General features: G+C 63.2%; 78 protein-coding genes, 2 pseudogenes and 1 riboswitch (2 of these 81 running past the window's edge). Of the genes and pseudogenes, 48 read left to right on the forward strand and 32 right to left on the reverse strand.

The genetic code is table 11. From position 1 onward, the window contains the following. The 4 genes from NMB38_RS10835 to NMB38_RS10850 form a co-directional block, all read left to right on the forward strand. Nucleotides 1-16,052, forward strand: partial view of a non-ribosomal peptide synthase/polyketide synthase gene (locus NMB38_RS10835; protein ID WP_494355074.1) — the 3' portion only. Its footprint begins 6,301 nt before the window's first position; the window shows 16,052 of its 22,353 coding nt (coding positions 6,302-22,353); the start codon falls outside the window, past its left edge; the stop codon is at nt 16,050-16,052. Beyond that, entirely contained in the window at nt 16,049-27,367 is an 11,319-nt protein-coding gene (locus tag NMB38_RS10840; RefSeq protein ID WP_494355075.1) for an amino acid adenylation domain-containing protein, read from the forward strand. The genes NMB38_RS10835 and NMB38_RS10840 overlap by 4 nt, the downstream gene beginning before the upstream one ends. An 83-nt stretch (nt 27,368-27,450) precedes the next feature. Then, nucleotides 27,451-28,608 (forward strand): macrolide transporter subunit MacA, encoded by a 1,158-nt coding sequence (gene macA, locus NMB38_RS10845; protein ID WP_027915637.1) that lies wholly within the window; start codon nt 27,451-27,453, stop codon nt 28,606-28,608. Nucleotides 28,609-28,610: 2 nt separating this feature from the next. After that, the gene (locus tag NMB38_RS10850) at nt 28,611-30,614 is read left to right on the forward strand and encodes a MacB family efflux pump subunit (RefSeq protein WP_254286805.1); all 2,004 of its coding nucleotides are present in this window, start codon (nt 28,611-28,613) and stop codon (nt 30,612-30,614) included. Between the two features lie 28 nt (nt 30,615-30,642). On the opposite strand, the gene NMB38_RS10855 is transcribed toward NMB38_RS10850, so the two are convergent. Further along, nucleotides 30,643-31,266 (reverse strand): helix-turn-helix transcriptional regulator, encoded by a 624-nt coding sequence (locus tag NMB38_RS10855; RefSeq protein WP_490806101.1) that lies wholly within the window; start codon nt 31,264-31,266, stop codon nt 30,643-30,645. Between the two features lie 212 nt (nt 31,267-31,478). Here NMB38_RS10855 and hisN point away from each other — a divergent pair, with 212 nt between their 5' ends. Together hisN and NMB38_RS10865 are read left to right on the forward strand one after the other, a co-directional pair. After that, a complete protein-coding gene (gene hisN, locus NMB38_RS10860) occupies nt 31,479-32,270 on the forward strand; it encodes a histidinol-phosphatase (RefSeq protein WP_027915634.1) in 792 nt (263 codons plus the stop codon). 113 nt (nt 32,271-32,383) lie between these two features. Next, a complete protein-coding gene (locus tag NMB38_RS10865) occupies nt 32,384-33,115 on the forward strand; it encodes a hypothetical protein (RefSeq protein ID WP_254286804.1) in 732 nt (243 codons plus the stop codon). Here NMB38_RS10865 and NMB38_RS10870 read toward each other — a convergent pair. Continuing rightward, nucleotides 33,066-34,010, reverse strand: a complete 945-nt coding sequence (locus NMB38_RS10870; protein ID WP_027915632.1) for an alpha/beta hydrolase — start codon at nt 34,008-34,010, stop codon at nt 33,066-33,068. The two genes, NMB38_RS10865 and NMB38_RS10870, sit on opposite strands and share 50 nt — an antisense overlap. Before the next feature lie 223 nt (nt 34,011-34,233). Here NMB38_RS10870 and NMB38_RS10875 point away from each other — a divergent pair, with 223 nt between their 5' ends. The 4 genes from NMB38_RS10875 to aldA all read left to right on the forward strand — a co-directional run bounded on the left by NMB38_RS10875 (nt 34,234) and on the right by aldA (nt 39,835). Further along, nucleotides 34,234-35,307 (forward strand): metal-dependent hydrolase, encoded by a 1,074-nt coding sequence (locus tag NMB38_RS10875; RefSeq protein WP_028687503.1) that lies wholly within the window; start codon nt 34,234-34,236, stop codon nt 35,305-35,307. 6 nt (nt 35,308-35,313) lie between these two features. Beyond that, a complete protein-coding gene (locus NMB38_RS10880; protein ID WP_145279917.1) occupies nt 35,314-36,018 on the forward strand; it encodes a TraX family protein in 705 nt (234 codons plus the stop codon). 207 nt (nt 36,019-36,225) lie between these two features. Continuing rightward, a complete protein-coding gene (locus tag NMB38_RS10885) occupies nt 36,226-38,394 on the forward strand; it encodes a PQQ-dependent dehydrogenase, methanol/ethanol family (RefSeq protein ID WP_059184021.1) in 2,169 nt (722 codons plus the stop codon). Between the two features lie 7 nt (nt 38,395-38,401). Continuing rightward, entirely contained in the window at nt 38,402-39,835 is a 1,434-nt protein-coding gene (gene aldA, locus NMB38_RS10890) for an aldehyde dehydrogenase (protein ID WP_088523660.1), read from the forward strand. Between the two features lie 43 nt (nt 39,836-39,878). Here aldA and NMB38_RS10895 read toward each other — a convergent pair whose 3' ends face one another. The 3 genes from NMB38_RS10895 to NMB38_RS10905 all read right to left on the reverse strand — a co-directional run bounded on the left by NMB38_RS10895 (nt 39,879) and on the right by NMB38_RS10905 (nt 44,891). Next, entirely contained in the window at nt 39,879-41,795 is a 1,917-nt protein-coding gene (locus NMB38_RS10895) for a sigma-54-dependent Fis family transcriptional regulator (RefSeq protein WP_028687507.1), read from the reverse strand. 84 nt (nt 41,796-41,879) lie between these two features. Next, on the reverse strand, nt 41,880-43,400 hold the full coding sequence (locus NMB38_RS10900) for an FAD-dependent oxidoreductase (RefSeq protein WP_088523653.1): 1,521 nt from the start codon (nt 43,398-43,400) through the stop codon (nt 41,880-41,882). A gap of 162 nt (nt 43,401-43,562) precedes the next feature. Next, complete coding sequence (locus NMB38_RS10905; RefSeq protein ID WP_027915625.1) at nt 43,563-44,891, reverse strand: MFS transporter; 1,329 nt, start codon at nt 44,889-44,891, stop codon at nt 43,563-43,565. A gap of 161 nt (nt 44,892-45,052) precedes the next feature. Between NMB38_RS10905 and NMB38_RS10910 the strand changes: the two genes are divergently transcribed. Together NMB38_RS10910 and NMB38_RS10915 are read left to right on the forward strand one after the other, a co-directional pair. Then, the gene (locus tag NMB38_RS10910; RefSeq protein ID WP_028687509.1) at nt 45,053-46,150 is read left to right on the forward strand and encodes a sugar diacid recognition domain-containing protein; all 1,098 of its coding nucleotides are present in this window, start codon (nt 45,053-45,055) and stop codon (nt 46,148-46,150) included. A 132-nt stretch (nt 46,151-46,282) separates the two neighbouring features. Next, nucleotides 46,283-47,422 carry a glycerate kinase gene (locus NMB38_RS10915; RefSeq protein ID WP_028687510.1) on the forward strand — a complete coding sequence of 380 codons (1,140 nt, stop codon included), beginning with the start codon at nt 46,283-46,285 and terminating at the stop codon, nt 47,420-47,422. A gap of 18 nt (nt 47,423-47,440) precedes the next feature. On the opposite strand, the gene NMB38_RS10920 is transcribed toward NMB38_RS10915, so the two are convergent. Both NMB38_RS10920 and NMB38_RS10925 read right to left on the reverse strand, forming a co-directional pair. Continuing rightward, nucleotides 47,441-48,427 (reverse strand): site-specific integrase, encoded by a 987-nt coding sequence (locus NMB38_RS10920; protein WP_132578993.1) that lies wholly within the window; start codon nt 48,425-48,427, stop codon nt 47,441-47,443. A gap of 62 nt (nt 48,428-48,489) precedes the next feature. Then, nucleotides 48,490-50,577, reverse strand: a complete 2,088-nt coding sequence (locus NMB38_RS10925; protein ID WP_254286803.1) for a putative bifunctional diguanylate cyclase/phosphodiesterase — start codon at nt 50,575-50,577, stop codon at nt 48,490-48,492. A gap of 134 nt (nt 50,578-50,711) precedes the next feature. Then, nucleotides 50,712-50,828: riboswitch (TPP riboswitch) on the forward strand. An 82-nt stretch (nt 50,829-50,910) separates the two neighbouring features. Between NMB38_RS10925 and NMB38_RS10930 the strand changes: the two genes are divergently transcribed. The 3 genes from NMB38_RS10930 to codA all read left to right on the forward strand — a co-directional run bounded on the left by NMB38_RS10930 (nt 50,911) and on the right by codA (nt 53,598). Then, the gene (locus tag NMB38_RS10930) at nt 50,911-51,558 is read left to right on the forward strand and encodes a TenA family protein (protein WP_027915620.1); all 648 of its coding nucleotides are present in this window, start codon (nt 50,911-50,913) and stop codon (nt 51,556-51,558) included. Continuing rightward, the gene (tenA, locus tag NMB38_RS10935) at nt 51,555-52,217 is read left to right on the forward strand and encodes a thiaminase II (protein ID WP_254286802.1); all 663 of its coding nucleotides are present in this window, start codon (nt 51,555-51,557) and stop codon (nt 52,215-52,217) included. The genes NMB38_RS10930 and tenA overlap by 4 nt, the downstream gene beginning before the upstream one ends. Before the next feature lie 139 nt (nt 52,218-52,356). Then, the gene (codA, locus tag NMB38_RS10940) at nt 52,357-53,598 is read left to right on the forward strand and encodes a cytosine deaminase (protein ID WP_254286801.1); all 1,242 of its coding nucleotides are present in this window, start codon (nt 52,357-52,359) and stop codon (nt 53,596-53,598) included. A gap of 11 nt (nt 53,599-53,609) precedes the next feature. Here codA and NMB38_RS10945 read toward each other — a convergent pair whose 3' ends face one another. The 3 genes from NMB38_RS10945 to NMB38_RS10955 all read right to left on the reverse strand — a co-directional run bounded on the left by NMB38_RS10945 (nt 53,610) and on the right by NMB38_RS10955 (nt 56,257). Then, nucleotides 53,610-54,557: an ornithine cyclodeaminase family protein gene (locus NMB38_RS10945; RefSeq protein ID WP_125922216.1), complete on the reverse strand. Its 948-nt coding sequence runs from the start codon at nt 54,555-54,557 to the stop codon at nt 53,610-53,612. Next, nucleotides 54,554-55,549: a threonine/serine dehydratase gene (locus NMB38_RS10950; RefSeq protein WP_490806103.1), complete on the reverse strand. Its 996-nt coding sequence runs from the start codon at nt 55,547-55,549 to the stop codon at nt 54,554-54,556. Before NMB38_RS10950 ends, NMB38_RS10945 begins: the two co-directional genes overlap by 4 nt. Nucleotides 55,550-55,651: 102 nt before the next feature. Next, complete coding sequence (locus tag NMB38_RS10955) at nt 55,652-56,257, reverse strand: helix-turn-helix transcriptional regulator (protein ID WP_254286799.1); 606 nt, start codon at nt 56,255-56,257, stop codon at nt 55,652-55,654. A gap of 258 nt (nt 56,258-56,515) precedes the next feature. On the opposite strand from NMB38_RS10955, the gene NMB38_RS10960 reads away from it, so the two are divergent. Continuing rightward, a complete protein-coding gene (locus tag NMB38_RS10960; RefSeq protein WP_028687517.1) occupies nt 56,516-57,505 on the forward strand; it encodes a DNA-binding protein in 990 nt (329 codons plus the stop codon). 53 nt (nt 57,506-57,558) lie between these two features. Further along, nucleotides 57,559-57,729 (forward strand): DUF6021 family protein, encoded by a 171-nt coding sequence (locus NMB38_RS10965; protein ID WP_169738687.1) that lies wholly within the window; start codon nt 57,559-57,561, stop codon nt 57,727-57,729. A gap of 100 nt (nt 57,730-57,829) precedes the next feature. On the opposite strand, the gene NMB38_RS10970 is transcribed toward NMB38_RS10965, so the two are convergent. Then, entirely contained in the window at nt 57,830-58,099 is a 270-nt protein-coding gene (locus tag NMB38_RS10970) for a hypothetical protein (protein WP_028687518.1), read from the reverse strand. A 7-nt stretch (nt 58,100-58,106) separates the two neighbouring features. Beyond that, nucleotides 58,107-58,607 carry a DUF4142 domain-containing protein gene (locus NMB38_RS10975; RefSeq protein WP_028687519.1) on the reverse strand — a complete coding sequence of 167 codons (501 nt, stop codon included), beginning with the start codon at nt 58,605-58,607 and terminating at the stop codon, nt 58,107-58,109. A gap of 140 nt (nt 58,608-58,747) precedes the next feature. Here NMB38_RS10975 and NMB38_RS10980 point away from each other — a divergent pair, with 140 nt between their 5' ends. Continuing rightward, nucleotides 58,748-60,328 carry a sensor domain-containing diguanylate cyclase gene (locus NMB38_RS10980; protein ID WP_490806104.1) on the forward strand — a complete coding sequence of 527 codons (1,581 nt, stop codon included), beginning with the start codon at nt 58,748-58,750 and terminating at the stop codon, nt 60,326-60,328. An 18-nt stretch (nt 60,329-60,346) separates the two neighbouring features. On the opposite strand, the gene NMB38_RS10985 is transcribed toward NMB38_RS10980, so the two are convergent. Then, nucleotides 60,347-61,042 carry an MgtC/SapB family protein gene (locus NMB38_RS10985; RefSeq protein WP_494355076.1) on the reverse strand — a complete coding sequence of 232 codons (696 nt, stop codon included), beginning with the start codon at nt 61,040-61,042 and terminating at the stop codon, nt 60,347-60,349. A 394-nt stretch (nt 61,043-61,436) separates the two neighbouring features. On the opposite strand from NMB38_RS10985, the gene NMB38_RS10990 reads away from it, so the two are divergent. From NMB38_RS10990 to ku, 10 genes are all read left to right on the forward strand, one after another. Then, nucleotides 61,437-61,907 (forward strand): sterol desaturase family protein, encoded by a 471-nt coding sequence (locus NMB38_RS10990; protein WP_027915609.1) that lies wholly within the window; start codon nt 61,437-61,439, stop codon nt 61,905-61,907. A gap of 125 nt (nt 61,908-62,032) precedes the next feature. Then, entirely contained in the window at nt 62,033-62,920 is an 888-nt protein-coding gene (locus tag NMB38_RS10995) for a Dyp-type peroxidase (protein WP_027915608.1), read from the forward strand. A gap of 82 nt (nt 62,921-63,002) precedes the next feature. Then, nucleotides 63,003-63,911 carry an aldo/keto reductase gene (locus NMB38_RS11000; protein ID WP_028687521.1) on the forward strand — a complete coding sequence of 303 codons (909 nt, stop codon included), beginning with the start codon at nt 63,003-63,005 and terminating at the stop codon, nt 63,909-63,911. A gap of 4 nt (nt 63,912-63,915) precedes the next feature. Then, nucleotides 63,916-65,199: an NTP/NDP exchange transporter gene (locus NMB38_RS11005; protein ID WP_028687522.1), complete on the forward strand. Its 1,284-nt coding sequence runs from the start codon at nt 63,916-63,918 to the stop codon at nt 65,197-65,199. Between the two features lie 147 nt (nt 65,200-65,346). Continuing rightward, nucleotides 65,347-65,520: a con-10 family general stress protein gene (locus NMB38_RS11010; protein ID WP_028687523.1), complete on the forward strand. Its 174-nt coding sequence runs from the start codon at nt 65,347-65,349 to the stop codon at nt 65,518-65,520. A 60-nt stretch (nt 65,521-65,580) separates the two neighbouring features. Then, nucleotides 65,581-65,778, forward strand: a complete 198-nt coding sequence (locus NMB38_RS11015) for a hypothetical protein (RefSeq protein ID WP_028687524.1) — start codon at nt 65,581-65,583, stop codon at nt 65,776-65,778. Nucleotides 65,779-65,799: 21 nt separating this feature from the next. Beyond that, a complete protein-coding gene (locus NMB38_RS11020; protein ID WP_028687525.1) occupies nt 65,800-67,146 on the forward strand; it encodes an iron-containing redox enzyme family protein in 1,347 nt (448 codons plus the stop codon). Continuing rightward, nucleotides 67,146-68,099 (forward strand): methyltransferase, encoded by a 954-nt coding sequence (locus tag NMB38_RS11025; RefSeq protein ID WP_028687526.1) that lies wholly within the window; start codon nt 67,146-67,148, stop codon nt 68,097-68,099. The genes NMB38_RS11020 and NMB38_RS11025 overlap by 1 nt, the downstream gene beginning before the upstream one ends. A gap of 219 nt (nt 68,100-68,318) precedes the next feature. Beyond that, nucleotides 68,319-68,906: a 5'-methylthioadenosine/S-adenosylhomocysteine nucleosidase family protein gene (locus NMB38_RS11030; RefSeq protein WP_027915601.1), complete on the forward strand. Its 588-nt coding sequence runs from the start codon at nt 68,319-68,321 to the stop codon at nt 68,904-68,906. Between the two features lie 104 nt (nt 68,907-69,010). Beyond that, entirely contained in the window at nt 69,011-69,871 is an 861-nt protein-coding gene (ku, locus tag NMB38_RS11035; RefSeq protein ID WP_028687527.1) for a non-homologous end joining protein Ku, read from the forward strand. Between the two features lie 6 nt (nt 69,872-69,877). Here the strand turns inward: ku and NMB38_RS11040 are convergent, their stop codons facing one another. The 5 genes from NMB38_RS11040 to ligD are packed head-to-tail and all read right to left on the reverse strand — an operon-like array spanning nt 69,878 to nt 75,506. Next, a complete protein-coding gene (locus NMB38_RS11040) occupies nt 69,878-70,552 on the reverse strand; it encodes a glycosyltransferase family 2 protein (protein ID WP_028687528.1) in 675 nt (224 codons plus the stop codon). Further along, the gene (locus NMB38_RS11045) at nt 70,549-71,148 is read right to left on the reverse strand and encodes a class I SAM-dependent methyltransferase (protein ID WP_027915598.1); all 600 of its coding nucleotides are present in this window, start codon (nt 71,146-71,148) and stop codon (nt 70,549-70,551) included. The genes NMB38_RS11040 and NMB38_RS11045 overlap by 4 nt, the downstream gene beginning before the upstream one ends. Before the next feature lie 11 nt (nt 71,149-71,159). Then, the gene (locus NMB38_RS11050; protein ID WP_027915597.1) at nt 71,160-71,915 is read right to left on the reverse strand and encodes a PIG-L deacetylase family protein; all 756 of its coding nucleotides are present in this window, start codon (nt 71,913-71,915) and stop codon (nt 71,160-71,162) included. After that, on the reverse strand, nt 71,912-72,955 hold the full coding sequence (locus NMB38_RS11055; RefSeq protein WP_028687529.1) for an acyl-CoA dehydrogenase family protein: 1,044 nt from the start codon (nt 72,953-72,955) through the stop codon (nt 71,912-71,914). Before NMB38_RS11055 ends, NMB38_RS11050 begins: the two co-directional genes overlap by 4 nt. Nucleotides 72,956-72,989: 34 nt before the next feature. Then, nucleotides 72,990-75,506 (reverse strand): DNA ligase D, encoded by a 2,517-nt coding sequence (gene ligD, locus NMB38_RS11060; RefSeq protein ID WP_427662478.1) that lies wholly within the window; start codon nt 75,504-75,506, stop codon nt 72,990-72,992. Nucleotides 75,507-75,653: 147 nt separating this feature from the next. On the opposite strand from ligD, the gene NMB38_RS11065 reads away from it, so the two are divergent. After that, entirely contained in the window at nt 75,654-76,112 is a 459-nt protein-coding gene (locus NMB38_RS11065) for a phosphotransferase system, HPr-related protein (protein WP_104926209.1), read from the forward strand. Nucleotides 76,113-76,114: 2 nt separating this feature from the next. After that, a complete protein-coding gene (locus tag NMB38_RS11070; RefSeq protein WP_027915593.1) occupies nt 76,115-76,339 on the forward strand; it encodes a metallothionein in 225 nt (74 codons plus the stop codon). A gap of 178 nt (nt 76,340-76,517) precedes the next feature. Here NMB38_RS11070 and NMB38_RS11075 read toward each other — a convergent pair whose 3' ends face one another. The 4 genes from NMB38_RS11075 to NMB38_RS11090 are packed head-to-tail and all read right to left on the reverse strand — an operon-like array spanning nt 76,518 to nt 80,369. Continuing rightward, a complete protein-coding gene (locus NMB38_RS11075; RefSeq protein ID WP_028687531.1) occupies nt 76,518-77,471 on the reverse strand; it encodes a lysylphosphatidylglycerol synthase domain-containing protein in 954 nt (317 codons plus the stop codon). Continuing rightward, nucleotides 77,471-78,673: a cardiolipin synthase ClsB gene (clsB, locus tag NMB38_RS11080; RefSeq protein ID WP_027915591.1), complete on the reverse strand. Its 1,203-nt coding sequence runs from the start codon at nt 78,671-78,673 to the stop codon at nt 77,471-77,473. Before clsB ends, NMB38_RS11075 begins: the two co-directional genes overlap by 1 nt. Next, nucleotides 78,670-79,455 (reverse strand): endonuclease/exonuclease/phosphatase family protein, encoded by a 786-nt coding sequence (locus tag NMB38_RS11085; RefSeq protein WP_104926210.1) that lies wholly within the window; start codon nt 79,453-79,455, stop codon nt 78,670-78,672. The genes clsB and NMB38_RS11085 overlap by 4 nt, the downstream gene beginning before the upstream one ends. Continuing rightward, nucleotides 79,452-80,369 (reverse strand): DUF72 domain-containing protein, encoded by a 918-nt coding sequence (locus NMB38_RS11090; RefSeq protein ID WP_027915589.1) that lies wholly within the window; start codon nt 80,367-80,369, stop codon nt 79,452-79,454. Before NMB38_RS11090 ends, NMB38_RS11085 begins: the two co-directional genes overlap by 4 nt. Nucleotides 80,370-80,555: 186 nt before the next feature. Here NMB38_RS11090 and NMB38_RS11095 point away from each other — a divergent pair, with 186 nt between their 5' ends. Beyond that, complete coding sequence (locus NMB38_RS11095) at nt 80,556-81,107, forward strand: ATP-dependent Clp protease proteolytic subunit (RefSeq protein ID WP_027915588.1); 552 nt, start codon at nt 80,556-80,558, stop codon at nt 81,105-81,107. Nucleotides 81,108-81,151: 44 nt separating this feature from the next. Here NMB38_RS11095 and NMB38_RS11100 read toward each other — a convergent pair whose 3' ends face one another. Then, entirely contained in the window at nt 81,152-81,550 is a 399-nt protein-coding gene (locus NMB38_RS11100; protein ID WP_028687533.1) for an NUDIX hydrolase, read from the reverse strand. Nucleotides 81,551-81,640: 90 nt separating this feature from the next. Then, nucleotides 81,641-85,780, reverse strand: a pseudogene (locus tag NMB38_RS11105) (CheR family methyltransferase). A 319-nt stretch (nt 85,781-86,099) separates the two neighbouring features. Here NMB38_RS11105 and NMB38_RS11110 point away from each other — a divergent pair. Next, a pseudogene (locus tag NMB38_RS11110) lies at nt 86,100-86,273 on the forward strand (con-10 family general stress protein); the annotation flags it as partial. Between the two features lie 131 nt (nt 86,274-86,404). Beyond that, a complete protein-coding gene (locus tag NMB38_RS11115) occupies nt 86,405-86,674 on the forward strand; it encodes a DUF6555 family protein (RefSeq protein WP_027915584.1) in 270 nt (89 codons plus the stop codon). Nucleotides 86,675-86,699: 25 nt separating this feature from the next. Here the strand turns inward: NMB38_RS11115 and NMB38_RS11120 are convergent, their stop codons facing one another. Both NMB38_RS11120 and NMB38_RS11125 read right to left on the reverse strand, forming a co-directional pair. Further along, nucleotides 86,700-86,870 (reverse strand): hypothetical protein, encoded by a 171-nt coding sequence (locus NMB38_RS11120; RefSeq protein WP_154665202.1) that lies wholly within the window; start codon nt 86,868-86,870, stop codon nt 86,700-86,702. A gap of 155 nt (nt 86,871-87,025) precedes the next feature. Then, nucleotides 87,026-87,640, reverse strand: a complete 615-nt coding sequence (locus NMB38_RS11125) for a LuxR C-terminal-related transcriptional regulator (protein WP_027915583.1) — start codon at nt 87,638-87,640, stop codon at nt 87,026-87,028. A gap of 115 nt (nt 87,641-87,755) precedes the next feature. On the opposite strand from NMB38_RS11125, the gene NMB38_RS11130 reads away from it, so the two are divergent. After that, complete coding sequence (locus NMB38_RS11130; RefSeq protein ID WP_206406023.1) at nt 87,756-89,378, forward strand: ATP-binding response regulator; 1,623 nt, start codon at nt 87,756-87,758, stop codon at nt 89,376-89,378. An 18-nt stretch (nt 89,379-89,396) separates the two neighbouring features. Here the strand turns inward: NMB38_RS11130 and NMB38_RS11135 are convergent, their stop codons facing one another. The 4 genes from NMB38_RS11135 to NMB38_RS11150 form a co-directional block, all read right to left on the reverse strand. After that, nucleotides 89,397-89,693 (reverse strand): hypothetical protein, encoded by a 297-nt coding sequence (locus NMB38_RS11135; RefSeq protein ID WP_254286792.1) that lies wholly within the window; start codon nt 89,691-89,693, stop codon nt 89,397-89,399. Nucleotides 89,694-90,089: 396 nt separating this feature from the next. Continuing rightward, complete coding sequence (locus NMB38_RS11140) at nt 90,090-91,343, reverse strand: arsenic transporter (protein ID WP_027915580.1); 1,254 nt, start codon at nt 91,341-91,343, stop codon at nt 90,090-90,092. A gap of 7 nt (nt 91,344-91,350) precedes the next feature. Beyond that, entirely contained in the window at nt 91,351-92,601 is a 1,251-nt protein-coding gene (locus NMB38_RS11145) for an MFS transporter (RefSeq protein ID WP_125922221.1), read from the reverse strand. Between the two features lie 309 nt (nt 92,602-92,910). Next, nucleotides 92,911-93,522, reverse strand: a complete 612-nt coding sequence (locus NMB38_RS11150; RefSeq protein WP_049695950.1) for a class I SAM-dependent DNA methyltransferase — start codon at nt 93,520-93,522, stop codon at nt 92,911-92,913. Nucleotides 93,523-94,025: 503 nt separating this feature from the next. Here NMB38_RS11150 and NMB38_RS11155 point away from each other — a divergent pair. Further along, nucleotides 94,026-94,934: a hypothetical protein gene (locus NMB38_RS11155; protein WP_494354781.1), complete on the forward strand. Its 909-nt coding sequence runs from the start codon at nt 94,026-94,028 to the stop codon at nt 94,932-94,934. Nucleotides 94,935-95,046: 112 nt separating this feature from the next. On the opposite strand, the gene NMB38_RS11160 is transcribed toward NMB38_RS11155, so the two are convergent. Together NMB38_RS11160 and NMB38_RS11165 are read right to left on the reverse strand one after the other, a co-directional pair. Further along, nucleotides 95,047-95,628, reverse strand: a complete 582-nt coding sequence (locus NMB38_RS11160) for a TetR/AcrR family transcriptional regulator (RefSeq protein WP_028687560.1) — start codon at nt 95,626-95,628, stop codon at nt 95,047-95,049. A gap of 156 nt (nt 95,629-95,784) precedes the next feature. Then, entirely contained in the window at nt 95,785-96,993 is a 1,209-nt protein-coding gene (locus NMB38_RS11165; protein ID WP_028687561.1) for an MFS transporter, read from the reverse strand. 628 nt (nt 96,994-97,621) lie between these two features. Here NMB38_RS11165 and NMB38_RS11170 point away from each other — a divergent pair. The 13 genes from NMB38_RS11170 to tssM form a co-directional block, all read left to right on the forward strand. Then, a complete protein-coding gene (locus tag NMB38_RS11170) occupies nt 97,622-98,371 on the forward strand; it encodes a hypothetical protein (protein WP_104926711.1) in 750 nt (249 codons plus the stop codon). A 64-nt stretch (nt 98,372-98,435) separates the two neighbouring features. Then, nucleotides 98,436-98,969 (forward strand): type VI secretion system contractile sheath small subunit, encoded by a 534-nt coding sequence (gene tssB, locus NMB38_RS11175; protein WP_028687563.1) that lies wholly within the window; start codon nt 98,436-98,438, stop codon nt 98,967-98,969. Nucleotides 98,970-98,983: 14 nt separating this feature from the next. Beyond that, nucleotides 98,984-100,486: a type VI secretion system contractile sheath large subunit gene (gene tssC / locus NMB38_RS11180; RefSeq protein ID WP_028687564.1), complete on the forward strand. Its 1,503-nt coding sequence runs from the start codon at nt 98,984-98,986 to the stop codon at nt 100,484-100,486. Between the two features lie 32 nt (nt 100,487-100,518). Then, complete coding sequence (tssE, locus tag NMB38_RS11185; protein WP_028687565.1) at nt 100,519-101,001, forward strand: type VI secretion system baseplate subunit TssE; 483 nt, start codon at nt 100,519-100,521, stop codon at nt 100,999-101,001. After that, the gene (gene tssF / locus NMB38_RS11190) at nt 101,001-102,833 is read left to right on the forward strand and encodes a type VI secretion system baseplate subunit TssF (RefSeq protein WP_028687566.1); all 1,833 of its coding nucleotides are present in this window, start codon (nt 101,001-101,003) and stop codon (nt 102,831-102,833) included. Before tssE ends, tssF begins: the two co-directional genes overlap by 1 nt. Further along, entirely contained in the window at nt 102,797-103,867 is a 1,071-nt protein-coding gene (gene tssG, locus NMB38_RS11195) for a type VI secretion system baseplate subunit TssG (protein WP_028687567.1), read from the forward strand. The genes tssF and tssG overlap by 37 nt, the downstream gene beginning before the upstream one ends. Further along, nucleotides 103,864-106,461: a type VI secretion system ATPase TssH gene (gene tssH / locus NMB38_RS11200; RefSeq protein ID WP_104926220.1), complete on the forward strand. Its 2,598-nt coding sequence runs from the start codon at nt 103,864-103,866 to the stop codon at nt 106,459-106,461. The genes tssG and tssH overlap by 4 nt, the downstream gene beginning before the upstream one ends. Nucleotides 106,462-106,535: 74 nt before the next feature. After that, on the forward strand, nt 106,536-107,258 hold the full coding sequence (gene tssJ / locus NMB38_RS11205) for a type VI secretion system lipoprotein TssJ (RefSeq protein WP_104926221.1): 723 nt from the start codon (nt 106,536-106,538) through the stop codon (nt 107,256-107,258). Continuing rightward, nucleotides 107,255-108,598 (forward strand): type VI secretion system baseplate subunit TssK, encoded by a 1,344-nt coding sequence (gene tssK, locus NMB38_RS11210; RefSeq protein WP_028687570.1) that lies wholly within the window; start codon nt 107,255-107,257, stop codon nt 108,596-108,598. Before tssJ ends, tssK begins: the two co-directional genes overlap by 4 nt. Further along, nucleotides 108,595-109,308 (forward strand): type IVB secretion system protein IcmH/DotU, encoded by a 714-nt coding sequence (icmH, locus tag NMB38_RS11215; RefSeq protein WP_028687571.1) that lies wholly within the window; start codon nt 108,595-108,597, stop codon nt 109,306-109,308. Before tssK ends, icmH begins: the two co-directional genes overlap by 4 nt. Before the next feature lie 21 nt (nt 109,309-109,329). Beyond that, entirely contained in the window at nt 109,330-113,241 is a 3,912-nt protein-coding gene (locus NMB38_RS11220; RefSeq protein WP_350025331.1) for a type VI secretion protein IcmF/TssM N-terminal domain-containing protein, read from the forward strand. A gap of 34 nt (nt 113,242-113,275) precedes the next feature. Further along, nucleotides 113,276-114,196 (forward strand): type VI secretion system-associated protein TagF, encoded by a 921-nt coding sequence (tagF, locus tag NMB38_RS11225; RefSeq protein ID WP_494354782.1) that lies wholly within the window; start codon nt 113,276-113,278, stop codon nt 114,194-114,196. Continuing rightward, nucleotides 114,196-115,343: the 5' portion of a type VI secretion system membrane subunit TssM gene (tssM, locus tag NMB38_RS11230; protein ID WP_028687574.1), read on the forward strand. It continues 1,345 nt past the right edge of the window; 1,148 of the gene's 2,493 nt are visible here — the first part of the coding sequence; it begins with the start codon at nt 114,196-114,198; its stop codon lies beyond the right edge, outside the window. Before tagF ends, tssM begins: the two co-directional genes overlap by 1 nt.

The raw sequence follows: 115,343 nt of genomic DNA on the forward strand, positions 1-115,343 counted from the left end.
CGATCATCGCTCAGGTGTGGGCCGACGTGCTGGGCCTGGAGCAGGTCGGCCGGCACGACAACTTCTTCGAACTGGGCGGGCATTCGCTGTTGGCCGTGAGCCTGATCGAGCGGCTGCGCGAACAAGGCTTGGCCCTGGATGTGCGCGTGTTGTTCGGGCAACCGACGGTGGCGGCACTGGCCGGGGCGCTGGGCTCAGCCCGCGAGGTCCAAATCCCTGCCAACGGCATCCCGGCCCACTGCACCCGCATCATCCCGACCATGCTGCCCTTGCTGATGCTGGATCAGACTGCGCTGGACCGCATCGTTGCTGCGATCCCCGGCGGTGCGGCCAACGTCCAGGACATCTACCCACTGGCGCCGCTGCAGGAGGGCATTCTCTATCACCACCTCAGTGCAGACGATGCCGACCCGTACCTGCTGCAATGGCGGGTCGCCTTCGATTCGCGGCAAAGGCTGCATGCCTTTGCCCAGGCCCTCGACCAGGTGGTGGCTCGCCACGACGTGCTGCGCACGGCGGTGCTCTGGGATGGCCTGCCCCAGCCGGTGCAGGTGGTGCAGCGTTCGGCGAGCCTGGCGTTGATCGAGGTGACCTCAAACGACGCGATGCTTGCCGGTCAACGTATCGAGCTTGCCTCGGCGCCGCTGATTCGGCTGTTGCATATCCATGACGCGGCAGGCGTGCAGGCCGTGCTGCAGTTCCACCACATCGTGCTCGACCACACCGCCATGAAGGTGGTGTTGGCAGAGATTCGCGATCACTTGCACGGCCAGACGCCGGCAGGGGCGCCGGTGCCTTACCGCAACTACGTGGCCCAGGCCCGGCTGGGTATCAGCGAGGCCGAGCACGAAGCGTTCTTCAGGACCGAACTGGGCGATGTCGAAGAGCCGACGCTGCCCTACGGGCTTGCCGATCTGCAGCATGAAGGCGGTGATTTCGAGCTGGCCAGTACCGATTTGGCCACTGAGCAGTATCAACGGCTGCGGGCGCTGGCCCGCCAGTGCGGGGTGAGCGCCGCAAGCCTGGTGCACCTGGCCTGGGCGCGGTTGGTCGCGGCCACCAGTGGCAAGGACGACGTGGTCTTCGGCACTGTGCTGCTTGGGCGCCTGCAAGGCGGCGAGGGCGCCGACAGGGCCTTGGGTATGTTCATCAACACCCTGCCGCTGCGCCTGGACTTGGCAGGGCTCGACGTACGGGCAGCGGTACAGCTGACCCACCAGCGCCTGGCTGCGTTGTTGGTCCACGAGCACGCCTCGCTGGCGCTGGCCCAGCGCTGCAGCGGCGTGGCCGCACCCACGCCGCTGTTCAGCGCGATGCTCAACTACCGCCACGGCGCGACCGAGCAAGAGCAGCAGGCGCGCGACCAGGCCCTTGAGGGTATCGAGGTGCTGCCGGCCGGCGGGCATGGCAATTACCCGATCAGCGTCAACGTCGATGACCTGGGCACAGGGCTGCGCATCACCGCCCAGGTGTGCAGGCCCATCGGCGCCCGCCCACTGTGCGAGCAATTGGCGCATGTACTGGTCGAGCTGCTGGATGCGCTTGAACGGCGCCCGGCGCTACCGGTGCACAGCCTGTCACTGCTTGACCCTGCGGCGCGCGCAGCAGTACTGGGTAACCATCGCGCCTGTCCACATGACCTGACCCAGACCCTGCACGGTCTTTTCGAAGCGCAGGCCCTGCGCAGCCCGCAGGCCATCGCGCTGGTCGCTGAGGACGGCGAGCTGAGCTACGCCGAGCTCGATCAACAGGCCAATCGTCTGGCTCACCATTTGCTGTCGCTGGGCGTACAGCCCGACGACCGCGTTGCGCTCTGCCTTGAGCGCGGTGTCGCGCTGGTGGTTGGCCTGCTGGGCATCCTCAAGGCCGGCGCGGCCTATGTGCCGATCGACCCTGGCTACCCCGCCGAGCGGATTGGCCACATGCTGCGCGACAGCGACCCACGCGCGGTGCTGGTGCATCGCGCCACTGGCGACCTGGCGCTGCCTACCCAGGCGCCCAAGGTGGACATGGACACCGCCCGGTGGGCGCAGCAAGCGCATTTGGCTCCCCAGGTGCCTGGGCTCACAGCACGCAACCTGGCCTACGTGATCTACACCTCCGGCTCTACCGGGCTGCCCAAGGGCGTCATGGTCGAGCACCGTAACGTGGTGAACCTGGTGCACTGGAGCCAAGGGCAGTGGCCGCTCGCGGGGACCCAGGCTGTACTGCACAAGACGCCGATCAGCTTCGACGCCTCGGTGTGGGAGCTGTTCTGGCCACTGTGCAACGGCTTGCGCCTGGTGCTGGCCCGCCCGTTGGGCGAGCGCGACCCGGACTACCTGGCTCGGCTGATCCAGGCGCAGGGCGTGGCCGTGGTGCAGTTCGTGCCTGCGCTGCTGCAACAGTTCCTCGATCATCCAGGCAGCCGCCTGTGTTCAGGCTTGACAGACATCGTGTGCGGCGGCGGTGAGCTGACCCATGCGCTGGCCACGCAAGTGCGCGAGCAGTTGCCTCAGGTGCGTCTGCACAACGTCTACGGCCCCACCGAGACCACGGTCGATTGCAGCGCCTGGACGCTGCAGCCCACTGCCGCCATCCCCGTCGCTGGCCTGCCGATCGGAAGCCCGGTGGACAATACCCGCCTGTATGTACTCGATGCACACGACCAACCGGTGCCGCCAGGCGTTGCCGGGCACCTGCACATAGGCGGTGCTGGCGTGGCGCGCGGGTATCTGGGCTTGCCCGAGCAGCAGGCGGAGCGTTTCCTCGACAATCCCTTCGTCGAGGGCGAGCGGCTTTACCGCAGTGGCGACCTGGTGCGCCTGAATGCTCAGGGCGAGCTGGTCTTCCTTGGTCGACTCGACCAGCAGATCAAGCTGCGTGGCCTGCGAATCGAACCAGGCGAAATCGAAACCTGCCTGCAGCGCCTGCCTGGCGTGCACGCCGCCGTAGTGCTGGCGGTGGACGGTACGCGCCTGGCTGCCTGGTACACCGGTGACCCGCAGGCACCAGAGGCACTGCGCCAGGGCGTGCTCGAGCACTTGCCCGAGCACATGGTGCCTGCGGTGTTCATTCACGTGGATCGCTTGCCGCTGACGCCGAACGGCAAGCTCGACCGCAAGGCCCTGCCCACCCCGGACAGCGTGGTGCAGGGACGGGCCTTCGAGGCGCCGGTGGGTGATACCGAAGTGCTGCTGGCCCGCCTGTGGGGCGAATTGCTGACGGTGGCGCAGGTAGGCCGACACGATAATTTCTTCGAATTGGGTGGCCACTCGCTGCTGGCCGTCACCCTGACTGCTCGGCTGCGCCTTGAAGGCTTGCAGGTCGATGTGCGCACCTTGTTCGGCCAGCCGACCGTGGCTGCCCTGGCTGCCACGCTCACTGCCAGCCGTCAGGTCCAGGTGCCCGAGAACCGCATCCCAGCCGGCTGCTCGCACATCACCCCCGACATGCTCAGCCTGGTCGAGCTGGACCAGGCTTGCATTGCGCGGATCGTCTCGCAGGTCCCGGGCGGTGCAGCCAACGTGCAGGACATCTACCCCCTGGCGCCGTTGCAGGAGGGCATCCTCTACCATCACCTGTCGGCCGAGGATGATCCCTACGTGCTGCACACGCGCCTGCGTTTTAGCGACAAGCAACGGCTGCAGGCATTTGCCGCTGCACTGGACCAGGTCATCGCCCGCCACGATGTATTGCGCACGGCGATCTTCTGGGAAGGGCTGCCGCAAGCGGTGCAGGTGGTGGTGCGCCAGGCGCGCCTGAGCGTGGACGCCGTGGCTGACCTGTCGGCCACTGCCACCCTCGACCTGGCGCGGGCGCCGCTGCTGCGACTGGTGTACAGCCAGGGACAGCACGGCATCGACGCCAGCTTGCAGTTCCACCACATCGTGTTGGACCACACGGCGCTGGAGGTGGTGGGCGAAGAACTGACAGCCTTGCTCAGCGGTGCCCCCGCACCGGCTCATGCTGCGGTGCCTTACCGCAATTACGTCGCCCAGGCCAGGCTGGGGGTCGATCAGCGCGCCCATGAGGCGTTCTTCACCGCGCAACTGGGTGACATCGACGAGCCGACCTTGCCTTATGGCCTGGATGACGTACAAGGCGACGGCCGCGACCTGGACGAGGCCAGGCAGGTCTTGCCCGAGGCGCTGTCCACCGGCTTGCGCCAACAAGCTCGGCGCTTGGGCATCAGTGTTGCTTCGTTGTTCCACCTGGCCTGGGCCCGCCTGCTCGGGGCTGCCAGTGGCAGAACGCGCGTGGTGTTCGGCACCGTGCTGCTGGGGCGCTTGCAGGGTGGAGAAGGGTCCGAGCGGGCACTGGGGATGTTCATCAACACCTTGCCACTGCGTGTGGACCTGGAGGCCATCGGCGTGGTCGATGCGGCCAGGGCCGTGCATCAGGGGCTCAGCGACCTGCTGGCCCATGAGCATGCCTCGCTGGCGCTGGCACAGCGCTGCAGTGGCGTCGCGGCGCCGCAGCCGCTCTTCAGCGCAATGCTCAACTATCGCCATGGCACCCAGCCGGGTGCCGATCGCGGCGAAGGCTGGGCGGGTATCGAGGTGGTGGACGGGCAGGAGCGCACCAACTACCCGCTGAGCCTGAACGTGGATGATCTGGGCGAGGCTTTCCGACTGGTGGCCACCGTACCTGCGCAGATCGGCGCGCAGCGCATCTGCGGGCAGGTGCAACAGGTGCTGCAAGCGCTGCTGAGCGGGCTTGAACGCACCCCCACGTTGCCCGTGCAGCAATTGCCCGTGCTCGAAAGCCATGAGCGTGAACGCGTGGTGGCAGGTTTCAACGCTACCGAAAAGGCGTACGGGCTCGATCACACGCTGCATCGACTGATCGAAGATCAGGTACAGCGCACCCCGCAGGCCATCGCCGTCAGCGCCGAGGAGGGCGAACTGACCTTCGAGCAGCTCAACGCCCAGGCCAACCGCCTGGCTCACCACCTCATCGCGCTGGGCGTGACACCCGATGATCGCGTGGCGATCTGCGTTGAACGCAGTTTGTCGATGATGGTGGGGCTGCTCGGAATCCTGAAGGCGGGCGGCGCGTATGTGCCGGTCGATCCGGATTACCCGGCAGAGCGTATTCGCCACATGCTCACCGACAGCGACCCGGTGGCGGTGCTGGTGCACGCGGCGACCCGGCATGTGCCCGAGCACGGCGTCGTGATCGATCTGGACGCGCCGTTGAGCCTTGAACTGCCTGCCACCAACCCGGAAGTGCCGGGGCTCACCCCGCAGCACCTGGCGTACGTCATCTATACCTCAGGCTCGACCGGCTTGCCCAAGGGCGTGATGAACGAGCATGCCGGCGTGGTCAACCGCCTGCTGTGGATGCAGGACGCCTATGCGCTGAGTGCTGACGACGTTGTACTGCAGAAGACCCCGTTCAGCTTCGACGTTTCGGTCTGGGAGCTGCTGTGGCCATTGCAGACCGGTGCGAAACTGGTCATGGCCAGGCCCGGCGGGCACCGCGACCCGCAGTACCTGCAACAGGTCATCGATACTGAAGGTGTCAGCACGCTGCACTTCGTGCCATCGATGCTGGACGTGTTCCTCTCGGCCATCGAGTCAGGCTGGTCCGCGCCTTCGCTCAAGCGTGTGGTGTGCAGCGGCGAAGCACTGCCAGGCAGCCTTGTGCGCCGCTTCCACCAGCAACTGCCGGATGTTGAGTTGCACAACCTCTACGGCCCGACCGAAGCCGCCGTGGATGTGAGTGCCTGGCACTGCGTGAGCGCACCCGACAACACCCCAATCGGCAAGCCCATCGCCAACACCACCCTGTACGTGCTGGACGAGCAAGGCCAGCCGGTACCGCAGGGCGTGGCCGGCGAGCTGTACATCGGTGGCGTGCAGGTCGCCCGCGGTTACCTGAACCGGCCCGAACTGACCGCCGAGCGCTTCCTGGATGACCCGTTCGGTCAGCGCCCAGGCGGGCGGCTGTACCGCACAGGCGACCTGGCGCGGCACCTGCCGGACGGCAACCTCGAATACCTGGGCCGTAACGACGATCAGGTGAAGTTGCGTGGGCTGCGTATCGAACTGGGTGAAATCCAAGCGGCCATGACGGCTGTCGCGGGCATCAAGGAGGCCGTGGTCATCGCCCGCGACCAGCGCCTGATTGCCTACTACACCGGAGCCGAACAAAAGGTGGACGCGCTTCGCACGGCCTTGCTGCACCAATTGCCGGACTTCATGGTACCGGCGCTGTTCATGCACCTTCAGGCTTTGCCGCTAAGCCCCAACGGCAAGCTCGACCGCAAGGCGTTGCCTGCCCCTGACGTGACCCAGGAGCGCGTCTTCGAAGCCCCACTGGGCGAGACCGAAACCTTGCTGGCGGCGCTCTGGGCCGAACTGCTGGGTGTGGACCGTGTGGGCCGACAGGACAACTTCTTCGAGCTGGGCGGCCATTCGCTGCTGGCGGTCACCCTGACGGCGCGCCTGCGTGAGCGGGGGCTGCAAGCAGACATCCGGGTGTTGTTCGGCCAGCCGACGCTGCAAGCGCTGGCTGCCGCGCTGGGTCGTCAGCGCAGCGTCGTCGTGCCGGCCAACGTGATCACGCCTGACTGCACCCGTATCACGCCTGACCTGTTGCCACTGGCGGATCTTTCGCAAGCGGCCATCGACACGTTGGTGACGCAGATTCCCGGCGGCGTGGAGAACATTCAGGACATCTACGGCCTGGCGCCCTTGCAGCAGGGCATCCTCTATCACCACTTGGCCTGCGAAGACCGCGACCCCTACGTGCTGCAGGCGCGCTTCAGCTTCCCCGACCAGGCGCAGCTGGACGCGTTCGCCGCTGCCCTGGACGTGGTCATCGCTCGCCATGACATCCTGCGCACCAGCATCCATTGGCACGCGCTCGAAGAACCTGTGCAGGTGGTGTGGCGAAACACGCCTGCGCTCGCCAGCCAACTTGCCACGCCTGGCGAGGGGCTCACGCTCACCCAGGCGCCGCTGGTGCGCCTGGTGCAAGCGCCCTCTGGGCAAGCGGTGCAGGCAACGCTGCTCATCCACCACATCATCCTCGACCATGCGGCGGTCGAGCAGCTGGTGGCGGAAATCACCACTGTGCTGCAAGGCCAGCCGGTGCTGCACGCCAGCACGCCGTACCGCAACTATGTGGCCCAGGCACGCCTTGGCGCCGATCCTCAGGCTGACGAGACGCTGTTCCGTGAGTTGTTGGGCGATATCGACGAGCCGACTGTCGTGTTCGGCTTGCATGACGCCGATACCGGTACCGGCGAGGTGTTCGAGACCCGCCAGTGGATCGAAGGCGGGGTGGTCTTGCAGCTGCGCGAACAAGCGCGTCGACTGGGCGTGAGCGTGGCCAGCCTGGTGCACCAAGGGTGGGCGCAGGTACTGGCGCAGCTCAGCGGCCGCGAGGAGGTGGTGTTCGGCACTGTCCTGCTGGGCCGCCTGCAGGGCGGCGCAGGCGCCGAACGCGCCTTGGGCATGTTCATCAATACCTTGCCGCTGCGCGTCAGCGCGGGCGCGGCGAATGTCGCCGATGGCGTGCGCCTGACCCACCAGCGGCTGGCCAGCCTGCTGGCCCACGAACAGGCAGCCTTGGCCTTGGCCCAGCGTTGCAGCGCCGTGCCGGCTTCACAAGCACTGTTCACCAGCCTGCTTAACTTCCGCCACAGCGCACCGGCCCAGCAGGGCTTGAGCCAGGCCTGGAACGGCATCGAGCAGGTGGCGGCGGTGGAGCGCAGCAACTACCCGTTGGTGGTCAACGTAGACGATGTGGGCGATGCCATGGCACTTACCGTGCAGGCCGTGGCCCAGGTCGATGGCCAGCAGGTCTGCAGGCTGCTGGGCCATGCGCTGAGCCAACTGGCGCAGGCCCTTAAGCAGGCGCCCGGTACGCCGTTGTGGCAGGTTTCGCAGTTACCGGCGGGTGAACGCGAACGGGTGCTCGACAGCTTCAACGCGACCGTGCGCGACTATCCACGCGATCAACCGCTGCACGCCTTGTTCAGCGCACAGGCCCAGCGTGCGCCTGGTGCCTGCGCCGTGATGCATGGCGAGCAGCAATGGACGTATGCCCAGCTGGAGGGGCATGCCAACCGTCTAGCCCACCACCTGCTGGACCTGGGCGTGACGCCGGGGGGCAGCGTGGCACTGCTGTTGCCACGCAGCTTTGACCTGTTGGCGGCGCAGCTGGCCGTCAGCGCCTGCGGCGCCGTCTACGTGCCGCTGGACAGCTATGCGCCCGTGGAGCGCCAGGCCTACATGATGCAAGACAGTGGGGCCGCCGTGCTGCTGACGTTGAGCCACGAGCCCGCGCTGCCGTGTGCCGTACGTATCGACCTGGACCGCTGTGATCTCGCCGGTCAGCCGGCGCAGGCGCCGCGCCTCGAGGTTTCAGCCCAGAGCGCGGCCTACGTGATGTATACCTCCGGCTCCACCGGGGCGGCAAAGGGTGTGCAGGTGCCCCATCGGGCCATTGCCCGTTTGGTCATCAACAACGGTTTTGCGACGTTCACCGCCCAGGACCGTGTCGCCTTCGCCTCGAACCCGGCGTTCGACGCCAGCACCCTGGAAGTGTGGGCGCCGCTGCTCAATGGCGGTGCGGTGGTGGTCATCGATCAGGACCAGGTGCTGGCGCACGACAGGTTGCGCGATGCATTGCTGACCCAGCAGGTGAGTGTGTTGTGGCTCACCGCCGGCCTGTTCCATCAGTTCGCCGAAGCCTTGCTGCCGGCCTTCGCACGCCTGCGCTACCTGATGGTCGGGGGTGACGTGCTGGACCCGCACGTCGTGGCCCGGGTGCTGCGAGACGGTGCACCGGCGCACATGCTCAACGGCTACGGGCCGACCGAAGCCACCACCTTTACCACCACCTTTGAGATGACCCGTGTGGAGGCGGGCAGCCTGCCCATAGGCCGGCCGATCGGCAACACCCGTTGCTACGTGCTGGACACTCACCAGCAGCTTTTGCCCGTGGGGGCCGTCGGCGAGCTGTACATCGGCGGGGACGGTTTAGCCTTGGGTTACCTGGGCCAGCCCGCGCTGACGGCCGAGCGCTTCATCGCCGATCCGTTCAGCGGTCGGCCGCAGGATCGGCTGTACCGCAGCGGCGATCTGGTGGCCTGGCAAGCAGACGGCACCCTGCGCTACCTGGGGCGTGCCGACCAGCAGGTCAAGCTGCGTGGTTTCCGCATCGAGTTGGGTGAAATCGAGGCGCGCCTGGCCACGTGCGAAGGCGTGCGGGAAGCTGTTGTGCTGCTGCGCGAGGACCAGCCGGGCGACAAACGGTTGGTGGCCTACTTTACGGCCCACGCTACCGCGCCCCTGATCGCCGACCTGCACGCCAGTTTGCAGACGCAGTTGCCCGACTACATGCTGCCGGCCGCTTACGTCCAGCTTGAGGCATTGCCGCTCACCGCCAATGGCAAGCGTGATCGGCGTGGCTTGCCGGCGCCTGGCCTCGACGCGGTCGTGACCCGTGGCTTCGAGGCCCCGCAGGGGGAGATCGAGGTGGCCTTGGCAAGTCTCTGGGCCGAGGTGCTCAAGGTCGAGCGCGTGGGTCGGCATGATCACTTCTTCGAACTGGGCGGGCACTCGCTGCTGGCCGTGACCTTGGTTGAACGCATGCGCAAAGCCGGCCTGGGCGCCGACGTGCGTGTGCTGTTCGCCCAGCCTACCCTGGCAGCCCTGGCCGCCGCCGTGGGCCAGGACCGCGACCTGCATGTGCCTGATAACCGCGTGCCAGCGCACGCCGAGCGCATCACGCCGCAGATGCTCAGCCTGATCACGCTCGATCAGGACAGCATCGACCACATCGTGGCCAGCGTGCCTGGCGGGGCCGCCAACGTGCAGGAAATCTACCCCCTGGCCCCGCTGCAGCAAGGCATTCTGTTCCATCACCTGAGTGCCGAGCAGGGTGACCCGTACCTGCTGCAATCGCGCCTGGCCTTCGACAGCCTGGCGCATCTGCAACGCTGGGCAGCGGCGCTGCAACAGGTGATCGACCGCCACGACATTCTGCGTACGGCCGTGCTCAGTGAAGGCCTGGCGCAACCGGTGCAGGTGGTATGGCGCAAAGCGCAGATGACGGTCAGCGCCGTCGACGGGCTGGACGAGACTGACGTGCTGCAAGCCTTGCAGGCGCGTTTCGATGCCCGCCAGCAGCGCCTGGACCTGGCGCAGGCGCCGATGATGCGCCTGGTGTACGCGCCCGATCCGCGCAACCTGCGCGTGGTGGCCATTTTGCAGTTCCACCACCTGGCCCTGGACCACACGGCCATGGAGGTCATCGCCAGCGAGATGCAGGCACTGATGACCGGGCAGGGTGACACGCTGACGGCGCCGGCACCGTATCGAAACTACGTGGCCCAAGCCCTGCTCGGGGCCGACGAGGCGGGGCACGAGGCGTTCTTCCGCCAGATGCTGGGCGATGTGGACGAACCCACCTTGCCGCTGGGCCTTGCCGACGTGCAAGGCGAAGGGCACGCCATCGAGGAGGCGCGCCTGGGCGTCGATGCCCGCGTGGCCCGGGGGTTGCGTGAGCAGGCCCGTCACCTGGGCGTGAGCGTCGCCAGCCTGGCGCACCTGGCCTGGGCGCGGGTGCTGGGCGCACTGGCCAACCGCAGTGACGTGGTCTTTGGCACCGTGTTGATGGGCCGCCTGCATGGCGGCGAAGGGGCCGACCGGGCGCTGGGTGTGTTCATCAATACCTTGCCGCTGCGCATCGACCTGTCCGTGCCGCTGGTCGAGGCCGTGCGCACTGCTCACCAGCACCTGAGCGCGCTGCTGATGCACGAGCACGCGTCCCTGGCGCTGGCCCAGCGCTGCAGTGGGGTGGCCGGCTCGCTGCCGCTGTTCAGTGCCTTGTTCAACTACCGCCACAGCAGCGCCGCCGACGGCAGCCATAGCGCGGCCATGCAGGGCGTGCGTCTGCTCGGGGGCGAAGAGCGCAGCAACTATCCGCTGACCTTGAGCGTCGATGACCTGGGCGAGGGCTTTAGCCTGAGTGTGCTGGCCCAGGCGGGGATCGACGCTGGGCAAGTTGCCAGTGCCATGAATCAGGTACTGTCCGCTCTGGTGGTCACGCTTGAGCAGGTGCGTCAGCCAGGCGCAGACACCGGGGCGGGTCTGCCAGTGGCCATGCTGCCGGTGCTTGACGCTCAAGCGCAGGCGCAGCTGTTGCAGGGCTTCAACGCCACTCACAAAGCCTTCCCTCAAGGGCAAACCGTGCATGGGCTGGTCGAAGCCCAGGCGGCCCGCGCGCCGCAAACCGCTGCGCTGGTGCAGGACGGATGCGTGCTGAGCTATGGCGAACTCAACCGCAGCGCCAACCGCCTGGCGCATTACCTGATTGAGCAGGGCGTAGGCCTGGGTGATCGCGTCGCTTTGTGCTTGGCGCGCAACCCGCAGCGGCTCATTGGCCTGCTGGCCGTGCTCAAGTGCGGGGCGGCCTACGTGCCGATCGATCCAGCCTATCCCGATGAGCGTATCGCCTACCTGCTCGATGACAGCACCCCGAAAACGGTGCTGGTGGACCATGTCACCCAGGGCCGGATGGGCGCTGTGCATTGCACGGTCGTGGACCAGGACGACTGGCAGGGCGAAGCGCATTTCAACCCCTGCGTGAACGGGCTCGATGCGCACCAGCTGGCCTATGTGGTCTACACCTCCGGCTCCACCGGGCGACCGAAGGGGGTGATGGTCGAACATGCCACCCTGGCCAACCTGGTGCATTGGCACTGCGACGCCTTTGGCGTAGGCCCCGGCACCCACACCAGCACCGTTGCAGGTTTTGGCTTCGACGCCATGGCCTGGGAGGTCTGGCCGGCCCTGTGCGCCGGGGCCGTTTTGCACGTGCCGTCTGCGCACATCGGCGCCGAACACGTGGATGAGCTGATCGACTGGTGGCTGCAACAACCGCTGGCGGTTAGCTTCCTGCCTACCCCGGTGGCCGAGCAGGCGCTGCGCCGCGAGCATCAGCACCCGACTTTGCAGACCTTGCTGATCGGCGGTGACCGTCTGCGTCAGTTCGAGCGTGATCCGGGCTTCAAGGTGGTCAATAACTACGGGCCGACCGAAGCCACGGTGGTTGCCACCGCCGGGGCCCTGACCGCTGGCGCGCCGCTGCACATCGGCACGCCGATCGCCAATACCCGGGTCTACGTGCTCGATGCCCATCGCCAACTGGTGCCGCTGGGTGCGGTGGGCGAGTTGTACATTGGGGGCGCAGGGGTGGCACGCGGCTACTTCGAGCGCGAGACCTTGACCCACGAGCGCTTCCTGCCCGACCCATACAGCCCTCAAGGCAATGCTCGCATGTACCGCAGTGGTGACCTGGTGCGCTGGCGAGCGGACGGCACCCTGGAGTACCTGGGCCGCAACGACGACCAGGTCAAGGTGCGCGGCGTGCGTGTGGAACTGGGCGAAATCGAATGCACGCTGGCTGCCCAGCCAGGGGTTGGCGATGCCGTGGTGCTGGTACGTGATGACAGGCTGCTGGCCTGGTTCACCGAAACCGCGCCGGTCAACGTGGAGGCGCTGCGCCAGGCCATGTTGGCCAGCCTGCCCATGCACCTGGTGCCCCAGGCCTTTACACGCCTGGATGTGCTGCCCTTGACCAGCCACGGCAAGCTCGACCGCAGGGCGCTGCCCGAGCCTGCCGTGCTGCACCGGGCCGGCGAAGGCCATGAGCCACCACAAGGTCCTGTAGAAACCGCGCTGGCCCAGGCCTGGGCTGACTTGCTCGGGGTCGAGCAGGTGGGGCGTCACGACAACTTCTTCGAACTGGGCGGGCACTCGTTGCTGGCGGTCAACCTCACCGCGCGGCTGCGCCGCGAAGGCCTGCAGGTCGATGTCCGTACCTTGTTCGGCAAGCCGACCATCGCGGCGCTGGCCAGTACCCTGGGCCAAGCGCGCGGGGTCACGGTGCCGGCCAACCTGATCGCCCCTGGCTGCGAACAGATCACCCCGGCGATGCTGCCGTTGATCGCGCTCGATGACGGCGCCATCGCGCGCATCGTTGCCCAGGTGCCAGGGGGCACCGGCAACGTCCAGGATATCTACCCGCTGGCGCCGTTGCAGGAAGGCATCCTCTACCACCATGTCAGTGCCGACGGCCACGACCCCTATGTGCTGCAGTCACGCTTCGTTTTCGAGACTCGTGGGCACCTGGACAACTTCGTGGCGGCCTTGAACAAGGTCATTGCCCGGCACGATGTGCTGCGCACAGCCATTTTCTGGCAAGGCCTGCCCCAACCTGTGCAGGTGGTGCTGCGCCACGCTTCGCTGGCCGTGCTACCGGCACAAGACGCCGCAGGCGGGCCTCCACCGGCATTCGACCTTGGCCAGGCACCGCTGATGCGCCTGGTCGTCGGTTCGACAGGCCATGACCAGCAAGTGCAGGCCACCTTGCAGTTCCACCACATCGTGATGGACCACACGGCCATGGAGGTGGTGGCACAGGAGCTGATCGCCTACTTGCAGGGCGATGACGCGCCCGACCAGGCGCCGGTGCCTTACCGCAATTATGTGGCCCAGGCGCGCCTGGGCATGAGCCAGGCCGAGCACGAAGCGTTCTTCCGGGCGCAGCTGGGCGCGGTCGAGGAACCTACCTTGCCCTTCGGCCTGAGTGATGTGCAGGGCAATGGCCAGGCGCTGGAGGACGCCACGCTGTGGCTTGACGAGACCCTGGCCGCTCGTTTGCGCAGCCAGGCACGCCGCCTGGGCATCAGCGCCGCCAGCCTGTTCCACCTGGGCTGGGCGCGTCTGTTGAGTGCAGCCACAGGGCAGGGCACGGTGGTGTTCGGCACCGTGCTGCTGGGCCGTCTGCAGGGCGGCGAGGGTGCCGAGCGGGCCTTGGGCATGTTCATCAACACCTTGCCGCTGCGCATCGACCTGGCGGGCATGCCCGTCGAGGCCGCTGCGCGGGCGGCCCATCGCCAGCTCAGCGAACTGCTGGCCCACGAGCATGCCTCGTTGGCCCTGGCCCAACGCTGCAGTGGCGTGGCCGCGCCGCAGCCGCTGTTCAGCGCCATGCTCAACTACCGGCACAGCACCCAAGCCAGCGCCGACCAGAAAGCGGCGAGCGCAGGCATCACCATCGGCCAAAGCCAGGAACGCAGCAACTACCCCCTGGGGTTGAACGTGGACGATGTAGGCCAGGCCTTCCGCCTGGTGGCCACGACCACGCCGGCGGTGGGTGCAGCGCGCATCTGCGGGCAGATGCAGCACGTGCTGCAGGCGCTGGTGACGGCGCTTGAGCAAGCCCCTGAACGCTGCGTGCAGCACTTGCCAGTGCTGCAGGCCGCAGAGCGCGAGCGGGTACTGGCAGCGTTCAACGCCACGGCCAGGGACTACGACCTGCACCACACGCTGCACGGGCTGATCGAAGCCCAGGTGCGACGTACACCGACGGCGGTGGCGGTCAGCGCCGAGGAAGGCGCGCTCACCTTCGAACAGCTCGACGCCCAGTCCAACCGCCTGGCGCATCACCTGATCGGGCTGGGTGTGAAGCCTGATGACCGGGTGGCGATTTGCGTCGAGCGCGGTTTGTCGATGGTGGTGGGGCTGCTCGGGATCCTGAAGGCGGGCGGCGCGTATGTGCCGGTCGATCCGGACTACCCGGCAGCGCGTGTGCGCCACATGCTCACCGACAGCGAACCCGTGGCCGTGCTGGTGCATGGCGCGACCCGGCATGTACCGGAACACCCGGTCCTGATCGATCTGGATGTCCCCGTCTGGCAACATTGCCCGGCTGTCGCTCCGTCGGTGACCGGACTGACACCTCGGCATCTGGCCTATGTGATCTACACCTCAGGCTCGACCGGCTTGCCCAAGGGCGTGATGAACGAGCACGCTGGGGTGATCAACCGCCTGCTGTGGATGCAGGACGCCTACGCGCTGGGTGCCGACGACGTTGTGCTGCAGAAGACCCCGTTCAGCTTCGACGTCTCGGTCTGGGAGCTGCTGTGGCCATTGCAGACCGGTGCGAAACTGGTCATGGCCAGGCCCGGCGGGCACCGCGACCCGCAGTACCTGCAGCACGCTATTGAGGCTGAAGGCGTCAGCACGCTGCACTTTGTGCCATCGATGCTGGACGTGTTCCTCTCGGCCATCGAATCAGGCTGGTCCGCGCCTTCGCTCAAGCGTGTGGTGTGCAGCGGCGAAGCACTGCCAGGCAGCCTCGTGCGCCGCTTCCACCAGCAACAGCCGGATGTTGAGTTGCACAACCTCTACGGCCCGACCGAAGCCGCCGTGGATGTGAGTGCCTGGCACTGCGTGAGCGCACCCGACAACACCCCAATCGGCAAGCCCATCGCCAACACCACCCTGTACGTGCTGGACGAGCAAGGCCAGCCGGTACCGCAGGGCGTGGCCGGCGAGCTGTACATCGGTGGCGTGCAGGTCGCCCGCGGTTACCTGAACCGGCCCGAACTGACCGCCGAGCGCTTCCTGGATGACCCGTTCGGTCAGCGCCCAGGCGGGCGGCTGTACCGCACCGGGGACCTGGCGCGGCACCTGCCGGACGGTAACCTCGAATACCTGGGCCGTAACGACGACCAGGTGAAGTTGCGCGGGCTGCGTATCGAACTGGGTGAAATCCAAGCGGCCATGACGGCTGTCGCGGGCATCAAGGAGGCCGTGGTCATCGCCCGCGACCAGCGCTTGATTGCCTACTACACCGGCGCTCAACAACCGGTGGACGCGCTTCGCACGGCCTTGCTGCACGTATTGCCGGACTTCATGGTACCGGCGCTGTTCATGCACCTTCAGGCCTTGCCGCTGAGCCCCAACGGCAAGCTCGACCGCAAAGCATTGCCCGAACCCGACGCACTGCCGGAGCGCCCGTTCGAAGCCGCCGAAGGGCCGACCGAGACCCTGATGGCTGCACTGTGGTGCGAGCTGCTTGAGGTGGAGCGGGTAGGGCGGCACGACAACTTCTTCGAGCTGGGCGGGCACTCGCTGCTGGCCGTCACCCTGACTTCAAGGTTGCGCGAAGCGGGCCTTGAAGCCGACGTGCGGGCCCTGTTCGACCAACCGACACTGGCAGGCTACGCAGCCATCACAGACAGAATGGAGATCGTCCTGTGAGCATCAACCAATTACTGGCCACACTGGCCGACCACGACGTGCAGCTGGCGCTCAAGGATGGCCAACTGGTGGTGCAGGGCAACCGGCAGGCACTGACCGACGGCGCCCTGGTGGCCCAGTTGCGGGCCCACAAACCGGCGCTGGTGAGCCTGATCGAACGCGGCGAATACGTGGCTCGCAAGCACGGCCCGGTGGCGGTGCCACCCAACCTCATCGCACCTGGGAGCACGCACATCAGTGCAGCGATGCTCAACCTGGTGACCCTGGACCAGGCCGCCGTGGACCAGGTGGTCGCTGCCATCCCGGGCGGGGCGCCCAACGTGCAGGACATCTACCCGTTGGCGCCCCTGCAGCAGGGCATGCTGTTCCACCATGCCCGCGCCGAAGGCCACGACCCGTATGTGATGCAAGCGCGCTTCGCCTTTGCCAGCCAGGCACGTTTCGACGCCTTCGCGCAGGCGCTGCGCGGCGTCATCGCCCGCCATGACATCCTGCGCACGTCGGTACACTGGGAAGGCTTGGCCCAACCTCTGCAGGTGGTCTGGCGGCACGCTGAGCTCGCGGTGCTGACGCTGGCGGACCCGGCGACCGACCGGGACTGGATCGACTTGACCCAGGCACCCCTGATTCGCCTGCTGCGCGAGCCCGCTCAGGCAGATGGCACGTTACACGCCACCTTGCAGTTCCATCACATCGCCCTGGACCACAGTGCACTGGACGTGGTCCGGCAGGAGCTGATCGCCTTTCTGACCGGCAACGGCGCGCAGCTCGGGGCCGCGGTACCGTTTCGTGACTACGTGGCTCAAGCCGTGCTTGGGGTCAGCGAGGCCGAGCACGAAGCCTTCTTCCGCGACATGCTGGGCGACATCGACGAGCCGACCCTGGCCTACGGGCTTGCCCAGGTACAGGGTGGCGACTCGGTGCATGAGGAGCATCAACTCGACTTGCCGCTGGCGCTGTGTCAGGGTTTGCGCAGCCATGCACGCACCCTGGGGGTAAGCGTTGCCAGCCTGTTCCACCTGGCCTGGGGGCGCGTGCTGGGCGGGCTGACCGGGCGCGATCAGGTCGTGTTCGGCACGGTGCTGATGGGGCGCCTGCTCGGCGCGCAAGGCACCGACCGGGCCCTGGGCATCTTCATCAACACCTTGCCATTGCGGGTGGACCTGGCGGCGGCGAACCTTGAAGGCGCTATCCATGCGACCCACAAGCGCCTGACCGCCTTGATGCGCCATGAACACGCGCCACTGGCCCTGGCCCAACGGTGCAGTGGCGTGGCCGCACCTGCGCCGCTGTTCAACAGCCTGCTCAATTACCGGCACAGCGCTGTCGGCCCGGCTGAGCCGCGCCGGGCAGCGTTGGCCGGCATCGACATCATCGACTCGGTAGAAGCCACCAACTACCCGCTGACCTTGAGTATCGACGACCTGGGTGAGGGGTTGCGCCTGACCTTGCTTGCCGACGCCCAGGTACCGGCGCAACGTGTCTGCGCCTATCTACGGCAGACCCTGGAGAGCCTGTTGCACGCGCCGCAGGCGGCGGTACTCGACCTGCCCATGTTGCCTGTCGCCGAGCGTCAATGGCTGCTGGACACCTTCAATGCCTCCCACGCCGATTATGACGAGCAGCATACGCTGCACCAGCGTATCGAGCAGCGCGCCCAGCATAGCCCTGATGAGGTGGCGGCGACCTTTGGCGAACGGCAGTTGAGCTACGGCCAACTCAACCGCCAGGCCAATGCCCTGGCGCATCACCTGATCGCCCTGGGGGTGCAACCGGATGACCGCGTGGCGGTGCTTGCCCGGCGCGGCCTGGAAACGCTGGTGGGCTTGCTGGCAGTGCTCAAGGCAGGCGCAGGCTATGTGCCTGTCGATGCTGCCCACCCGGACGAGCGGGTGCGCTACCTGCTCGAAGACAGCGCCCCGGTGGCGCTGCTGACCCAACGGGCGCTGCTGCCACGGGTCGGTCATAGCGCACGGCCGGTGCTGCTGCTGGACCAGCCCGACTGGCCGGCCCGGGACGACGATCCTGTCGTCAAAACCCTCACCCCTCGGCACCTGGCCTATGTGATCTACACCTCGGGCTCGACCGGTGAGCCCAAAGGGGTAATGGTCGAGCACCTGACGGTGAACAACCTGGTGGACTGGCATTGCCGCGCTTTCGGCCTGGCCCCGGGCCGGCATACCTCAAGCCTTGCCGGGTTCGGCTTCGATGCAATGGCCTGGGAGATCTGGCCGGCACTGTGCGCCGGCGCAACCGTGCACCTGGCCCCGACGAGCGGCGCCAGTGATGACCTGGACGCCATGCTCGCCTGGTGGCAGGCGCAGCCGCTGGATGTGAGCTTTTTGCCCACGCCTGTGGCCGAATATGCCTTCAATCATCACCTGGAACATCCCACGCTGCGCACCCTGCTGATTGGCGGTGACCGCTTGCGCCAGTTCAACCGAACTCAACGCTTTACCGTGGTGAACAACTATGGCCCCACCGAAACCACGGTCGTGGCAAGCTCCGGCGCCGTGCACGCCGGCTGCGCCTTGCACATCGGCAAACCGGTGGACAACGCCCGGTTGTACGTGCTCGATGCGCGCCTGCAACCGGTGCCGCTGGGCGTACCTGGCGAGCTGTACATCGGGGGTGCCGGGGTTGCCCGTGGTTACCTGAACCGCCCGCAACTGACGGCAGAGCGCTTCGTGCAAGACCCGTTCGCGACCTCGGCCAGTGCCCGCATGTACCGCTCGGGCGATCTGGTGCGCTGGCTTGCCGACGGCTCGCTGGAGTACCTGGGTCGCAACGATGACCAGGTCAAGATCCGCGGCTTGCGCATCGAACCCGGTGAGATCGAGAGCCGCCTGGCGGCCTTGGCAGGTATCGACGAAGCAGTGGTCATCGCTCGCGAAGATCAGCCGGGGCACCCGCGCTTGGTGGCTTATTACACGGTCAGGCCCGACGTGGCCCCGCTCGAACCTGAAGGCCTGCGCGCCCAATTGCAGGCCCACCTGCCCGAGTACATGGTGCCGGTAGCCTTCGTCGCCTTGCCAGCGCTGCCCCTGACCGCCAACGGTAAGCTCGACCGCCGCGCACTGCCGGCACCGGAGCGCACAGCGCTCTTCGAGGTGGGTTTCGAAGCGCCAGTGGGTGAACTCGAACAGGCCCTGGCCCAACTGTGGGCCGAGTTGCTGCACGTGGAGCGGGTCGGGCGGCATGATGATTTCTTCCGCCTGGGTGGGCATTCATTGTTGGCCATGCGCATGGTGTCCCAAGTGCGCGTACGCCTGGGGGCTGAACTGAGCCTGGCAGCATTGTTTGCCGCGGCACAATTGACCAGCGTGGCCAGGCACCTGGAGCAGGCTGGGCGCAGCGAGGTGCCGCCTATCGTGGCCGCAGCACCAGGGCAGGCCTTGCCCATGTCCTACGCCCAGCAGCGCCTGTGGTTCCTGGCCCAGCTGGAGGGTGGCAGCCAGGCCTACAACGTCCCCCTGGCCCTTGGCCTGCGCGGTAGGTTGGATGTCGATGCGCTGGAAGCAGCCCTGCTGCGCCTGCTGGAGCGCCACCCGGTGCTGCGCAGCCAGTTCAAGGCCGTGGCTGACAGCGCCGAAGTGGTCATTTGCCCGGTGCCGCAGACAGGCTGGTTGCAACGCGAAGCAGTGACGCCCGCCGCGTTGCCCGCCCGGCTTCAGGCGCTTGCCCGAACCCCCTTCGACTTGGCCTGCGGGCCCCTGGTGCAGGCGCATGTGCTGCGCTTGGACGAGCAGCATCACGTACTGGCCATGACCGTGCACCATATCGTGGCCGATGGCTGGTCCCTGGGCGTGATGACCCACGAGTTGAACCTGCTCTACGCCGCATTGCGTGAGGGCCGGGAGGACCCGCTGCCCGCACTGGCCCTGCAGTACACCGATTACGCCGTGTGGCAGCGTCGATGGCTGACGGGTGAACGCCTGCAACAGCAGCTCGATTACTGGCACCAGACGCTGGAGGGCGCGCCGACGCTGATCAACCTGCCCACCGACCGGCAACGCCCGACGCGGCAGGACCTGGCCGGTGCCAGCGTGCCGGTGCACCTGTCGCCGCGTCTCTCGGCGGCACTGCGCACCTTGGCCCATCAGCACGGTGCGACGGTGTACATGACGGTGCTGGCCGCATGGTCAGCACTGCTGGCGCGCCTGTCCGGCCAGTCCGAAGTGGTGGTCGGCTGCCCGGTCGCAGGACGAGGGCGTGCCGAACTCGAACCCTTGGTCGGGCTGTTCGTCAATACGCTGGCCCTGCGCATCGACCCAAGCGCAGCACCGACCGCGCACGCCTTGATAGGCCAGGTACGCGACCGGGTTCTGCAGGCCCAGGCCCACCAGGACGTGCCGTTCGAACACGTGGTGGAAGTGCTGCGCCCTGCGCGCAGCCTGAGCCATACGCCCGTGTTCCAGGTCAGCTTGAACTGGCAGGCGACCGAGGGCGCCGCGCTGACGCTAACAGGTTTGCAACTGGAGGCCGTCAACCAGGCCAGCGCTGTGGCCAAGTTCGACCTGACCTTGAACCTGGGGGAACAGGGCGACTGCCTGATTGGCAGCCTGGACTACGCCACTGCGCTGTTCGATGAGGCGACGGTGCGCCGCCACCTGGGTTACTTCGAGCGGCTGCTCTGGGCGATGACGGCCAATGACCAGCAACCGTTGGCCCAGGTAGACCTGTTGGACGCGTCCGAGCGTGATCATCTGCTGTATGCGCTTAACCAGACACACACTGCCTGTCCCCGCGCGTGCAGCGTGACGCATCTGTTCGAGCGACGCGCGGCCGAGCATCCCGCCGCCATCGCCGCGGTGCATGGCGAGCACGTCCTGGGTTATGGCGAGCTCAACCGGCAGGCCAACCGCCTGGCACGCTACCTGATTGCCCAAGGCGTCAAGCCCGATGCGCAGGTGGCGCTGCTGTTGCCGCGCTCCTTCTCCTTGCTGGTGGCCCAGTTGGCCGTGCTCAAGTGTGCGGCCAGCTATGTGCCGCTTGACCTGCATGCACCTGCCGAGCGCCAGGCGTTCATGGTGCAGGACTGCCAGGCCAGCCTCGTGCTGACAGTGGCCACGGTCAATGCACCCCTGGGCCCACGTCGCATCGACCTGGATACCTTGCAGCTTGCACACGGGTCTGGTGATGACCTGGGCCTGGCACCGGCCGCCGACAGCACTGCCTACGTGATGTACACCTCCGGCACGACCGGTCAGCCAAAGGGCGTGTGCGTCCCGCACCGTGGCATCGTGCGCCTGGTGGTGGACAACGGCTATGTCGAACTGGGCTCCAATGACCGCCTGGGCCTCGCCTCCAACCCGGCGTTCGATGCCAGCACCTTCGAGGTCTGGGGCGCGTTGCTCAACGGCGGCCAGGTGCATGTGATCGACCACGCCACGCTGGTCGACCCTGAGCGTTTCGCCTGCGCGCTGCAGGACCAGGCCATCACGGTGCTGTTCCTGACCACCGCGCTGTTCAACCAGTACGTACAGCTGATGCCCCAGGCCCTGGCCGGGCTGCGGGTGCTGATCAGCGGCGGGGAGCGGGCCGAGCCGGCTGCGTTCCGCGCGCTCCTGGCCCAAGCACCTGGCCTGCGCCTGATCAATGGCTATGGCCCTACCGAGACCACCACCTTTGCCGTCACCTGCGAAGTTCAGGCCCTGGCGCCGGATGCAAACCAGGTCCCCATTGGCCGCCCCATCGGCAATACCCAGGTGTATGTGCTGGATGCGTGGCAGCGCCCGGTGCCACAGGGCGTGGTCGGTGAATTGTATGTCGGCGGTGACGGTGTGGCCCTGGGTTATCTGAATCGGCCCGACCTGACCGAACAGCGCTTTGTCCAAGACCCGTTCGGCCAGCAGGCGGGGGCGCGTCTTTATCGCACGGGCGACCTGGTGCGCTGGAATGCCGACGGTCAGCTCGAATGCCTGGGGCGTAACGATGATCAGGTGAAAATCCGCGGTTTCCGTATTGAGCCTGGCGAAATCGAGCAAGTGCTGGCTCAGGCACCCGGCATCGGCGAGGTGTTGGTCATGGCCATGGAGCAGGCCCACGGGCCTCACCGATTGGTCGCCTGGTACACACGCCGTAGCGAGGACCTCGATGGCACGGGTCTTCGCGATTACCTGCGCGCCCGACTACCCGATTACATGGTGCCGTCGGCGTTCGTGCCCCTGGTGCGGATGCCGCTGAACAACAACGGCAAGATCGATCGTATGGCGCTGCCGGCCCCGGGGGTGCAGGATCTGTCGACAGTGGTGTTCGAGGCCCCTCGGGCTGGGCTTGAGGCTGACCTGGCGCGTATCTGGGCCGATCTGCTTGGGCTCAACACCATCGGCCGGCAGGACCGTTTCTTCGAGCAGGGCGGGCACTCCTTGCTGGCCATGCGCATGCTGGCCCAGGTACGCGAACAGATGGGCTGCGAACTGGCGTTGGCCGACCTGTTCGCCGACGACTGCCTGGCTGCAGTGGCGGCCACCTTGCAAGCCAACGTGCAGGCCTTGCCGGCCCTGGAACCGATGCCGCGTGAAGAGCGCCTGCCGCTTTCCCTGGCCCAGCAGCGCCTGTGGTTCCTGACCCAGATGGCTGAAGCCAGTGCTGCCTATCACATTCCGGTGGCGCTGCACCTGGAAGGGCGCCTGCACCGTCAGGCGCTAGAGCGCAGCCTGCGTGCGCTGGTGGCCCGTCATGAAAGCCTGCGCAGCCGATTCCATGAGCATGACGGTGAACCGTATGTGGCGCTGGCAACCGATACAGAGGCGTTCACCGTGCAGTGGCACCGGGCCTGCGGGCTGGATTCGCCTGGTCTGCAAGCATGGGCCCGTGCCGAGGTCGCGCGGCCCTTTGCTCTGGACCAGGACCTGCCGATACGCGCTCACGTGCTGGACCTCGGTGATGACCGCCACGCGCTGCTACTGGTCGTTCACCACCTGGTGGCGGATGGCTGGTCCCTGGGCATTCTGATCGGCGAGCTCGCGGCGCTCTACCAGGCTTTCGCTACGCACGCCCCCAACCCGCTGCCCGCGCTCAGGGTGCAGTACCTCGATTATGCCCAGTGGCAGCAGCGCTGGCTCAACGGTTCGGCGCTGGATGCCCAAGCCGACTACTGGCGCAAGCAGCTCCACGGCTCGCCCGCGCTGCTCAGCCTGCCATGGGACCGGCCTCGTCCGGAGCGCCAGCAATACGCGGGCGACAGCGTCCAGGTCCAGCTCGACCTGCCGTCCAGTGAAGCCCTCAAAGCCGTGTGCACGCGCCATGGCGTCACGCCTTTCATGCTGTTCACGGCAGCGTGGGCAGCGCTGCTCGCTCGCCTGTCCGGGCAGCAGGATGTGGTCATCGGCTCGCCGGTCGCCAATCGACGGCAGAGCCAGGTCCAGGGGATGGTGGGCATGTTCGTCAATGCCCTGGCCTTGCGCCTGGACCTGTCGGGCCGCCCGCCGGTATCTGCGCTGCTGGCGCAGGCCAAAGCCGTGGTGCTGGAGGCCCAGGCCCATCAGGATGTTCCGTTCGAACAGGTGGTGGAGCTATTGCGCCCGCGGCGAAGCCTTGGGCATACGCCGCTGTATCAGGCAACGCTGGACTGGGACGCCAACGCCGGGCATCGGGCCCCTGCGTTTGCAGACTTGCATGTCAGCGCCATGGCTGCCGAGGCCGAAGTGGCCAAGTTCGATTTGAGCTTGAGCATGGGTGAGCGGGCCGGCTGCTTTGCCGGTGGCATCGTGTATGCCACCGCGCTGTTCAACCGCGCCACAATCGAACGCTTCGCCGGTTACCTGCAGCGCGTCCTGCAAGCCTTTGCGACCAGCGACCAGGCCATCGTCGCGGACATCGACCTGCTGGCTGGCGAAGAACGCGAGCGGGTGCTGCACGCCTTCAATGCGACCGGCACCGACCATGTCCTTGGCTGTACCCTGCACGCGCTGGTCGAGGCCAAGGCGCAGCGCACCCCGCAGGCTGTCGCCGTCAGCGCCGAGGAGGGCGAGCTGACCTTCGAGCAGCTCAACGCCCAGGCCAATCGCCTGGCTCACCACCTCATCGCGCTGGGCGTGATGCCCGATGATCGCGTGGCGATCTGCGTTGAACGCAGTTTGTCGATGATGGTGGGGCTGCTCGGAATCCTGAAGGCGGGCGGCGCGTATGTGCCGGTCGATCCGGACTACCCGGCAGAGCGTATTCGCCACATGCTCACCGACAGCGACCCGGTGGCGGTGTTGGTGCACGCGGCGACCCGGCATGTGCCCGAGCACGGCGTCGTGATCGATCTGGACGCGCCGTTGAGCCTTGAACTGCCTGCCACCAACCCGGAAGTGCCGGGGCTCACCCCGCAGCACCTGGCGTACGTCATCTATACATCAGGCTCAACCGGCTTGCCCAAGGGCGTGATGAACGAGCATGCCGGCGTGGTCAACCGCCTGCTGTGGATGCAGGACGCCTATGCGCTGGGTGCTGACGACGTTTTACTGCAGAAGACCCCGTTCAGCTTCGACGTTTCGGTCTGGGAGCTGCTGTGGCCATTGCAGACCGGTGCGAAACTGGTCATGGCCCGGCCCGGCGGGCACCGCGACCCGCAGTACCTGCAGCGCGCTATTGAGGCTGAAGGCGTCAGCACGCTGCACTTTGTGCCGTCGATGCTGGACGTGTTCCTCTCGGCCATCGAATCAGGCTGGTCCGCGCCTTCACTCAAGCGTGTGGTGTGCAGCGGCGAAGCACTGCCAGGCAGCCTCGTGCGCCGCTTCCACCAGCAACTGCCGGGCGTTGAGTTGCACAACCTCTACGGCCCGACCGAAGCCGCCGTGGATGTGAGTGCCTGGCACTGCGTGAGCGCACCCGACAACACCCCAATCGGCAAGCCCATCGCCAACACCACCCTGTACGTGCTGGACGAGCAAGGCCAGCCGGTACCGCAGGGCGTGGCAGGCGAGCTGTACATCGGTGGCGTGCAGGTCGCCCGCGGTTACCTGAACCGGCCCGAACTGACCGCCGAGCGCTTCCTCGATGACCCGTTCGGTCAGCGCCCAGGCGGGCGGCTGTACCGCACCGGGGACCTGGCGCGGCACCTGCCGGACGGCAACCTTGAATACCTGGGGCGTAACGACGATCAGGTCAAGCTTCATGGCCTGCGTATCGAGCTGGGTGAAATTCAGGCGGCGATGACGGCCGTGGACACCGTCAAGGAAGCGGTCGTGCTCGCCTGCGACCAGCACCTGGTAGCGTACTACACGGGCCAGCGTCTCATCCCCGAGGCGCTGCGGGCCGTCTTGATGGCGCGCTTGCCAGCGTTCATGGTTCCGTCGCACTTCATCCACCTGGCCGCGCTTCCGCTCGGCCCTAACGGCAAGCTTGACCGCAAGGCGTTGCCAGCGCCCGAGGTGCAGCAGCGCCCGTTCGAAGCCCCTTGCGGGGACGTCGAGCAGCTTGTCGCGAGCCTTTGGTGCGAGTTGCTCGACGTCGATGAGGTGGGCCGCCATGACAACTTCTTCGAGTTGGGCGGTCACTCGCTGGCGGCCATTCGCCTGGTGGACCGCCTGCGCAAGGCCGGGGTACCCGTTGCGCTCACTGACGTCTTCCAGCGTCCGAGCGTGGCGTTGCTGGCCAAGCAGGTGGATAGGCAAGCGCCAGCGGTAGCGACCGTGATCACGGTCCGGCCGGGTTCTGCCCAGGCGCCGCTGTTCCTTGTGCATGAATTTTCCGGGCTGGACTTCTACTTCCCTGTGCTTGCCCACCAGGTGGGAGGCGACTTTGCCATCTACGGCCTGCCGGGATTACCCAGCGATGCCCCACAGCCACGCACGCTGGAATGTCTGGCGCGCTACCAGATCACGCAGATGCGCACCGTGCAACCCCACGGGCCCTACCGTCTGGCCGGGTGGTCATTCGGCGGTGTGCTGGCCATGGAAATGGCCAATCAACTGCGCGGCGTTGACGAGCAGGTGGCATTCATCGGTTTGATCGACACCTACGCACCGCGCTTGGCCGACCAAGGCAAGGCACGCTGGGAGGGCCCGTATGCCTTGGAGCGGCAGTTGCTGCTCAACTGCACGGCGTACTGGCAAACCAAGGGCGAGGCAGGCCGCGCCAAGCGGGCGCTGCTCGCGCGCCTGGAGCAGGACCAGGCCGACTTTGCGACCTTGCTGGCAAGCTGCCGTGAGCACGAGGTGCTCTACGGCCTGTGGGCCAGCATGACGGACGCCGACCTGCGGCATTATTTCTGCCGAGAGCTTGCCCATGGCCATGCCCTGGCCCATTACCGCCCAGCGCCGGTGGATGTGCCGGTGCACCTGCTCTGCGCCGCGCAGGCTGACGAGGCGCCTGAGGGCCTTGGCTGGCGCACGGCGTTGCCGACCCAGGTGCTGGTGACGCACACCGTTCCGGGGGATCACCGCAGCTTGATGCAAGCGCCCCATGTGACGACCGTTGGCCAGGTGCTGACGCAGGCGCTGGCGTGTGCTGCTGCCCCGGCTGTACCACCGCCCTTGGCCCCCGTGGCTATTCAGACCGGCGCTGCCGGGCACACGCCCGTGTTCTGCGTAGCCGGTGCCGGCGACAGTGTGACCAGCTTCATCGGCCTGGCCGAGGCGTTGGGCCCGCAGTGGCCCGTGCAAGGCTTGCAGGCCCGAGGCCTGGATGGCCTGTCGCTGCCGCACACCTGCGTCGAGGCTGCGGCGGCCTGGCATGTGCAGGCTATCGAAGCGGTCTATCCCGAGGGCCCGCTGAACCTGGTGGGGCATTCGTTCGGAGGCTGGGTGGCCCATGCCATGGCCGCGCGCTTGCAGGCCAAAGGGCGTCAAGTGCGCTCCTTGACGTTGATCGACAGCGAGGGCCCAGGCCCAGGGAGCACCTGCGGCCAGCCCCATACCTTCAGCCAGACGCTGCTGCGCCTGATCGAAGCGCTGGAAATGTCCACCGGCAAACCCCTTGGTCTGGACCGGGTGGCGTTTGCACAAGCCAGCGACGACCAGCAACAGCAGCAACTGCACACGGCCATGGTGCGGGCAGGGCTGATGCCCGCCAGATCCAGTGCGCGTGCGCTCGACGGCACGGTGCGCACTTTCGGTGCTGCGCTGCGCACGCCTTACCATCCAGAGCTGCCGTACACCGGCCCGGCAGGGCTGGTGCTGGTGGACGACCCGGGGCTGGACGCCGAAGGCAACGCTGCCGAGCACCGTCTCATGCAGCAGCGCTGGCAACAGTTGCTGCCTGGGCTGAAGGTATGGAAGGCGCCCGGCGATCATTTCAGCATCCTCAAGGTGCCCCATGTGTTCAGCCTGGCAGCGTGGTGGCATGACGGTCAGGCGCTTGCGCAGGCCCAGGTCGTTCAATAGCCGGTTACCTGGCGGCCGGTGGGCGAGCCCGCCGCTGCCAGGTCTCGGTGCAGTCTTGTCAAACAAAGGAATTACGCGTGTCCATGGACAAAACCAAACTGCGCAAATGGGGCATCGGGCTGGGCATTGCCGTGGTAGCGGGCATTGGCCTGTATGCGGTCCAGGCCCCGGCCAAGGCACCGCAGTACATCACCGCCCAGGTCGAGCGTGCCGACATCGAGAATGCGGTACTGGCCACCGGCGTGCTCGAAGGGATCAAACAGGTGGATGTGGGCGCCCAGGTTTCCGGTCAGCTGAAATCGCTCAAGGTGAAGCTGGGCGACAAGGTCACCGAAGGCCAGTGGCTGGCCGAGATAGACCCGCTGGTGCTACGCAACACCCTGCGCCAAGCGGAGGTGGACGAGCAGAAACTGCAGGCCCAACGGCGCTCGACCCTGGCCCAGCTCAAGCAGGCCAAAGGGGTCTATGAACGCTATCGAGAACTGCAAATCGATGCCTCGGTCTCGCGTCAGGAATATGAAAAGGCCGAGGCCGACTATCAGGTCCAGCAGGCTGCCGTGGGCTCGCTCGATGCGCAGATCCGCAGCGCTCAGGTGGAAATTGACACGGCCCGGGTCAACCTGGGCTATACCCGCATCAACGCGCCGATCACAGGCCACGTGGTGGGCATCGTTACTCAGGAAGGGCAGACGGTGATCGCCAACCAGCTGGCCCCGGTGCTGCTCAAGCTGGCCAACCTGGACACCATGACCGTCAAGGCGCAGGTCTCGGAAGCGGATGTGATTCACATCACGCCGGGCCAGGCGGTGTATTTCACCATCCTGGGGGAAGACAAACGCTACTACGCCAAGCTGCGCGGCACCGAGCCTGCCCCACAGCACTACGCCCAGAGTAGCGACAAGGCAGAGGGCGGGGCCGGCAAGCCAACTGGCGCGGTGTTCTACAACGCCCTGTTCGAGGTGCCCAACCCGGACCACCGCCTGCGCATCGCCATGACTGCGCAAGTGCACATCGTGCTCGATACCGCGCAAAAGGTTCTGACCGTGCCGGTGGCGGCACTGGGTGGGCGCGAGGCGGACGGCCGCTTCGCCGTGCGGGTGCTCGACGACAAGGGCTTCGCCGAGCAGCGCAAGGTGGTGGTGGGGATCAACAATAATGTTCGGGTACAGATCGAGCAGGGCCTCGACGAAGGTGACCGGGTGGTGATTGGCGAGCCGATTACCGGCGATTCGGGAGCCTGAGCATGAACATGAACGTGCAACCCACTGCCCCCCTGTGCCAGGCAACGGGGCAGGGCGAACCCTTGCTTTGCCTGGAGGGCATTACCCGCAGCTTCCAGGCCGGCGAGCGGGCCTTTCTCGCGCTCAAGGGCATCAACCTGCAGATTCACCGTGGTGAACTGGTCGCTATCATCGGCGCATCGGGCTCTGGCAAGTCCACGCTGATGAACATTCTGGGCTGCCTGGACAATGCCAGCACTGGCAGTTACAAGGTCGATGGCCAGCAAACCCGGGACCTTGACGTCGATGCCCTGGCCGCCCTGCGTCGCGATCACTTCGGGTTCATTTTCCAGCGCTACCACCTGCTGCCGCACCTGGACGCCCTGCACAACGTCGAGATCCCTGCCGTGTACGCCGGCATGGACCTGCAATGGCGCCATGAACGCGCCCAGACGCTGCTGAGCCGGCTTGGGCTTGGCGAGCACTTGCACCACCGGCCCAGCCAGCTGTCGGGAGGCCAGCAGCAACGGGTGAGCATATGCCGGGCATTGATCAATGGAGGGCAGGTGATCCTGGCGGACGAACCCACAGGCGCGCTGGACAGCGCCAGCGGCAAGGAGGTCATGAAGATTCTGCTGGAGCTGCACGCCTCGGGTCACACCGTGATCCTCGTCACCCATGACCCGCACGTGGCCGCGCACGCCGAGCGCATCATCGAAGTCAGCGACGGCCAGATCGTCAGCGATCGGCGCAAGGTTGCTGACACGGTGCCTGCACGGGCCGTGGCGCCGACGCCGGCACGCAAGCGGGGACATCGCCTGTTGGCAAGCCTGGGCATGTTCCGCGAGGCGTTCAAGATGGCCTGGCTGGCCTTGGTGTCACACCGCATGCGCACCTTGCTGACCATGCTCGGGATCATCATCGGTATCACTTCGGTGGTGTCGATTTCAGCCATCGGCGAAGGGGCCAAGGGGTACGTACTCAAGGACATCCAGGCCATCGGCAGCAACACCATCGATGTGTATTCGGGGAGCAACTTCGGCGACAGCCGGGCCAGGAACATTGAAACGTTGGTGCCGGCGGATGTGGCGGCGCTCAACGCCTTGTACTACGTCGACAGCGCAACCCCTGTGATCGGCCAGGGCACGCTGGTGCGCTATCGCAACCTGGACGTGGATGTGCAGCTCAATGGCGTCAGCGAGCACTACTTTCAGGTGCGCAACATCCCACTGGCAGCGGGCATCGTGTTCAGCGCCGATGATGCGCGGCGCCAGGCCCAGGTCGTGGTCATCGACCATAACACCCGCGAGCGCCTGTTCGGCCCGACCACCGACCCCCTTGGGCAGGTGATCCTGGTCGGTAATCTGCCCTGTACCGTGATCGGTGTGACGGCGCGCAACAAGAACCTGTTCGTGGCCAGCAACCAGCTGAACATCTGGGTGCCGTACGAGACGGCTGCCGGACGGGTGCTGGGACAGCGTCACCTGGACAGCATCAGCGTGCGGATCAAGGACGGGGTGCCCAGCAAGCGGGTCGAGGAGGAGGTCAGCCGTGTACTGCTGCAGCGTCACGGCAGCAAGGACTTCTTCACCAACAACCTGGACAGCATCATGCAGACCGTACAGAAGACCAGTCGATCCCTGACCTTGCTGCTGTCGCTGATCGCGGTGATCTCGCTGGTGGTGGGCGGCATAGGGGTGATGAACATCATGCTGGTGTCGGTGACCGAACGTACCCGTGAAATCGGCATACGCATGGCCGTGGGTGCCCGTCAGGCCGACATCCGCCAGCAGTTTCTGGTGGAAGCGGTCATGGTCTGCCTGTTGGGCGGGGTCGTGGGCGTGGGGTTGTCCTACGCGGTGGGCTACCTGTTCGAGCTGTTCGTCAAGCAATGGGAAATGGTGTTCTCCCCAGCCTCGATCGTGATGGCGTTCGCCTGCTCGACCTTGATCGGTGTGGTGTTCGGCTTGGTGCCGGCGCGCAATGCGGCTCGCCTGGACCCCATCGAAGCACTGGCACGGGACTGAACCACCTGCGATGCCGGTCGACCGATGCCTAGGCGTGCATCCAGCGCATCAGCGAATGCCGCCCGCCGATGCCCAGCTTGATCACGGCCCGGCGCAGGTAACTTTCGACGGTGTTCACGCGCAGGCCAAGCCGGTCGGCCTGCTCGGGGGCCGTTTGACCGGCCAGCAACCCTAGGCAGACCTGGCGCTCGCGTTCGGAAAGCTTGAGGCCTGTTTGGGCCAGGCGTTCGACGAACCGCTGCTCCAGGCTGTCGTGGCTGTTGCGCTGCACGGTGGGTTGCAGGGCACGCAGGTGTTTCTCCAGCATCGGCAGCACCAGGGGCGTGATGGCTTCGAGCCTATTGCGCTCCAGGGGGGAGAAGCCATAGGTGGTGTCGGCGCGCAGTACGCGAATCTCGACCCGCGCGTCACTGGCGCGGATACGGTGCAGGCGCGAAGGGTCATCCGAGGCGGTGGCCGTGGGTTGATCGTACGAGAACACGGTTTCGTCGAGTACGGTGGTTTCGCTAGGTGAGCGTGGCAGCTGGCGGATCTGCGTGGCGTCGATGCACAGGTGAGCCTGAATCAGGTCATGCAGCAGGCGGGGAAACTGGCGGCTGCCGGTGCTGGCAATGATCTTGCCGATCTGCGGATAGATGGAATTGATGCTCATCGAATCGTCCTTGAGGCCAGGGCACAAGCCCGGCTGTAGTGCAAGCCCTCATCCTGGGCCTGCATCGGTGCGTGAGGGGTATGCTAGTACAACGAGCAAGCCTTGGCTAAATCCAGCCTGGATGATGCCATATTGATATCTCCTACGGACGCCATGCCGATCAGCGGGTTTGCTATCATGCCGCCTCCCTGACTAGCACAAGGCCCATTTTCATGCCCCTGAGCGCTGAACAGATTGCCGAGTTCCGTGGATTTGCCGAGCAGTTGGCCGATGCTGCGAGCGCTGCCATCACGCCTTACTTTCGTGCAAGCCTGGAGGTCGAGGACAAAGGCGGCCGGTTGTACGACCCGGTGACCGTGGCCGACAAGGCGGCCGAGGACGCGATGCGCGAGCGGATCCAGGCGCGCTACCCAGACCATGGCATCCTTGGTGAAGAGGCGGGCGTGGCCGTGGGCAGCAGCCCGTTGACTTGGGTGCTCGACCCGATCGACGGCACCCGCGCCTTCATCACCGGCCTGCCGTTGTGGGGCACGTTGATCGCGCTCAACGACGGTGCCCGGCCTGTGGTGGGGGTGATGAACCAACCTTTTACCGGCGAACGGTTCATCGGCACGCCCGAAGGTGCCTGGTCGGGCACGCGAGCGCTAAAGACCCGCGCCTGCAAAGCGCTGGCAGCGGCCACATTGATGTGCACCACCCCTGACATGTTCGATACGCCTGCGCGCAAGGCTGCGTTCGAGCACGTGGCCAGCCAGGCACGGCTGATGCGCTACGGTGGGGATTGCTACGCCTATTGCATGCTGGCCTCGGGCTTTGTGGATGTCATCGTCGAAGCCAGCTTGCAGCCCTATGACGTGCAGGCACTCATGCCCATCATCGAGGGCGCGGGCGGTGTGATCACGGCCTGGGACGGCAGCAGCGCTCAGCAAGGCGGCTGCGTGGTGGCCTGCGGTGATCCGGACCTGCATGCCCAGGTCGTTGAGCTGCTGCGCGGCGCGATGTAGTTCAGGTAGCTACACCTGCTGGCGCATGCCGCACTTTTTTGGCTTTCGGGGCTCTATGCTAGGCCCAGGCTGCCGCGATCCCCGCGGCGGCCGCCGAAAACGAACCGGTGCCGATGGTAGTGTGCAGTTGCTCCACGATAGTTCGCCTGCTGTTGGCAGGCATCTTGGTCAGCCTGTGCGCCTGCACTCAGCAGCAGGGGCGCGACATCGTCAACCAGCTGGGCGAAGGCAAGCCCAGCGAGCTGTTCCAGACCAGTGTGGATCGCCTGGCGACCTTGTCGATGCGCGACAACCTGCAAAGCCTCTACCTGCTGATGAACAAGCTGTACCTGCGCAATCCCAACCAGTTGCAACGCTCGGGCTACCTGGACGCGGCCACGGCCGAGCGCCAGATCCGCCTGGCCATCGAACAGCGCCAACCCCTGGCGCAACTGGGCAATCGCCGCGACCTGGCTGCCTTGAGCTATGCCTTGAGCCCGGAATTTCGCGGTGATCGAGTGGGTGCGTTCATCTACGCCATCGGCAGTATGCTGATCACCGCCCACGGCGGACGCACCGCGTTCTACATGACCGACACCCTCGACCCGTTGTTCATCAACAACGCCGCGCGCAACATCGAGAAAGCCACCTGGATGCTGAGCCAGCGGCAGGACGCCAACGGTGTGCTGTTGCTGTTCTCCAACGAGATTTCGGAGGAGGGCAGCAACCTGAGTTTTGCCGTGGAATTTGGCAAGGTGGTGGCCCGCCTGGACTTGCTGGCCGAGCTGCTCGACGAGCGCTACCGCCGTATCGGCCTCAATTATGCGCAAAGCCTGCTGTTGATGAATTTCCTGCCGGTACAGTGACCTGCCGCGCCTGGAACAGGGCCTGTATCGCCTTGCGATAACGCTGCCCGGCCAGGCTCATGCTGTTGTTGTGTGTCGCACCTGGCACCAGCAACAGCGTCTTGGGTTCACGCGCGGCCTCGAACAGCTGCTGGCTGAAACGCGAGGGCACGTAGCGGTCGTCCAGGCCATGGACCAGCAGCACCGGCAGGTCGATATCGCCAATTTTGCCCAGTGAATCGAACTTCTGCGACAGCAGCCAGCGCACCGGCAGCGATGTATTGGCGACCACGCCTGCCACATCGCCCAACGAGGTGAACGTGGACTCCAGGATCAGCCCTCGCGCCGGGGCAGGGGTGCGCGTGTCTCGGGCTTCACGGGCGAGCGTGCGCGCCAGGTCGACCGCTACGGCGCCCCCCAGGGAGTGCCCGTAGATCAGACGTTTGCTCGCATCAGGTTGCAGTTGGGCGAAACGCTCCCAAGCCACGCGAGCGTCCTCGTACACGGTGGCTTCGGAAGGCAAGTCCCCTCGGCTGCGGCCAAAGCCGCGGTAGTCCACCGCCAGCACCGCATAGCCCATGGCGTGCAGCTGTTCGATGCGAAACAGCTGGCCGGTAAGGTTCCAGCGCACACCGTGCAGGTAAAGGATGGCCGGGGCATCGGCGCGTCTTGCCGGCCACCACCAGGCATGCAGGCTCTGGTTATCGGCGAAAGTGCGCGGGCGCAGGTCCAGCTCCTGGACACCGCCGGGCAGGCCATGAAACCAACTGGCCTGGCCTGGCTCGATGCGAAATACCAGCTCGCGTTCCTTGTGCTGCAAGACCGAGCAGCCGGCCGGCAGGGCGAGCACCAAGGCGGCGGCGCACAGCCAGGTGAACCAGCGACGGCGTAGGGCGCAGAGCAACCGGGTAGACATACGGATGTTGGGGATCTCGGAAAGGGTCAAGGCGCGGGAAAGTACAAGCAACGTGGCGTAGTTCTATCAAATGCTGCAGCTCAGATGTAAGAAATATTACCAGCCGGCGGACCAGCTTTTTTGCAAGCTGTTTCCAGCGCGGGCCTGCGCACCGTCCGCCGATTGCGCAAGCGCCCCGCAAGCAGGTAGCGTGGCCCAACACCCTCCTGACGAAGGCTTTGATTTGGACTCGATAACCCAAGCTGTTCTTGGCGCTGCGTTGCAAGGCACACTGTTGGGGCGCATTCAGGGCCGTAGGGCCCTGGTCTACGGCGCTGCGTTGGCCACACTGCCGGACTTGGACGTGATCATCCGTTATGCCGACCCGGTCTCGCAGATGACCTACCACCGCGGCTTTTCCCATTCAGTGTTCGTGCTGACCGCGCTGGCAGCGCTTCTGGCGTGGCTGGTGAACAGGACCTGGCCGGACAAAGGCTACACGCTGCCCCGGTTGTTCCTGACATTCTGGCTGGTGTTGGTGACCCACCCCGTGCTCGACGCGTTCACCGTGTACGGCACCCAGTTGCTGTGGCCCTTGCACGTGACCCCGCAAAGCTGGGCGGCCGTGTTCATCATCGATCCGGTGTATACCGTGCCGCTGCTGGTGGCGGTGGCGTACGCCGCCGTGCGCGGCACCCACGCCCGGGCGGTACGGTTCATGGCCGTTGCGCTGGGCTTGAGCACCGCTTACCTGGGCTTAGGCCTGGCCAGCCGTACCCTGGCCGAACACCGTTTCCAGGCCGCGCTCGATGCCAAGGGCGTGACCGTGAACGAGGTACGGGCAGTGCCCATGGCGTTCAACAGTCTGGTCTGGCGGGTATTGGCCAAGGCGCCGGACGGCGTCTATTACGAAGGGGTCAGTAGCCTGTTGGACCGCGAGTCGCCGGAGATGCTGCGCCTGAACCGCAACCTGCCTCTGGCCCAGGTGCTGGCAAACGATCCGCTGCACCAGCGGCTGCGCTGGTTCACCGACGACTGGCTGCGCTACGACCAGGTCGGCGACCGGCTGGTGGTGACCGACCTGCGCATGGGTACGCCGGGCAACTACACGTTCCGCTTCGACATGGCCCGGCAGGGCGAGCAGGGCCGCTGGCAGGTGCAGCAACCGGCCGTGCACACAGCCAGCGGCCCGCGCGACCTGTTCGACGGGCAGGCGCTGGGGTTGATCTGGCGCCGCATCGTCTTCCAGCAGCCCCCGCTACCCTTGGCCGCCTGGACCGCGCGCATTGCAGCGCCTGGGCAAGGGCAGGGGGAGTAGCGCCCAGTGCGCTCAGCCGGTCTGGACCTGGTCAAATGGCTCGCAATGCTGGCGATGCTCGCCGACCACCTACGCTTCGTCTGGCCGCAGGCCCACGGCCTGTTCGTGGTTGGCCGACTGGCGTTTCCGCTCTTTTGCCTGGCCATGGCCATGAACGTGGTGCGGCGCGAGCCTGACACGCCGCTCGATCGCCACCATGGGCGGTATCTGGGGCTGATGCTGCTGTTCACCGTGCTGTCCGAGCCTGCCTACCGCTGGCTGGACAGCGGTTCGACCACGTTCAGCGTAATGCCGACGCTGTTGTTGGGCCTGCTGGTGGCCTGGAGCGTGCAGCATACCCAGGCAGCCGCGCGGCTGCTGGGGTTGGTCGCGCTGGGCGCGGCTTGGGCTGGCAGCCCGTGCCTGATGTACGGCCTGCCAGGGGTATTGCTGCCCGCCGCCTGCGTACTTGCCTACCGCTGTGGGGGCGCAATGTGGCTTGTGCCGTGCGTGCTGGCGGTGGCCGGCAACTTGACCAACAGCTGGTTGATGACGCACCTGGGCGCCCACTTCACCTGGGTCACCCTGGCGGTTGCCGCCGTGGCCATTGCGGTCGGCAACGGCCTGTTGCACTGCCGATGGCATCGCGTGCCAGCTGTGGGTCGCTGGGCCTATGGTTTTTACCCGCTACACCTTTTGCTGATCAAAGCCTTGAGCACGCTTGGGCTGTGACACACCTGTGCCACGGTTGACCCAGGGTTGACCCAGGGTTGACGCAACTGTGTCGAGCATTTGCCCGTATCCAGCCCCTCCCCACTGACGGCTCGAAGGCTCTATTGCGGTATCTGCGGCCGTCAGCCGGCCGTTTGGCACAGCCGTTGCTCTTGTTTGGACTGACGCTCGTCGCAGCGTCGCCATAACAAGAACGGAGAACAGTGCATGAATCGATCAGGCCCCCAACGCCTTGCACGCGGCTGCTTGGCCCTGGCTCTCAGCTGGACACCCCTGGCCTTCGCCGCCGGTGTCGATGGGCAACGCATCATTGATGCGGACAAAGAGCCCGGCAACTGGATGAGCCATGGCCGCACGTACGACGAGCAACGCTTCAGCCCCCTCAAGACCATCGACCAGAGCAACGTGGGCCAGCTGGGGCTGGCGTGGAGCTACAAGCTCGACCTGGACCGCGGCGTGGAGGCGACCCCCATCGTGGTCGATGGGGTGATGTACACCACGGGGCCGTTCTCGGTGGTGTACGCGCTGGATGCGCGCAACGGCCAGCTGCTGTGGAAGTACGATCCGCAGTCCGACCGCAACCGTGCCGGCGAAGCCTGCTGCGATGCGGTCAACAGGGGCGTGGCGGTGTGGCAGGGCAAGGTCTATGTGGGTGTGCTGGACGGTCGCCTGGAGGCCATCGATGCCAAGACCGGCAAGCGGGTCTGGTCGGTCGATACCCGCGCCGATACTAAGCGCAGCTACACCATCACCGGTGCGCCGCGGGTGGTCAACGGCAAGGTGGTGATTGGCAATGGCGGCGCCGAATTCGGCGTACGTGGCTACGTCACCGCCTACGATGCCGAGACCGGGCGCCAGGCATGGCGGTTCTACACCGTACCGGGCGATCCGAAGCTGCCGCCTGAGGATAAAGCCATGCAGATCGCCAGCAAGACCTGGCACGGGGATGCCTATGTCGAGTGGGGCGGCGGCGGCACCGCCTGGGATTCCTTTGCCTACGATCCGCAGCTGAACCTGCTGTACATCGGCGTGGGCAACGGCGCGATGTGGGACCCCAAATGGCGCAGCCAGGCCAAGGGCGACAACTTGTTCCTGTCCTCGATCGTGGCGGTGAACGCCGATACCGGCGAGTACGCCTGGCACTACCAGACCACGCCCGGCGACGCCTGGGACTTCACGGCCACCCAGCACATGATCCTGGCCGAGCTGCCCATCGACGGCAAGCCGCGCAAGGTGCTGATGCAAGCGCCCAAGAATGGCTTCTTCTACGTGCTGGACCGGGAAACCGGCGAGTTGCTGTCGGCCAAGAACATCGTGCCGGTGAACTGGGCCAAAGGCATCGACATGAAGACCGGCCGGCCCATCGTCGACGACGAGGCAGCGGCCTACTGGAAGGACGGCAAGCGCAAGCTGGTGACCCCGGCGTTCTGGGGGGCACACGACTGGCACCCGATGTCGTACAACCCGCAGACGGGGCTGGTGTACATCCCGGCCCACATCATGTCGGCCTACTATGAACACGTGCCAGAAGCGCCCAAGCGCAACCCGTTCAAGAGCGTCTACCAGTTGGGGCTGCGTACCGGCATGATGCCCGAAGGCGCCGAAGGGCTGCTGGACATGGCCAAGACCTGGTCAGGCAAACTGATTGCATGGGACCCGGTCAAGCAGGCGCCTGCCTGGGAAGTGCCGTACATCACGATCTTCAATGGTGGCACCTTGAGCACGGCCGGCAACCTGGTGTTCGAAGGCAGCGCCGACGGCCGGGTCATTGCTTATGCCGCCGAAACCGGCAAGAAGCTGTGGGAAGCGCCTGCGGCCAGCGGCGTGATGGCCGCACCGATCACCTATGCCGTCGACGGCGAGCAATACGTCACGTTCATGGCTGGCTGGGGCGGCGCATTTTCCACGTTCGCTGGCGCACTCTCTTTGCGTGCAGGCGTGCAGCCCTATGCACAGGTGCTGACCTACAAGCTGGGCGGCACGGCCAAGCTGCGCGAGCCGGCCCCGCCTGCCGATGCGCCCAAGCCGCCACCTTTGACGGCCAATGCCGAGACGGTCGCTGCAGGCGCTGCGCTGTACGACGGCAACTGCTCCCAGTGCCATGGCATCCATGCCGTCAGCGGCGGGGTCCTGCCCGACCTGCGCAAGCTGGGCGCCGACAAGCACCAGATGTTCCTCGGGATTCTCTACGGCGGCAGGGTGCCCGATGGCATGCCCTCGTTTGCCGACAACCTCAACCCCGAGCAAGTCGAGCAGGTCCATCAATACCTGATCAAGCGTGCTCACGATCTGCAGGAGGAAGGCGAGGTCTGGAAGCGGTTCAGCGCCCGTCCGGCAACCCCTTCATCGCTGGCTGACAATGCCCCACAGGAGTGAAATGCCCATGAACGATTCGGTCTACCAGAACTTCATCGACAACCGGTTCGAACCCGGTGAAGCCCTGCTCGAGGTTCATAACCCGGCCAATGGCCAGTTGCTCGGTCGCGTGCCGGAGTCTTCGCAGGCCCAGGTCGACCAGGCCGTGAGCGCGGCACGCCGGGCTCAGCGCGCCTGGGCAGCCCGGCCTGCGCAGGAACGCGCAGGCTACCTGCGCGCCATCGCGAACCGGATACGGGCCAATGCCGATCAGCTGGCCCGGACCATCACTCTGGAAGGCGGCAAGGTGCCGGCCCTGGCCCAGGTGGAAGTCGGCTTCACGGCCGATTACCTGGACTACATGGCTGAATGGGCGCGACGCCTGGAAGGCGAGGTGTTGACCAGCGACCGTCAGGCCGAGCACGTGTTTCTCATGCGCAAGCCCGTGGGCGTGGTGGCAGGCATCCTACCGTGGAACTTCCCCTTTTTCCTGATCGCCCGCAAGATGGCGCCGGCGCTCATTACCGGCAACACCATCGTGGTCAAGCCGAGTGAGGAGACCCCGATCAACTGCTACGCGTTCGCCCGCCTGGTGGCCGAGACCGGCCTGCCACCCGGGGTGTTCAACGTGGTCGGCGGCACAGGCGCCGCCGTGGGCCACGGCCTGTCCAGTCACCCGGGCGTGGACATGGTCAGTTTCACCGGCAGCGTGGCGACCGGTGCGCGGATCATGGCAGCGGCGGCGCCGAACATCACCAAGCTGAACCTGGAGCTGGGCGGCAAGGCGCCTGCCATCGTGTTGGCCGATGCCGACCTGGACCTGGCAGTCAACGCGATCGTCGCCTCGCGGGTGATCAACACCGGACAGGTGTGCAACTGCGCAGAGCGAGTTTATGTGGCGCGCCAGGTGGCCGATCGGTTCATCGATCAGGTGGCCCAGGCGATGGCCGCCACACGCTATGGCGACCCATCGACGCAGCAGGACCTGCACATGGGGCCGTTGATCAACCGGGCCGGCCTGGACAAGGTGGCGCAGATGGTGCGCACTGCCCAGACCCAAGGCGCGCAGGTGGTCACGGGCGGGCAGGTGGCTGACCTTGGCAGCGGTTTTCACTATCAGCCCACCGTGCTGGCAGGCTGCACGGCCGACATGGAAATCATGCGCAAGGAAATCTTCGGGCCGGTGTTGCCAATTCAGGTGGTGGAGGACCTGGACGAAGCCATTGCCTTGGCCAACGACAGCGAGTACGGGCTGACCTCGTCACTCTACACCCGCGATCTGAACGCCGCGCTCAAGGCGTGCCGGGAAATCGACTTCGGCGAGACCTACATCAACCGCGAAAACTTCGAGGCCATGCAAGGCTTCCACGCCGGGGCCCGCAAGTCGGGCATTGGTGGGGCGGACGGTAAGCACGGGCTCTACGAGTACACGCGCACGCAGGTGGTCTACATCCAGGGTTGAAGCCCAGCCGTGGCCAGTGCCCCGGCGTGGCGGGGCACTGGGCTCAGTTGCCCTGGCGATTCGGTTGCACGATGCCATGGCGCTTGATCTTGCGGTACAGCGTGGACCGCGAGATGCCAGCGGCCTGGGCGGCGGCACTCATGTTCCACTGGTTGCGCCGCAACAGCGCCAGCAGGTGGTCGGCCTCGGCCTCTTCCACCTGCTGCCCAAGGCGCGGCGCTGCGCAGATCGTCCTGCCTGGTTCGACCTGCGCTTGCTGCAACTCGGCGGGCAGGTCGGCCAGCTCGATGCACCCGTCTTCGGCCAGGGCAGCGCCCTGGCGCAGGGCATTGAGCAGTTGGCGAATATTGCCCGGCCAAGGATAGGCCAGCAGCGCGGCGCGTGCTTGGGCCGAGAGGTGCAGCCCCGGCGCCAAGCGTGCTAGAACACCCTCGATCACCTGCGCCCGATCACTGCGTTCGCGCAGCGCCGGCAGGGTGATACGCATGCCGCAGAGTCGGTAGTAGAGGTCCTCTCGGAACTGGTGGGTGGCGATCCTGGCAACCAGGTCCTGATGCGTCGCCGATATCACCTGAATATCCAGCCTTACCGGCGTGGTCGCCCCCAGCGCAACCAGCTCCCGTTCCGCCAGTACCCGTAGCAGGCGGGTTTGCAGATCGGCAGGCATGTCGCCTATTTCATCGAGAAACAGCGTGCCGCCATTGGCCTGTTCCAGCTTGCCTTTCATGCCCTTGCGGTCTGCCCCGGTGAAGCTGCCGGCCCGGTAGCCGAATAGCTCGCTTTCGATCAGCGCTTCTGGAATGGCGGCGCAATTGAGCGCCACGAAAGGCCGGGCGCTTCGGGCGCTTGCCTGGTGCAGGGCGCGAGCGAACGCTTCCTTGCCCGTGCCGGTTTCACCGCTGAGCAGCAGCGCGATGTCCTTGTCCAGCACCTTGCGCAGGCGCGTCACGGCGTGCTGCAGCTGGGGGTCGCCGCCTGCCAGTTGGTCGAGTGTCGGATGCGCGTTGGCAGACGCCGCCGGTGCGGCCGGGGCACAAGCGCGATAAGCGCGCGGCACTCGCAGGCCCACCTCAAGGCCCTTGACTTGGCTGGCATCGTACAATTGCGCGCCCCGAGCACCGCCCTGGGTCAGGGCCAGCAGCTGGTCGATATCGGCGCTTAACACATGCTCGATGCGCAGCCCGAGCAGGGCATGGGGGTTGTTGCTGAATGCGGCCCGGTTGGCACCGACGATACGGCCACCCTCGTCGAGTGCCAGCAGTTGCTCGGCTACCAGGTCCGCATCGCCGTCGCAGGGCTTGACCGCGAGGGTCAGGCAGTCGCGGTAACGCTGGCGAAAGTGTGCGTTTTCGATCAGGCGGGCGTACAGCGTCACCAACTGCAGGGTCAGGTGCTGGGCCTGCTTGGGACCATCGTCATACAAGCAGGTCGCGTTCAGGCAACCGAGCAGGTGGTTGTGGCTGTCGAAGATCGGTGAGACCGAGCAACTGAGCCGGGCATTGCTGGCCAGGAAATGTTCCTGACGGTGAATGGTCAGTGCCTGTTGCGAGGCCAGCGCGGTGCCTATCCCGTTCGTGCCGGCGATGGACTCGTCCCAGCGCGCCCCCACCACCAGCCCGGAACCTGTGAAGCGCCCGGTGTCGGCAGGTAGGCGAGCATCAAGCGTGACCCCTGCCGCATCGCTGAGCAAGACGGCGAAACCTGCATCCGCTACCCGCCGGGCCAAACCACTCACGCCTTGGCTGGCGAGGGTCAGGTAGGCTTGGTGTTGGGCTTGCAGCTGGCGGATTTCGGCGGCGCTGAGGATGTTGTCCGTTGGGTGCACGCTCGGGTCCAGGCGGTGCTGGGTGACGCTGCGGTACCAGGATTCGGCGATCACCGTTTCCGGGACCAAGCCGCGGTGGCCGAAGTGACTGTCGACGAAGGCCGCCAGTTCCGAGGCAGGATTATGAGCGGGCATGGGCGCTCCACAGTTATTGTTATCGAAGGTGAAGATAACCATAGCTGATGGCGCGCTACCAGCCCGGGCGCAGGGCAAGCCTTGTCAGTGGATCAGTTCGAGTGCCTCGGCGGTGGTGAGCGGGCGCTTCATGCGTTGCGACAACTGCATCATGGCTGAGGCGTAACCCTTGGCGACCACGGCCTGCACCTGATCCTCCAGGCATTGCAGTGCAATGAAATCACCGCTCTCCGGCGTGCCAACGAAGGTGATGGCGTCCCACTGTCGGGCGTGGCCCAGCACTTCGAACCGCTGCCCATGGTGATAGGTCCAGAAAAACGGCACGTCGGCGTAGCGGCGTTGCTCGCCCAGCATGTTTGCTGCCGCGATGACGCCGTGCTGCTGCGCCAGCCGCCAGTGCTCAATGCGCACCGGTTGGCCGGCGAGGGGGAAGGTGGCCATGTCACCCACAGCCCACAAGCCTTCGGTCACCTGCATTTCACCGTTGACCGGCACGGAAAGGTCATCGGCCAGCGCTACGCCATTGAGAAAAGCCGTGGCCGGAGCTACCCCCGTTCCCAGCAGCACCACCTGGCAGTGCACTCGCTCGCCGCTGCCGAGCATGACCGCTTCGACCTGACCATCGCCTTCGATCGCCGTCACCTGGGTCGGGCCATGGAACGTGACGCCCTTGCGCGCGTGCAAGGCACGGATCGCCCGCCCGATACGCTCGCCCAGTTGCTTGGCCAGCGGAACTTCATGCCGTCCAATCACGTGGACCTTGGCACCGTATTCGCTTAACGCCGAGGCTGCTTCCAGGCCGATGAAACTGTCGCCCACGATCACAACCGGTTTGCCCGGTTCCACGGCATCGAGCAGTTGCGCAGCGTCCGCGCGCGAACGCAAGGTGAAGACCCCAGGCAGGTCGCGCCCCGGGATATCCGGGCGCTGCGCCTTGGCGCCCGTAGCGAGCAAACAGGCGTCATAGTCGATGCGTTGGCCGTCGGCCAGCAGGAGCTGGCGTTTCTGGGCATTGAGTGAACGGACCTTGGCGTGCCGACGCTCCAGTTGACCGATGCGCAGATCATCAGGCTCCAGCAGCATCGGCACCTCATCCGGGGCCATTTGGCCTGCGAGCACGAATTTGCTCAGGGCCGTGCGGTCGTAGGCCGGCTGGCGCTCCTGGTCGATCCACACCAGGCGGCCATTGAAGCCATGGCGGAGCAAGGTGACCACAGCGGCGCTGCCTGCCGCACCGGCTCCCAGCACCACGAAACACCGCGCATCGCTGTGCCGGGGCGGGCGCGCCCTGGGCAAAGGGCGGTCGTCCACCCACACCTGGTCATCCTTGACCCAGGCCTTGTAGCGGCGCAGGTCGGTCAGGGCAGGGGGCTCGCACACGGCGCCCTCGTCCACGGCGAACGCGGCCTTGTGCCAGGGGCAGATCAGCAAGCCGCCGCAGACGCGGCCCTCGTCCAGCGGCGCTCCTGCATGAGGACAGTTACCCTGAAAAGCACGAACCTGATCACCCTGACGCACGATGATCAGCTCTTCGTTACCGGCTTCCACGCGCAAAGGGGTGTGTTCATCGAGGTCGGCCAGCCGGGCCACGGCGTATTCGGTCATGGTGAATTCTCCAAAGGGGGCCTCTGGAACGGTTCGACGCCGATTTACCCGAACGGGCTGCGTCGAGCTGACGACTGGAGTGCTGTACAGGGAACAAGATGATCAGCCTTCCTTGCACGGGTCTGGATGACCCAATGCAAGGAAGCGCTGTTGACGCGACCGTCAGTCGGCTATGGCAGGCGCCGGCAGACGAGTACGGGTGGCGCGCAGGGCCACCAGGCTACCCAGCACGATCAACGCCGCCAGGGCGTAGAGGGCAGCGTCGGTCGAGCCGGTCTGGTCCTTGATGAACCCGACCAGGTAAGGGCTGAGAAAGCCCGCCATCTGGCCCACCGAGTTGATCAGGGCCAGGCCTGCCACGGCCGCACCTGCGCTAAGCAACGCCGTGGGCATCGGCCAGAACATGGGTAGGCCAGTGAGGGCGCCCATGGTGGCGATGGACAGGCCAAGGATGGCGATCGCCGGGGTGGCCGCGAAATTCACGGCCATCAGCAGGCCCACGGCGCCCATCAGCATTGGCACTACCAAGTGCCAGCGGCGCTCGTTGCGAAGGTCCGCCGAGCGCCCGCACAGGATCATGAAGACTCCGGCCAGCAAGTAGGGAATGGCGCTCAGCCAGCCAATGAGCAAGGGGTTGTCGAAGCCCATGTTCTTGATGATCGAGGGCAGCCAGAAGTTGATGGCGTACACACCGCTCTGGATGCAGAAGTAGATGAAGCCGAAGGTCCAGATCAGTGGGTTGGCCAGCACGGCCAGGACGCTGTCGCCGGTGGTAGGCGGCTTGCTGTCGGCATCGGCCTGCAGGTCGGCGGCAATCAGCCGGCGCTGCTCATCGCTCAGCCAGGTCGCCTTCTGATAGCCATCGCTGAGCAGGAACACCGCCAGCACGCCGAGCGCAACGGTTGGCAGCCCTTGAATCAGGAACATCCATTGCCAGCCGGCAAGGCCATGTTGCCCGGCGGCGAAGTGTTCGAGGATCCAGCCGGAAAACGGGCTGCCCAACAGACCCGAGACCGGGATCGCGGACATGAACAACGCCATGATGCGGCCACGTCGCGCACCGGGGAACCAGCGCGAAAGGTACAGCACCACACCCGGGAAGAAGCCTGCCTCGGCGGCGCCTGTGAGCAGGCGCAGGGCATAGAACTCGGTGGGGGTCGTCACGAACAGCAAGCAGGTGGACAAGCTGCCCCAGGCAATCATCATCAAGGCGATCCAGCGCCGTGGGCCGAAGCGGTTGAGCGCCAGGTTGCTGGGAAGGCCGCACAGGACATAGCCGATGAAGAAGATGCCGGCGCCGAGGCCGTAGACGGTTTCGCTGAATTTGAGCGCGTCGAGCATCTGCAGCTTGGCGAAGCCGACATTGACGCGGTCGAGGTAGTTGAACAGGTAGCAGATGAAAATGAACGGAATCAGCCGCAGGGTGATGCGCCGGTACAGCGCATTGCGGGTGGTGTCCGTGCCTTGGTCAGGGGCGGGGCTGTGTGCCATGATCGGGTTCTCTGTTGTTATGGTTGTCACCGCGTCGCCTGTTCCGGCGCTCGCTTGAACGAGTCTCGGGGACGGCGGCGTGGCTGTCTTTGTGCTTTTGCACAAGCCATGGGCCTTGCTGCTGTGCCCGAGCCCAACCGCACGCCCTCAAGGACCGTTGAATGTTCGAACTCGACCACGACCTGGCACAGGATATCGTAGACCGTGCCATGGCGATTCTGCCCTGCAACGTCAACGTCATGGACAGCCACGGCCTGATCCTGGGCAGCGGCGAACCAGAGCGCGTCAACACGCGGCACGAAGGCGCCCAGTTGGTGCTTGCCAATGGCCGCATCGTGGAGCTTGACCAGGAAGCGGCACGCTGCCTCAAGGGCGTGCAGCCGGGGGTGAACCTGCCCCTGATGCTCGACGACCGGCTGATGGGCGTGCTGGGCTTGACGGGTGATCCGCAGCAGGTTCGGGTGTATGCCGAGCTGGTGCGCATGACCGCCGAAATGCTGCTGGCCCAGCGTCACCTGCAGGCTGACCAGCAGTGGCGCAAACAGCGCTGCGACGATTTGCTGGCCCTGCTGCTGGGCGGAACCGGCGACGCCTCGCGGCTGCTGGACGAAGCGCGCCAGTTGGGGCTCAAGCCGCAACTACCGCGCATTCCCTGTCTGTTCGAGCTGGCCAGTGGGCCCGACGCCGAGGCGCTGGCAAGCTGGCTGATGAGCCGTTACCCGGACAGTTGGTGCGTCAGCCCAGCGCGCCACTCGCTGCTGTGGTGTCGCCCGGCAGGCGTGGCGCTGGAGGCTGCACGGCTGGTCGAGCGCATAGAGCGGCACGGTTGGGCAGTTGAGCGCTTGGCCATGGGTACTGCCGCGCAGGGCCTTGAGCAGCTGCGCCGCGGCTACCGGCGTGTGCGCGACCTGCTGGCCTATGGGCGTGAGGTGGTGCCCCAGGAACGGCTGCTGAGCTTGCAGCGCTACCGCCTGCCAGCCTTGCTCTGGCGCCATCGCAACGATGAGGCGCTTGACGAACTGCTCGAGCCGTTGCTGCGCATCCAGGCCCGCGACAGCAGCGGGCAATTGCTGGCCACGCTGCGCGCCTGGTGCGCCCACGATGGTCAGAGCCAGGCCTGTGCCGAGGCGCTGGGTATTCACCGCAACAGCCTGCGTTACAGGCTTGAACGTATCGCCGAGCTGGGCGAGGTGGACCCGATGCGCCTGGAAGGCCTGCTTAGTTTGTACCTGGGGCTGCAATTGCTGCCTACCCGATAGCGCGCACTGGCTGGGCAGGGCCGCCGGGCGCTGGCATCTGCCCAAACAATCTGTCGGGCGGTTTGTGCATTTGACCGACGCCGCCTTGCTGGTCAGCTGTCAGCATGCCGCTACCCGGACAGGAGAATCATCATGAAGATCGTCATCGCGCCTGACTCGTTCAAGGACAGCCTCGAGGCGGCCGACGTGGCGCGCGCCATCGCCGCTGGCCTGGCCAAAGCGTTGCCCGACGCCCAGTTGATCGAGTGCCCCATGGCCGACGGTGGCGAAGGCACGATGCAGGCCATTCTCGCCGCCAGCGACGGCGAGCTGCGCCGGCTTACCGTGCGCGGCCCGTTGGGCACGGCTGTTGAGGCAGGCTGGGGCTGGCTGCCCCAGAGCCGCACCGCAATCATCGAAATGGCCCAGGCCAGTGGCCTGCAACAGGTGCCCACCGGGCAGCGCGACGCTTGCCGCAGTTGCACCTGGGGCACCGGCGAGCTGGTTGCCGCGGCGCTCGACGCTGGCGCGCAGCGCGTGGTGCTGGCGATCGGCGGCAGTGCCACCAACGATGCTGGCAGTGGCATGCTGCGCGCCTTGGGCCTGCGTTTGCTGGATGCAGACGATCAACCACTGGCCGAGGGTGGCCTGGCCCTGGGTGACCTGGCGCGGCTCGATGCCAGCCAGCTGGACCCGCGTCTGGCGCACGTGCAGTTCGAAGTGGCGGCCGATGTCGACAACCCGTTGTGCGGCCCACAAGGCGCATCGGCCATATTCGGGCCGCAGAAGGGTGCCAGCGCGCAGCAGGTTCAGGCCTTGGACCAGGCGCTCGGTCACTTCGCCGACCACTGCGCCCGCTTGCTGGGCCAGGATGTGCGCGATTACCCAGGTTGCGGCGCCGCCGGAGGCATGGGCTTTGCGGCCAAGGCCTTCATGGGTGCCCAGTTCCGAGCCGGTGTGGAAGTGGTGGCCGAACTGGCGGGCCTGCAAGCTCATGTCAGGGACGCAGACCTGGTGGTGACCGGGGAAGGCCGCTTCGATGCCCAGACCCTGCGCGGCAAGACGCCGATGGGGGTGGCCCGGGTCGCCAAGCGTCATGGCGTGCCGGTGATCGTGCTGGCGGGCATGCTCGGCGAGGGCTACCAGCAGCTGTATGCTCATGGCGTAGATGCCGCCTTTGCGCTAGTGGATGGGCCCATGACCTTGGACCAGGCGTGCCGCGACACCGCCCGCTTGCTTCAAGCCCGCGCCTGCGACATCGGTCGGCTGTGGGCCTGCCTCAAGCGCGTCTGAGCCAATAAAGGGCGCAGCTCAGGGTGCCAGCACCGGCAGGGGTGTGCTGGGCAACAGGGCCAGGTCACCGAAGCGTTGCGTCGAATCGATGTAACGCAGCGCGGACTTGGCATCCTTCCAGCCCACGTAGCTCATGAGCGACTTGAGCTCCCAGCCATTGGCGCTGGCCCAGGTGGCAAAGCCGCGACGCAGTGAATGACCGGTATACAGCGCTGCTGGCACTTGGGCGCGGGTCAACATGCGCCGCAGCAGGCCCACCAGGCTGTTGCTGTTGAGCGGTTGGTCACCGAGGTTGCCCCAGCGGTCGAGCTTGCGGAACACGGGGCCGTGGGCGATGCCGGCTACCTGCACCCATTGCAGGTAGGCCGTTACCGGGCACAGTGCCTTGAGGGCAGGGGTGCGATGCTGTACGCCCAGTGCCTCGCGGTCGCCTTTACTGCGCGGCACGAACAGCGTGATACCCACGCCCGCTTCGGCCTGGATGTGTTCGACCCGCAAGCGTGCCAGTTCATCGCCGCGAAAGCCACGCCAGAACCCTATCAGCAGCAATGCCGTGTCGCGCCGGGCGCGGCGCAGGCCGGCCACATCGTGGCTTGCCTGTGCTTGGCGGGCCTCTTGCTCGAAGCAGGTCACGGCCGTTTGCAAATGTTGCAGCAACAAGGGTGCTGCCTGCCTGGGCGGGGTGGGATGAAGCGTGCGGATGCCCCGCAGTACCTGGCGCACCACCGGCGCTTTGGTGGGGTCGGGGAAACCTTGGCTGATGTGCCACTGGCTGAGGGCCGCCAGGCGCTGGCGCAGGGTGCTGACCGCATGCTGCTGGGCGTGGTCGGCCAGGTATCGGGCGATGCTTTCGGCGGTGGCCGGTAGAAAACCGCCCCATTGGGTTTCGAAATGATCCACTGCCGCCTGGTAGCTGCGGCGGGTGTTGTCACGCGTGGCGGCGCGCAGGTAGCGCTCGATATCGGTCATGGTGCGGGCGTCGGCGGGTGGGTGCAGTGGTACCACCTTAACCCCTGAGGCCTGTTGGCACCAAGGGTTAGCCAGGGGCTTGCATTCAGTGCCTGGCTTCAGTGCAACGCGGCGAGGGGCTGCGCCTCACCTCTGAAGGGCGCGTAGTCACGCAGTTGCGCGGCGGACAGGGGCCGACTGAAATGATAGCCTTGGGCAACATCGCACCCCGCCAGGCGCAAGCACACGACCTGCTCGCGGGTCTCCACGCCCTCGGCCACCACCACCAGCCCCAGGCGCTTGGCCAGGATGATGGTGGAGGCCACGATGGGGCTGTCGTCCGGACTGTTGGAGAGCGAGGCGATCAGGGATCGATCAATCTTCAGCTTGCTCAGGGGCAGTGCATGCAGATGGGCAAAGCCTGCATAGCCCCGGCCGAAGTCGTCCAGGCTGATCCCGATGCCTGCCTGGCGCAGGCGATGCAAATGCTCGATTGCCGGGCCCTCTGGGTCGAGGATGGTGGTTTCGGTGATCTCCAGTTCCAGGTGCTCGGGCGCAATGCCGTGGTCGCTCAGGTGACTGAGCAGACGCGCGGCGAAGTCAGGCTGAAGCAGCTGCAGGGCAGATACGTTGACGGCCAGACGGACCAGTCGACCTTCCATCTGCCAGGCCGACAAGGCCTCGCAGGCAAGGCGCAGCACTTCCCAGCCCAGCTCGACGATAAAGCCGCTGCGTTCGGCCAGGGCGATGAAACGGTCGGGGTAGAGCAGGCCGAACTCCGGATGCTGCCAACGCACAAGCGCTTCATAGCCTGCGACCTGGTGGTCATCGAGATCGATCTGCGCTTGGTAATGCAGGACGAATTGCCTGCCTGCCAGTGCCGTGCCAAAAGCTTGCTCCAGGGTAAATGCCTGGATGTCGGCCACGTTCAGGGAGGGGTCGAAGTAGCGGTACTGCGCGCGGCCTGCCTGTTTGGCCGAATACATGGCCGCGTCGGCGCTGCGCACCAGGCTGTCGATGTCCTGGCCATCGCGCGGGCAGATACTGACCCCGATACTGGGACTGGTATTGACCTCCTGGCCATCCAGGGCATAGGTGGCCGACAGCCTGCGCACGAGTTCGCGTACCCAGGCATCGATCTGCTCCTCGCTGCGCTCGCCTGCGAGCAGCACGACAAACTCATCGCCACCAAAGCGCGAGGCTTCATCGCCGGGTTCGAGCAAGCGCCGGATGCGGCCGGCCACGGCCTGCAACAGCAGGTCACCGACCTTGTGGCCTAGCGAATCGTTGATGGACTTGAAGCGGTCCATGTCGATGAAAAGGATGGCCATCAGTTGCCGCCTGCCACGCTGATGGATCAGCGCAGCACCTGCCACTTCGACGAATTGACGGCGGTTGTGCAGGCCGCTGAGATGATCGGTGGCGGCGGCATGGCTGCTGCGCCGGTGTGCATCTTCCAGGCGCCCGATCAGTTGCTGGTTGATGTGCTGGGCTTGCTCCAGCGCCGTGAAGGCGTCCTGACGCTTGCGCAGCAGGCGCAGGGTCCAGGCCAGGCTGGCCAGGATCATCAGTGTCATGCCAAGGATCAGCCAGAACTGCCGGGCATAGGCCGCGTCGACGGCCCCGGTGATCTCGTTCTCGCGCTGGCCAATGATGAGGGTAAAGCCATGCTCGGGCCGGCGCTTGAATACGCTCTGGTAAGCGTCACCTTCCAGGTACTGGGTCAGCACGCCCGCAGGGGGGCCGTCAGTTGGCAGTGGCGGCTGCAAGGCAGCAGTGATCGGCACCAAGCCGCGATTGCCGATGCGCAGGCTTTCCGTGCCGTCGGCCTGCCACACACTCACGCGGGTCGAGTCGCCCAACTCCACCTCTTGCAGCAATTGCGTCAAGGGCTGGGCGGCGAGGTGCACTGCAACCAACGTGCTGCATGCTTTGGACTGCTCAGGTGAGGGCATGAGGAACGGGGAGGCGGTCGCACACGCTGCGCCGTCGGTAGCTGCTTGGGCACGGTCGAGCAATTGGCTGACGCTCTCGGCAAGCAGGTTGGCCAGCCGCTGATGTTCGCTGCCACGGTTGATCAGGGCGTCCTGCCGAGCAGTGGATTTTTGCGCAACATGCACCCCCCACAGAAAGGCCAACGAGGCAGCGCACAGCAGCAGGATCAGCAGCCTGAGCAGGCTCGCCGACGAGAGTGAACGTCGTGTCAATTGCAGTGTTTCCCGGCCTTGGGTGAGGCCCGGACACTACGACAGCAACATGACAGGGCCATGACTAATGGCAAATAGCCTGTAGCGATGCCTGCACGAAAGATGACAGCCGCGGGTCAAGTCGGGTATACCTTGCCGCTACCAAGGGGAGCCCGATAACGGGCTGAGAAACCGCTGAGCCTGGTGCAGCGCGGTGACCCTTCGAACCTGATCCGGATAATGCCGGCGAAGGGATGGGGTGCAATTCCACCTGCCTTTCTGCCGGTCTCAAGGCGAGACCCCATTCATGACGATTGTCCAGGTCTCGCTGCCACCTCCACCAAGGACAGCGCCATGACCGAAGGTTTCACCCAGACCCTGCGCCGCCAGAGCGAGGCGACATGGGCCGCCGCCACGGGCCATCGTTTCGTGACTCAACTGTGTGACGGCAGCCTGCCTGACCCGATCATGATCGACTACTTGGTCCAGGATCATCGCTTTCTGGACAGCTTCCTGATGCTGCTGGGCGCCGCCATTGCCAGTGCCGACACCTTCGAGGCGCGCCTGCGCCTGGGGCGATTTGCGGGCATGATCAGCAGCGAGGAGAACACCTACTTCCTGCGGGCGTTCCAGGCGCTGGGTGTCAGCCCGGCGCAGCGTGAAGCGCCGATGGACACGGTGCCCACGGCGGCCTTCAAGGCCATCATGCGCGAAGCGGCCGCCACCCGCTCGTATGCCGCAGCGCTGGCAGTGCTGAACGTCGCCGAAGGCCTTTACCTGGACTGGGCGCTGCGCGCGCCCAAGCCCCTGCCGCCGCGCTTCATCCACGCCGAATGGATTACCCTGCACGACAATGCGGATTTCCAGGCTTTCGTGGCGTTCCTGCACGCCGAACTGGATCGCGTCGGCCCTCAGCAGGCCGCCGTGGCGCAAGACTTTCACCAGCGCACCGTGGCGTTGGAGCTGGCCTTCTTCGACGCCATCTACCCGGAGGCTCAATGAACATGGACATTTTCGATCGGCTCAAGCAGGCCGCTGCACCGCAGTGGCACAGTTACGTGGACCATGTATTCGTGCAGCAGATGGGCGATGGTACGTTGAGTGAAGCCGCATTTCGGGCCTATCTGGTGCAGGACTATCTCTTCCTCATTCAGTTTGCCCGCGCCTGGGCGCTGGCGGCTTACAAAAGCAGGCGGCCTGCCGATATCCGTGCCGCTCAGGCGGGGCTCGCAGCGATTCTCGACGAAACCGACCTGCACGTGCGTTTGTGCGCACGCTGGGGCCTGAGCCAGGCTGACATCGAGGCCGCCCCCGAGCATCCGGCCACCGTGGCCTACACGCGGTATGTACTGGACTGCGGCGCTGCTGGCGACTTGCTGGAGCTGCACGTGGCGCTGGCGCCCTGTGTAATCGGCTACGCCGAGATCGGGCAGTCCCTGGCCGCACGTATCGGCAACCTGGCCGAGCACCCCTATCGCGAGTGGATCGGCGAATACGCCGGTGCCGGCTACCAGGCCGTCGCAGCAGCTGCACGCACCCATCTGGATTCATTGGCGGCCCGCAGCATGACGGATCAGCGGTTTGCCGAACTGGCCGCGATCTTTGCCCAAGCTTCGCGGCTCGAGGCCGATTTCTGGCAGATGGGTCTGGACATGGCGTGACGGGGCAGCCCCATGCCTGGATCGCCACTGGCTCCGTGCGCCATTGGCTGGCAAGCTGTGGTGCACAAGGGCTGGGCGCGGATGAACGCCGCGACTGGCCCGTAGCGCTCGAATACGATCCAGGACGAGGAAGGACAGCATGAACATCATCAATGCACGGCTGCGTGGCAAGCCTGGCCTGTTTCGCATCGAGCTGGCGGGCCAGCGTATTGGCGCGATCACCGCGCAGGACGCGGGCGTGCTGCCCGTGGCCGGCGCTGACCTGGATGCCGGCCAGAACCTGGTGGTACCACCCTTCGTCGAGCCCCACATCCACCTCGACGCGACCCTGACGGCCGGGCAGCCTGAGTGGAACATGAGTGGCACGTTGTTCGAGGGGATCGAGCGCTGGGCCCAGCGCAAGCAGAGCACCACCCATGAAGACATCAAGACCCGGGCCAAGACCACCCTAAACATGCTGGTCGATCATGGAATCCAGCATGTGCGCACGCATGTGGACGTTACCGAGCCCGGCCTGGTGGCACTCAAGGCCATGGTCGAGGTGCGCGATGAAGTGCGTGATCACGTGGACCTTCAGATCGTTGCCTTTCCTCAGGAGGGTATTGAATCCTACCCTGATGGCCGCGCATTGATGACCGAGGCGGTGGCCATCGGCGCCGATGTGGTTGGCGGCATTCCCCATTTCGAGAACACCCGTGAGCAGGGTGTGTCGTCGATCCAGTTCCTGATGGATTTGGCAGAACGCACCGGCTGCCTGGTGGACGTGCACTGCGACGAGACCGACGACCCGCAGTCGCGATTCCTGGAGGTACTGGCCGAACATGCTCGGGTCCGGCAGATGGGGGCGAGGGTGACTGCCAGCCACACCGTGGCCATGGGTTCGTACGACAATGCCTACTGCTCGAAGCTGTTTCGGCTGCTGAGGCTGTCAGGCATCAACTTCGTGTCATGCCCCACGGAGAGTATTCATCTGCAGGGGCGCTTTGACACCTATCCGAAGCGTCGCGGGGTCACCCGCGTAGCCGAACTCGACCGCGCGGGCATGAACGTGTGCTTCGGCCAGGACTCGATCGTCGATCCGTGGTACCCCTTGGGTAACGGCAATATCCTGCGGGTACTGGAGGCGGGCCTGCACATTTGTCACATGTTGGGCTATCAGGACCTGCAGCGCTGCCTGGACCTGATCACCGACAACAGTGCGCGCGCCTTGAACCTGGGTGAGGGCTATGGCATCGAGACCGGTCGCCCTGCGAACCTGCTGCTGCTCTCGGCTCCGGACGACTACGAGATGGTGCGCAGCCAAGGCCACGCGCTGGTGTCGGTGCGCAATGGAAAGGTACTGATGCGGCGCCGGCCTGCGCAGGTACAGCGCGAATTTTGAACCCGGCGCTTTCAGGCGCCGATGGCCGCCAGCACACAATCGGCGATCTGCGCATCCTGGATGGCGACGCCGGTCAGGTCGGCCAACGTGATCTGGTCATCAGACTCCCGGCCATGGGCTCGGCTTGCCAGCAGCGTTCCAAGTTCGACCAGTTGGCTAGCTGTGATCAGGCCTTTTGCGATCGCATGGGACACTTCGCCGTACTGGGTGCACTGAGTGACGGAGTCGACGACCACGCGGTCGGCCCTGGCGACCAGCGCAGGGTCCAGCTCTTGCTTGCCAGGCCCGTCCGCACCCACAGCGGTAATGTGAGTGCCTGGTTGTATCCAGTGCGCCTGCAACAGCGGCTGGCGCGAAGGGGTGGTACAAACGATGAGATTGGCAAGGCCGGCCAGTTCTGCGGCATCCAGTGTACTGCGCACGGTAAAGCCAAGTCCTCGCGCCATCGCGATGTAAGCGCCTAGTGCCTCGGCGTGACGCCCCCAGACGATCACCTGGCGGCAGTCGGTGACGCTGCGCAACTGCGCCAATTGCATCCTGGCCTGCATGCCTGTGCCCAGTATGCCGATGGCCTTGACCTGAGACGGCGCGAGCAGCCGTGCCGCGATCCGCCCCGCCAGTGCTGTGCGCATCGCCGTGAGCCAGCCTTGGTCCTGGAGCAGGGCCAGCGGCTGGCCGGTGTGGGCCGAAAAGACCATCATCAGCCCGTCGTTGCTCGGCAAGCCGTTGGACGGGTTGTCGTAAAAGCCGGTGGACACTTTGACAGTGAACGTGGGGCTGCCGGCTTTGTAGGCTGACTTGATGCAGCAATCCCCGTTGGTTTCGGCGAAGGTGAATGCTTGCACGGGCGGTACCTGGACGTTGCCAGCGGAATAGGCGATAAAACCCTCTTCGATGGCCCTCAGTGCTCGCTCGGTGTCCAGGCTCGCCAGGATCTGGGGCTTGGCGATCAGCTTCATTTCACGGCCTCGAGGAAGGTATCCAAGGCGATGTTACGCCCACACAGCACCACGGCCACACGCTTGCCCTGGTATCGGTGCGCGCATTTTTTCATGGCGGCCACGGCGACAGCTGCCGCGCCTTCGATGATCCAGCGCTCGCTACTGGCGATGTCGCGCATGGCGGCGCGTATTTGCGCTTCGCTGACCAATACGGTGTCGGTGAGCAAGGCCTTGCACAGGGGCAGGGTGATGGCGCCGGGCTCGACACCGCCCGCCGTGCCGTCGGACAGCGTGGCGCTGGCAGGGACCTCGACGATCTTGCCGGCCTTGAGTGACTGCTCGAGGACAGGATCATTCTCGGGCCAGCAGCCGATGATATCGACACCCGGTGCCAGGGTACGCAGGGCAGCGCCGATGCCGGCGATCATGCCGCCACCCCCCACCGCGACGAACACGGCGTCCAGGTCCGGCGCCTGCTCGAACAGCTCCATACCGATGGTGCCCTGGCCGGCGATCACCTGCAGATCGTTATAGGGCGATACGAAAGGCACACCCTTGGCCTGGGCTTGCCTGGCCGCTTCCAGTTCCGCGCTCAAGGGGTCGGTCGGCAGGCAGATCACTTCAGCGCCGAGGTTGCGCATGGCTTCGACTTTATAGGTGGACGCCGTCGTGGTGGTGTAGAGGGTCACCGGAACCCCGGCGGTCTTGCCGGCCAGGGCCAGCGCCTGGCCGTGGTTGCCGGACGAGGCGGCGATGACGCCGTGTTCACGTGCACTTTCTGGCAAAAGCCTGACTTTATTGCTGGCCCCGCGAAACTTGAAGGAACCTGTGGGTTGCAGGTGTTCGCACTTGAGCCATACGTCCACGCCGGTCGTTGCCGATAGAGGCTGGCTGCGCGTCAGCGGGGTTGCGCTCACGGCTGGCCGCAATGCGGCATGAGCATGCTTGATTGCCTCGAACAGAGCATCGAGGTCAGTTTCGCAAACGGTTGGCGTTGCAGGGTTGGACATGAGTATCAGGCTCCGTATGGAATTTCCGTCTACGGTAGACCTGTTGTCTATAGTCTTGCAAACACTTCTTTTAGCGCGGAGCAGGCCTCGGCATCAAATTCGTCATGCCTTGAGCGCCTTCAGGTATTTGTAAACCGTCGCACGTCCCATGTTCAGCACATTGGCCACATAGTCCACGCCAGTTCGGCCTTCGAATGCGCCTTCGGCGTGCAAAGCCTGAACAAGACTGCGCTTGTCCTTCATCTGCAGTGTCTGCAGAGACAACGTGCGCGCCTTGAGCCAGGCATGCATGAAGGTATTGATGCGCTCCTGCCAGTCATCACGAAACAGCGCCTGGGGCTGCTCGACCAAGCGCCCCATCTGAAAGAACGCTTCCAACGCTTGGCGGGCGTTTTCAAGCACCGACAGGTTTAGGTTGATGCACAGCAAGTGCCGCGCGTCACCTTGCTCATCACGCAAGACCGTACTGATGGAGCGAACCTTCTGACCGTTCCAGTTCAACTTTTCATAAGGGCCCAGCTTGGCACCGCCGAGCAGGTCGCCCAGATCCTCGGCGATCGCCGAGTCATCACCCAAGCTTCGCTTGGAGATGTTGTTGGCGATATGCACCACCGTCTGGGTCTGCAGGTCATGGACGACGACTTCAGCGTGTGGATATAGCAGCAGGGCGATGCTTTCGGCGATGGCCTGGTAGTTCTCGAGCGACATGCGGGACCACTGTGCATTTTTAGGAAGCGCTTATGGTGGCCCTGGGAGCTTGCTTGCACAAGGCGCCGTATGGCACGCGAGCCCACGGTGTACGCCAACCTGCGCTGATTACGCTCAAGATGGGTTGAAAATCGGTATCACATTCGATAAGCCGTGATTATTCCCTGTTAGCTAGGTCTTGTGTTTGAGGCTAATAACTAACAAAATCAGTATGTAATTACATAGTACATACAACATTACAAAATCGTAGGAGCGCGCATGGCACGTGGCGGGATCAACAAGGTGGTTGTGCAACAGGCCAGGCAGGCACTGATCGCAAGGGGGGAGAACCCCAGTATCGATGCCATCCGCATCGAGCTAGGCAACACGGGCTCGAAAACCACCATTCACCGCTACCTCAAGGAGCTCAACGGTCAGCAACCAATGCCCTCCGAGGGCGGCGCGCCAATCAGCGAGGTGCTAAGCCGCCTGGTAGGGCAGTTGGCGACGCAGCTGCAAGATGAAGCGGACTTGGTGATCGAGCGCGCTGAAAGCGTGTTCACCGAGCAGCGTGAAGCGCTCGAAGTGGCCTTGGCGACAGCCCAGCAAGCGCTTGCAGCGGGGGAACAACAGCACGAAATCGATGCAGCCGCCTTGCGCGAGGAATCGGAGAAACTCAGCAGCACCCTCAGTACGTTGCAGGCTGAGCAGCTGCGCAGCGCCAGCCTCAACCAGTCCTTGGGGGAACTGCAGGTGCGCCTTGCAGATAAGGATGAGCAGGTCAAATCCCTGGAAGACAAGCACCGGCACGCCCGCGATGCGCTTGAGCACTACCGCACGGCAAGCCGCGAGCAGCGCGAGCACGAGCAGCGTCGTCACGAGGCTCAACTGCAGCAGATGCAGGTCGAGGTACGGCAGTTACAGCAGGCCATGATCGTCAAGCAAGACGAGCTCACTCGCTTGCACCGTGATAACGAGCGCCTGCTGGGCGAGAACCGCCAGGCGAGCAACGAACGGCGGGCTCAGGAGCAGCTGCTTGAGCAGCGCGACGCCCAGATCCAAGGCTTGCGCACGATGCTGGCGCAGGCCCAGGGGGGTAGCGACGAGCTGCGCCGCCAACTGGATGTGCAGGCCAGAGTGCTGGAGGACAGTAGGGCGTCGTGTCGGGACCAGGCGCTCAAGCTTGAAGCGCTGGAGCGGGCGTTGGCCGAGAACCAAGCGTCGCTGCGCCTGTGTCAAGACCAGCTACGGGATGGCGAAGATAAATAAAACTTTCTGGCGCACCGGCTTTCTTCCCTAGACAGCCATTTGGAGAAGACCGCATGAGCGAACAAGGCACAACCCACGGCACGCAGCACGGGCCTCACTCGACTGACGATGCCGATAAACCGGATGATCTTGGCTTTGACCCTGACTCTCCTGACCTCGATGATCCTCAGGTGGACCCGCAAGGCCCCGCTAAACCGCCACGGGATGTAGAGAAGAACACCTGAAAGACACGTACCAAACAAAAGGCCCTGGTCGCTAAGATCAGGGCCTTTTACATGATGCGTCCATATCAGGGCGGGCTTTGCCGGTGGTGACCAGTGAACGTCAGGCTTGCGCCTGTTTGTCCATTTCAGCCTGCTTGGCCGCCTCGACACCCTTGGCCGAGAGCTTGATCGGGTAGTTGAGCGTCACCTCATGATCAGCATCGACACTTACGCTACCATCGTGGATCAGGCCATCGTCCTGCAGCGATTTCAGCATGCCGGCCACGGCTTTTTCACCGCGGTAGTTGTCCAGCAGCTCCTTGCCCAGGCCATGAGGGTGAGCATGGTTGAGTCGAGTCAGAATTTCGCTTTTCAGTGCGTCGTTACTCATGCTTGCCTCACTTGCCGTGATGGGTTTGCAGTGCCTTGGCTTCTTCCAGGTGCTTTTCAAGGGTAGGCAAGGTCTTGGCAGCGAATGCCTTGAGCTCAGCCTTGTCCGAAGAAGCGGCTTCCTTCTTGAACAGTTCGACGGTTTTCTCGTGAGCATCGACTTGATTGTTCACGTAGGACTTGTCGAAGGACTCGTCACGCCATTCCAGAATCACTTTCTTCACTTTGTCGGTAATGGCCGCGTCATCGGGTACCGAGATGTCCAGCTTTTTCGCGATGTCTGCCAGCTCCTGGTTGGCCTGGGTATGGTCGGTCACCATATGCTGGGCAAAGGTCTTGATCTCAGTGTTCTGGCTCTTTTCCAGGGCAAGCTTACCGGTCACGATCTCTGCGATGCCGGCTTCGGTAGCCGCGTCTACGAAGTCGTCCGAGCTAGCAGCAAAGGCGTGAACCGAAGCCATGCCCAGCACCATGGAAAGGCCGACGCGCTTGATGAAGAGATTGCTCATGTTTCACTCCTTAAACGATGGCGCGACATCAGTGTCGCGTACTGTTGAGGGCGCGCGCAGGCCAAAGGTTTCATCTTTTTTGCATCATCAGGGTGTGGCAGTGGTCAACTGCGTTGACGAAGAACGTGCAGGGGATGTGCATGCGAAGCGCCAGGCAGACCGACGAAGAAACAGCCCTTGCGCTGGCGGGCCAGGGGCGAGCGGTGGCCCTGTTTCGCCTGGTGCTGGCGTTCATGTTGGTGGTCATGACGACGTTCGCAGCCGTAGAGGGCTGGCGAATCTGGCGTGATTACCGGGACGCGTTCCACAATGCCGCGAACATGGTGACCAATCTGGCCCAGGCCACCGCACAGCATGCCGAGGACGCCATTCGCCAGGTCGATTCAATCAGCGCGGCGCTGGTGGAGCGGGTGGAGGGCGATGGGTTCGAGCACTTGGATCGCAAGCGCCTGCATGGGCTGCTCAGCCAGCAAGTACGCATCATTCCGCAACTTCACGGCCTGTTCATCTACGACAGCCACGGTCGCTGGCTCGTCACGGACCGGTCGGCAATGCCACCAGCTGCTAACAATGGCGACCGTGATTACTTCATCTATCACCGCGACCATCCTGACAGCGCCATTCGTATCGGTGCAGTGGTGCGCAGCCGCTCGACGGGTGACCTGATCGTACCTATTTCAAGGCGTCTGAATTTTCCGGATGGACGTTTTGCGGGGGTACTGCTGGGCACCATCAAGGTCGACTGGTTCGTGCGTTACTACGGAGAATTCAAGATCGACGAGCGTGGTGCGCTGGTGTTGGCCAAGCGCGACGGTACGATTTTGGTGCGGCGTCCATTCGTCGAGCCGCTGCTTGAACGCAACCTGGCCAACAGCGACATTTTCAAACACCACCTGCCATACGCTCCCCAGGGATTGGTCGAAGCGGTAGCCGTTGTCGACGGCACGCCGCGCCTGTATGCCTACCGAGCCTTGGCCAGCTACCCACTGGTGGTCGAAGCAGGCCTTTCTCGCGAGTCGATCATCGCCCCCTGGCGCCAGGACGCGATCAAATCGCTGCTCGTGTTACTGGTGCTGGTCATGGTCCTTGCGTTGTTCGGTTGGGTGGTCCTTCGCCAAGTGCGCGAACGCATCGTGATCGAGCGCGCCCTGCACCAGGCACACCAGACGCTCAAGACCCTCGCCTTGACCGACAGCCTGACAGGGTTGGGCAATCGTCGCAGGTTGGACGCGGTGTTCGAGGCCGAGCTGCGCCGTGCCCGACGACAGGCGTACCCTGTGTGCGTGGTGATGCTCGACCTGGATCACTTCAAGGCCTACAACGACCGTTACGGACATGGGGCAGGCGATCAGTGCCTGCAGCGCGTTGGCGAACTGCTGCGCCAGGCTGCCCAGCGTCCGGCAGACCTGGCGGTACGCTACGGGGGCGAGGAATTTACCTTGCTGTTGCCCGACACGGATGTACGGGGAGCGAAGGTGTTTGTCGAGTCGCTGCAGCAAGCCCTGCGCAAGGAGATGATGGTGCATGCGGGCAGCCCACTTGGGATTGTTTCATTCAGTGCGGGTATTGCGGTGGCGGAACCCGCGCGCAGTGAACAGAGTGCGCAGCAGCTATTGGAAGCGGCAGATGCGGCCCTGTATGAAGCCAAGCGCCAGGGCCGGGACCGCTACGCGGTTGCTGATCCTGAAGTACGGCATGGGGATGCGGGCAGCCCGGCCTAGCCCCGGCAGGCACTGGCCTCACGCCTGAAGTTGCCAACGCACCGAACTGACGCCTTTCTCCAAGCTGACCCGGCTGACCAGCCGCTCCAACTGGGCTGGCGCCTGTGAGGTACCCAGTAGCTGGGCGCGCACCTCCAGCCGGGCCGGGTCTGCCAAGTCCTCGCTATGCAAGGACTGCAGGCGCAGTTGAGTCTCGCCGGAGCTGTGCAGCATCAAGCTGCGGACCTGAATTTCATCCTGGGCTCGACAGACGATACGCACCTCGAACTGCTGCTCCACCTCCGTGGCAGGCACCACCTCCTGGCGGTCGAGGCGCTGGGCAATATCGCGCAGCAAGATGTTGGCGCACAGCACGACCACTGCACCCAAGGTTGCTTCGAGTAGCAGCCCCAAGCTGCACAACACGCCAATGGCCGCGGTGCACCATAGCGTTGCGGCGGTGTTCAGCCCACGCACGTTGAAGCCGTCACGCATGATGACGCCGCCGCCCAGAAAACCGATGCCCGACACCACATAGGCCGCCACCCGGGAGGCATCGGTAGGTGCCATGCCCGGAACCGCCTGGGTCATCAGCACGAACAGGCAGGCACCCGTGCTGACCAGGCCATTGGTGCGCAGGCCAGTCAAGCGCTGACGCAGTTGACGCTCGGCGCCGATCAAGGCCCCTAGCAGCAGAGCGGTGCTGACACGCAGCAAGAATACGTTCCAATCCATAACAAACCTCTTCCGCGGGCACAGGCCCGCTTCAACGCCATCACTCAGGAGGGCGCGGTGGTAACAACCAGAGATGCGAAAGGACCACGGGAAAGGAGGGGGCGATGCTGTACATCGGCTACCTTGGCAACTCGGCCAGGCAGCATGGGAGACTGACTGGCTAGCGCGCTGCGTGGGCCTGTCGCAAGCGACTGGGGCTAGTGTCCAATGCAGGGCTCCTGTTGATGAATGCAAAAGTGCGGCGCGGACGATAAGCCCGACCCTTGATCAGGTCAAGGGTAAAAACATGACAATGGCTTCATCCGGAAAAGACTGACAAGCCGGCGGGTACGATGGAAAAATCCACGTTCAATGGTTAACCTTTTGCTTTTTACGGACCGTCACGGGCTGATTCATGCTGTTCAATATCCTCGTCCTGCTGGGCACACTGGTGGCCATGGAGGGTGTCGGCACCTTGGCGCACAAGTACATCATGCATGGCTGGGGCTGGTGGCTACATCGCTCGCACCACGAACCCCACCTGGGCGTGCTTGAAACCAACGACGTTTACCTGCTGGCACTGGCGGTCATTTCGCTGGCACTGGTGGCGGTTGGCAAGGCCGGGCACGCGCCATTGCAATGGGTCGGAGGCGGGGTGGCGGCTTACGGCGCGCTGTACGTGATTGCGCATGATGGCTTTTTTCACCGTCATTGGCCGCGCAAGATGCGCCCGGTGGGGCGCTACCTGACGCGCTTACACCGCGCCCATCGGTTGCACCATGCCGTCAAAGGGCGCGAGGGTGGTGTGTCGTTCGGTTTTTTCTACGCACCTCCGCTAAAGCGCCTGGTGCGCGAGCTGCGGCGCAACAGGGACGCCGGTCACTGAGATCTCACGCGCACAGGCGCTTTAGCTGAGCGAGTTCCCCCGCGATCCTACCGGTTCGGGCATACATTGCACTGTCTGGGTCTGCGCAGTAGCATGCGCGCTTTTCAGCCCAGGACTCGCTCTTCATGTCGTATCAGCAAGGTCTGCTTGCCACGCCCGTGCCGGTGCACGCGCGTCACCTGTTCTTTTCCATCGAGTCAACCGAGGCCGTGCCTGCGGCGTTAGACGCCTTGCTGGGCCATGTCGACGGCCTGCGCGTGACACTGGGTGTGGGCGCGCCGTTGGCAAAAGCGCTGAACGCTCACGTCGAAGGCCTGACCCCGTTCCCGCTGCTGGACGCCGCGGTCGAGAACCCCAGTACCCAGCACGCGCTGTGGCTATGGTTGCGGGGTGACGAACGCGGGGACCTGTATCTGCAGGCCCAGGCGCTGGAGCGCCTTCTAAGCCCGGCGTTCGCGCTGGTTGATCACGTTGATGGTTTCCTTCACCAAGGCGGCCGGGATCTGACCGGCTACGAAGACGGCACGGAAAACCCCAGTGGCGATGACGCCATCGAGGCCGCCATCCTGGGTGAAGGTGCGCCAGGGTTGCAGGGGTCGAGCTTCGCCGCATTTCAGCTGTGGAAGCACGACATGCAGTATTTCAAATCGCTGCCTCAGCAGGTGCAGGACAACATCATCGGCCGTCGCCTGAGCGACAACGAAGAGCTGGATGATGCGCCCGAGTCAGCGCATGTGAAGCGTACTGCCCAGGAAAGCTACGCGCCCGAAGCTTTCATGGTGCGTCGCTCGGTTTCCTGGGCTGACACCCGCGGTGCGGGACTGGCATTTGTGGCCTTGGGTACGTCTTTCACCTCGTTCGAGGTCCAGTTGCGCCGCATGAGTGGGATGGAAGACGGTGTGATCGATGCTCTGTATCAGTTCACCCGCCCGCTAACCGGAGGCTATTACTGGTGCCCGCCGATGACGCACGATGTTGTGGATCTGCGCCTGCTGTTGCAGGCTGAGCGTTAAACATCCAGATACACAAGATGATCGCAAGGCGTCTATGAAGAACTAGCATTGGATATTTCCGCTGTGTTACCGGAGAGTTCCTATGTATGGACGTCGGGAAGTCCTACGTGCAGGCGCTGCGATCGGTCTGCTGGCCGCCAGTCCCTGGCTGAGCGCAGCTGCACCGGCGAGCATGCTGTCGCGCCCCATCCCGTCAACGGATGAGCGACTGCCGGTGATCGGCGCTGGCACGTCAGGCAGCTTCGAAGTCGCGGCAGGCTCAGCGGACTATCGGCAGCTGTATCAAGTGCTTGAAGCCTTCTTCGCAGGTGGCGGGCGGGTCATCGACACCTCTCCCAATTATGGCGGAGCAGACAGTATCCTGGGGCAGTTGCTCGACGAAGGCGGATGGCACCGCCAGTGCTTCATTGCCACCAAGATCGCCGCCAACAGCCGCGCAGATGCCCAGGCCCAATGGGCCGGCACGCTGCGCAGCCTGCGCACGGACAGCGTGGACCTGCTACAGGTGCACAACTTGCGTGACTGGCAGCAGCAGTTACCTTATGCACGTGAACTCAAGCAACAGGGCAAGACGCGGTATGTGGGCATTACCCACTATCTGAACGCTGGGCACGATGAAGTGGCCGCAATCGTGCGCAGCCAGGCCCTGGACTTCATCCAGATCAACTACGCGGTCAATGCCCCCGGCGCTGCGCGTGAGCTTCTTCCCCTGTGCCGTGACAAGGGTGTGGCGGTGCTGATCAACCGCGCCTTCGATGACGGTCGTCTGTTCGCCACGGTCAAGGACCGCGCGCTTCCAGAATGGGCACAGGAGCAGGGCATCGGTAGCTGGGCACAGCTGTTCCTGAAGTTCGCCCTCAGCCACCCGGCGGTCACCGCCGTCATACCGGCTACTGGCCGACTGGACCGTCAACTGGACCAGCTCAAAGCAGGGCAGGGCCCGTTGCTGACCCAAGCGCAGCAGCAAGCGCTCATCGAGCAGTTCTCCTGACATCATGGTGACGTGGCGGCAGCGCCTGCAGCGGATGCTGGACATGCGGCCCGGGGAGGCGCCAGCCGTTCTGGCAGGCAGCCTGCTGTTCTTCATGCTGTTCACGGGTTATTTCATGCTGCGGCCCGTACGTGAAACCATGGGCGTTGCCGGTGGTGTCGAAAACCTGCAATGGCTGTTCACCGGTACCTTCATCGCCACTGTGGTATGCCTGCCTGTGTTTGGCTGGCTGGCCTCCCGTGTACGACGCCGGTACATACTGCCTTGGACCTATGGCTTCTTCATCTGCAACTTGCTCGCCTTTGCCGCGTTGCTGGCACGCCACCCCGACGGGCCTTGGGTGGCACGAGCGTTTTATATCTGGTTGTCGGTATTCAATCTACTGAGTATCTCACTGGCCTGGAGTGTGCTTGCCGACTTGTTCAGCACCGAGCAAGGCAAGCGCCTGTTCGGTGTAATGGCAGCAGGAGCAAGCCTGGGCGGGCTGAGCGGGCCGCTGCTCGGCACACTGCTGGTGGCGCCTCTTGGACACTCCGGTTTGTTGACGCTCGCGGCGATACTGCTGCTGGGCAGCGTACTGGCCGCCTGGGTGTTGCAGCATTGGCGTACGACTAACCCTCTACCGACCCGCGAAGCCCCCCATGAAGGCCGCGCGCTGGGTGGCAATCCGTTTTCAGGCGCAGCGGCGGTGATGCGTACGCCGTATTTGCTCGGGATCGCCGTGTTCGTCGTGCTGCTGGCCAGTGTCAGTACATTCCTCTATTTCGAACAGGCCCGCATCGTCAGTGAAACCTTTACCGACCGCACTCGCCAGACGCAGGTGTTCGGCGCCATAGATGCAATCGTTCAGGCACTGGCTATTCTGACGCAGCTGTTTCTCACCGGTCGACTCGCCCGACGCCTGGGTGTGAGGGTATTGCTGGTGGCAGTGCCCCTGGCCATGGCCGCTGGGTTCGTATGTTTGGCCTTGTCACCTGTCTTCGTTTTGTTCGTCATCGTGATGGTCGTACGGCGTGCCGGCGAGTACGCCCTGGTACGGCCAGGACGCGAGATGCTGTTCACGGTGGTCAGCGCCGAAGACAAATACAAGGCCAAGAACTTCATCGACACCGTGGTGTATCGAGGCGGTGACGCGGTCAGCGGTTGGATAAAGCGGGGCCTGGACCTTATCGGGGACCATCCACAAGTGGCCATGTTGATCGGGGCGACACTCGCCGTTAGCTGGGCCGCAACCGGTCATTGGCTAGGTGGCCAGCAGGGCCGACGGGACAAAACGCCAGGCCGGTGACGGGGACGCGAACTATTGGGCATACCCTTGTTTAACGCCGTTTGTCCGAAGCCTTCTCGATAATGCGAATCCTGGCGGACGTCCGGACTCCCAATTCATGTACGGCATTGGCGCCGTGCATTCCGAAGTCATAAGAGGTTTCAGATCATGGCCACTAAAGACAATAGCCGTAGCGGTAACCAGCAGGGCAGCCAAGGCGGTAGCAAAAATTCGGGCAACTTCGCCAATGACCGCGAGAAGGCTTCCGAAGCCGGCAAGAAGGGGGGCCAAGCAAACGCTGGCCACTCCAGCGAGTCGGGCCGCAGAGGCGGCAAGTCATAAGTGAAGCCTTGCAGTGCCAGGCCCGCCTGGCACTGCGTTTACTCGAGCAAGGAGCCGGCCATGCGCACATTCCCACTGATCACACTTATGGGCGCCTTGACCATCGTCGGCGGTTGTTTTGACCGCGACAATAATCACCCCGGCAAGGATTCCGATGCCAGCAAGCCGTCCTTGCAGATGCAAAAACCCGATGAAAACGCTGCACCCCGTTCTGCGCCAGCCCCTGAGCCGATGACAGGGCAGAAAGCCAATCAATAATACGCGCACGAGGAATATGCCATGACGGTCATGACCCGCCAGACCGCCGCGATGGTCCAAGCCCCATCTGTCGCCCCCAGCCTGAAGGACCGTTACCACGCCTTGCTCGAGGGCCATGACACCAGCAGCCGGGCCTGGCTTGATGCCCAATTGGAGCAAGCTCAGGACATGCCTGACGACTTGCCAGATGATCCGGCGCAACTCGACGCCTGGAGTTTGCAACACGCTGCCGGTGTGGCCGAGGGCTACAAAGCCTATCTGGATCAGCGCAAGCAGGGCGGCCCGCGGCGTTTTTTTGCTAACCGGGCCCAGGCCTTGTGGTTCCTGCAACAAGTTGAGCCCACTAAGGTTGTAGACGGTGCCTGGCTGTTCAGTGCTTTGCGGGAATGGCAAGATCCACGCTATCACGGTCTTATCCGTACGTACCTCGAAGAACTGGGCAGCGGTGATCCTCGCTGCAACCATGTATTAATCTACCAGCGCCTGATGAGCCGGCTCGGCTGCCTGGAGCGTCCGGACCTGGAGGATGGTCGCTACTTGCAGGCATCCTTGCAATTGGCGCTCGGCGAGTATGGCCAGGACTATCTACCCGAAGTGATTGGCTACAACCTTGGCTATGAACAGCCGCCTTTGCATCTGCTGATTACAACGTACGAATTGGCAGAGCTGGGTATCGACGGATTTTACTTCCAGCTGCATGTCACCATCGACAATGCCGCCAGCGGGCATGCCCATCTGTCGCTCCAGGCGCTGCGCCAATTGTGCCCGGCCGATGACGTGGCGGGTTTTTATGAGCGCGTCCGTCGGGGCTACCGGCTCAATGATCTGGGGATCAGCACCCCTGCGCTCATCGCACGTTTCGACTTGGAAGCAGAGCTGCTCCAGGCCCTGGAACACAAGCGCAATTTCGGTCAGTTCATGCATTCGGACCACTGCCGTCTGCAAAAGCGCACCATTAATCAGTGGCTGGCCGAGCCGGGCGCCATGCCGGCCTTTCTTGAAGCCATGCAGGCCCAAGGCTGGATTCGCCGAGGCGAGGCTCCCGAGCAAAGCCGCTGGTGGAAACTGATCGAGGGGCCGACCGCGCCCATGTATGGTGTATTTACCGCCTACGAGAAGCAGTTGTGGCACGACTGGATCGCCGCAGGGTCGCAATCGCGCATTCGCCGGGTGCTACCGGGTACCTGGGAGGCATCCCTGCAATTGCAGGACCAGACGTCGAGTAATCGACGGCCGTGCACTGCGGACTACGACATGGATACGCTGATCGGTGCCATGTCCGGCAACAAACATGCGACGCCCGAAGGATTGGTCGCGACCCGGGCTTACATACAGGCCACTGGCCTGCTCCAGGAAGGATCTCACTGATGCCCCTCGATTCATCTCAGACAGCCGCAGACCAGGCCTTACTCCAGTTGGGTAAACGCCTTCGCGCCGATGGTTATCATTTTACCTGCGTGACACCCGCAACCCATGCTTTGGTCAACGCCCGGCCAGGCGCCGAGAAGGCCTGCACCGTCCGCGATGTGTTTGGTTGGAGTCGGCCGTTTGCCGCCTCGATGCTGTCGGACGATGAGCTCGACCTGATGAAAACCGCCGGCGTAGTGAACACTCATCGAGACCTGCTGGCCAGCACCGTCCGTTGGTCGACCCTGGACGGGGTGATGCTGGTGCACTCGGCTTACCCTACGCAGGCCAGCGATGCGGTGTTCTTTGGCCCTGACAGCTATCGTTTCGCCCATGTGATCCAGGATCACCTGCAATCGACCCTCAAGCGCATTGAGCGTGCGGTGGACATCGGCTGTGGCACAGGGGTGGGCGCATTGGTGATCGCCCGGGCTGCGCAGCATGCACAGGTAACCGCTGTGGACATCAATCCCAATGCATTGCGTTTTACTGCGGTCAATACAGCCCTCGCCGACGTCAGTAATGTCTCTGTTCAACACAGCAATATTCTCCAGGACGTGACGGGTCAGTTCGACCTGATCGTGGCCAATCCTCCCTACATGCTTGATGACGGGGAACGCACGTATCGTCATGGCGGAGGATCGCTTGGGGCTGACTTGTCGCGTCGCATCATCGAGCAGAGCCTTGCGCGACTGACCGTGGGGGGATCACTGTTGCTCTATACCGGCGTTGCCATCGTTGAGGGGCAGGACGCTTTGCTCGAAGGCGTTCGCGAGCAACTGGCCGGCCCTGAATTTTCCTGGGTCTATCGAGAGATCGACCCTGACGTGTTCGGCGAGCAATTATTGGAGCCAGGCTATGAGCGAGTCGAACGTATTGCGGCTGTGGCACTGACGGTTACGCGCAATCGGTGATGGTACAGGATTGAGCGATATCCAGATGTGCCCCATGGGGCGCACAGCGGTCTCCGGGGTTCGGTATCACATCACACATTTCATATTTACCGCTGCTTGCAAGGGCGCTCTGGCCGGGTGCCTCTTTGGCAGTCCGGCCTTCGTACGTAGGTGTTTGATTTCACCACCGGTTCAATGAGAATAGCGGGATCCATCACCGTTGTGCCAAGGACCGTAACCATGATGCTGACCCCGCTGTTCCCACGTGTAGCCCTTGAAGACACGCTGTTCGTCTTCGCCTTGGAGGCAGAGGCGGGTGGTTTGTTCGGGCATATGAATACGGTCTTCACCGGCATTGGCAAGGTCAACGCGGCGATTGCACTCACCCGCGCCGTTACCACGCGCAGGCCCAGGCTCATCGTCAATCTCGGTTCGGCAGGCAGTCGGCTGCATGGTAAGGGCAGCCTGGTGTGCTGCACACGGTTCGTCCAGCGTGACATGGACGTCACGCCCCTCGGGTTTGCGCGCTACGAAACACCGCTGTCCGACATCCCTGTCGTGCTCGAGCATGGGCTGGCCATTTCAGGTTTACCCGTAGAAACCTGTGGCACCGGGGACAACTTCGAGATCAGCCACGGTGATGCACCTTATGACGTGGTCGACATGGAGGCCTACGCGCTGGCGCTCATCGCACGCTCCGAGAACATCCCGTTCGTGTGTCTGAAATACATCTCGGACGATGCCGGGAGTGATGCGGCCAGCGACTGGTCCGTGCAGGTGCACTTGGCGGCCGAAGCCTTCAAGCGGGTGCTCTTCAATCCTGGCTGAGTTTCTGTCCAATGGCTGTGTTAGCCACCCAGCGCTGCGGTTAAACCTTTGCCCAAGTAGCGCAGTCACTTGAGGTATCAGCAGATCACTCAGGGAGCATGTCAATGGCCAGGGCAATCTGGAAAGGCGCCATCAGTTTCGGTTTGGTACACATACCCGTGGCGCTCAATTCCGCCGTCAGCAGTGAACGCGTTGATTTCGACTGGCTGGACAAGCGCAGCATGGACCCGGTGGGCTACAAGCGCATCAACAAGGTCACTGGGAAGGACATTGACAAGGAAAACATCGTCAAGGGCGTGGAGTACGAGAAGGGCCGCTATGTGGTGATCAGTGAACAGGAGATCCGCAAGGCGCGCCCGGAAGCCACCCAGACGATCGACATCTTTTCGTTCGTGGATGCGGGGGACATTCCCCTTCAGCACTTCGATACCCCTTACTATCTGAGCCCTGACCGGCGTGGGGGCAAGGTCTACGCGCTCTTGCGCGAAACGCTGGCTACCACCGGCAAAGTGGCCTTGGCGACAGTCGTACTCCACACCCGCCAGCACCTTGCACTCATCCGGCCCCTGGACGAGGCCCTGGTGATGATCACGTTGCGCTGGCCAGATGAGGTGCGTGGGCTCGACACGCTCGAACTGGACACTACAGTGACCAAGGCCAAAGTGGACAAACGAGAGCTGGATATGGCCAAACGTCTGGTTGAAGACATGGCCGGCACCTGGTCACCGGACGAGTATCATGACGCGTTTCGAGACACGATCATGGAACTGGTTGCCGAAAAGGCCAGCAAGGGCAAGATCGAGACGGTGGAAAAAGGCGAGGACACCAGCGGCGAGAAGGGCGCAGATATCATCGACCTCACCGAGCTGCTCAAGCGCAGCCTCGGCGGCAAAGGCCCTGCGCCTTCCAAAAAGAAACCTGCTGCCGCGAAGAAGCCCGCCAAACGCACGCGCAAGGCTTCCTGACGGCAGTCACAAGTGCTTGGCCTGCAGCTGCTCCTGCAGGCCGGCCAGGTAATCGCCAAACCCTTCGCGTGCGCGACACTCGCGTCGGCTGCTGGTAGCCACACTGTGCCCGGCTGACCAACTGATCGGTACCCCCAGCGCTTCCAGGTCCCGGACCAGACGCACATCCTCGTGGGCCGCCAGAGGCTGGAACCCGTCGACGCTCTGATAGGCCTGTGCGCTCACGCCGAGATTGGCACCATGGATATGACGATGACCATCACGTGCCTCGTAGCGGCTCAGATAGAGTTTGCGCAACGCAGCGGTTTGCCAAGGCTGCCAGTGGCTCACATGGACCGTACCGCACACGACTTCAGCGCCGCATTCGAGCTGTGCCGTCAGCCAGTGGGCAGGGACCTGGCTGTCTGCGTCTGTGCAGGCGAGCCAGGTCGCACCGCGCGCGAGCATCCATTCGGCACCCGCGCGCCGGGCCATACCGACGTTGCCAGCTTCAATCGCGAAGGTGTGTGCTCCGTGGCGCTGTGCGACGGCGGCGGTGCCGTCGGTACAGCGATCCAGAACCACCAGAATGGCGACGTGATGACCTGCCGCCGCAGCGTATTGGGCAGCAGTCGAGGCGGCCTTCAGGCATCGTCCCAGACGCCGGGCCTCGTTGTGGGCCGGAATGACGACGCCGATCATACGCACGTCTCGTCAAGGTCTACCACGCTGGGTTGGTTGGACCAGTAGGCCATGATGAAGTCGGCCTCGTCGTGGCAGAACACCGGGTATAGCGGCAGGTGTTTGGACAGCATCCGATGCACCTCGCGCCCGTCCTGCGGACACCCGGCGATGGGATGCTTCCAGTGGCACGCCAACAGGCCCCCATCATAGGACAGGCTGGCAACAGACTGCTCGATCACCTGCAACCAGTCGGTGGGATCAAGGTAATACCCCACTTCGCTGAGCACGATCAGATCGAAACGCCCGCCCGGCCAGTCGGCAGGCAGGCGAGCGCGTTCTACCCGTGCGTGGCGGATATCGGCCAGGCGATCGGTGGCCAGGCCCACGGCTTTCGGGTCGAGGTCCTGGCACACCAGCTCGGCACAGCGCTCGGCGAGCAGCACACTGAGTTCGCCATTGGCGCAGGCCGGCTCGAACACACGCTCGTAGCACTGCCGGGGGAGGCTGGCCATGACCAGGTCGCGCTTGCGTTTTTCATACCAGCGGGTACGAAAAGCCCAAGGGTCTTCATTGGCGGCATACAGGTCGGCAAAATATTGGGCATCGATACTCATGGCAGATCCTTTTACAAGAAGACCAGTTCGAAGGGCTGTAGCACGCAGTCCAGCAAGTTGGGGCGTAGCACCGGCGGTGTACAACCGTCAGGTTCGAACTGGCTGACGTGTGCAGCGATGGCTTTGCGCTTGCGCCCCACCTGATCCTCATTGAGTTGCAAGCGGTGCGCACGTTCCCAGGGCAGACGTGGATCCTCGGGTTGGCCCCAGTGCCATGCCCATACGGGGACTTCCACCAACTGGGCCTTACGCGCCAACGCTGCCTGCGCGCCGGCCCGGCCTACCGCCTCGTGATCGCAGTGGCCGTCACCGCGCCAGGTTGTCATCAGCACATCTTCCGGGCGCAGCAGCTGAGTCAGGTGGCTAACCAGAAAGGCTTCCTCCCTGGCCAGTTGACTGTCCTTCAGGTGCAGGCGGCGCCAATCGATGCGCTTGGGGTCCAGCCCGAGCTGCTCGATGGCCTTGCGGCTTTCTTGCGGCCGGTCGCGACGCAGGCGATGCTCTGTCCAGCGAGTCGAGCCAGGATGGCTGCCTTCGCCGTCGGTCGCCGAGATCAGCACCAGGTCCTCTTCGCGCCCTGCAAAATCGGCCAGCAGACCACCGGCCATGAGAATCTCGTCATCTGGATGTGGGGCGATCAGTACCAGGCGTCGACCCGGTGGGCAGAGCTGCTGGGCAGAGACCCAGGTGGCCCGGGCCAGGTGGGCCGAGTGCTGCCACGCTGACCAGGGCGTGCCGTCATTGGACTGGATCAGGTCTTCACTCATAGCTGCCATGCTCCGGAAGAAAGCTGTGCGATCTGCGCGCCGAGTGCTGCAAGGTCTCGTTCGGCGTGACTCTGACGAATGAACACTGGCAGGTCAGCGCTCAACCGCGCAAAGTGTGCATTACGGCAAAACGGTGTTGCGCCCAACGCCCGGCCTACATGTCGCATGACGTGCTCCACGGCGTGTTCGACGTGGGCGCGCACGCGCTGCACGATGAGACTGGCATCGGCGCGTGGATTGCGATCGATCCAGGCGGCACATTCACGTAATGCCGCCCGAGCGCCGCACAGGGCGGCATCCACGGCGCCCAGGTGCGCATCGGCGTGGGGGTCCGGTTTGGGCTTGCGGCAATGCTCGCGCAGGTAGTCGGCCAGCGCTTCGGCCGCCCCATACCAACAGGCGGCGATGCCCGCGCCGCCGTGCCAGAAGCCAGGCCTTGATAAATACTCGCCCGCCGTACCGACCACCATACCCGGCGTGTCGTTGAATTCGACCTCGACGCTGGCGGTGCTTGCCATGCCTACGGCCTGCCAGTGCTCGATATTCAGACCCAGGGTTGGGTCGGCCAAGCGGATGGCAACCAGCTGCGGTTGACCCGACTCGTCCCAGGCGGTGATCAAGGCCTGGTCGATTTGCAAGGCGCCCGAACACCACGCCTTCTTCCCGGCAAGGCGAACGCAATCTCCGTCTCTGGATGCAACGACGGCGCGAGCATCCGGCGGCTCTGCGGCCCACACACCCCAGATCCCATCGCCTACAAGATGGCCAGCGCCACATTCGGCCAGAATCGCCAAAGCGTCAGTGTGGCCCTCATAGAGCTTGGCCAAAGCCAGGTCACAGCCGGCCAAGCGCGACAACGTCTGCCAGCGCTCCAGCGTCCTGCCGTGACCCGGGCGCGGTAGGACGTCCAAGCACTGGGACCGCAAGGTTTTCATCAACTCGAGTGACTGGGTATCGACATTGAGGGGCTGCAGCCGCTCCTCGTACGTGCGCAACAAGCGGTCCAACGGGGTGAGGTCGTGGTCCTGAGGCATGCTCATGCGCGAAACTCCCTGTAGCGGTAGACGTCGGCCATCACGTGAGGCCAAGTTGTTTGCGCATCCGCGCCGTGATGGATTGACGGGTCTTGCTCATGTCGGCCCAAGGGTCCTGGGCATCGGCCAGTCGCTCGCCAACGGTGGCGATGGTCCACTGGTTGGCCCCCTTGAGCTGCGCCAGCTCTTCACGCCAGACGGGGACTGAAACCGGCAAGCCCTCGCGAGCACGCAGCGAATAGGCACACACCGTGGTGGCGCCTTTGCCATTGCGCAGGTAGTCGATGAAGATACGGCCCACACGGTTCTTGGGGCCGGACACCGCGGTGAGCCGATCAGGGAACAGTTTTGCCAGGTAGGTGACGATGGCGTGACTGAAATCCTTGACGTCGTCCCAGCTCGCTTTTCTCGTCAGCGGGACAACAAGGTGGATACCTTTGCCCCCGCTGGTCTTGATGAACACCTTCAGACCCAGTTCGTCCAGCAGGGTCAAGGTCAGCTGCGTGGCCTCCAGCATCGCTTTCCAGGGCAGGGCCGGGTCTGGATCCAGGTCGAGCACGAAACGATCTGGCCGGTCGAAGTGTGTGTCCGTGGCGTTCCAGGTGTGCAGTTCGAGCATGTTCATCTGCACAGCGCCCAGCAAGGTGTCGGGGCGGTTGATCACCATGGCGGCTTGGCCGGCCTGCTCTTTGTCGTATGTACGCACGTTTGGAATGTGCAGCTGACCAGCGTTCTTCTGGAAAAACAGTTCCCCGGCGAGGCCGTCTGGCGCGCGTACGAGCGCAACCGGCCGGTGCTTGAGGTGCGGCAAGATCCATTGGCTGACCTGGGCGTAGTATTCGACGACGTCGCGCTTGGTCATGCCTGAGGTGGGATCGATCACGCGATCAGGGTGGGTCAGGCGCAGGTCGCCCAGCGTCTCGGCGTCCTTGGCCGCCTTGCGCTTATGGACGGTCTTGCTCGGCATCGCGCGCTCCAGGTCGATAGCAGTGGCCGGCTTGTCGTCGCGCAAGCCGTGAAATACCGCGTGGCGTACTACACCGTCACGCGTCATCTGGGCAAAAGCGATCTCGGCCAGCAAGGTGGGCTTGAGCCAATGTACACCGCGGGCCTCGGCTCCAGTGGGAGGGTTGGCCACAGGGGGGCTGGCGGTCTGCAGGGGTTCGAGTCGTGCGTGCAGCGTATCCAGCGTGGTGGTACTGAAGCCGGTGCCGACCTTGCCGGCGTAACGCAGCGTGCCCCCGTCGCCCTCGTGCAGAGCCAACAGCAAGGCGCCAAACCCATTGCGGCTCCCCTTGGGGTCGGTATAGCCCACTACCACGAACTCTTGCCGCCGCTTGCACTTGAGTTTGATCCAGTCGGCGCTGCGCTTGCCTGTGTAGCTGCTGTCGGCGCGCTTACCTATCAGGCCTTCAAGGCCCAGCGTACAGGCGCTTTCAAGCAACGCTTCGACCGGCTCGTCGAAGTCTGCGGAGTAGTTGAGGTTGTCCGCAGTGTTGTGCTCGAGCAAACGCTTCAACGCGTCGCGTCGCTGCTGCAAGGGAAGGGCGCGTAGATCCTGGCCGCCCAGGAACAGCAGGTCGAAGACGTAATAGGTTATTTGTTCATCATGAGCGGTATCGAATGCATTCTGCAGGGCCTGAAAATCTGCAACCCCTTGATCGTCATTGACGACCATCTCGCCATCGAGCCACGCAGAGTCCACACCTAATGCGCGTAGCGCAGCGACCTGGCCGGGCATTTTGGCGCTCCAGTCATGACCATTGCGGGTGTAGAGCCGTACATCATCGTCCTCAATGCGCGCAAGGATGCGATATCCGTCGTACTTCACCTCATACCGCCACTCCCCGGAAGGCGGTGAATCGACCAACGTGGCTAACTGCGGCTGTAGGTGGTCTGGTAGTTTACCGGACTTGGACTTGGACTTGGACTTGGCGGCCTGCTTGGCCGGGGCAGGCTTACTTTTAGCCTGTTTGGCCGTCTTCGCAGAAGGCTTGGGGGTCAATGTCCGGTCGCTCAGCACGCTGTCGGGCTGTTCCTCGACGATACTGTACTGCGCCTCACTGCGGGCCTGGCTGTCGTTTGACTTGACCAGCATCCACTGCTCTTTCTTGCCTGCCAGCCGTGTTCGGAACAGGTTCCACATGCCAGCGAGCTTCTCGCCTTGCAGACGAAAGCGTAGCTTTCCTTTCTCGTACCCCTCACGCGGATCACCGTCCGGCTCCCAGACGCCACGGTCCCAGACGATGACATCGCCGCCACCGTAGTGACCTTCCGGAATATGGCCTTCGAACGTGGCGTAATCGAGCGGATGGTCTTCGACATGCACGGCCAGGCGTTTGACTTTCGGATCCAAGGAAGGGCCTTTTGGAATCGCCCAACTTTTAAGCGTGCCGTCGAGTTCCAGCCGGAAATCATAGTGAAGATGGCTGGCGTCATGCTTCTGAATGCAGAACTGTAATGCGTGGGCCGCTTTGGTGCGGCCGGATTTGCCGCTCGGCTCAGGCGTGGCGTTGAAATCGCGCTTGCGCGCGTATTCCTCGAGGGGCTTGGCCATGGGAACTCCGGAACCTGCGCTGTCTTGATCTTGGGAGGTGGCGAACAGCGCTGGAGTTCAAAAAACCGCCGGTAGCCGCGTAAAACTCTGAATCTTCCTGGGTGCAGAGCAGTCGACTTTGGGTAAGCCAACTGATGGAGAGGCGTAATGTCCAGACACGATGAACCCAAAGCCTATACCCCGACCGAGATCGACGACATCGAGGATCGAATGGGCAGCGTGCATGAGCTGAACTTCAGTGATCGCCTTGATGACCGTCAGGGACGGGTAGGTGATGAGCGGCCAGAAAGTGAAGTGGAGCAGGAGTTTCCGGAGGAACGGGTGCGCCAGAGCGGCTTGACCGGCGGCGAGGCACTGACCGACAGCCTGCATGAGGACGGCGTCACCGATGACGACCTGAGCCCGGACACGCTGCTGGATGAGACCGGCGCCCGAGATCCTCATGAGCCTGGATATGGCGGCCCTGCCGATCAGGCCCTGACCGAAGTAGACGCGATGGAAATCGGCGGCGGCCGTGGCCTTGACGAAGCAGAACTGGCCCGCACCAACCCGCTTGACGGGAAACCGTGGACTGATGATGCAATTGAAGAAGACGAAAGGAGCTGATCATGAGCGAATTACGCTGCGCTTGTACCGAGTGTTCCTGCACGGTGAGCACCTTGCCGCAGAATGGCAAGGCCTACTGTTGCGAGGCGTGTGCAACCGGACACCGCAACGGCGAGCCATGCCGCATGCCAGACTGTACCTGTGGCAAGGTCGAGCAAAAGAAGGAAACCAGTGTGGACAATGCACTGGATGAGACTTTCCCTGCGAGCGATCCTATTTCGCCGTGAGGGATATTGAGCCGGGTCTGCTCGGGCAGACCCGGCCTGTTCAACCTGCTTTGCATTGTTTGTGATAGCTAGCGAATTTCCGTGTGTGGGCGCGGCCTCGCCGGCGCCCCGGCAAGACCGCTCCAAGGAGCTGAGCTAAGCCGGGATCTGCGCTATCCCTGCTCTACTTACCTGTCAATCATGTTGGTGCTGCCGAGTCTTGCCGGCGCATGGCCTTGGCGCGCTTCTCCAGCACGAGGTAGGTGATGACCGCCAACACCAGCGGTATCAGGTAGTACAAGGTTCGATAGGCCAATAGGGCTGCAACCAGGCTGCCTTGTGGAATCTGTCCTTGGAGCAAGCCTAGGAATACCGTCTCCAGCACCCCGAGCCCTGCCGGTATGTGGGCCACTACACCGGCCACGCAGCTGATCAACAGCACCCCCAGAATGGAGGGATAGAATGCCTGATCTGGCAGCAGCCAGAAGATCAGCAGCGCCATCATTGCCCAGTTGCTGGCACCCAAGGCCACCTGGCATAGCGCAAGGCGCAGCGAGGGTAACGTCAGTTCATGTTCGCGCCAGCGCCAAGTGCGTTTTTTGGCAAAACCGCAGGCTAGCAGGTAGCCGATCGAGATGGCCAGCAACGCAAAGCCAATCAGCTGCAGCCCGGTGGTGCCGACGGCCCAGTTTGCCGGCAACTCAACCAGGCGCATTGCAAACACGCCGCCTGCCAGCAGCATGTAGCCCATCCAATTGGTCAATAGCCCCAAGGTCAGGATGCGTGTGATGGTGGGGGTATCGAGCCCGAGCCTGCCATATAACCGATAGCGCAACGCGACCCCGCCTACCCAGGTGGTGAAATTGAGGTTGAAGGCGTAGCACACGAAAGCGATCGGCAGCACTTGCCGCACCGGCAGCTTGTGACCGGTATAGGCACGAGCCAACAGGTCATAGCTGGCGAAGATCAGGAAGCTCATCAGTGCCATGACCAACCCGACAGCCAATGTGCCGGGCTTGTAGGCCAACAGCGATTCACGTACCTCGTTCCAGTCCAGGTTGCGCGCCAGCGTGAACAACAACGCCGGGATCAGGATCAGGAACAGGACCGTGAACAGACGCTTGGCCCACACTTGCCAACGTTTTCGTTCCATCAGGTGTTGCCCTCGTGCAGGTTGCCTTGGGTCTCCACCGCTTGCCCGGGCGTCTTTAGGCGCTTGCGATGCGCAGGTAGCCAGCCGGCAATGCGCGGGAAATGACGTATGACATGGAAGCTCAAGAAGATCAGCGGCGCCCGCCACCAGTAGCCGCGGATCATTCGCTCAAGGGTGACCGTCTTGCACTGTTCGCTGGCCAGCGACTGCAAATGGTCGTGGAGCTGTTGGTTGAAGGCGCGGCTGCGGATGAACAGGTTGGCTTCAAGGTTGAACGACAGGCTCAGCGGGTCGAGGTTGCTCGAGCCGACCGTGGACCATTCGTCGTCCACCAGCGCGACTTTGCCGTGCAGGGGGCGTCGGCAATACTCATGGATCCGCACCCCATCGCGAAGCAGGTAGTTGTAGAGCAGGCGAGCCAGCGTACGCACCCACCACATGTCCGGCTCACCTTGCATGATGAGGGTCACTTCAACCCCTCGACGCGCGGCGTTACGCAGTTCGCGCAATAGGCGATAGCCTGGGAAAAAATAGGCATTGGCTACCACTATGCGCTTACGAGCGCCACGCAGGGCTTCGAGGTAATACGCTTCGATCGCTGTGCTGCGTTGGCCGTTGTCCCGCTCTACCATCACGGCGGTGATGTCGCCAGTGGGGTCGGTAACCGGGCGCACCTCGCTTGGGGGCTCCAGCACCGGCGACATCAGTCGACGGCTCACGGCATGCACCTGGGCGACCACTGGACCGGTGACCTCCACGGCGTAGTCCTGCTTGGCCATCGGCCCATAGTCGCCGAGATGATCGGCGCTATAGTTGATGCCGCCAATGAACGCACGCTCCCCGTCGATCACGACGATTTTGCGATGCAGGCGGCGGAACAGGTTGGTGCGCAGGCCAGCCAGACGAGGCTGGGGATCGAACAAGTGAAACCTCACCCCCGCTTCGGTCATCGCTCCGATGAATTCAGCTGACAGGTCAGCGGTGCCATACCCATCGGCAACCACTTCGACACGAACCCCGCGTTGCGCTGCCTCGATCAGGGCACGCTGCAACTGATGGCCAACCTTGTCCTCGTAGATGATGAATGTCTCAAGGAGAATTTCATCGCGCGCCTGGCCCATGGCCTCGAAGACTCGCGGGTAGAACGCCTCACCATTGATCAACAGCTCGACGCTGTTGCCATCGACCCAAGGTCTTTTCACACGTTGATCTCCGCAGCCAAGGGGGCGTGGTCGGACAGGTGCGACCACGGATAGTTGGATAAAACCTTTGCAGCATGGGGCATGGCATTGCGCACGTAGATCCGGTCGAGCCGAAGCAGCGGCAGGCGCGCGGGAAAACTGCGGGCCGGCGAGCCGAAACGCTCGCCAAATGCCTCAATCAGGCGCTCTGACAACACGGCATCTGCCTTCAGACGCCAGTCATTGAAATCCCCGGCGATGATCACGGGCGCCCTGGCAGGCAGGCGGTCGAGCAACTCGAACAGCAAACTCACCTGTTTCTGGCGGTGTGCCTCCCGTAGCCCCAGGTGTACACAGATTGCATGCACCTCGTCATGGCCCGGCACCTCCAGTTGACAGTGCAGCAGACCTCGCTGTTCGTTTCCCTCGACCGATACGTCGAGGTTCTCTGAACGTACGATTGGGAATTTGGAGAGCAAGGCGTTGCCGTGATCGCCATGGGGGTAGACGGCGTTGCGCCCATAGGCGAATTGCGGCCACATGCTGTCTGCCAGAAACTCGTACTGGGGCGCCTCCGGCCAGGCGGGATGACTGATCGCATGCTGCTGATGGCTGCCATGCACTTCCTGGAGAAACACCAGGTCGGCGCCTGTGGCACGTACCGCATCGCGCAGCTCCGGCAGGATGAAGCGGCGGTTGAAGAAGGTGAAGCCTTTGTGCACGTTGAGCGTCAGCACGTTCAGGCGGTGCACGGCGGTGATTTTGTCGATGATGCAGTTTGGCGCGGGGAGTGTTGGGTTCACAGCTTAACCTCCGGCTCGGCGCCCGGCTCGGTCATCAATTCGTGGTCCAAGTGCATCTTTTCCAGCAGTCGGCGCGCGTCGTAAGGGGCATGGACTTTCTGATCGTTATCGAAATAGCAGTACACGTCACGCGTTGGGCACCGGGGTGGCGGCCCTTGTACGATCAGATGTGCGTCGTCGGGCTGGCTTCCCTCAGTCCACTGTTCGATACGTTTCTTCCAGCGGCGAAGCGCGCTGACGGTATACCCGCTGCTATAGAGTTCGACATCGCCATGCAGGCGCATATACATGAAGTCTGCGGTGACGTCTTCGACGTAAGGCCACTTACCCGCGCTGTCGGCCACCACCAAGGCAACGTTGTGCTGGCGCAGCAGTTCCACGAAACGATCGCACAGGAAGCTTTCGTGACGTATTTCCACCGCATGGCGTAGGGGTGCATTCCCGCTTATCTGCGTACCGCCGTTACCTTGCAGGCGTTGCTCGCAGCCATTGGCGCTACGTTTGGCAGCGGCTCGGTCACGCGGTAGCAGCTGCAGGAATGCACCGAATCGCTCAGCGTCGAAGCGCATGTTGGCAGGGAACTGCCATAAGAAAGGGCCGAGCTTGTTGCCCAGAAGAAGCGGCCCGGATGCGAAGAAATTGGCCAATGGCGTGTCGATGTCCTTGAGTCTGCGGATGTGGGTGATGTATCGCGGTGCCTTGACGGCGAAGACGAAGTCATCGGGTGTGGCGTCATGCCAGGCTTGATAGCGTTCGGGCGTTTGCAGGCTGTAGAACGAGCCATTGATCTCGATGGTCGTGACCGCCCTCGATGCGAAGGCCAGTTCGTCATCCTGGCGCAGGCCCTTGGGGTAGAAATCCCTGCGCCAAGGGCCGTATCGCCATCCTGAAATGCCAATGCGTACCTCGCTCACGCTGCCTCCTATCGCATCTCCATTCCATTCACCATTGCGACCAGCGCAGTGGCAGGAGGGTTCAGGCGCAGTTGATCAATGGCGGTGGCCGGGGGTGGAATTGAACTTTGCAGATGAGCTCGATTCCATTTTTAGACAGGCAGGGTGGTGACCGACGCTCTGTATCGACACTTCTTGGAGGTGCGCATGGCCAGACACATCATCCATTTCACCGGCCCTATCAATTCTTCTACCTGCGGCAACCTGATCAACACCTGTACCAAGGCTGTGAACCAGGGGGCCGAGGTGGTGCAGCTGAATGTTGCCACCATGGGCGGCGAGTGCAGCTACGGGTTTACCTTGTATAACTACCTGCGGACTTTGCCTGTCACTGTGCACACGCATAACCTTGGCACGGTCGAGTCGATGGGCAACATCCTGTTTCTGGCCGGCGAGCGCCGCACCGCGTGCACCTACAGCAAGTTCCTGTTCCATCCCTTCCACTGGACGCTGCACGGTTCCATCGATCACTCTCGGATGGCCGAATATGCAATGAGCTTGGATTATGACTTGCGCCTGTACGCCCAGATTGTGGCTCAGCGCACGGAAGGCGCGGCGCAGGCGCTTGACGTGCCCCGCTACCTGATGGCGGCCCCACGGATCCTTGGCCCACAAGAAGCTCTGGACAGCGGGATGATTCATGCGATCGACGATTTGCCGATTGAGGCGGGCGACTGTCAATGGAGCGTGCACGCCTAAAGCGGCACGCCTGTACTCCAGATAGCAGCCAGTCGAGGAGGGCGTCAGCGAACAGACGCCGCAGTAGCCGCGTCACACTCGAGCAACGAGCGAATCAACTTCCTGATGTCTTGCTTGAGCGTGCTGACGTTTTCGAAATGCGCGAACTGAAAGTCAGCGATCTCATGCAAGGCGCAAGGCTGGGGCGCTTCATCAAACTCGGCCTCGAAGACATAGTGCATGCGCTGGGGCGTCTCGTGGCGCATCAGCAGCGTGAAATTGTGGGCCTGCAGACCTGTCTCCTCTAGCAATTCACGCTGGGCCGCCTCAAGCGGCGTCTCACCAGGCTCAACTTTGCCACCTGGCAGCGTCCAAGGGGCGTTTTGCTTGCGAACCCATAGCCATTTATGAGCGTGTTTGCCATGCCGACAGATAATGGTTGCGCGGGGCTTGGCAGATTTCATGGGTACTCCGGCGAATCACATTCCTATGAGGAATTAGTCGCCGAGAACCGTAAAAAAGTCATAAAACTGTAACAATTCACCGACGAACGGTCAGTATAGAACCGAATCGTGCAGGCTTTCGATGGCCTCTACCAATTCGTCATAGCCGACGGGCTTGTTCAGGTGGCGATCAAAGCCTGATTGCTTCGACCGGTGCTGATCGGCGCTCGCCCCATAGCCAGTCAGGGCGATGGCCGGCGTGTGCTGCAGGTGCTTCATGTCTCGCAGGGCCTTTATCAGTGCATGGCCGTCCATGACTGGCATGCCGATGTCCGACAGAATGACGTCGTACTTCGTGTCCCTGGCGACCTCGAGCGCCTGGCGCGGGTCAGCGAACGCGCTTACCTGCGCACATTCCATTTCCAGGAGCTGTTGCATGACGTCGAGCACTTCGGGCGAGTCGTCCACCAGCAGCACGTGCAAGCCATCAAGGCGACCCATGCGTTCAGGTTGCTGGCAGGCAAGCTGCTCACCTCTACCACTCTGGGACAAGGGCAGAGTGACGGTGAACGTACAGCCTTGACCGAGGCCTGCGGAGTACGCGCTTACGCTTCCGCCATGGGCCTCCACTAACTGACGGACCAGCGACAACCCTATTCCCAGACCCTCTCGAGCCGCGTGCCCGAGCGGCGACGCTGCCTGGCTGAACAGATCGAAAATGTGCTCCAGGCTGTCTGCCGTGAGGCCGATGCCCTGGTCTATCACGCTGAGCGACACCTGCGTGTCATCGTGGCTGAGCGACAACCGAATGGCGCTACCGGGCGGGCTGAACTTCAGGGCGTTGTTGAGCAGGTTCCAGATCACTTGCTCCAAGCGTGTGCTATCCCCGTCGATGAACAGCGGTAGACGGTCAGCAGGCAGCTCCAGCACCACTGCCGAGTCAGGCTGCTCGCTGACGACAACCCCATGGATACCCTCGACGATGGCAGCCACGTCTACTGCTTCGGTCTTGAGCTTGAGCTTGCCGGTACGGATACGGGCCACGTCCAGGAGATCGTCGATGATGCGCGCCTGGCTGGCGACCGCCTCGCGGATGGTGGCTACCGCCTTGCTCGCAGCGGCGATGTGGGCGATCGAAGGCAGGCGACGCAGGATCTCGGCGTTGAGCTGGATCAGGTTGAGCGGGTGTTTGAGCTCGTGGGACATGATGGCAAAAAACTCATCCTTCATGTGGCTGCTGCTTTGCGACTCGGCCAATTGCTTGCTCTGTTCATCGTGCAGGCGCTTGTGCCCGGTCAAGTCACGAGCGATCTTCACGAAACCACGCAATGAATTGCCTTTCAAGCGCGAGATCTCACCGCTGGCATAGAAGCGGCTATCGTCATTGCGCATGTGCCAGCGCTCATCCTGGCTACGGCCGTTGGTGCGCGCCCTTTGCAACTCCTGCTCGGGAATGCCGTGCTGGCGATCTTCCTCGGTAAAGATGAGCTGGTAATGCCGGCCCACCACATCGGCCTTTTCATGGCCGAAGATCAATGTGGCGCCTGTGTTCCAATCAGTGATCAAGCCCTGCTCATCCAACAGGATGATGGCGAATTCGTGGGTACTTTCAGCGACTACTCGCATGCGTTCCTCGCCAAGTCGCAGACGCTCCTCGGCCGCGCGGCTCTTGCTGATGTCGATAAAGGTAAGCACGGCCCCGTCGATCTTCTGTTCGCTTGAGCGATAGGGCAGCAACCTGGCCAGGTACCAGTGGTAGGCCTGGCCTCCGATTTCGCGCTCGATGATGTGCTCGCCATTGACCACGGCACGCGCATCATCTGCCAGAGCGGGGTAATCCAAGCGATGAGTGATGTCGAGCAGAGAGCGGCCTGTGTCCACCGGCAGCATGTTGAACAGGTCGGTCGCACGCGGGGTGAACCAGCGAATGTGCAGGTTGCGGTCGACGAACACGGCGGCGATGTCAGTGCTGGCAATCAAGTTGCGCAGGTAGTCATTGACCTTGTCGGTCTCCTCGACCTTGTTCTTGAGCTCGTAGTTGACGGTCAACAGTTCTTCGTTGATCGACTGCAGCTCTTCCTTGCTGGTTTCAAGTTCTTCGCTGGCCGAGCGAAGCTCTTCGTTGATGGTCTGCATCTCTTCATTGGAGGCGGTGAGCTCTTCACTGGAGATCTCCGACTGCTCGATGGTCTCCTGCAATTGCAAGCGCGTGCGCTGCAACTCTCGCTCCAGGTTGTTCAGCACCATGCTGTCGGTCTGGCGAATGGCACCGACCAAGGGCAATGACGGATCGGGCGCGCGCTCTTCGAACACTACCAGCAGGTATTCGCCGGCTGTCTGCTCATCCTTATGCGGTTGCACCGTAATCTCTACCTGGCAGCGCTGGTCATCCTCGCCCAGGTCCACAGGGCGAGAGGTGACCGCATGGGTGCCCTGGCGCGCCTGGAACAGGGTGCTGCGAAGCGCCAGTCGCAGGCTGGGCAGTACCAGGTTGAGCAAGTTACGGCTCAATTCACCGCTGCCCAGTTGCATGAAGCGCCCGACCCCTTCACTCAGATGAAGGATGGTACCCTCACCGTCGATGATCAGGCTCGGCGGGGTTCGGCGCGCCAGTGCGCGGTGGTGCACCTCTGCATAGGAGGGCTTGCGCTGGGCTCTGCTTTTGGCGGTGGCCGGCTGCTTCAGAGCGCCTAGATCACCCCCTTGCAGCTAACGCCCCGGACGCGTGCCGGCACCGGCGACCTCGCGCGCCCGGTAGATGCGATTACGCTTGTCCACCACTGCAAACAGCTCGCCAGCCAGCTCTGCCGATTCGGACGAGCCCAGGAACAGGTACCCACCCGGGCGCAGGGCGAAATGGAACATGCGCAGGATGTCACGCTGGATTTCGCGGTCCAGGTAAATCAGCAGATTGCGACAGACGATCAAGCCCAATTGCGAGAAGGGCGGATCGGACAGCAGGTTATGCCGCGCGAAAAGCACTTTCTCGCGTATTTCCTTGCGTACTCGATAATGCTGGTCTTCCTTGACGAAGAACTGGCGCAGCCGCGATGGCGGCACGTCGGTGATGATGGACTCTGTATACAAACCCGTGCGGGCATGGCCAATGGCGCGCTCGTCAAGATCGGTGGCGAACACCTGTACGTTATTGGCACGTTGGTCCACGGCCAACTGCTCGCATGTCAGCATGGCCAGGCTGTAGGACTCCTCTCCTGTCGAGCAGCCGGCGGACCAGATGCGAATCTCTGCCGGGTTGTCAGCCGAGTCCGGCTCGCCCACCAGTTGGGGCATGACAATTCGTTCCAAGGCTTCGAACGCTTCACGGTCGCGGAAAAAATTGGTGACGCCTATGAGCATGTCCGCCAGTAAGTCGGCGGATTCCTCCTTGTGGTTTTCGAGGTAGTGCAGGTAAGCCCGCAGGTCGGCCTGCCCCGTGACATGCAGGCGCCGCTCAATCCGTCGTAGCACGGTGGCGCGCTTGTAGTGCTGGAAGTCATGCCCGGTAGCACTACGCAGTTGCAGCAGGATCTCTTCCAGCAAAGGTTCGCATGACTCCGGGTCGCCCGCCCGGGTACCCAGCGCAGGCGGCAGGCTGTCATCCTCGATGCGTGGGAGGTTGACCTGCCGTGCGTTATGCCACAGCCCCATCAGCTTTTGGGCAAGCTCTGCCGCCGGGAGCACAACGTCGACCAGCCCGGTTTCGATGGCCGCCCTGGGCATGCTGTCATACTGGGCATCATCCGGGCTTTGCACCAAAGTGACGCCGCCTTGCTCCTTGACGCGCGCCAACCCTACGGCGCCGTCTGCGCCGGTGCCGGACAGTACCACGCAAAAGGCATGGTCCTTGTGTACGTCGGCCAAGTCACGGAAAAACAGGTCGATCGCCACATGGTCACCGCGTCGCCTGTTGGCGGGTGCCACACGCAGATAGCCGTCATTGGTCGACAGCCGATTGGCAGGGGAGATCACGTATACATGGTTGCGTTCAATCGGTACCGGCGTCGTTACCTGGCTCACCGGCATGCCGGTGGTCTCCTGAATGATTCGATCAGCGACACTCTGATGGTCTGGAGACAAGTGCAGCACGATGACGAATGCCATGCCAGAGTCGGCAGGCATCTGCCTGAACAGGGTACAGATGGCTTCGATCCCCCCTGCAGAAGCACCAATACCCACCACCGGGAAATTGAGATGACTAGGACTCAGGTTCGAAGGATGGGGCGCGGCGGGCTGGTTAACGGTCGACTTCATGGCGGTGCCCTGTACAGACCTGACGGACAGCCCATCGACATGTCGCGGGGCAGGAGGAGCGACATTATAGGCAACGCGCGAGGATATTCGCGAGCGCCTTTACGAGGCGCTAATGGCTGGCCCGCAAGTGTTCGGCCAGAGAATCCATTCGCGCCACCGATCTGCAATCCATGCCTTGGGACTGAGTAGCCTGTCATCGCACGGGTTCTGATGAAGGGCGCGGCTTCGTGCCATGCGCACTTCCAGAACCGCAAGGAGAAACGATATGGCTCGTGATCAAAAATCGACCGGTCAACGTGGCGGCACCAAGGAAACCAACCCGGGCAATTTCGCCAATGACCGCGAAAAGGCCTCCCGTGCTGGGCAGAAAGGGGGTCAGGTTTCAGGTGGAAACTTCGCCAATGACCGTGAGCGCGCTTCGCAGGCTGGCCGTAAGGGTGGTCAGAACAGCCACGGCGGCGGGCGTAGTGCAACGAACGAAGCGCGTGGCTGAACTCATCCTGGGTGCCTGCCAAAGGCTGTGCCAGGCACCCCTTGGGAGCAATGACGCATATTCGATTGAATCTTTATCGCCGAGCTGCACTCCATCGCAGGGTCATCCACGCAAAAGAGGAGGGTGCAGCGATGCCTAGTCCCCAGTTGTACATCATCGATTATCGGCTCCATGGCGAGCCCCGCACCTTCATCATTCGTCTTGAACGCCTGGATAACGCCGAAGCCTGGCACTGGGCGAGCTGCGATGCAGGCATTGGCATCATTCCGAAATTCGGGCGCGAGAAAATCCGCAAGGTCAGCCGGCCCATGGCCGAACGCTACGGCGTCACGGACGTGACCTGGCGCCTATCAGGCAGCAAGCCTGGACAGTCCCTGGAAGACCCTGCCACCACCGCCTGATTGCGCAGCCTGCATCATCAACCGATCACGCACCCGCCTCGGGATCGCTGGCAGGCACGCCTGGCCGATCCTGGTCTTCATCGGTCAGACCGGGATCAGTGTCCGGGTCATCGACCTTATCATTGCGCTGCTCTTGCTCAAGCTCGGGCCAGTCGTCCTGGACATTGCCGCCCCCCATCATCAGTTTCTGCATCATTGCGCGCGCCTCCGCTGGTTCTAAAAAAAGGCCCGCCCTGACGGCGGGCCAACACAGGAGTGAGGGGCACAGCCATTGCCAGGCCTCTCACTTGTTCAGAGCACCACCGCACGCGTAGAAGTCCGTCTAGGCAGGCGCAGGTCTGACCAACGGTGCTACCCGGCCGAGTACTTGACGGCAGCAGCGGTACGCGAGCTGACATTAAGTGCCTTGAGCAGTGACGAAACGTGGATGCGCACCGTGAAGGGCGAGATATCCAAGGCCTTGGCTATCTCCTTGTTGGTCTTGCCCTGAGCGATCAAGCGCAGCACGTCTTGTTGGCGTTGAGTCAGGTGCTCGGTACCCGAGTCGGCATTGGCGACCGGCAGCAGCCCTGAGGGCGCGAAGCGCACCAACACTTCTCCGGCTCGAACGGCAAGGATCGCAGCGCCCATTTGCTCGGCGCTCAGGCTTTTGCCGATGAAACCATCAACGCCGCAAGCCATGACTTGGTCGATGATGACCGGATCATCCACCATCGAGACGACGATCAAGGTCGTGCGCGGCAGTTGGCGTTTGAGCTGGGCGAGGCGGCTGACGGAATCCAGGCCCGGAAAACGCAGGTCAAGGATCAAGGTGTCGAGGGCCTCGCCGACGCTGGCAAGCTGCAGTACCTCATCCAGGCTGCCGGCCTCAGCTACATGGGCGCTTGGCAGCACACGGTAGACGGTACGCACCATGGCTTCCCTGAAAAGCGGATGGTCGTCCGCCACGATTATTCGACTGGTCACGCTTGGCAACTCCCTTTGGCCGCAGGTCGATCGGGCCATGTTAACGTAGCAGCCCTGGCAAGTGCGTGCCGCCCCGTCACGGGAGCAAAGCCGCCTGATGAAAAGGATTCCGGCCATGGCCCTGGATAAAAACAACGAGCTCGATCAAGCGAACTTGCGTCTGGTCGTTGGCAGTTGCGCCTTCGCCTATGTGGCGATGCTGGTCTTTCTGCTGGACCGTTCTGCTGCGCTCTACGTGCCGGTGGTCGTCTACATTGTCGTCTTTCTCCTGGTATCGGTGCTTCTGCGCCAGGCCATCGCACGCTGGCCGGGGCACTATCCGTGGCGCCGGGTGCTGGGCATGGTGCACGACTACACAGGCACCTGCTTCGGCCTGGTAGTCGGCGGTGAGGCGGCGCTGCCCCTGTATGCCGTGATGGTGTGGGTCAACCTGGGCAACGGCATGCGTTTCGGCTCCCGGTACCTGGCCATCGCGACCGGACTGGCGCTGATCGCCTTGGTTGCGGTGTACCAACTGACGCCTTACTGGCAGGCCAACCCTTTTCTGGTGCTGATGTTGCTGACCACCAGCACCGTGATCCCCGTCTATGCGCACTTGCTGCTCGAACGCACGCGCCGAGCTTCGGAGCAGGCCGCTGCAGCCAATCTCGAGAAGTCCCGCTTTCTGGCCCAGGCGAGTCACGACCTGCGCCAACCCATTCACTCCATCAGTCTGTTCACCGCTTGCCTGCGCGAGGCGCGGCTGGGCGAGGAGGAACGCAGGCTGGTGGACAGCATTGATCGATCGCTGCTGAATGTGTCCCAGCTGTTTCGTTCGATTCTGGACCTGTACACCTTGGACAACGGGCGTGTGCAGCCGCGCCATGAGCCCTTTGCCCTGGGCGATTTTCTCGAGACCCTTGCGCGTGAGCACGCCGAGGCTGCTCGCTGGGCGGGGGTGGAGATACGGGTGCGGCCTTGTGCCTACTGGACGCGTGCAGACCGCGGCATATTGACGACTATGGTCCAGAACGTCCTTTCCAACAGCCTCAAGTACGCACCGGGACGGCCACTGTTGATGGGTGTCCGACGCTGCCAGGGATGTCTTGCCATCATGGTCTGTGATCAGGGGCGAGGCATCGAACCTGCACACCAGACGCTGGTGTTCGAGGAGTTCTACCGGGTCAGGCAAGTGCGCGACAAGGACGTCGAGGGCGTCGGATTGGGCCTGTCGATCGTTCGTCGGCTTGCACGGCTGATGGACGTGCAGGTGCACCTGCAATCTCGACCCGGCCACGGCACCACCGTGAGCCTGAAGGGATTCGCGCAGATAACGCCTCAACCTACACTGCCAGCGCCTGAGCACGAGCTTGCCGCTGCAGGTTTGCTCAGCGGCCTGCGAGTCTGCCTGATAGAAGACGACCATAACGTGCTCAGGGCAACGTCGGCCCTGTTGCAGCGCTGGGGGTGCGAAGTGGATGGGCACAGTTCTGCTGCCGCTTCGAATGAGGACTGTGACGTCATCGTTGCCGACTATGACCTTGGCCAGGACGCCACCGGAGTCGATTGCATCGAGCGGCTGCGCAGCGAGCGGGGCTGGGCTGTACCAGCCTTGATCATGACGGGGCATGATCCGGACCGAATACAGGACGCGGTACAGGGTCGCGATATCGCAGTGCTGTCCAAGCCTGTGCGCCCGGCCGAATTGCGAGCCATGCTGCGCACGCTCTGTGGTGAGCCCACCTTGCCTCCCTGTTGAAAGCGGCCGCAGCCCTGGTCACAGGCGGCCGGTCTGGCCTTCTTTCACGCAGCTGGGGGTGGGTTGATAAATGCCCATGCCCGCCGCAGCGACAAGTGCACCACTGGGCATCTGGCATTCGAACCGCCCTTTGCCAGTCGTGGCGGTGTAGTAGGTGATGGTGCTGTCGCTGCGCACATCTTCCACTTTCGACACATTGGTGTTGAGCACGAACTCGGTACGCTTCTTAAGGGTGTCATCAGACGGCTTGACCGTTTGGCAGCCGGCCATGGCCAATAGAGCCCCGGTAATGGCGATCAGCTTGAAGCGGGTCATGGGGATGGTTCCTTAGCGATGAAAGAACCGAAATATAGCGTGGGCGGAATGCAGGATCGATTAGGGCAGATGTGCTAAATGGCATTTAGCTACTTAGTATCCGACAGGCAGATATCAAGGCCGCTATTGGTGTATCGCCGCACCTGCTGCGCAAGGTCGAGCAGGGGTCGCCTCACGTCGACTTGCGCTCCTTCATGCTGGTGCTATGGCGGCTCGGCATCAAGGATACCGTCCTGGAACATCCCGAGAGCGGCCAAGTGGTCACCCTCGGCCGCCTAACCCTGAAGGGCAAACTGGGCACCTGCGCTTCGCGATCACTTTGCCACCTTCCTCGCGGGTGTCAACCTAGACAGCGCGTGCGCAGCGGCGAGCAGTGATCGGATGCCCAGTTGAGCCTCAGACCATAAGGGCCAACAGCGCTGCGGCTAGAGCTGGCGGCATGACCAGCAGCCCCAGGCGCAGAAATTGCCAGGCGCTGACAGACTCGCCTTCACGTCGAATCGCCACCAGCCAGAGCAAGGTTGCAAGGGATCCGGTAATGGACAAGTTCGGACCTAGGTCGACCCCAATCAGCAACGCGGCGGTAGTTTGCCGAGGGAGGTGGGCGATATCGACCATGGAGCCGGCAATCAGCCCACTCGGCAGGTTGTTCATCAAGTTGCTAGCCACGGCTACACCCACCCCCGCGGTCCAGCTCGCAGCGGTCTGAGACGTCTGCTCCAGGGTCATGAGCGCATGTGCCAGCTGTTCGATCGCGCCTGTCTGAGCCACAGCTTCGACCAACACGAACAAGCCCGCAACCAATGGCAGCACACTCCAGGCGACGTGTCGCAGGACTGGCATCGGACTGCGCCGTTGGCGCAAATGGATCAGCGCGGTGGTAGCAATACCAGCGCTAAAAGTAGGTAGGCCTAGTGGTACGTCCAGCGCCGATGCACCCAGCAGCACGCAGGCAGTCAGCGCAATGCCCCATGCACACAGGCGCGCACCGGCTGGAAGAGGCTGTATTTGCACGGTCAACGCAAGCGGCTGGCAGATCTGACGGCGTTGGGTGATACGCAAAATGACATAGGTCGCCGCGATGGCTGCCAACGAAGGCAAGGTGAACTGCTTTAACCAGTCCAGCAGAGGAGGCATCTGGCTGCCGAATACCACCAGGTTGGCGGGATTGGAAATGGGCAGAACGAAGCTTGCTGCATTGGCGATGAATGCACAGATGAACAGGTAGGGCAGAGGCTCAGCCTTGGCGGCCTTGCAGGCGGCATACACTGCTGGCGTCAGAACCACGGCAGTGGCATCGTTCGAGAGAAAAACGGTCACCAGGGTGCCGACCAGGAAAACCAGATTGAACAGCCGTTGACCAGACCCTTGGGCATGGCCTACGGCATAACGAGCCACCCAATCGAAAAGCCCCTCCTGGCGGGCCACTTCGGCCAGAACCATCATGCCGATCAAAAACAGGTAGACGTCGCTCCCCTTGACCACCGCCGCCAAAGCGTTCATCGGGGCAATCAGCCCAAACAGCACGAGTACGGTGGCACCGCCTAGGGCCCAGATGAATTCGGGCACCTTGAAGGGTCTGAGTATGACGCCAGCAGTGGCCAGGGCCGAGACGATCCAGATGATCAACGATGTTTGGCTCAGGTGCATCAAGGGTTCAGTTTCCGGCGGTTGACGGCATAGAAGAGGAGGGCGCATCGCCCTGGCGTGGGTGCGTTTCGGGGAGGGCGACCAGCACAAGAACAAATGCGCAGGCTGCGATCCCGGCCAGCGTCAGGAACGCGGCATTGTAGCCCGCTGCTTGGACGACGAACCCCGCCAGACCAGGGCTCAGCGCAGCACCAAGGCCGAACACGGCGGTGAGCGCGCCAAGGCTTACGTTGAACCGCCCGGTACCCTCGGTGAGGTCCTTGACGATGATCGGGAACAGCGCCCCGAAAATGCCCGCGCCAATGCCATCGAGTAGCTGCACGCCTACGAGCCAGAAGGGGTTGTCAGACAAGGTGTAGAGCGCGCCGCGCAGTGGAAGTATCAGGAACCCCACGAGCATGAACGGCTTGCGCCCCCATTGTTCGGCACGCGCCCCGACCAGCAGCGCCATGGGCACCATGACCAACTGGGCTGCCACGATGCAAGCCGAGGTCAATGGCGTGGCCAGGCGCAGGTCGACTTGAGAGAGTTTCTGGCTTACCAACGGCAGCATGGCCGCATTGGCCAGATGGAACAAGGCACAGCAGATCGCGAAGAGCAGCAATGTGCGGTTATGCAACAGCAGCGCCAAGCCCGCCGGATTGTCCTGATCGTTCGGGCTATGGGTCAGGCCTCGAGCCACGTGATGGTCAATCTCAGCGCCCGGGACGCAGGCTACCGCGATGATGCTGGCCACGGTCAATGCAGCCATCAGATAGAACACCACCACCGGCCCATACAGGTAGGCGAGGCCACCGGCCAGTAGTGCAGAGAAAGCATTTCCAGCATGGTTGAAGGTCTCGTTGCGCCCCACGCGTCGCGTGAACGCCTTCGGTCCGGTCAGCCCCAGAGAGATGGCTGCGATCGCCGGCGCGAACACGGAGCCGGCCAAGGCGCTGATGGTTTGCGTGACGGCAACCCAAGTGAATGATGTGATGAAAGGCAGTAACAGACAGCTCCCGGTTACCAGGACTGCCGCTATGACCACAACGGCACGTTTGGCGGGCGTACGGTCAATCAGGGCGCCGGCGGGCGTCTGAGCGAGCAGGGCAGTAACACCGGCAATCGTCATGACCAGCCCTATGCTCGCGGGCTGCCATTGATGAACGGCGAGCAGATAGATGGCAAGGTACGGTCCAAGTCCGTCACGTACATCGGCAAGGAAGAAGTTCAACCAGTCAAGCGAGCGATGCGGGGCGGATTGCCTAGGATTTTCCAAGGACGTGCTCTCGAGAGGGCCACGTAGCCATCGCTGGCATGGGCCAGGGTATGGGCGGCGGGCGAGTGGTGATGCTGGGGTATCTTTGGCAAAGACTGTGCACGGCGAGGATAGGTTCCAGAGGCGGATTTAAGTTATCTGGATGAGGGCCTGGAATTCGGCGAGGGATGGAATGGCGGGCTCGGTCGGCACGCATCGCCCAATGAAAACCTGGTACGGAAGGGATGGATAGGCGACGACAACCTAGGTCAATTATATAACTAAACTAAATGAATATTTAGTGTAGTTATTACTGAGAAGAATATTGAGTTAGGGTAGGAGACGCCCTAACCATACTGTCAGTCCCCCGGAATCCGGATCTTCAACAACGTGATCAAGCACCTCGAACCCGTTGGCGTGTAACTGATCGACGTATTCATTGGTACTCAAGCTGGCGTGATACAACGTCTCGCCCTCGAATGTACCCAAGGCTTCGCCATGGGAGGGCCCACTTGTAAACATGAGCAACGCCCCTGGGGCCGCATGGCGACGAAAAATCGGGAACATCAGGCGCTGATCGGTGGGCTTTAGGTGGAAAAAGCTGTTCCAAGCAATGATTGCGTCGAACTGACAGCCCAATGTAAGTGTGCGCATGTCTGCGTGAATCCATTGCTGCTCAGGAAACTGTGCACTGCACAGGATCAGCATCTGTTTGGACGAATCAACACCCACAACGCAGGCGCCGATTTCGACCAGGTGTCGCGCCACAGGTTGGCCAGAGCCGCAGCCCAGATCCAGAACACGTGCTGACGGCTTCAGCATGTTCCCGAAATGCGCAATCCATTTGCGATCAGTGAAGTGATTGGCGCGTTTTTGGTGCCAAGTAAATGCATGGCGGTCGTAAAGGTCGATGATGTGGTCTGCTGATGGATGGTGGGACATGGGAGGACGGTTTCCTTAAACGATCTTACGAGAGGACGCTGTAAGCGATTCTTGGCTTCAAATGTACCCCGGGTTGGTATCGAGCAGGAAATGCCTGGGTGCGCATAATGTGTATTATGTTAAATCATGTATAAGGCTGCTGGGGCTGGATCACGATCAGTGCTGACTGGCTAGTGATCGGAGCTCATGCCGTCACGACAAGCTCAGCGTCGCCGCTGGTTCGTATCCATCATTGCACATCACAACGAAGGCCTTTCAATGAAGCGGCCCTACTAGCCCGCCAGTGACACGCAACACGTAGTCTGAAACTGCCTGGGCTTCCCACTCATATCGCGATTGGTGCAGCTCCGAGTACATCCGCAACCTGCCCGAACACCTAGCTTGCAAGCAGTCAACTCTCACAAATGCCAGTAGCAGCCTTTCGAGCCCCAGCCTGAACATAGGCGCGCCAGCAAACGGAAGTTTCGGCACACGCCCACCCCACGGTCACAAGGATTCGGACTATGGCTACAGAACTGGATGCGCTGCTCTCAAGTATTCGTGATTGCCAAACCTATGACTCGGTGCAACAACGGCTTGCTGTCATCACTGAAAACAAGCATGTCGCCACGGCTCCGGATCTCGTGCGAGCGCTGCGGGATGCCCAGGTATACGCGCTTGTCTGGGGCGTTTTTGTTGCCGCTCTTGAACTGGGCGCGCCTATCGTTGCCCGAGACAAAGCTCGTAAAGCACTGGATGCAGCGTTGGTGAACGATGATGAAAATGCTCATGAAGCTGCCTTCATCGCCTACGAAGCTGCCTGTGGAGCCTGTTACAAGATGCAGGACGCGGCCCCGAGCACCTTGGACAAAGCCCTTGAATCAGTGACCCAAGATGCAAGCACAGCAACCTCAGGTGAAAATGGCACTGACGCCATTGCTGACGCTGCAGCGGCCGAGCTGGCTTCACGTGATATCTCTGAGCACCTGCGTCGCCGAAATGTGATCTACGATTCAGCGTCGTCCAAGGCAGATCCTTATCAGGATTTCTACGACCGTGAGCGGCAAATCAGGAACATTACCCGCCCTGTGCAACAAGCATGTGAAGCCTATGTCAACGATCATGTCATGCGTGCCCAGGTCACAGCTGAGCTCAAGCAGTCGCTTAATCGCTATCTCTTGGTCTGGCGCAAGACAACCACGGGAGGCGGAAATCCACTAGCGGCTCAAGGCATATTGGAGAGCATCGATGAGAAAAACGGCACATTCGTGCTCAGGAGTTTGAATTACAAAGACCAGCGCGTAACGGTGTCTTTCGCAGACATTGACAACGTTGATACATCCCGAACGCGCTCAGGCGCACTCTCCAGTGCTGTAGCGCCCACCTGGAGAAACGTGGGTATAGGTAAATGGGTGCGCTCCGACCAGTATTGAACATGCCTTGCCGCTGCAGCGAACATAAGCTTGAACGCCACCGGCCTTGATACTGCGACGCCTGGACGTTCCCTCCAGGCGACGCGTTTTGGAGTGGCCATGGGTCTAAGCGTTATTTCAAGACCCCTCGCAACAGCGACTCGAACGCTTGAGTCGCCTGCGCCAGTCGCTGTTCGCCCTCCTCTGTCTCTGCGATCCACACCGTCGCCTCCGCCAAACTGCCATATATCAAAGCGGCTAGCGCCTGGGCGTGGATGTCGATGAATACGCCTTGCAGCACCAGCCGTTCGATCAACTGGCGTAAAGACTCCATGCAATGTCGTTGCGCCTCTGGCGAGCCACCCCCAAATACTGCTCTGGCGTCGCGCAGTACGATACGCTGAATCTCAGGTTCCAGCGCCATTTCCAGATAGGCTCGACAACGCTGGCGAAAACCTTCCCAGTCATCCTCAGCAGTGTCGGTAATCGCACGCAGCCGCACGTCCATCTCCGCATCGAGTTGCTCTACCACCGCTGCAAGCAAACCCTTCTTATCACCGAAGTGATGATACAACGCCCCTCTGGTCAAGCCTGCCCGTGCGGTCAAGTCATCCATAGAGGTGTGTGCATACCCTACTTCGGTGAACATCTGGCGGGCGGTTGCCAATAACAGTGCGCGGGTTTCTTGCATCGCGGCGCGGGTGCGACGGACCATTCAACTATTCCTTCTCGCCAATGGCATGATCGGGTGTAAACGTATGCAGGCTGATAGCACGAATTGTCCTGGACAGACTGGGCTCATTCAAGCCTTTAGCCTAGCCGCGCGCCGACTTGACCGATGGCAGGCCTCAAACTGCTAGCATGAAGACATTCAAACCGAAAATGAGGCCTGCTGAGCCCGGACGCGCATGCGCTGGAAGCTCCATAGCGCGACCAGAAGGACAGCGGCCCCTGCGGCCAAGGCGACGTTGAATCCGGCCTTGGCGCCCAACGCATCGACCACCTGACCCGATGCCGCGGCGCCCCCGGCCACACCAACGTTCAAGCCGGCGAGCAGCCAGGTCATCCCTTCGGTGAGCTTACGTTCGGGCACGATGCGTTCGACCAGCGACATTGCCACGATCATGGTTGGGGCAAAAAACAGGCCCGCGACCAATACGGCGCCAGCCAGCTCGATGATGTTTCCCGCCAGCAGCAGCGGCAACGTTGTCGCTGCGGTAGCCAGGCCGCCTAGCAGCAGCAGTTTGTGTAGCGGTGTCTCGAGTTTCAGTGCCCCGAACATCAGCCCGGCGGCGCAAGAACCGATGGCATAGCACGACAGCACCAAACTGGCTGCGGCAGGCATGCCCATCTGCTCGGCGAAGGCCACGCTCACGATGTCGACGGTACCCACGATTACGCCCATGGCGACCATCAGCAAAGCCAGCAGACGCACGTCAGCCAGTCTGAACACCGAATCGCTGCCCTGCCCGGCTACATCGTGTGCTTCGACAGGCGGTTCGGTGCTGACTTGTATCGCCAAGGCGAGTACGCCGATGGCCAAGAGCACAGCGGCAGCCAATGGCCCGGCCTGCGGCAGTACCGCCACGCTCAGACCTACCGAAATCGGTGGTCCGGCGATGAACGTGACCTCGTCGAGAACCGTTTCAAGAGAATAGGCAGTCTGCAATTGCGACTTGCCTCGGTAGATTGTGGTCCAGCGCGCGCGCACCATCGCGGACATGCTCGGCATGAAGCCGGCAAGCGCGGCGCCGACGAACAGCGTCCACTCCGCCAGTCGCCAGTAGCTGCAAGCCAGCAGCCAGAGGATGCCCAGTACGCTGAACGCAGCGGCAGCTGGCAACACCCGACGCTGGCCGTGGCGGTCGACCAAGCGCGAGATCTGTGGCGACATAAGTGCATATGTCAGGACAAAGGTAGCTGCCACGGCACCCGCTAGGCCATAGCTGCCGGTTATTTGGGACAGCATGGTAATGATGCCAATCCCCGTCATAGGCAGTGGAAGTCGCGCCAAGAGGCCCGCAAGGGCAAAGCCCTTGGTGCCGCTAGCCCGGAACAGCTCACGATAGGTACCCAAAATATCCGACTCTCCTTATCGAAAATTTCTTGCGTGGTCATGCTCCGATGCAAGACCACATACACTGCGTATGATTAAAACACTATTATCATACGCACTGAATGTAAACCCATCATCGCGTCAGATTTCACGTGAACGCTCACAGCAGTCCTCGCCAGACCACAAATCTACTCAACAGACGAGCCTATCCAGACGCGTGTGTCGAAAGTGCAAAAAACCCTCAATCGTATAGCGCACTCCGCTCTCTGGCCATTATGGAAACTGGCAGTCCCGAATGTTCTAGCCAGCACGAAATGAGACAGGGTTCACTTTTTGCAAAAAACCTTTCGCGACAATTTTTCCCTGCCTTCTAGCCCCTTATTGCCCCTGACTCAGGGGGTCAAAGCCCCATTTCCCGTACCTGGGAGCTTGCATGTATGGCGTTAAGCCATTATTGCGCAAGCTGGCTAAAGAGAGGAAAAATCGCGCCCCTAGCCGGAACTTCTTCCGCAGTAAGGTGCCCTAGTCGGCATTGCTGGCAACACGATATTCATGTGCCAGCACTCGATTCTGCCGCAGCCTAATGGCGCGATTTCAGGTCCACGCCATTGGCGTTTCAGGACGATCAAACAGGTTCATGGACGATGTACCGATGACACAGACATTCGATGTCGAAGCACTGATCAAGCTGCGTAGCCAGACGCGGGCGATCTCCGATGCGCTGAAGGCGCAGGCGGCGGATTACCTTGCCACTGTGGCACCGCTGATCCGTCCGCAAACCCTGTTTGGCGAATACCTGCAAGGCGCCCAGCGCAGCAGTGGGCGCGAAACCCAGGGCCATTTCCAGTCGTTGATCGAACTTTACGAGCGCATTGGCTCGGCCCCGCCGTTCCAGTTGGTCAGCGAGCTGGAAGTCCCGCTGAACCTGATCAGTACCACCCCCGAATTGTTCCCGTTGGAATACGACAGGGTTCTCGAACAAAGCGGCCAGGTCATCCGCATCACCAGCCCGACGCGCTGGGTGGTGGGCTTTCACGCCTTCGACCTGACGCAGTTTCGCAACGTCATTAAAGACCCTAACCGCAGCAGCGCCGAGCTGTACCGCTTCGTGGTGCACTACCTGGTTTTGTTCTATTGCCTGAGCAAGTCGCCAGGCCTCGGCCGGTTGTTCGAAGGCCTACGCTACGGCCTGAGCTTCGAACGCCTCAAGGGCTTTGGCGACCTGCCGTTCTGCGTTATCAGCTCCCCGGTGCGCTCGGTACTTCCTGACGATTCGGTCATCCGTAGCAGCACGCAGATCGCCGGAAGCACCAGCTTCGAAGAACTGGTGGGCCGCGACAATATTCTGGAAATGAACGACGAAATCCGTCAGCGCCTGCTGCTGACGATCGAAGGACTGTAACGCGCCAGCGCCCTGCAAGGGCGGCGCAATGATTCGCAGCGAATTGCTCGCACTGGAGAACACGATGGCGAAGAAGGAAAGCACCCAGCACAAACTCGACCGCGTCCGCGCACCTCGGGTCCATATCACCTACGACGTGGACATCGGCGATGCGCTCGAAAAAAAGGAGCTGCCCTTCGTCGTCGGTGTGTTGGGCGACTTCTCCGGCAACCCGCTGGAGCCGCTGCCTAAGCTCAAGGACCGCAAGTTCGTTTTCATCGACCGCGATAACTTCAACGGTGTGCTCAAGGGCATCAAGCCACGCCTGACCTACCGCGTCGACAACACATTGGCCAAGAACGGCACGCAACTGGGCGTCGAACTCAACTTCAACACCCTCGAAGACTTCGAGCCACAGAACGTGGTCAAGCAGGTCGAGCCACTGCGCAAGCTGTTGGAAGTGCGTAACAAGCTGGCCGACCTGCGCAACAAGATGGGCGGCAACGACAAGCTCGAAGAGCTGCTCATGGACGTACTGCAGAACACTGAGAAGCTGAAAACCCTCGGCAAGGAATTCGGGCGCGAAGCCGCCGTATCTGTCGACAAAGGCAACGAGTAAGCAGGAGCCAGACGATGACCGACAAGCAAGCGTTGTCCCAACAGGAATCCGATCTGGTCGAAGTCGAGAACTTCGCGCCCAAAGCATCCCTGCTCGACAGCATCATTTCCGAAAGCCGCGTGGCCCGTTCGGAAACCGAGCGCAGCCGCACCCGCGACCTGATCGGCGAACTGGTCGGTCAGGTACTTGAGGGCGAACTGACCCCCAGCAAGGACCTGATCGCCGTGCTCGATGCACGTATCGCTGAGATCGATGCGATGCTGTCTGAGCAGATGAACGAGATCATGCACGCCAGCGAGTTCCAGCAGCTCGAGGCCTCCTGGCGCGGCCTGAAATACCAGGTTGACCAGACAGAGACCAGCACCACGCTGAAGATCCAGTTGCTCAACGCCTCGAAGAAAGATCTGGTACGCGACCTCAAGGCTGCTTCCGAATTCGACCAGAGCGCGTTGTTCAAGAAAATCTACGAAGAAGAGTACGGCACCTTCGGTGGTGCACCCTTCGGTATGCTGGTAGGTGACTACGAGTTTACTCGCAGCCCCGAAGACATGTATCTGCTCGAAGAAATCTCCCACGTCGCCGCAGCCGCCCACGCTCCGTTCATTTCTGCAGCATCGCCGGAGCTGTTCGGCTGGGACTCGTTCACCGACATGTCCGGCCCGCGCGACCTGGCGAAGATCTTCGACACCGTCGAATACGCCAAGTGGAAGTCGTTCCGTGCATCTGAGGACTCACGTTACGTCGGCCTCACCCTACCGCACGTGCTCGGTCGCCTGCCCTACGGCCCAGATACAGTGCCCGTGGATGAGTTCAACTTCGTCGAAAGCGTCGATGGCCGCGACCACAACAAATACCTGTGGATGAACGCCGCCTACGCCCTAGGCACTCGCGTGACCGATGCCTTCTCCCGCTACGGCTGGTGCGTGGCGATCCGGGGCGTGGAAGGCGGCGGCCTGGTCGAAGGCCTGCCAACCCACACCTTCAAGACCGACGACGGTGAAATCGCGCTCAAATGCCCGACTGAAATCGCCATCACGGACCGTCGCGAGAAAGAATTGTCGGACCTGGGCTTCATCCCCCTGGTGCACTGCAAGGGGACCGACTACGCCGCGTTCTTCGGCACCCAGTCGACCCAGAAGCAGAAGCAGTACAACACTGATATCGCCAATGCCAACGCACGGCTCTCGGCGCAGCTGCAGTACATCTTCGCTACCTCGCGCATCGCTCACTATATGAAGGCGATCATGCGCGACAAGATCGGCAGCTTTGCCTCGCGCAAGGATGTCGAGTCGTTCCTCAACGAATGGCTGGCCGACTACGTGCTGCTAGACGACACCGCTAGCCAGGAAGCCAAGGCCAAATTCCCGCTGCGCGAAGCCAGCGTCGAAGTGGTCGAGGTGCCGGGCAAGCCAGGTGCCTACAAAGCCGTGGCGTTCCTGCGCCCGCATTACCAGCTCGACGAATTGACCGCCTCGCTGCGACTGGTGGCCGAACTGCCGCAGTCTACCCGCAGCTGATCGAATACGAGCCAGGAAGGCGTAATTCACCCATGAGCCGTAACTATCAATTAGTGCCAACACTGTTGGATCGCTTGCTTGATGACACTCCTCATCAAGCAAGCGAGGCGGTTTCCAGGCGGTTGTGCTCCCTGGCCGAATACAAGGCCAGCCTGATCCGCGACCTGGAAGTGCTAGTCAACACGCGTCAGTGCATGGTCGCCGAACGTCTCGGCGGCCATGGACAACTGGCTGGCACCATTCTGGAATATGGCATGCCCGACTTCACCAGCAAGGGCGTGCTCAACCCCGAGGACCGGCGCCTGATTCAGGCCCAGCTTGAACGTGCCATCACCGTCGGGGACAAGCGCTTTCGTGCCGTACGCGTACAACTCATGACCCAACAAGTGGGCCACCGCATGCTGACCTTCCGGGTCGATGCCGTGTTGCACCTGCAGGATGCCACCCGCCAGGTCTCGTTCGACGCCGTACTGCAGATCAATACCCAAGAATACAAAGTGCAGAACCTCAACTGATGCTCGACGATCTGCTGCCCTACTATGAAAAGGAACTCTCGCACCTGCGCTTTCTCGGCCAGGAGTTTGCCCGCGAGTACCCGAAAATCGCCTCGCGCCTGCTGATCGAGGGAGACAACTGTGAAGACCCTCATACCGAACGCCTGATCGAAGCGTTTTCGTTCCTTTCCGCGCGCATCCACAAGAAGCTCGATGACGAGTTTCCCGAAATTGTCGAAGCCTTCCTTGAGGTGCTGTACCCGCATTACCTGCGCCCGACCCCGGCGCTGTCAATTGCCGAATTTTCCGCCGGCAACCGTTCGCAATTGGTGGCGCGCTACGACATCGCCCGTCATACCGAAGTCGCTTCACGCAGTGTCGATGGCGTTGCCTGCAGGTTCCGCACATGCTACCCCGTGCAACTCTGGCCCGTGACCGTGCAGGAGGCCTCATTCAGCGAGCTTGAACGTTCTGTGTTCAACGGCCACAGCAGTGACCTCGTAGCGCACCTGAAGATCGGCTTGGTAGCCACCACCGACCTGCATTTCGGCCAGCTCGACATTCATTCGCTCCGTTTCTTCCTCGACGGTGAAAGCACACTGATGCTGCAGCTGTACGAGCTGCTATTCAACAACCTGGCCAAGGCCACCGTCAGCTTTATCGAAAACGGCCAGCGCCGGGAAATCGGTCTGCCAGCCGATGCCTTGCAGGCCGTCGGTTTCGAGCAGGATGACGGCCTGGTGGACTACTCGGCGCGCTCGTTCGCCGGTTACCGCCTGCTGCACGACTACTTCACCTTCCCCGACAAGTTCATGTTCTTCGACATTGGCGGGCTCAAGCGTGCCCTGGCTGGTCGTGACGCGCAGACCATCGCGCTGAACTTCTACTTCTCTCACTTCGAGCTCGGCGAGCGCCTCTCTCGGCTGGCACAGAATCTGGGGCGACACAACTTCAAACTTGGCTGCACACCGATCATCAACCTGTTCAAGCAGCAGGCCGAACCTATAAAGCTGAGCCACACCCAGCATGAATACCCCGTCACACCGGATGTGCGACTGCAGGGAAACGCCGAAGTGGTGTCAATCGACCGTGTGCAGCGCGTGCGCAAGCTCGGCGGGCGGGACAAGGTCAGCGACTGCAACCCGTTCTTCGAACCCCGCGGCGACCTCGGCTCGGATGCCTGCTACTGGATCGGCCGTCGCCAGCCGTCACGGCGTGGCAGCCAGAGCGGCACGGACATGGTGATACGTGTGGTGGACCGGGAACTGGACCTGATCGACAGCAGCAGCGATACCCTCAGCCTCGCCCTAACCTGCAGCAACCGCGATCTGCCGCAACTGCTCAGCTATGGCGGCAGCCAGAGTGACCTGAGCCTGGACCAGGACAGCGTGGTCGACACCATCCGCCTGTTGCGCAAGCCCACCGCCACCGCGCGCGTGCCACTGGGTGACGGCCTGATCTGGCGGCTGATCTCGCACCTGTCGCTGAACCATATGTCGCTGGTGGCGCAGGGCAAGGAAGTGCTGCAGGAAATGCTCAGCCTTTATAACTACCGCCGCGGCCTGGCCGTACGTAAGCAGATCGGCGGGATCCTGTCGATCAAGAGCGAACCGGTCGTCGCCCGCATAGGCCACCCCCGCCCAAACTTCGTGCGTGGCGTGGGCATCACCCTGGAACTCGACGAAAGCCAGTACATCGGCAGCGGGGTGTTCCTGTTTGGCAAGATCCTGGACCACTTCTTTGGCCAATATTGCACCGTCAACAGCTTCACCCAACTGACCCTACGCACCCGCCAGCGGGAAAAGAGAATCGTACAATGGCCACCCAGAACCGGCGATCAGCCACTGGTCTGATCGACCAGGCGCGTGCCCAGCCCTACCGGTTCGAATTTTTTCAACTGGTGCGGCTGCTGCGCCTGCACTACAGCAGAGCGGGACGTATCGACCCGGAAACCCGGCCGCATGACGACCCGCTGCGCTTCCGTTCGCAGCTGTCGCTGGCCTTCCCGGTCAGCGAAGTCAGCGACCTGAAGTTCGAGCGCGCCGAACGCACAAACGCAAACGATCAACCGCTGTCGGAGGTCCAGGTCACCTTCATGGGCCTGGTCGGCCCGTCCGGGGTGCTGCCACGGCCGTACACCGAGCTGCTGATCAACCGCCACATCCAGCACCGCGACGATGCCGCGCACGCATTCATGGACCTGTTCTCCCATCGCATGGTCGCGCAGTTTTACCAGGCCTGGCAGAAATACAAATTCCACATCGAGCACGAACGCAAAGGCAGTTCGGACTTCGAGCGCTACCTGCTGAGCATGGTGGGATTTGGCGAGCAGGCCCGTCAGCGCAAGTTTGCAAGCAGCGATTCGAGCCTGCGCCATGAACTGTTCAGCTACTTCGCCGGTTTGTTCACCCAGCGCCCGCGCAACCCGCAGAACCTGCAAGCGATGCTCAGCTTCTACTTCGCCCTGCCGTTCACCCTGCGCCCATTTGCCGGGCGCTGGCTCAAGCTCAAACCTGAGCAGTGCACGCGTCTGGGACGGCAGAACGCCCAGCTGGGGCTGAGCAGCGTGATCGGCAATCGCGTGTGGGACTACCAGTCGTGCGTACGGATCGTAATCGGCCCGCTGGATCTTGCCGACTACGAGCGTTTTCTGCCCGGCACCCAGGACTACCACAAGCTGGTGGAGCTGGTGCGTTTTTACCTGGGTCCCAGCCTCGACTTCGAGCTGACTCCCCAGCTCAAGCCCGACGCCGTGCCGGTAGCCCGACTGGGGCGTAAAGGGGGAGTGGCGTTGGGCTGGCTGGGCTGGCTCAAACGCCCTGGCAGCCAGGTCGGACCCGCGCGCTGCGGCATTTTTAGTATTCCTTATGATGGGGTCTCGCTGTGAACCTTAAGTCACTGTTTGCCAAGCTCAACGACACCTGCCGCAGCGCCACGGAAAGCGCCGCCGCGCTATGTCTGGCCGAGCGTCACTATGAAGTGGATATCGAGCACGTCCTGCTGCAACTGCTTGAGGGCGATGACAACGACCTGCGGCCGGTGCTGCGCCACTATGATGTGGTGGTCGAGCGCCTACAGTCACAGCTGGCCGATGCCTTGCAGGGCTTCAAGACCGGTAATACCCGCACCCCGGCGCTGTCGCCACACATCACTCAGTTGATCGAGCGCGCCTGGGTGCTGGCCTCGATCGAATATGGCACCAGCCAGATCCGCAGCAGCTACCTGCTGCTGGCCCTGCTCGACGACGCCGATTTACGGCGTTTGCTGCTGGCCAGCGCAGCTGAGCTGGACAAGATCAATGTCGACGACCTGCGAGCCAACCTCCAGGTCTTGACCAGCGCCAGCGGCGAAGCCCAGCAGGCCACAGCCTTGCCGGCCGACAGCAGCGCTCCTGCCCCGCTGCGCGGCGCGGGCAAGACCCCAGCGCTTGACCAATACACCGTCGACCTGACCCGCAATGCTCGCGAAGGTCGGATCGACCCGGTGCTGGGTCGCGAATTCGAGGTGCGGCAGATGGTCGACATTCTTACTCGTCGGCGCCAGAACAACCCGATCCTCACGGGTGAGGCCGGTGTCGGCAAGACCGCTGTGGTCGAAGGACTGGCACTGCGTGTCGCCGAGGGCGACGTGCCAGAGCCGCTTAAGGGGGTGGCCATCCACACCCTCGACCTAGGCTTGCTGCAAGCCGGTGCAGGCATCAAGGGCGAGTTCGAGAACCGCCTGAAATCGGTGATCGAGGAAACCAAGCGCAGCGTGCACCCGATCATCCTGTTCATCGACGAAGCCCATACCCTGATCGGCTCCGGCGGCCAGGCCGGGCAGAACGATGCCGCCAACCTGCTCAAGCCGGCACTGGCGCGGGGCGAGCTGCGCACCATCGCCGCGACCACGTGGGCCGAGTACAAGAAGTACTTCGAGAAGGACGCTGCCCTCGCCCGCCGCTTCCAGGTGGTCAAGGTCGAAGAGCCTGAAGAAGACCAGGCCATCTACATGCTGCGCGGGCTGCTGGAGAAGATGCAGAGCCACCATCGGGTGGCAGTGATGGACGACGCACTCGTGCAGGCGGTACGCCTGTCCAGCCGCTACATCACCGGCCGGCAACTGCCGGACAAGGCAGTCAGCGTACTCGATACGGCCTGCGCCCGGGTCGCTCTGGGGCAGACCTCGCAGCCCGGCCGCCTTGAAGACTGCCTGCGCCTGGTCGATAACCTGCGTACCGAAATCGACCTGCTGGAGCAGGAACAGAGCAAGGGCAGCGACCACCAACGCCGCCTTGGGCAGCTGCGCGAACAGATCGAGCAGGCTGGCCAGCGCCAGCAACGGCTGGAACAGCAATGGCAGCACGAGTTGGAACTGGTCAAGCAGATTCATGCCTTGAGCCAAGACAGCGACAGCGATAACCGCGCCGCACTGGCCGAACTGCGGGAGCAGCTGGCCGATGTCCAAGGCGAAGAACCGCTGATCCATGCGCTGGTCGATGGCGCCACCATCGGTGAAGTGATTTCGGGCTGGACCGGCATCCCCCTGGGCAAGATGCTGCGCGACGAGATCGACACCGTGCAACGTCTGCCTGCGCTGATGGCCGAACGTGTTCTGGGCCAGGATCATGCCCTGCATGAAATCGGCAAGCGCATCAAGATTTCCCGGGCGCGCATGGAAGATCCGAACAAGCCGATTGGCGTATTCCTGCTGCTTGGCCCCAGCGGCGTCGGCAAAACCGAGACCGCGCTGGCCCTGGCCGATACTCTGTACGGCGGCGAGCGCAATGTCATCACCATCAATATGTCGGAGTACCAGGAAGCGCACACCGTCTCCAGCCTCAAGGGGTCGCCACCCGGCTATGTCGGCTACGGCGAAGGGGGCGTGCTGACCGAAGCGGTACGGCGCAAGCCTTACAGTGTTGTGCTGCTCGACGAGGTGGAAAAAGCTCACCCGGACGTGCTCGAACTGTTCTTCCAGGTATTCGACAAAGGCGTACTGGACGACGGCGAAGGGCGCGAGATCAACTTCCGCAACACTGTGATCATCTTGACCTCCAACGTCGGTACCGAACACATCATGCGTACCTGCCTGGGCGCCGACCAGGTACCGGCACCGGCACAGCTGGTAGACGACCTGCGTGACCAGCTCAATGGCGTGTTCAAGCCTGCTTTTCTTGGCCGCCTGAGCATCGTCCCCTACTACCCGGTGCAGGACGCCATCCTGGAGCGCATCGTCGGCCTAAAGCTGGAGCGCATCCGTCAGCGTTTCGAGCGCAATCACCAGGCCCAACTGCACTTCAGCCCGGCGCTGGTGCCAGCGATTGCGGCACGCTGCACTGAGGTCGACAGCGGTGCGCGCAACATCGACAACATCCTCTCGGGCAGCCTCATGCCGGAGCTGGCTGAACAAGTACTGGCACGCATGGCCGCAGATCAGCCGATCACCAGCTTGCGCATCGACCTGGATGAAGCCGGCGGCTTCGCCTACAGCCTGGCGTGAAGGTGCGGACGTTGAAGCAAGGACCATCAGCAGCGCACCGGGCGCTGCCAGAGCAAGTTTTCAGGAGCAGGACGATGGGCAGGATACTGGGTGTACTGATCATGGCCTCGGCGCTTGGCGCCTGCGGCATTACTGACCGCGTTGGCAAGCGCGTCGACGACACCTGGGCAGGCGACATGCTGTTCAGCAGCGACGAAAAAGTGGTCCTGATCATCGACGGTGGCAATCAGCTGAACCCGGACGTGACCGGTACCCCATTGTCGGTGGTGGCGCGCGTCTACCAGCTCACCAGCCTTGATCGATTCATCGCCAGCGATGCCGACACCCTGCTCGACCACCCTGAGCAAGCGCTGGGCGAGACTGTGCTCGATACCCGCGAAACCGTTGTGCTACCGGGTATTGGCAACGTCCAGGAGTGGCCGTTGGCCAAGCAGGCGCGCTATGTCGCCGTGGCCGCTTTTTTCCGTGACGAAAGCGGTGGGCGTTGGAAGATGGCTTTCAATGCCGACGCCTTCCGCAAGGACGGCATCTTCTTCTCGCCCGAGGGCGGTCGGGTGCTGCTCAACCTCAACCAGATCACCGCCGAACGCGGCCAGGATGTGCTCCAGCTCCCGGCCCAGCAAGCCGTCGCCACCCAGCAGCCGGCACAGCCGCTGGAAACAGAGCCTACCGTCGGCCAGCAACTGCAGGCCAAGGCGCTGGACGCCGCCCAGCGGGCCGCTGGCGATGCAGCCGAGCAATCGGCCAAGAAAGCCATGACCAACGTGTTCGATTCAGCACTGGAAGGTATCCAATGAGCAACAAGAGCCGTGTGATGTGGTCGGAAGGCATGTTCCTCCTGCCCCAGCACTTCCAGTATCAGGACGAGTTTCACCAGCACCAGCTGGCTCAGGCAACCTTGCGTTCATCGCCTTTCCATTGGGGTGTGCAGACACTCGAAGTCGATGAACAAGCGCTGAGCAGTGGCGTGCTGCAGCTCAACCGTCTGCACATGGTGTTCCCCGATGGTTCGGTGTTCGACGCCCCGCAACATGACCCGCTGCCGGCGGCGCGCGACCTCAAGGACGTGTCACGAGGCGCGGGCCTCAAGGTTTATGCCGCACTCAAGCTGGCCGAACCCTACAGTGCCAACTACCTGGAAGATGGCGCCGAACGCCAGGGAGCCCGCCGCTACCGCAAAGCGTTCGCGACCTTGCCCGACCTCAACGAAGGCGACCTGGAAAACGAAATCACCAGCCTGCGCCTGAACGTGGTGCTGCTGGTCGATGGCGACGCACTGGATGGCTACAGCTACTGCCCGCTGCTGCACCTGCAGCGCAATAACGTCAACGCGTTTAGCGTCGACAGCCAGTTCGTCCACCCGGCCTTGCACCTGGGCGCACATGAAACCCTGCTGACCATCGCCCAGCGGTTGCTCGCCCTGCTACAGAGCAAGAGCGAGACGTTGTCCGGGCGTCGCCGCGAACGCGCCGACCAGATCGCGGAGTTCGGCTCAAGCGACGTCAGCCTGTTCTGGCTGTTGTACACCGTCAACCGTGCTCACCCGGGCCTTGCGCACCTGCTCCAGCACCCGCGCCTGCACCCGGAACAGCTGTATCGCTTCCTCGCCGAACTGGCCGGCAGCCTGCTGACCTTCTCGCTCAATGCTCGTCTGGACGACATCCCGGCCTACGACCACCAGGACCCGGCCGCTTCGCTGCTCAAGCTCGACCGTCTGGTACGCGAACTGCTCAATAGCGTTGTGCCGAACCAGTACATCCCGATTCCACTGGACCAGACCCGTTCGTCCTATTATGTCGGCCGCCTCAACGACCCGCGCCTGGTCGACGCCGACTTCTACATCTCGGTGCACGCCGACATGCCCGGTGCTCAGGTGCTTGAGCTGGTACCGAGGGCCTTCAAGATCGGGTCCCCGGAAGACATCGAGGTGGTGGTCAACACGGCCATGCCGGGGGCTACCCTCAACCACTGCGTACGCACGCCCAATGCGATTCCGGTGCGCCTGGACAACCAGTACTTCGCGATCGAACCCCACGGACGGGTGTATGAACGCATGATGAGCGCCCACGCCATCGCCTTCTACGTCCCCAGTGCCTTCAAGAACCTCAAGCTCGAACTGATGGCGGTGCTCAAATGACTGTTGCCGTAATGCCGGGCGGCGTGACCGCCGTCGAACAACCCTCCACCCTCAAGGACATGGTCAAGGACTTCCTGACCATGGCGCTGATGATCCGCCGCGGCAACAAGGTGGTCGATGTGCAACGCTTGCGTGCAGGTGTCGACGAGTTCTTCCCAGCCCTGGAGCGCGATGCACGCCGTGCAAACTACAGCGTCGAGCAAGTCAAGGACGTGCAGTACGCGCTTTGCGCCTTCCTCGACGAAAGCGTGCTGAACGCCGGCCCCAGTGAAATCCGTAATCAACTTGAGATCAACCCGCTGCAGTTCCAGTACTTCGGCGTGCACCTGGCCGGCCAGGGCTTTTTCGACAAGTTGGAGGCCTTGCGTACCGACGTAAAGCGCAACCTCGACGTGCTTGAGGTTTACCACCTGTGCCTGGCCCTGGGCTTCGAAGGCAAGTACAGCCTTGAGCAGAAAGACCAGCTGCGCTACATCGCCAATACCCTAGGCCAGGACATCGCCCGTCACCACGCGCCACGCAAGGCCCTGGAACCGCAATGGGCGCTGCCAGACCAAGTGTCGCAGATGCTGCGCTATGAAGTGCCACTGTGGCTGTACCTGGTACTCATCGCGCTGGTATGCGGGGCGGTCTACCTGACCCTTGATTGGTTGCTAGGCAAGGAAGTCGCCGCGTTGGCGGAGCAGGTCCGCCGGCTGTTCGGCGTTTAACTCGAGTACGGTCAGGAAGACATGAAAGCACTACTGCGCTGTTTGAAAAATTTCTGGTTTGCCTTGGCACTGGTCTGGGCGATCGGTCTACTGAGCTGCTGGTTTGCCCTGCCGCGCTGGCAGTTCACGCCTGAACAGGTGTATGTGGCAATGACGCTGTTCAGCGCCGTGTGTCTGCTGCTGATCGTGTTGCGCCAGTACCGCCGTATCCGCGCAGAGCAGAACATCGAGAGCTTGGTGCAGCTGGAAGTCGACCGCTCACTAGGCGCCGAAGGCGAGTTCCGCGATCAGCACGTACTGCGCGAACGCCTCAAGCACGCCATCGCCATGTTGCGCTCGGCGCGCTCGGCCGGGGGGGGTGGTGCCTCGGCGCTGTCGGACCTGCCTTGGTACCTGGTAATGGGCATGTCGGCTTCGGGCAAGACCTCGCTACTGACCCGCTCCGGGCTCTCGGCCTCAATCGCCGGAGCTCAGGCCAGCGGCCTCGACAGCGGCACTCAGCACTGCGACTGGTACTTCAGCCCCGAAGCGGTGCTGATCGACACCGCTGGCCGCTACCTGCGCGATGACGCCTCGGCCAACGAGTTCGCCTCGTTCCTCAAGCTGTTGCGCAAACAGCGCAGCAAGCCTGCGGTGAACGGCTTGGTGCTGGTGGTGAGCCTGCCGGAAATCATCTGCGCCACTGTGACCGAGCGTGAAGCTCTGGCAGCGCGCCTGGTCAGCCGCATCGACGAATACAGCGAGTGCCTGGGCGTTAACCCGCCGCTGTACCTGGTGCTCAGCAAGACCGACCTGCTGCCGGGCTTCAACCAGACCTTCGAGGGCCTGGACAATGTCCAACGCCAACAACCGCTGGGCATGACCTTCCCGCTTGCCGAGGTGCGCAACAAAGGCCTGCGCAGCGTTGCCGAAGCCCGCTTCGCTCAACTGCTAGGTAGCGTGCGCGAGCACGTCGACCACCAGCTGATAGCCGGCGGCAACACGGCCAACGTCGAACTGCTGCAGTTTCCCAGCTACTTCGCCGAGCTGTCGAGTGTGCTGGGTGGATTCCTCGAACAGTTCGAGCGCACTGCCGACGGCCGCACCCCACCGATCGTGCGGGGAGTGTATTTCACCAGCGCGCTGCAGACCGACGAACAGCTGCCACCGGTCTACGAAGACGCGCTGGGCGCCCATTATGCCCTGCAAGCCAGCGAACGCCCGCCGTCAAACAAATCGACCAACAAGATCGGCGACAAGAGCTTCTTCATCACCGAAACCTTCCGCCAGGTAGTGTTCCCCGACCGCAACCTTAGCCTGTACTACTCGCGCAAGGGCCGTACCCGCGCCATCACCCCGGCTCTGGCCGGCGCTGCGGCGCTCGCCGGCGTCGCCCTGCTGGCCTGGGAAGGCGTGTCGTTTCACAACAACCGCCAGGTACTGGCCAGCATCGGTAGCGAGCTGAGCGAACTGGAACAGGCCCCCGACCAGGCCGAGCGCCTGGCATCCGGGCAAGCCATGGAACAGCTGCGCCATTATCTCGGGCAGTTTGAAGGCTACGACAGCGAGGGTGTACCGCTGGCATTGGGCGCCGGCCTGTACAGCGGCGCGGAACTGCTCAGCCCGCTGCGCCAGGCCTACCTGCAGCAACTGCGCACCCAGGCCCTGGAGCCAATCGGCAAGCAACTGCAAGTGCAGCTGCGTGCGCTCAACCAGTTCGCCGAAACTGTCGACCGCACACCACTGGCCGACACCGGCAAGCGCCGCGCGTCGAAGGCCCAGGCAGCGGATGCTGCGCCAGGCAAAGGCGTCAAGGTATTCAAGGCACCGGCCGCTGCAGCACTGACGACCCAGGTTCCGCGCAGTGGCGCGCAACTGGCGGGCCAGGTGCAAGCCGCCGCCAGCGAAGCCGGTCAGGACGGCCGCCGCCGCGCCCTCGATGCGCTGCATGAAAAGGCCCGTTCAGTGTCCAGCGCCGACCCGTCTGAAGACACCGCCCTGACCGCCGGCCTCTCGCTCTCCGAAGACAGCCTCGGACGCCTCAGTGAGCAGCAGGTGGCATCGGTGATCGAAGCCTACAGCGCGCTGAAGCTGTACCTGATCCTGACCCGCCCGCAAGAACACCCGGATGCCGATTTCGTCGCCGCCGAGCTGCCGCGCGCCTGGGCCCAGGCCGCGCAGGCCCAGGGCCATGAGGCAGACCTGGCGCTCGTTGAAGCCAACAGCGCGCTATACGTGCGCTACCTGCAACAGGGCACAGCGCCCGCCCTGCGCCGCAACGAACAACTGGTCAGCGACGCCCGCCAGAGCCTGCGTTCGTTCATGATCGCCAGTTCACTGGTCGACCGTGAGTATCTGCGCCTGCAGCTGGAGTCCGGCCGCCAGTATCCGAACCTGACGTTGGCCGACATGGTACCGGCCAGCGGTCGCAACCAGCTGTTCTCCGCCGAAGCCGTGCCGGCCTTCTACACCCGTCAGGGGTGGGAAGAATACGTGCAGCCAGAGCTGATCAAGCTACTCTCGGGTGACCTGCGCAATGATAGCGACTGGGTGCTCGACGGCGAAGGCGGCAACGGGCTGGTGCAGAAGGCCAACTTCATGCGCGAGCTGCTGGCCCGCTACAAGGCTGACTACGCCGAAGCCTGGCTCAACCTGCTCGAAGGTGTTGGCGTGCGCCACTTTACCGACATGGCCAACGCCAACGAGCGCCTGGCGGTGCTTAGCGACGTGCAGAACTCACCCGTGAAGAGCCTGCTGGCCGCCGTCAACCATAACACCGACTGGGACCAGCCAACGCAAGCGTCCACCACCTCGGCCAGCGCGGCTGAAGACAGCTTCTGGGGCAGCATCAAAGGTGCGTTCAGCAGCCAGGGCGCCACGGTGGAAAACGTCGTGACGCAACTGCCACGTGTTGGTGACGGCAGCCTGGCCAAGCGCTTCGAACCGGTCTCGCGTCTGTTCGCCGCGCAGAATGCAGAAGGTGCCGACAGCACCGTGATGGACCGTTACCTGGCCGCGCTGCGCAAGCTCAAGGTGCGTCTGAGTAACATTCAGCGCTCGCAGGATGTAGGTAAGAACAGCAAGCTGCTGATCAGCGAAACCCTTGAGGGCCAGCCCTCGGAAGTCACCCTTGTACGCAACTATGTCGAGACCAGCGTCGACACCTCGGCCGGCAAGCTGTCCGGCGCCCTGCTGCGCTTGTTCAACTCGCCGCTGCAGTACACTTGGGAAACCCTGCGCGATCCGGCCGGGCAACAGATCGCCAAAGCCTGGGCGCAGGAGGTAGCGCGCCCATGGCAGCAAGTCATGGCGCACCGTTACCCGATTGTCGCCGATAGCAATAACGAAGCCTCGGTCAAGGACCTGCAACGCTTCGTAGACCCCGAGAGCGGCCTGCTACCAGCCTTCAAGCGCAATGAAATTGGCAACCTGGCCGGTGGCGAAGGCCTCGGCATGGGCACTGGCAAGAGCAATAGCCCGCTGGTAAATACGAAAATGGTCGACAGCATCGACAAGGCAAGCTCCGTCGGCCAGGTGATCGCCAGCCTCTCGGACCGTGAAAATGGCTTTGAGATCATGCTTGAGCCATCGGCGCGCTACACCGACATCATTTTCACCCTGGATGGCCAGGAGCAGCACTACCGCAACGGCCGTACCAGCTGGAACCGCTTCGCTTGGCCCGGTAGCAACAGTAGCCCGGGTGCGCGCCTTGACGTTGTCACCCTGGAAGGCCAGCGCATCAACGTGTTCGACTACCCTGGCCGCTGGGGCTTGCTGAAGATGAACGACAGTGCCCGGGTCATCGACTTGGACACCGTGCAGCAGCGTTTCACCTGGCAATCGGTGGCCGGCCCGGTAAGCCTGGTGGTACGCAACTACGGCGGTGTGAAGATGACCGACCTGGCTCAGGTCAAGGCACTCAGCGTGCTCAACGACAGTGCGCGGGTGAACTGATGCTAAACCGTACCCTGACAGGGATACCTGGCCAATGATTGGATGTTTCGGCAAAGTCCCAGCCAGTGCCGACTTCGTTAGCCTTAACGGCGCCTTGCCGGAGGTTTGCGAATTCGACCTGTGGCTGCAAAACGCCCTGGGTCGCATGCAGCCACAGGCCGACTGGCGCGAACGCTTCGATGCTCTGCCGGTGTGCTTCTTCTGCTACCGCACCCGCACCGGGCAATGGCTGCTCGGTGGCTTCATCAGTTCACGCGATACCAGTGGTCGACGCTACCCATTCATGGTGTTCCAGAGCATACGCATGGACCACGATGCGCGCTTCGTCAGCCCGCATATTCTTTGTGAGCTGTTCGCAGGGCAGATCAAGCCGTTGCTCATGCAGGCCGCCCAGGGTGCCGATATGGCCGAGCTGTTCGGGCAGATCAAAGCCATGCGCGGCTGGACCACCCGGGACCTTGACCTGTATCGCCGGGTGCACGAGAAGTTCCTTCACGACTTCAACCTGCGCGACGTGGCCCGTGCGCTGCGCCACAGCTACCCGGAGTTCGACACCCAAGCCGGGATGGCCAGCCTGTATCGTCTGCGCACCGCCCTGCAGCAGGCGCACACGGCGCCAATCTGCCTGCCGCTGCCGGCCCAGAGCGGCCTCAAACGCCCCATGGCGGACCTCTGGTGCACGCTGCTGTCGCACCTGCGCGGCAGCGCCGGCATGCCCGACGTCAGCGTGCTGGTGGACAACTTCATGCGCCCTGGGCTGCTGTGCTTTGCCTCCCGTGGCAGTGATGAGGTTTACCGGCTGCTGACCGGCATTGCCGATTCCAGCGAACGGCATGACCTGCTGGACCCTTTGCCGTACCCATCGAGCGGCAGCCCCCTGACACTGCCGGCCGATGACCTGGCCCTGAACGATTTCATAGCGCGCTTTGCCAGCGCGCGGGACGAACAGTATTGATGAACAGGCTCAAGTACTATTTCTTCAAATATCAGCCTTACGTGCTGGGTGTGGTGTTTTTCCTGGCCATCTTCCTAGTCTGGACGACAGGCATGGCGCTGGGTTTTGCCTCGCTCGCCAGCCTGCTGGCCGGCATCGGCGTGTTCGTGCTGCTGTCTGCCCTGTATGTATTGCTGATGTACCGCGGCGTATCCCAGCACCATGACCTGCAGGCATTGCTGCGAGAGGATGCCGACCAGGCGGTGCTCAACGCCAATCCACAAGACCGCGAGGAAATCAGCCTGCTGCGCGAGCGCCTGCTGCAGAGCATCGAGCGCCTACAAGGCAGCAGCAAAGGCGGTGCTAACAAAGATGCGCTGTACGCCTTGCCTTGGTATCTGGTGATCGGCCAGCCGGCTTCGGGCAAAAGCACCATGCTCTACCAGTCCGGCCTAACGTTCCCGTACGCCGAGCGCGAAGGTGCCCGGGTCGCGGGCCTTGGCGGCACACGCAACTGTGACTGGTTCTTCAGCTCCGAAGCCGTGCTGCTCGACACTGCCGGCCGCTATATGAACAACCAGGAAGAAGCCGGCAAGTGGCGCGCCTTCCTCGGCCTGCTGCGCCAACATCGCCAGCGTCGCCCGCTCAATGGCCTGATCGTCGCGGTCAGCATCGAAGACATCCTGCACGCCGGTGCCGATGGCCGCGAACGCCTGGCCAAGCGCCTGCGCGAGCGCATTCAGGAGGCCCACGAGCTGCTGGAATTGCGCTTGCCGATCTACCTGGTGTTCACCAAGTGCGACCTGCTGCCGGGCTTTACCCACTTTTACCGTCAGCTGGATGCGCACTTACGTGACGAAGTGATGGGCAAGACGTTCAGCCACGAGGGTTTCGAGCAGTCAGACTGGGGCACGCGCTTTGCCGCGGCCATGAACGAACTGGTCGGCCACTGGCAGGCACTGGCAGACCATCAGCTGCTGCAACAGGACATCCAGCTGACCCGTCGTGACCCGGCCGCCTACCGCTTGCCGCTGGAGCTGGCAGCGCTCAAGCCGCTGCTCAACGCCTTCGTCGCTGACCTGCTGCGGGCCAACCCCTACCAGAGTGCCGAGCTGCTGCGTGGTTTCTATTTCACCAGCGCCCTGGATGCCGACGAACCAGCCCACGG

This window comes from Pseudomonas sp. FBCC-B35 (assembly GCF_059133755.1).

Bases quoted from the DNA above. Each gene is read 5' to 3' on its own strand.
- NMB38_RS11095 (WP_027915588.1), top strand. From the start codon at position 80,556: ATGGCCAGACACATCATCCATTTCACCGGCCCTATCAATTCTTCTACC.
- NMB38_RS10850 (WP_254286805.1), top strand. From the start codon at position 28,611: ATGAACATGAACGTGCAACCCACTGCCCCCCTGTGCCAGGCAACGGGG.
- tssC (WP_028687564.1), top strand. From the start codon at position 98,984: ATGACCGACAAGCAAGCGTTGTCCCAACAGGAATCCGATCTGGTCGAA.
- NMB38_RS10905 (WP_027915625.1), bottom strand. From the start codon at position 44,891: ATGGCACACAGCCCCGCCCCTGACCAAGGCACGGACACCACCCGCAAT.
- tagF (WP_494354782.1), top strand. From the start codon at position 113,276: ATGATTGGATGTTTCGGCAAAGTCCCAGCCAGTGCCGACTTCGTTAGC.
- NMB38_RS11220 (WP_350025331.1), top strand. From the start codon at position 109,330: ATGAAAGCACTACTGCGCTGTTTGAAAAATTTCTGGTTTGCCTTGGCA.
- NMB38_RS11000 (WP_028687521.1), top strand. From the start codon at position 63,003: ATGTATGGACGTCGGGAAGTCCTACGTGCAGGCGCTGCGATCGGTCTG.
- NMB38_RS11150 (WP_049695950.1), bottom strand. From the start codon at position 93,522: ATGTCCCACCATCCATCAGCAGACCACATCATCGACCTTTACGACCGC.
- tssG (WP_028687567.1), top strand. From the start codon at position 102,797: ATGGCCACCCAGAACCGGCGATCAGCCACTGGTCTGATCGACCAGGCG.
- aldA (WP_088523660.1), top strand. From the start codon at position 38,402: ATGAACGATTCGGTCTACCAGAACTTCATCGACAACCGGTTCGAACCC.
- tssF (WP_028687566.1), top strand. From the start codon at position 101,001: ATGCTCGACGATCTGCTGCCCTACTATGAAAAGGAACTCTCGCACCTG.
- NMB38_RS10990 (WP_027915609.1), top strand. From the start codon at position 61,437: ATGCTGTTCAATATCCTCGTCCTGCTGGGCACACTGGTGGCCATGGAG.
- ku (WP_028687527.1), top strand. From the start codon at position 69,011: ATGGCCAGGGCAATCTGGAAAGGCGCCATCAGTTTCGGTTTGGTACAC.
- NMB38_RS11070 (WP_027915593.1), top strand. From the start codon at position 76,115: ATGAGCGAATTACGCTGCGCTTGTACCGAGTGTTCCTGCACGGTGAGC.
- tssJ (WP_104926221.1), top strand. From the start codon at position 106,536: ATGGGCAGGATACTGGGTGTACTGATCATGGCCTCGGCGCTTGGCGCC.
- NMB38_RS11025 (WP_028687526.1), top strand. From the start codon at position 67,146: ATGCCCCTCGATTCATCTCAGACAGCCGCAGACCAGGCCTTACTCCAG.
- NMB38_RS10950 (WP_490806103.1), bottom strand. From the start codon at position 55,549: ATGTCCAACCCTGCAACGCCAACCGTTTGCGAAACTGACCTCGATGCT.
- NMB38_RS11130 (WP_206406023.1), top strand. From the start codon at position 87,756: ATGGCCCTGGATAAAAACAACGAGCTCGATCAAGCGAACTTGCGTCTG.
- icmH (WP_028687571.1), top strand. From the start codon at position 108,595: ATGACTGTTGCCGTAATGCCGGGCGGCGTGACCGCCGTCGAACAACCC.
- tenA (WP_254286802.1), top strand. From the start codon at position 51,555: ATGAACATGGACATTTTCGATCGGCTCAAGCAGGCCGCTGCACCGCAG.
- NMB38_RS11040 (WP_028687528.1), bottom strand. From the start codon at position 70,552: ATGATCGGCGTCGTCATTCCGGCCCACAACGAGGCCCGGCGTCTGGGA.
- tssK (WP_028687570.1), top strand. From the start codon at position 107,255: ATGAGCAACAAGAGCCGTGTGATGTGGTCGGAAGGCATGTTCCTCCTG.
- NMB38_RS11100 (WP_028687533.1), bottom strand. From the start codon at position 81,550: ATGAAATCTGCCAAGCCCCGCGCAACCATTATCTGTCGGCATGGCAAA.
- NMB38_RS10865 (WP_254286804.1), top strand. From the start codon at position 32,384: ATGGTAGTGTGCAGTTGCTCCACGATAGTTCGCCTGCTGTTGGCAGGC.
- NMB38_RS11135 (WP_254286792.1), bottom strand. From the start codon at position 89,693: ATGACCCGCTTCAAGCTGATCGCCATTACCGGGGCTCTATTGGCCATG.
- ligD (WP_427662478.1), bottom strand. From the start codon at position 75,506: ATGGCCAAGCCCCTCGAGGAATACGCGCGCAAGCGCGATTTCAACGCC.
- tssB (WP_028687563.1), top strand. From the start codon at position 98,436: ATGGCGAAGAAGGAAAGCACCCAGCACAAACTCGACCGCGTCCGCGCA.
- NMB38_RS10900 (WP_088523653.1), bottom strand. From the start codon at position 43,400: ATGACCGAATACGCCGTGGCCCGGCTGGCCGACCTCGATGAACACACC.
- NMB38_RS10970 (WP_028687518.1), bottom strand. From the start codon at position 58,099: ATGAGTAACGACGCACTGAAAAGCGAAATTCTGACTCGACTCAACCAT.
- NMB38_RS11120 (WP_154665202.1), bottom strand. From the start codon at position 86,870: ATGATGCAGAAACTGATGATGGGGGGCGGCAATGTCCAGGACGACTGG.
- NMB38_RS11020 (WP_028687525.1), top strand. From the start codon at position 65,800: ATGACGGTCATGACCCGCCAGACCGCCGCGATGGTCCAAGCCCCATCT.
- tssE (WP_028687565.1), top strand. From the start codon at position 100,519: ATGAGCCGTAACTATCAATTAGTGCCAACACTGTTGGATCGCTTGCTT.
- NMB38_RS10915 (WP_028687510.1), top strand. From the start codon at position 46,283: ATGAAGATCGTCATCGCGCCTGACTCGTTCAAGGACAGCCTCGAGGCG.
- NMB38_RS10995 (WP_027915608.1), top strand. From the start codon at position 62,033: ATGTCGTATCAGCAAGGTCTGCTTGCCACGCCCGTGCCGGTGCACGCG.
- NMB38_RS10945 (WP_125922216.1), bottom strand. From the start codon at position 54,557: ATGAAGCTGATCGCCAAGCCCCAGATCCTGGCGAGCCTGGACACCGAG.
- NMB38_RS11010 (WP_028687523.1), top strand. From the start codon at position 65,347: ATGGCCACTAAAGACAATAGCCGTAGCGGTAACCAGCAGGGCAGCCAA.
- NMB38_RS11155 (WP_494354781.1), top strand. From the start codon at position 94,026: ATGGCTACAGAACTGGATGCGCTGCTCTCAAGTATTCGTGATTGCCAA.
- NMB38_RS11115 (WP_027915584.1), top strand. From the start codon at position 86,405: ATGCCTAGTCCCCAGTTGTACATCATCGATTATCGGCTCCATGGCGAG.
- macA (WP_027915637.1), top strand. From the start codon at position 27,451: ATGGACAAAACCAAACTGCGCAAATGGGGCATCGGGCTGGGCATTGCC.
- NMB38_RS10955 (WP_254286799.1), bottom strand. From the start codon at position 56,257: ATGTCGCTCGAGAACTACCAGGCCATCGCCGAAAGCATCGCCCTGCTG.
- NMB38_RS10985 (WP_494355076.1), bottom strand. From the start codon at position 61,042: ATGGATTGGAACGTATTCTTGCTGCGTGTCAGCACCGCTCTGCTGCTA.
- NMB38_RS10855 (WP_490806101.1), bottom strand. From the start codon at position 31,266: ATGAGCATCAATTCCATCTATCCGCAGATCGGCAAGATCATTGCCAGC.
- NMB38_RS11050 (WP_027915597.1), bottom strand. From the start codon at position 71,915: ATGAGTGAAGACCTGATCCAGTCCAATGACGGCACGCCCTGGTCAGCG.
- hisN (WP_027915634.1), top strand. From the start codon at position 31,479: ATGCCCCTGAGCGCTGAACAGATTGCCGAGTTCCGTGGATTTGCCGAG.
- NMB38_RS10975 (WP_028687519.1), bottom strand. From the start codon at position 58,607: ATGAGCAATCTCTTCATCAAGCGCGTCGGCCTTTCCATGGTGCTGGGC.
- NMB38_RS11075 (WP_028687531.1), bottom strand. From the start codon at position 77,471: ATGGAACGAAAACGTTGGCAAGTGTGGGCCAAGCGTCTGTTCACGGTC.
- NMB38_RS10980 (WP_490806104.1), top strand. From the start codon at position 58,748: ATGCGAAGCGCCAGGCAGACCGACGAAGAAACAGCCCTTGCGCTGGCG.
- NMB38_RS10885 (WP_059184021.1), top strand. From the start codon at position 36,226: ATGAATCGATCAGGCCCCCAACGCCTTGCACGCGGCTGCTTGGCCCTG.
- NMB38_RS10870 (WP_027915632.1), bottom strand. From the start codon at position 34,010: ATGTCTACCCGGTTGCTCTGCGCCCTACGCCGTCGCTGGTTCACCTGG.
- NMB38_RS11170 (WP_104926711.1), top strand. From the start codon at position 97,622: ATGACACAGACATTCGATGTCGAAGCACTGATCAAGCTGCGTAGCCAG.
- codA (WP_254286801.1), top strand. From the start codon at position 52,357: ATGAACATCATCAATGCACGGCTGCGTGGCAAGCCTGGCCTGTTTCGC.
- NMB38_RS11065 (WP_104926209.1), top strand. From the start codon at position 75,654: ATGTCCAGACACGATGAACCCAAAGCCTATACCCCGACCGAGATCGAC.
- NMB38_RS11140 (WP_027915580.1), bottom strand. From the start codon at position 91,343: ATGCACCTGAGCCAAACATCGTTGATCATCTGGATCGTCTCGGCCCTG.
- NMB38_RS11030 (WP_027915601.1), top strand. From the start codon at position 68,319: ATGATGCTGACCCCGCTGTTCCCACGTGTAGCCCTTGAAGACACGCTG.
- NMB38_RS11160 (WP_028687560.1), bottom strand. From the start codon at position 95,628: ATGGTCCGTCGCACCCGCGCCGCGATGCAAGAAACCCGCGCACTGTTA.
- NMB38_RS10895 (WP_028687507.1), bottom strand. From the start codon at position 41,795: ATGCCCGCTCATAATCCTGCCTCGGAACTGGCGGCCTTCGTCGACAGT.
- NMB38_RS10930 (WP_027915620.1), top strand. From the start codon at position 50,911: ATGACCGAAGGTTTCACCCAGACCCTGCGCCGCCAGAGCGAGGCGACA.
- NMB38_RS10960 (WP_028687517.1), top strand. From the start codon at position 56,516: ATGGCACGTGGCGGGATCAACAAGGTGGTTGTGCAACAGGCCAGGCAG.
- NMB38_RS11055 (WP_028687529.1), bottom strand. From the start codon at position 72,955: ATGAGCATGCCTCAGGACCACGACCTCACCCCGTTGGACCGCTTGTTG.
- NMB38_RS11045 (WP_027915598.1), bottom strand. From the start codon at position 71,148: ATGAGTATCGATGCCCAATATTTTGCCGACCTGTATGCCGCCAATGAA.
- NMB38_RS10910 (WP_028687509.1), top strand. From the start codon at position 45,053: ATGTTCGAACTCGACCACGACCTGGCACAGGATATCGTAGACCGTGCC.
- NMB38_RS11015 (WP_028687524.1), top strand. From the start codon at position 65,581: ATGCGCACATTCCCACTGATCACACTTATGGGCGCCTTGACCATCGTC.
- NMB38_RS10965 (WP_169738687.1), top strand. From the start codon at position 57,559: ATGAGCGAACAAGGCACAACCCACGGCACGCAGCACGGGCCTCACTCG.
- NMB38_RS11005 (WP_028687522.1), top strand. From the start codon at position 63,916: ATGGTGACGTGGCGGCAGCGCCTGCAGCGGATGCTGGACATGCGGCCC.